This is a genomic window from Actinomyces radicidentis (genome assembly GCF_001553565.1).
Lineage (GTDB): Bacteria > Actinomycetota > Actinomycetes > Actinomycetales > Actinomycetaceae > Actinomyces > Actinomyces radicidentis.
Map to the genome: position 1 here is coordinate 1,952,473 of NZ_CP014228.1, position 115,343 is coordinate 2,067,815.

Annotated in this window: 101 protein-coding genes and 2 tRNA genes (1 of these 103 running past the window's edge); 67 read left to right on the plus strand and 36 right to left on the minus strand. The window is 73.7% G+C overall.

Annotated features, from left to right (window positions below; translation table 11 throughout):
• Positions 1-133 precede the first annotated feature (133 nt).
• Both cysK and AXF14_RS08370 read right to left on the minus strand, forming a co-directional pair.
• Positions 134-1,060: a cysteine synthase A gene (gene cysK, locus AXF14_RS08365; RefSeq protein WP_067942447.1), complete on the minus strand. Its 927-nt coding sequence runs from the start codon at positions 1,058-1,060 to the stop codon at positions 134-136.
• A 479-nt stretch (positions 1,061-1,539) separates the two neighbouring features.
• Complete coding sequence (locus AXF14_RS08370) at positions 1,540-2,262, minus strand: IMPACT family protein (RefSeq protein ID WP_067942449.1); 723 nt, start codon at positions 2,260-2,262, stop codon at positions 1,540-1,542.
• Between the two features lie 149 nt (positions 2,263-2,411).
• Between AXF14_RS08370 and rpmF the strand changes: the two genes are divergently transcribed.
• The 5 genes from rpmF (at position 2,412) to tig (ending at position 4,830) form a co-directional block, all read left to right on the plus strand.
• On the plus strand, positions 2,412-2,576 hold the full coding sequence (rpmF, locus tag AXF14_RS08375; RefSeq protein WP_067942450.1) for a 50S ribosomal protein L32: 165 nt from the start codon (positions 2,412-2,414) through the stop codon (positions 2,574-2,576).
• Positions 2,577-2,610: 34 nt separating this feature from the next.
• A tRNA-Gly gene (locus AXF14_RS08380) sits at positions 2,611-2,681 on the plus strand.
• Between the two features lie 54 nt (positions 2,682-2,735).
• Positions 2,736-2,812: transfer RNA gene (locus AXF14_RS08385), tRNA-Pro, on the plus strand.
• 184 nt (positions 2,813-2,996) lie between these two features.
• Positions 2,997-3,287: an FMN-dependent dehydrogenase gene (locus AXF14_RS08390; RefSeq protein WP_067942452.1), complete on the plus strand. Its 291-nt coding sequence runs from the start codon at positions 2,997-2,999 to the stop codon at positions 3,285-3,287.
• 187 nt (positions 3,288-3,474) lie between these two features.
• A complete protein-coding gene (tig, locus tag AXF14_RS08395; protein WP_067942453.1) occupies positions 3,475-4,830 on the plus strand; it encodes a trigger factor in 1,356 nt (451 codons plus the stop codon).
• Positions 4,831-4,992: 162 nt separating this feature from the next.
• On the opposite strand, the gene AXF14_RS08400 is transcribed toward tig, so the two are convergent.
• A complete protein-coding gene (locus tag AXF14_RS08400; RefSeq protein ID WP_236755434.1) occupies positions 4,993-5,367 on the minus strand; it encodes a cupin domain-containing protein in 375 nt (124 codons plus the stop codon).
• A 195-nt stretch (positions 5,368-5,562) separates the two neighbouring features.
• Here AXF14_RS08400 and AXF14_RS08405 point away from each other — a divergent pair, with 195 nt between their 5' ends.
• The 4 genes from AXF14_RS08405 (at position 5,563) to AXF14_RS08420 (ending at position 8,883) form a co-directional block, all read left to right on the plus strand.
• Positions 5,563-6,207, plus strand: coding sequence for an ATP-dependent Clp protease proteolytic subunit (locus tag AXF14_RS08405; RefSeq protein WP_269465368.1), 645 nt, complete (start codon positions 5,563-5,565; stop codon positions 6,205-6,207).
• Position 6,208: 1 nt separating this feature from the next.
• A complete protein-coding gene (locus AXF14_RS08410) occupies positions 6,209-6,916 on the plus strand; it encodes an ATP-dependent Clp protease proteolytic subunit (protein ID WP_067942457.1) in 708 nt (235 codons plus the stop codon).
• Between the two features lie 330 nt (positions 6,917-7,246).
• Positions 7,247-8,548, plus strand: coding sequence for an ATP-dependent Clp protease ATP-binding subunit ClpX (clpX, locus tag AXF14_RS08415; protein ID WP_067942459.1), 1,302 nt, complete (start codon positions 7,247-7,249; stop codon positions 8,546-8,548).
• The gene (locus tag AXF14_RS08420) at positions 8,545-8,883 is read left to right on the plus strand and encodes a chorismate mutase (RefSeq protein ID WP_067942461.1); all 339 of its coding nucleotides are present in this window, start codon (positions 8,545-8,547) and stop codon (positions 8,881-8,883) included. The genes clpX and AXF14_RS08420 overlap by 4 nt, the downstream gene beginning before the upstream one ends.
• 88 nt (positions 8,884-8,971) lie before the next feature.
• Here AXF14_RS08420 and AXF14_RS08425 read toward each other — a convergent pair whose 3' ends face one another.
• Entirely contained in the window at positions 8,972-10,966 is a 1,995-nt protein-coding gene (locus tag AXF14_RS08425; protein ID WP_067942463.1) for an AMP-dependent synthetase/ligase, read from the minus strand.
• Between the two features lie 238 nt (positions 10,967-11,204).
• Here AXF14_RS08425 and AXF14_RS08430 point away from each other — a divergent pair, with 238 nt between their 5' ends.
• Complete coding sequence (locus AXF14_RS08430) at positions 11,205-13,754, plus strand: helix-turn-helix transcriptional regulator (protein ID WP_067942465.1); 2,550 nt, start codon at positions 11,205-11,207, stop codon at positions 13,752-13,754.
• 110 nt (positions 13,755-13,864) lie between these two features.
• Here the strand turns inward: AXF14_RS08430 and AXF14_RS08435 are convergent, their stop codons facing one another.
• Both AXF14_RS08435 and valS read right to left on the minus strand, forming a co-directional pair.
• Positions 13,865-15,664 (minus strand): AMP-dependent synthetase/ligase, encoded by a 1,800-nt coding sequence (locus AXF14_RS08435; protein WP_084355688.1) that lies wholly within the window; start codon positions 15,662-15,664, stop codon positions 13,865-13,867.
• A 423-nt stretch (positions 15,665-16,087) separates the two neighbouring features.
• Positions 16,088-18,886 carry a valine--tRNA ligase gene (gene valS / locus AXF14_RS08440; protein ID WP_067942469.1) on the minus strand — a complete coding sequence of 933 codons (2,799 nt, stop codon included), beginning with the start codon at positions 18,884-18,886 and terminating at the stop codon, positions 16,088-16,090.
• Between the two features lie 165 nt (positions 18,887-19,051).
• On the opposite strand from valS, the gene AXF14_RS08445 reads away from it, so the two are divergent.
• On the plus strand, positions 19,052-19,621 hold the full coding sequence (locus tag AXF14_RS08445; RefSeq protein WP_169798259.1) for a GNAT family N-acetyltransferase: 570 nt from the start codon (positions 19,052-19,054) through the stop codon (positions 19,619-19,621).
• A gap of 119 nt (positions 19,622-19,740) precedes the next feature.
• Here the strand turns inward: AXF14_RS08445 and AXF14_RS08450 are convergent, their stop codons facing one another.
• From AXF14_RS08450 to proC, 4 genes are all read right to left on the minus strand, one after another.
• A complete protein-coding gene (locus AXF14_RS08450) occupies positions 19,741-20,655 on the minus strand; it encodes a GNAT family N-acetyltransferase (RefSeq protein ID WP_067942473.1) in 915 nt (304 codons plus the stop codon).
• Entirely contained in the window at positions 20,652-20,918 is a 267-nt protein-coding gene (locus tag AXF14_RS08455) for a type II toxin-antitoxin system RelE family toxin (RefSeq protein WP_067942475.1), read from the minus strand. The genes AXF14_RS08450 and AXF14_RS08455 overlap by 4 nt, the downstream gene beginning before the upstream one ends.
• Entirely contained in the window at positions 20,915-21,145 is a 231-nt protein-coding gene (gene relB / locus AXF14_RS08460; RefSeq protein WP_067942477.1) for a type II toxin-antitoxin system RelB family antitoxin, read from the minus strand. The genes AXF14_RS08455 and relB overlap by 4 nt, the downstream gene beginning before the upstream one ends.
• 61 nt (positions 21,146-21,206) lie before the next feature.
• A complete protein-coding gene (gene proC / locus AXF14_RS08465; protein ID WP_067942479.1) occupies positions 21,207-22,055 on the minus strand; it encodes a pyrroline-5-carboxylate reductase in 849 nt (282 codons plus the stop codon).
• Positions 22,056-22,116: 61 nt separating this feature from the next.
• Between proC and AXF14_RS08470 the strand changes: the two genes are divergently transcribed.
• Positions 22,117-22,770: an NUDIX hydrolase gene (locus tag AXF14_RS08470; protein ID WP_084355467.1), complete on the plus strand. Its 654-nt coding sequence runs from the start codon at positions 22,117-22,119 to the stop codon at positions 22,768-22,770.
• A gap of 179 nt (positions 22,771-22,949) precedes the next feature.
• Here AXF14_RS08470 and AXF14_RS08475 read toward each other — a convergent pair whose 3' ends face one another.
• Positions 22,950-23,390, minus strand: coding sequence for an Lrp/AsnC family transcriptional regulator (locus AXF14_RS08475; RefSeq protein ID WP_067942481.1), 441 nt, complete (start codon positions 23,388-23,390; stop codon positions 22,950-22,952).
• A 255-nt stretch (positions 23,391-23,645) separates the two neighbouring features.
• Here AXF14_RS08475 and AXF14_RS08480 point away from each other — a divergent pair, with 255 nt between their 5' ends.
• The gene (locus AXF14_RS08480) at positions 23,646-24,662 is read left to right on the plus strand and encodes an ornithine cyclodeaminase (protein WP_067942483.1); all 1,017 of its coding nucleotides are present in this window, start codon (positions 23,646-23,648) and stop codon (positions 24,660-24,662) included.
• A 97-nt stretch (positions 24,663-24,759) separates the two neighbouring features.
• Here the strand turns inward: AXF14_RS08480 and AXF14_RS08485 are convergent, their stop codons facing one another.
• Entirely contained in the window at positions 24,760-26,229 is a 1,470-nt protein-coding gene (locus AXF14_RS08485; protein ID WP_067942485.1) for an alpha-amylase family protein, read from the minus strand.
• Positions 26,230-26,246: 17 nt separating this feature from the next.
• Between AXF14_RS08485 and AXF14_RS08490 the strand changes: the two genes are divergently transcribed.
• The 4 genes from AXF14_RS08490 to AXF14_RS08505 all read left to right on the plus strand — a co-directional run bounded on the left by AXF14_RS08490 (position 26,247) and on the right by AXF14_RS08505 (position 31,554).
• Complete coding sequence (locus tag AXF14_RS08490; RefSeq protein WP_067942487.1) at positions 26,247-27,044, plus strand: SDR family NAD(P)-dependent oxidoreductase; 798 nt, start codon at positions 26,247-26,249, stop codon at positions 27,042-27,044.
• A 167-nt stretch (positions 27,045-27,211) separates the two neighbouring features.
• Positions 27,212-27,640, plus strand: coding sequence for a hypothetical protein (locus tag AXF14_RS08495; RefSeq protein WP_067942489.1), 429 nt, complete (start codon positions 27,212-27,214; stop codon positions 27,638-27,640).
• A gap of 24 nt (positions 27,641-27,664) precedes the next feature.
• Complete coding sequence (locus tag AXF14_RS08500) at positions 27,665-29,464, plus strand: alpha,alpha-phosphotrehalase (protein WP_067942491.1); 1,800 nt, start codon at positions 27,665-27,667, stop codon at positions 29,462-29,464.
• Positions 29,465-29,475: 11 nt separating this feature from the next.
• Positions 29,476-31,554, plus strand: coding sequence for a PTS sugar transporter subunit IIABC (locus AXF14_RS08505; RefSeq protein ID WP_067942493.1), 2,079 nt, complete (start codon positions 29,476-29,478; stop codon positions 31,552-31,554).
• A gap of 121 nt (positions 31,555-31,675) precedes the next feature.
• On the opposite strand, the gene AXF14_RS08510 is transcribed toward AXF14_RS08505, so the two are convergent.
• From AXF14_RS08510 to AXF14_RS08540, 7 genes are all read right to left on the minus strand, one after another.
• On the minus strand, positions 31,676-32,377 hold the full coding sequence (locus AXF14_RS08510) for a sirohydrochlorin chelatase (protein ID WP_067942495.1): 702 nt from the start codon (positions 32,375-32,377) through the stop codon (positions 31,676-31,678).
• 12 nt (positions 32,378-32,389) lie between these two features.
• Positions 32,390-33,394, minus strand: coding sequence for a sulfite exporter TauE/SafE family protein (locus AXF14_RS08515; protein ID WP_084355468.1), 1,005 nt, complete (start codon positions 33,392-33,394; stop codon positions 32,390-32,392).
• A gap of 42 nt (positions 33,395-33,436) precedes the next feature.
• Positions 33,437-34,327 carry a uroporphyrinogen-III C-methyltransferase gene (cobA, locus tag AXF14_RS08520; RefSeq protein ID WP_084355469.1) on the minus strand — a complete coding sequence of 297 codons (891 nt, stop codon included), beginning with the start codon at positions 34,325-34,327 and terminating at the stop codon, positions 33,437-33,439.
• A 30-nt stretch (positions 34,328-34,357) separates the two neighbouring features.
• Positions 34,358-35,779, minus strand: coding sequence for a sulfate adenylyltransferase subunit 1 (locus tag AXF14_RS08525; RefSeq protein WP_067942497.1), 1,422 nt, complete (start codon positions 35,777-35,779; stop codon positions 34,358-34,360).
• 126 nt (positions 35,780-35,905) lie between these two features.
• Positions 35,906-36,847: a sulfate adenylyltransferase subunit CysD gene (cysD, locus tag AXF14_RS08530; RefSeq protein WP_067942499.1), complete on the minus strand. Its 942-nt coding sequence runs from the start codon at positions 36,845-36,847 to the stop codon at positions 35,906-35,908.
• 38 nt (positions 36,848-36,885) lie between these two features.
• Positions 36,886-37,728 carry a phosphoadenylyl-sulfate reductase gene (locus tag AXF14_RS08535; protein WP_067942501.1) on the minus strand — a complete coding sequence of 281 codons (843 nt, stop codon included), beginning with the start codon at positions 37,726-37,728 and terminating at the stop codon, positions 36,886-36,888.
• Positions 37,725-39,452: a nitrite/sulfite reductase gene (locus tag AXF14_RS08540; RefSeq protein ID WP_067942503.1), complete on the minus strand. Its 1,728-nt coding sequence runs from the start codon at positions 39,450-39,452 to the stop codon at positions 37,725-37,727. Before AXF14_RS08540 ends, AXF14_RS08535 begins: the two co-directional genes overlap by 4 nt.
• A gap of 780 nt (positions 39,453-40,232) precedes the next feature.
• Between AXF14_RS08540 and ileS the strand changes: the two genes are divergently transcribed.
• From ileS to AXF14_RS08555, 4 genes are all read left to right on the plus strand, one after another.
• Positions 40,233-43,595: an isoleucine--tRNA ligase gene (gene ileS / locus AXF14_RS08545; RefSeq protein WP_067942505.1), complete on the plus strand. Its 3,363-nt coding sequence runs from the start codon at positions 40,233-40,235 to the stop codon at positions 43,593-43,595.
• 209 nt (positions 43,596-43,804) lie between these two features.
• Complete coding sequence (locus tag AXF14_RS08550) at positions 43,805-44,332, plus strand: hypothetical protein (RefSeq protein ID WP_067942507.1); 528 nt, start codon at positions 43,805-43,807, stop codon at positions 44,330-44,332.
• Positions 44,329-44,472 (plus strand): hypothetical protein, encoded by a 144-nt coding sequence (locus AXF14_RS13980; protein ID WP_169798260.1) that lies wholly within the window; start codon positions 44,329-44,331, stop codon positions 44,470-44,472. Before AXF14_RS08550 ends, AXF14_RS13980 begins: the two co-directional genes overlap by 4 nt.
• A 215-nt stretch (positions 44,473-44,687) precedes the next feature.
• The gene (locus AXF14_RS08555) at positions 44,688-45,707 is read left to right on the plus strand and encodes a nitronate monooxygenase (RefSeq protein WP_084355470.1); all 1,020 of its coding nucleotides are present in this window, start codon (positions 44,688-44,690) and stop codon (positions 45,705-45,707) included.
• A gap of 7 nt (positions 45,708-45,714) precedes the next feature.
• Here the strand turns inward: AXF14_RS08555 and AXF14_RS08560 are convergent, their stop codons facing one another.
• Entirely contained in the window at positions 45,715-46,539 is an 825-nt protein-coding gene (locus AXF14_RS08560; protein WP_067942509.1) for an HAD-IIA family hydrolase, read from the minus strand.
• Between the two features lie 194 nt (positions 46,540-46,733).
• On the opposite strand from AXF14_RS08560, the gene AXF14_RS08565 reads away from it, so the two are divergent.
• Positions 46,734-48,692: a bifunctional folylpolyglutamate synthase/dihydrofolate synthase gene (locus tag AXF14_RS08565; protein ID WP_067942511.1), complete on the plus strand. Its 1,959-nt coding sequence runs from the start codon at positions 46,734-46,736 to the stop codon at positions 48,690-48,692.
• 82 nt (positions 48,693-48,774) lie between these two features.
• Here the strand turns inward: AXF14_RS08565 and AXF14_RS08570 are convergent, their stop codons facing one another.
• Positions 48,775-49,065 (minus strand): hypothetical protein, encoded by a 291-nt coding sequence (locus AXF14_RS08570; RefSeq protein ID WP_067942513.1) that lies wholly within the window; start codon positions 49,063-49,065, stop codon positions 48,775-48,777.
• A 3-nt stretch (positions 49,066-49,068) separates the two neighbouring features.
• Between AXF14_RS08570 and AXF14_RS08575 the strand changes: the two genes are divergently transcribed.
• The 4 genes from AXF14_RS08575 to ndk all read left to right on the plus strand — a co-directional run bounded on the left by AXF14_RS08575 (position 49,069) and on the right by ndk (position 51,946).
• Entirely contained in the window at positions 49,069-49,554 is a 486-nt protein-coding gene (locus tag AXF14_RS08575) for a hypothetical protein (protein WP_067942515.1), read from the plus strand.
• Between the two features lie 278 nt (positions 49,555-49,832).
• Entirely contained in the window at positions 49,833-50,495 is a 663-nt protein-coding gene (gene dhaL, locus AXF14_RS08580) for a dihydroxyacetone kinase subunit DhaL (protein ID WP_067942517.1), read from the plus strand.
• A gap of 86 nt (positions 50,496-50,581) precedes the next feature.
• On the plus strand, positions 50,582-51,298 hold the full coding sequence (dhaM, locus tag AXF14_RS08585; protein ID WP_067942519.1) for a dihydroxyacetone kinase phosphoryl donor subunit DhaM: 717 nt from the start codon (positions 50,582-50,584) through the stop codon (positions 51,296-51,298).
• Between the two features lie 207 nt (positions 51,299-51,505).
• Positions 51,506-51,946, plus strand: a complete 441-nt coding sequence (gene ndk / locus AXF14_RS08590) for a nucleoside-diphosphate kinase (RefSeq protein ID WP_067942521.1) — start codon at positions 51,506-51,508, stop codon at positions 51,944-51,946.
• 140 nt (positions 51,947-52,086) lie between these two features.
• Here the strand turns inward: ndk and AXF14_RS08595 are convergent, their stop codons facing one another.
• Together AXF14_RS08595 and AXF14_RS08600 are read right to left on the minus strand one after the other, a co-directional pair.
• Positions 52,087-53,328 (minus strand): ABC transporter permease, encoded by a 1,242-nt coding sequence (locus AXF14_RS08595; protein WP_067942523.1) that lies wholly within the window; start codon positions 53,326-53,328, stop codon positions 52,087-52,089.
• Positions 53,325-54,350, minus strand: a complete 1,026-nt coding sequence (locus AXF14_RS08600) for an ABC transporter ATP-binding protein (RefSeq protein WP_084355472.1) — start codon at positions 54,348-54,350, stop codon at positions 53,325-53,327. Before AXF14_RS08600 ends, AXF14_RS08595 begins: the two co-directional genes overlap by 4 nt.
• Positions 54,351-54,617: 267 nt before the next feature.
• Between AXF14_RS08600 and smc the strand changes: the two genes are divergently transcribed.
• The 8 genes from smc (at position 54,618) to ffh (ending at position 67,759) form a co-directional block, all read left to right on the plus strand.
• Positions 54,618-58,394, plus strand: coding sequence for a chromosome segregation protein SMC (smc, locus tag AXF14_RS08605; RefSeq protein WP_067942525.1), 3,777 nt, complete (start codon positions 54,618-54,620; stop codon positions 58,392-58,394).
• Between the two features lie 59 nt (positions 58,395-58,453).
• Entirely contained in the window at positions 58,454-59,476 is a 1,023-nt protein-coding gene (locus AXF14_RS08610) for a hypothetical protein (RefSeq protein ID WP_067942527.1), read from the plus strand.
• Positions 59,477-59,804: 328 nt separating this feature from the next.
• Positions 59,805-60,173, plus strand: a complete 369-nt coding sequence (locus AXF14_RS08615) for a hypothetical protein (RefSeq protein WP_211260073.1) — start codon at positions 59,805-59,807, stop codon at positions 60,171-60,173.
• 303 nt (positions 60,174-60,476) lie between these two features.
• Positions 60,477-61,631 carry a signal recognition particle-docking protein FtsY gene (gene ftsY, locus AXF14_RS08620; RefSeq protein ID WP_067942530.1) on the plus strand — a complete coding sequence of 385 codons (1,155 nt, stop codon included), beginning with the start codon at positions 60,477-60,479 and terminating at the stop codon, positions 61,629-61,631.
• A gap of 248 nt (positions 61,632-61,879) precedes the next feature.
• Entirely contained in the window at positions 61,880-63,199 is a 1,320-nt protein-coding gene (locus AXF14_RS08625) for an ammonium transporter (RefSeq protein WP_067942532.1), read from the plus strand.
• Positions 63,200-63,202: 3 nt separating this feature from the next.
• Entirely contained in the window at positions 63,203-63,541 is a 339-nt protein-coding gene (locus AXF14_RS08630) for a P-II family nitrogen regulator (RefSeq protein WP_067942534.1), read from the plus strand.
• A gap of 64 nt (positions 63,542-63,605) precedes the next feature.
• Positions 63,606-65,738 carry a [protein-PII] uridylyltransferase family protein gene (locus tag AXF14_RS08635; protein ID WP_067942536.1) on the plus strand — a complete coding sequence of 711 codons (2,133 nt, stop codon included), beginning with the start codon at positions 63,606-63,608 and terminating at the stop codon, positions 65,736-65,738.
• Between the two features lie 329 nt (positions 65,739-66,067).
• A complete protein-coding gene (ffh, locus tag AXF14_RS08640) occupies positions 66,068-67,759 on the plus strand; it encodes a signal recognition particle protein (protein ID WP_067942538.1) in 1,692 nt (563 codons plus the stop codon).
• Between the two features lie 129 nt (positions 67,760-67,888).
• Here ffh and AXF14_RS08645 read toward each other — a convergent pair whose 3' ends face one another.
• The 4 genes from AXF14_RS08645 to AXF14_RS08660 all read right to left on the minus strand — a co-directional run bounded on the left by AXF14_RS08645 (position 67,889) and on the right by AXF14_RS08660 (position 70,547).
• A complete protein-coding gene (locus tag AXF14_RS08645; protein WP_150118457.1) occupies positions 67,889-68,467 on the minus strand; it encodes a hypothetical protein in 579 nt (192 codons plus the stop codon).
• A 128-nt stretch (positions 68,468-68,595) separates the two neighbouring features.
• Positions 68,596-69,336 carry a hypothetical protein gene (locus tag AXF14_RS08650; protein WP_067942542.1) on the minus strand — a complete coding sequence of 247 codons (741 nt, stop codon included), beginning with the start codon at positions 69,334-69,336 and terminating at the stop codon, positions 68,596-68,598.
• A 1-nt stretch (position 69,337) separates the two neighbouring features.
• A complete protein-coding gene (locus tag AXF14_RS08655; RefSeq protein WP_084355473.1) occupies positions 69,338-70,135 on the minus strand; it encodes an ATP-binding cassette domain-containing protein in 798 nt (265 codons plus the stop codon).
• Positions 70,136-70,151: 16 nt separating this feature from the next.
• A complete protein-coding gene (locus AXF14_RS08660) occupies positions 70,152-70,547 on the minus strand; it encodes a GntR family transcriptional regulator (protein ID WP_067942544.1) in 396 nt (131 codons plus the stop codon).
• A 314-nt stretch (positions 70,548-70,861) separates the two neighbouring features.
• Here AXF14_RS08660 and rpsP point away from each other — a divergent pair, with 314 nt between their 5' ends.
• The 13 genes from rpsP to AXF14_RS08725 all read left to right on the plus strand — a co-directional run bounded on the left by rpsP (position 70,862) and on the right by AXF14_RS08725 (position 82,701).
• Entirely contained in the window at positions 70,862-71,347 is a 486-nt protein-coding gene (gene rpsP, locus AXF14_RS08665; protein ID WP_067942546.1) for a 30S ribosomal protein S16, read from the plus strand.
• 2 nt (positions 71,348-71,349) lie between these two features.
• A complete protein-coding gene (locus tag AXF14_RS08670) occupies positions 71,350-71,586 on the plus strand; it encodes an RNA-binding protein (protein WP_067942548.1) in 237 nt (78 codons plus the stop codon).
• Positions 71,587-71,783: 197 nt separating this feature from the next.
• A complete protein-coding gene (gene rimM / locus AXF14_RS08675) occupies positions 71,784-72,353 on the plus strand; it encodes a ribosome maturation factor RimM (protein ID WP_067942550.1) in 570 nt (189 codons plus the stop codon).
• A gap of 44 nt (positions 72,354-72,397) precedes the next feature.
• Positions 72,398-73,855: a tRNA (guanosine(37)-N1)-methyltransferase TrmD gene (gene trmD, locus AXF14_RS08680; protein ID WP_067944249.1), complete on the plus strand. Its 1,458-nt coding sequence runs from the start codon at positions 72,398-72,400 to the stop codon at positions 73,853-73,855.
• Positions 73,852-74,712, plus strand: a complete 861-nt coding sequence (lepB, locus tag AXF14_RS08685) for a signal peptidase I (RefSeq protein WP_236755436.1) — start codon at positions 73,852-73,854, stop codon at positions 74,710-74,712. The genes trmD and lepB (AXF14_RS08685) overlap by 4 nt, the downstream gene beginning before the upstream one ends.
• 276 nt (positions 74,713-74,988) lie before the next feature.
• Entirely contained in the window at positions 74,989-75,339 is a 351-nt protein-coding gene (rplS, locus tag AXF14_RS08690; protein WP_067942552.1) for a 50S ribosomal protein L19, read from the plus strand.
• Between the two features lie 227 nt (positions 75,340-75,566).
• Complete coding sequence (lepB, locus tag AXF14_RS08695; protein WP_067942554.1) at positions 75,567-76,991, plus strand: signal peptidase I; 1,425 nt, start codon at positions 75,567-75,569, stop codon at positions 76,989-76,991.
• On the plus strand, positions 76,988-77,725 hold the full coding sequence (locus AXF14_RS08700; RefSeq protein WP_067942556.1) for a ribonuclease HII: 738 nt from the start codon (positions 76,988-76,990) through the stop codon (positions 77,723-77,725). Before lepB (AXF14_RS08695) ends, AXF14_RS08700 begins: the two co-directional genes overlap by 4 nt.
• A gap of 62 nt (positions 77,726-77,787) precedes the next feature.
• A complete protein-coding gene (locus AXF14_RS08705; RefSeq protein ID WP_067942558.1) occupies positions 77,788-78,093 on the plus strand; it encodes a DUF2469 domain-containing protein in 306 nt (101 codons plus the stop codon).
• Between the two features lie 146 nt (positions 78,094-78,239).
• Positions 78,240-78,731, plus strand: a complete 492-nt coding sequence (locus AXF14_RS08710; protein WP_236755438.1) for a YraN family protein — start codon at positions 78,240-78,242, stop codon at positions 78,729-78,731.
• Positions 78,731-80,308, plus strand: a complete 1,578-nt coding sequence (locus AXF14_RS08715) for a YifB family Mg chelatase-like AAA ATPase (protein ID WP_067942560.1) — start codon at positions 78,731-78,733, stop codon at positions 80,306-80,308. Before AXF14_RS08710 ends, AXF14_RS08715 begins: the two co-directional genes overlap by 1 nt.
• Entirely contained in the window at positions 80,305-81,645 is a 1,341-nt protein-coding gene (gene dprA / locus AXF14_RS08720; protein WP_417861821.1) for a DNA-processing protein DprA, read from the plus strand. The genes AXF14_RS08715 and dprA overlap by 4 nt, the downstream gene beginning before the upstream one ends.
• 9 nt (positions 81,646-81,654) lie before the next feature.
• Entirely contained in the window at positions 81,655-82,701 is a 1,047-nt protein-coding gene (locus AXF14_RS08725; protein ID WP_067942562.1) for a tyrosine recombinase XerC, read from the plus strand.
• A gap of 27 nt (positions 82,702-82,728) precedes the next feature.
• Here the strand turns inward: AXF14_RS08725 and AXF14_RS13985 are convergent, their stop codons facing one another.
• Positions 82,729-83,400, minus strand: a complete 672-nt coding sequence (locus AXF14_RS13985) for a murein hydrolase activator EnvC family protein (RefSeq protein WP_169798261.1) — start codon at positions 83,398-83,400, stop codon at positions 82,729-82,731.
• Between the two features lie 615 nt (positions 83,401-84,015).
• On the opposite strand from AXF14_RS13985, the gene rpsB reads away from it, so the two are divergent.
• The 4 genes from rpsB to pyrH all read left to right on the plus strand — a co-directional run bounded on the left by rpsB (position 84,016) and on the right by pyrH (position 87,419).
• Complete coding sequence (rpsB, locus tag AXF14_RS08735; RefSeq protein ID WP_067942564.1) at positions 84,016-84,882, plus strand: 30S ribosomal protein S2; 867 nt, start codon at positions 84,016-84,018, stop codon at positions 84,880-84,882.
• A gap of 42 nt (positions 84,883-84,924) precedes the next feature.
• The gene (gene tsf, locus AXF14_RS08740; RefSeq protein ID WP_067942566.1) at positions 84,925-85,764 is read left to right on the plus strand and encodes a translation elongation factor Ts; all 840 of its coding nucleotides are present in this window, start codon (positions 84,925-84,927) and stop codon (positions 85,762-85,764) included.
• Positions 85,765-85,879: 115 nt separating this feature from the next.
• On the plus strand, positions 85,880-86,509 hold the full coding sequence (locus AXF14_RS08745) for a hypothetical protein (protein WP_150118458.1): 630 nt from the start codon (positions 85,880-85,882) through the stop codon (positions 86,507-86,509).
• A 169-nt stretch (positions 86,510-86,678) separates the two neighbouring features.
• Positions 86,679-87,419 (plus strand): UMP kinase, encoded by a 741-nt coding sequence (pyrH, locus tag AXF14_RS08750; protein WP_067942570.1) that lies wholly within the window; start codon positions 86,679-86,681, stop codon positions 87,417-87,419.
• 295 nt (positions 87,420-87,714) lie between these two features.
• Here pyrH and AXF14_RS08755 read toward each other — a convergent pair whose 3' ends face one another.
• On the minus strand, positions 87,715-88,821 hold the full coding sequence (locus AXF14_RS08755; protein ID WP_067940495.1) for an IS110 family RNA-guided transposase: 1,107 nt from the start codon (positions 88,819-88,821) through the stop codon (positions 87,715-87,717).
• Positions 88,822-89,011: 190 nt separating this feature from the next.
• On the opposite strand from AXF14_RS08755, the gene frr reads away from it, so the two are divergent.
• From frr to AXF14_RS08785, 6 genes are all read left to right on the plus strand, one after another.
• Positions 89,012-89,569 (plus strand): ribosome recycling factor, encoded by a 558-nt coding sequence (gene frr / locus AXF14_RS08760; RefSeq protein WP_067942572.1) that lies wholly within the window; start codon positions 89,012-89,014, stop codon positions 89,567-89,569.
• A 213-nt stretch (positions 89,570-89,782) separates the two neighbouring features.
• Complete coding sequence (locus AXF14_RS08765; protein WP_067944255.1) at positions 89,783-90,715, plus strand: phosphatidate cytidylyltransferase; 933 nt, start codon at positions 89,783-89,785, stop codon at positions 90,713-90,715.
• A 210-nt stretch (positions 90,716-90,925) separates the two neighbouring features.
• A complete protein-coding gene (gene rlmN / locus AXF14_RS08770) occupies positions 90,926-92,206 on the plus strand; it encodes a dual-specificity RNA methyltransferase RlmN (RefSeq protein WP_067942574.1) in 1,281 nt (426 codons plus the stop codon).
• A gap of 23 nt (positions 92,207-92,229) precedes the next feature.
• The gene (locus AXF14_RS08775) at positions 92,230-92,766 is read left to right on the plus strand and encodes a DivIVA domain-containing protein (RefSeq protein WP_067944257.1); all 537 of its coding nucleotides are present in this window, start codon (positions 92,230-92,232) and stop codon (positions 92,764-92,766) included.
• 78 nt (positions 92,767-92,844) lie between these two features.
• Positions 92,845-94,164 (plus strand): M50 family metallopeptidase, encoded by a 1,320-nt coding sequence (locus AXF14_RS08780; RefSeq protein ID WP_067942576.1) that lies wholly within the window; start codon positions 92,845-92,847, stop codon positions 94,162-94,164.
• A gap of 11 nt (positions 94,165-94,175) precedes the next feature.
• Positions 94,176-95,138, plus strand: coding sequence for a GNAT family N-acetyltransferase (locus AXF14_RS08785; RefSeq protein WP_067942578.1), 963 nt, complete (start codon positions 94,176-94,178; stop codon positions 95,136-95,138).
• Between the two features lie 8 nt (positions 95,139-95,146).
• Here the strand turns inward: AXF14_RS08785 and AXF14_RS13300 are convergent, their stop codons facing one another.
• A complete protein-coding gene (locus AXF14_RS13300; RefSeq protein ID WP_084355474.1) occupies positions 95,147-97,819 on the minus strand; it encodes an acetyl-CoA C-acyltransferase in 2,673 nt (890 codons plus the stop codon).
• 160 nt (positions 97,820-97,979) lie between these two features.
• On the opposite strand from AXF14_RS13300, the gene AXF14_RS08795 reads away from it, so the two are divergent.
• The 5 genes from AXF14_RS08795 to AXF14_RS08815 all read left to right on the plus strand — a co-directional run bounded on the left by AXF14_RS08795 (position 97,980) and on the right by AXF14_RS08815 (position 101,592).
• Complete coding sequence (locus tag AXF14_RS08795) at positions 97,980-99,176, plus strand: hydroxymethylglutaryl-CoA synthase (RefSeq protein ID WP_067942579.1); 1,197 nt, start codon at positions 97,980-97,982, stop codon at positions 99,174-99,176.
• A 124-nt stretch (positions 99,177-99,300) separates the two neighbouring features.
• Positions 99,301-99,627: a hypothetical protein gene (locus AXF14_RS08800; RefSeq protein WP_067942581.1), complete on the plus strand. Its 327-nt coding sequence runs from the start codon at positions 99,301-99,303 to the stop codon at positions 99,625-99,627.
• Positions 99,624-100,985, plus strand: coding sequence for a tripartite tricarboxylate transporter permease (locus AXF14_RS08805; RefSeq protein ID WP_067942583.1), 1,362 nt, complete (start codon positions 99,624-99,626; stop codon positions 100,983-100,985). Before AXF14_RS08800 ends, AXF14_RS08805 begins: the two co-directional genes overlap by 4 nt.
• A gap of 86 nt (positions 100,986-101,071) precedes the next feature.
• Complete coding sequence (locus tag AXF14_RS08810; protein WP_067942585.1) at positions 101,072-101,335, plus strand: type II toxin-antitoxin system Phd/YefM family antitoxin; 264 nt, start codon at positions 101,072-101,074, stop codon at positions 101,333-101,335.
• Positions 101,332-101,592, plus strand: coding sequence for a type II toxin-antitoxin system RelE family toxin (locus tag AXF14_RS08815; RefSeq protein WP_067942587.1), 261 nt, complete (start codon positions 101,332-101,334; stop codon positions 101,590-101,592). Before AXF14_RS08810 ends, AXF14_RS08815 begins: the two co-directional genes overlap by 4 nt.
• A 42-nt stretch (positions 101,593-101,634) precedes the next feature.
• Here AXF14_RS08815 and fni read toward each other — a convergent pair whose 3' ends face one another.
• Genes fni through mvk form a run of 4 tightly spaced genes read right to left on the minus strand, consistent with a single transcriptional unit; the run spans position 101,635 to position 105,924 of the window.
• Positions 101,635-102,774, minus strand: a complete 1,140-nt coding sequence (gene fni, locus AXF14_RS08820; protein WP_067942589.1) for a type 2 isopentenyl-diphosphate Delta-isomerase — start codon at positions 102,772-102,774, stop codon at positions 101,635-101,637.
• A complete protein-coding gene (locus AXF14_RS08825; RefSeq protein WP_315500897.1) occupies positions 102,771-103,937 on the minus strand; it encodes a phosphomevalonate kinase in 1,167 nt (388 codons plus the stop codon). The genes fni and AXF14_RS08825 overlap by 4 nt, the downstream gene beginning before the upstream one ends.
• Positions 103,934-104,968 carry a diphosphomevalonate decarboxylase gene (gene mvaD, locus AXF14_RS08830; RefSeq protein WP_067942591.1) on the minus strand — a complete coding sequence of 345 codons (1,035 nt, stop codon included), beginning with the start codon at positions 104,966-104,968 and terminating at the stop codon, positions 103,934-103,936. Before mvaD ends, AXF14_RS08825 begins: the two co-directional genes overlap by 4 nt.
• The gene (gene mvk, locus AXF14_RS08835; protein WP_067942593.1) at positions 104,965-105,924 is read right to left on the minus strand and encodes a mevalonate kinase; all 960 of its coding nucleotides are present in this window, start codon (positions 105,922-105,924) and stop codon (positions 104,965-104,967) included. The genes mvaD and mvk overlap by 4 nt, the downstream gene beginning before the upstream one ends.
• A gap of 235 nt (positions 105,925-106,159) precedes the next feature.
• Here mvk and AXF14_RS08840 point away from each other — a divergent pair, with 235 nt between their 5' ends.
• Entirely contained in the window at positions 106,160-108,007 is a 1,848-nt protein-coding gene (locus tag AXF14_RS08840; RefSeq protein WP_067942595.1) for a proline--tRNA ligase, read from the plus strand.
• A 71-nt stretch (positions 108,008-108,078) separates the two neighbouring features.
• On the opposite strand, the gene AXF14_RS08845 is transcribed toward AXF14_RS08840, so the two are convergent.
• The gene (locus AXF14_RS08845; protein ID WP_067942597.1) at positions 108,079-109,239 is read right to left on the minus strand and encodes a hypothetical protein; all 1,161 of its coding nucleotides are present in this window, start codon (positions 109,237-109,239) and stop codon (positions 108,079-108,081) included.
• A 69-nt stretch (positions 109,240-109,308) separates the two neighbouring features.
• On the opposite strand from AXF14_RS08845, the gene AXF14_RS08850 reads away from it, so the two are divergent.
• The 4 genes from AXF14_RS08850 (at position 109,309) to infB (ending at position 114,410) form a co-directional block, all read left to right on the plus strand.
• Complete coding sequence (locus AXF14_RS08850; RefSeq protein ID WP_067942599.1) at positions 109,309-109,779, plus strand: ribosome maturation factor RimP; 471 nt, start codon at positions 109,309-109,311, stop codon at positions 109,777-109,779.
• A 122-nt stretch (positions 109,780-109,901) separates the two neighbouring features.
• Positions 109,902-110,948: a transcription termination factor NusA gene (gene nusA, locus AXF14_RS08855; protein ID WP_067942601.1), complete on the plus strand. Its 1,047-nt coding sequence runs from the start codon at positions 109,902-109,904 to the stop codon at positions 110,946-110,948.
• A gap of 139 nt (positions 110,949-111,087) precedes the next feature.
• Complete coding sequence (locus AXF14_RS08860) at positions 111,088-111,366, plus strand: YlxR family protein (RefSeq protein WP_067942603.1); 279 nt, start codon at positions 111,088-111,090, stop codon at positions 111,364-111,366.
• 149 nt (positions 111,367-111,515) lie between these two features.
• A complete protein-coding gene (infB, locus tag AXF14_RS08865; protein ID WP_067942605.1) occupies positions 111,516-114,410 on the plus strand; it encodes a translation initiation factor IF-2 in 2,895 nt (964 codons plus the stop codon).
• 316 nt (positions 114,411-114,726) lie between these two features.
• Here infB and AXF14_RS08870 read toward each other — a convergent pair whose 3' ends face one another.
• A protein-coding gene (locus AXF14_RS08870; RefSeq protein WP_236755452.1) for a molybdopterin-dependent oxidoreductase crosses the window boundary here: on the minus strand, positions 114,727-115,343 show its final stretch. 958 nt of this gene lie beyond the right edge of the window; the window shows 617 of its 1,575 coding nt (coding positions 959-1,575); the start codon falls outside the window, past its right edge — the gene reads right to left on this strand; the stop codon is at positions 114,727-114,729.

Genomic DNA, 115,343 nt, shown 5'->3' on the forward strand with positions numbered 1-115,343 from the left:
GTCCCCGGCCTCCGGCCGGTGCGGGTTGCGAGACCTGCTGCGCGAACGTCGACGGCGGTGCTCCTGTTCCCAGGAGCACCGCCGTCGGTCTCAGCGCCTCAGGGACGGCGGCCGAGACTCGCGCAGGAGAACCTCAGTTGAGGTACTCGGAGTACAGGGGGGTGGACAGGTAGCGCTCGCCGGTGTCGGGGAGGACCGTGACGATGGTCTTGCCCTCGAGCTCGGGACGCTGGGACAGCTGGTCCGCGGCGGCCAGGGCGGCACCGGAGGAGATGCCCACAAGGAGGCCCTCCTCCTTCGCGGTGCGGCGGGCGTAGACGAGCGCGTCGTCGGAGGTGATGTGGAGCAGCTCGTCCCAGACGGACTGGTCGAGCACGTCCGGCACCACGTTCGGGCCGAGGCCCTGGATCTTGTGCGGTCCGGCGTTGCCCTCGGAGAGCAGCGGGGACTCGGCCGGCTCGACGCCGTAGACCTTGACGCCGGGGACCTGCTCGCGCAGGACCTGGCCGACGCCGGTGAGGGTGCCGCCGGTGCCGATGCCGGCGACGAAGACGTCGACCTTGCCGTCGGTGGCCTCGAGGATCTCGCGGGCGGTGGTCTCGCGGTGGACGCGCGGGTTGGCCTCGTTGGTGAACTGGGAGGCGAGGATCGAGTTCGGCGTGGCCGCCTGGATCTCCTCGGCCTTCTTGACGGCCCCGGCGACGCCGCCCTCGGAGGTGAGGACGAGCTCGGCGCCGAAGGCGCGCATGATCGCGCGGCGCTCCTTGGACATGGTCTCGGGCATCGTGATGATGACCTTGTAGCCGAGGGCCGCACCGACCATCGACAGGCCGACGCCGGTGTTGCCGGAGGTGGCCTCGATGATGGTGCCGCCGGGCTTGAGGGCGCCGGACTCCTCCGCCGCGCGGACGATGGACAGGGCGATGCGGTCCTTGACGGAGCCGGCGGGCTCGAAGGCCTCGACCTTCGCCAGGACGGTGGCGGGGCCGGAGATGACGCGGTTGATCTTGACGAGCGGGGTGCCGCCGACGGCCTCGGTGATGTCGTTCAGGTAAGCCATGATGAGTCTCCTCGTGGATGATCCCGGTGCGGCTGCGGGCGGCGGCCGCTGGGCTGGTGATTGAGGTGGTCCGGTGCCGGCCCGGTGGGGTCCGGCGCTGACGGATCGCGTCCGTCGGTGCGTGGGCGGGTGGGAGACGGTCGGGCGCCGCCTGCGTCTGCTGGGAGCCAGAGAACGGTCAGGGCCTGGTGCGGAGGACCGGGGGTGCGTCCCACCCCGAGCGCCGGGCATGCGCGCAGCGACGCGCGCACAGTGTCAAGGCCAGGCGCCCTATCGACACTGACAGCAGGAGCAGGACATCGCACGCATGAGGCTCGTAGCCATCATGGGGTGCTCCTCTCCGCTGGAGGCCGCCGCGGTGGCGACCCGTCGCGGGAAGGTTAGCGCCGACGTCGTGGCGGACGTCAAGTTCCCGCGGCGAGGGTCACACCCTGAGACGGGAGGCGGGCGCCCGACGGCGGGGCCGGGTGGGAGCGTCGTCAGGCGGGAAGCTCGATGACCCGGGAGCCCGCGGGCTCCGGTGCGGCCGCGCCCTGGGTGAGCTGCGCGACCACCTCCGCGAGCAGGGCCGCGTCGTCGGCGTCCCCGGTGGTGACGAGGACGACGGCGTGGGTGGCGCCCCAGATCGTCTCCTCGACGTCGATCCCGCCGCCCGCGCCGCCGGAGAGCCCGCGCAGCTCCGCCTCGAGGCGGCCGGCGTCGGCGACCGGCACGCGCACGTCCCACAGGTCGCGCGCGGCGACCCGGACCCGCCCCGCGGCCTCGAGGGCCTGGGCCGCGGCCTCGGAGTAGGCGCGCACGAGCCCGCCGGTGCCGAGCAGGGTCCCGCCGAAGTAGCGGGTGACGACGACGGTGGTCGCGGTGAGGCCGCTGCCGCGCAGGACCTCGAGGATGGGCTGGCCCGCCGTGCCCGACGGCTCGCCGTCGTCGCTGGAGCGCTCGATCGGCTGGGCGCCGTCGACGGGCACCGTGAAGGCGGAGCAGTGGTGGCGCGCCTCCGGGTGGGCGGACCGGACCGCGGCGATGAAGGCGCGGGCCTCCTCCTCGGTGTCGGTGCGGGCGGCGCGGGCGAGGAAGTGGGAGCGCTTGACCTCGAGGTCGGTCTCGGGCTGTTCCCCGCGTGCCAGCGCGAGGCGGGCTGCGGGCGCGGTCCCGGGGCCGGCGGCACCGGTGGGGGAGGGGCTGGAGTCGGGCTGCGGCATGAGGGCATGATGGCAGGCCCCGACGGGACTGATCTCACACGGCGGCCGACGCGCCCGGGGTGGAAGGGGCTTGGCCGGAGTCGTTATGGTGTCCCTCGGTCCAGTTTCCGTTGGATCGAACGATCCCCAGACTTGAGAGGAGCGGGCTCATGGCAGTGCCGAAGCGGAAGATGTCCCGCAGCAACACCCGTAACCGCCGGTCGCAGTGGAAGGCCGAGCTCACCGAGCTCAACACCATCCGCGTCGCTGGCCGCGAGATCACCGTGCCCCGCCGCCTGGCGAAGGCCTACAAGACCGGTCTCATCGAGCACTGATCTTGTGGTGGGTCGAGTGATCGACCCTCCGTACGCGGGTGTAGCTCAATGGTAGAGCCTCTGCCTTCCAAGCAGATTGCGCGGGTTCGATTCCCGTCACCCGCTCGGTGATCGAGTGAGGCCGTCGTCGGATGTCCGACGACGGCCTCACTCGATCCACGGGGTATAGCGCAGCTTGGTAGCGCGCCTGCTTTGGGAGCAGGAGATCGTGGGTTCAAATCCCGCTACCCCGACCATCGCCCCGGGGTGGGGCTGTCGCGATCTGCATGGGTCGCGCTCGGTGCCTCGTTGAGGGCGTCTGAACCGATGCGACGACGCTCTCGTGCTCGTTGCATCCCGCGGCCCCGTGCCCGTTCCATACAGAGCCTGTCACCATTGCCTCGGCGTTCCCTACTGGCCTCGCCCGCGTAGCCTGCGGCCGTGCCCTCCTACCGCTCCATCCTCACCATCGGCGCTCTCCACCCCGGCCGCGGCCCGCAGGCCGTCGAGGACGCCGCCCGCGCCGCCGTCACCGAGACGACGACGCTCGAGTCCTTCCAGGTCGACGTCGTCTCCGGCGAGCCGCGCGTGGCCGTCCGCTTCACCGGCGCCGACGACGGCGAGGCCCGCGAGGTCCACGCGCGCACGTCCGCCGCGGTGCGCGAGGTCGCCTCAGCGCCCCGCGCCGTCCTCGCCAAGGTCGTCTCCGGGCGGAGCGTCCCGATCATCTGAACCGCCGCGCGGCGGGCGCCGTCGCGGCGCAGCGCCCTGGACGCCCGCTGTGCCCCGTCTCATTTTCCGGGTGGCGCCGCCCTTGCCATAAGATGGCACGGATTGACGCCGCACAGGGGCGTCGGCCGGGAGGCTCCGTGAGCGTCCCGCGCGAACACCAGCCACTCGTATATCGGAGTACACCCTCGTGAAGAGCACTGTCGAGAACATCGACCCCGCGCGCATCAAGCTGACCGTCGAGGTCCCGTACGAGGAGCTCAAGCCGAGCCTCGACGCCGCTTACCAGGAGATCGGCTCCCAGATCCAGGTCCCGGGCTTCCGCCGCGGTCACGTCCCGACCCAGGTCATCGACCAGCGCGTCGGTCGCGGTGCGGTCATCCAGGAGGCCGTCAACGACAAGCTCCCCGACTTCTACCGCGACGCCCTCGCCGAGGCCGACCGCGTCCCGATGGCGCAGCCCTCCGTCGAGGTCACCGAGCTCCCCAACGTCACCGGCGCCCAGGGCGGCCAGCTCGCCTTCACCGCCGAGGTCACCGTCCGCCCCGAGATCGAGCTCCCCGAGCTCTCCGGCCTCAAGGTCACGGTCGACCCGATCACCGTCTCCGACGAGGACGTCGAGACCGAGCTCGAGAACCTCCGCGCCCGCTTCGGCTCCCTCAAGTCCGTCAAGCGCAAGGCCAAGACTGGCGACTTCGTCACCATCGACCTCAAGGCCGTCATCGACGGCGAGGAGGTCGACTCCGTGTCCGGCGTCTCCTACGAGATCGGCAAGGGCAACATGCTCAAGGGCCTGGACACCGCCCTGCGCGGCCTCCACTCCGAGGAGACCGCCACCTTCACCACGAAGCTCGCCGGCGGCGAGCACGAGGGTGAGGAGGCCGAGGTCACCGTCACCGCCCAGTCCGTCAAGCAGCGCGAGCTCCCCGACGCCGACGACGACTTCGCCCAGATGGCCTCCGAGTTCGACACGATCGACGAGCTCAAGGAGGACCTGCGCAAGCAGGCCGGCGAGCGCAAGGAGGCCGACCAGGCCGTCGCCGCCCGTGACGCCCTGCTCGAGCAGCTCCGCGACGCCGTCAAGGTCGAGGCCCCGGCCGACGTCGTCGAGGACCAGGTCAAGCAGCACCTCCAGGTCGAGGGCAAGGAGGAGAACGACCCCCACGCCGAGGAGATCCGCGAGGAGATGGAGACCGGCGTCCGCGACCAGATCATCCTCGACGTCCTCGCCGAGAAGCTCGAGGTGGGCGTCAACCAGGATGAGCTCATCGAGTTCCTCATCCAGACCGCGCAGCAGTACGGCATGGAGCCCGGCCAGTTCATGCAGGGCGCCCAGCAGGCCGGTCAGATCCCGGCCTTCGTCTCCGAGATCGCCCGCAACAAGTCCCTCGCCATGGCCCTGCGCCAGGTCGAGGTCAAGGACACCGACGGCAACGACGTCGACCTCACCGAGTACATCGGCTCCGACGAGCTCGACGCGCAGGACGCCGTCGACGCCGTCGAGGAGGCCGCCGCTGCCGCCGCCGAGGAGACCGAGGAGGCCTGAGTCCCCCCCGATTCCGACGAGACGGCGCGAGCCGTCGACCGGTCGCACGTGAGAGCGGGCCGCCACCCCACGGGGTGGCGGCCCGCTCTCCTGAGTGCGCAGGCGGCGGCGCGACGGGCGCGGCCCGGACGGGTGGCCTCGCCCGCGGGCCGGCCCGGGTGCTCAGAGCGTCTCGGCCGGCCTCGGCTGGTCGGCGCCGAGCCGGTCCACGTTGACGAGCACGAGCTGGAGCCTGGAGGGCTCCACGGCCGCGAGGTCGTGCTTCGTGCCCGGGGCGACGTAGACGACGTCGCCGGGCGCCAGGCGCTCGGTGCGGCCGTCCACGGTGAAGTCGAGGGAGCCCTCGAGGAGGGTGACGATGAGGGCCTTGGGGGAGGAGTGGTCCGGGACGCGCTCGCCGGCCGCGAGGAGGAGCTGCAGGGCGCGCAGCGCCTCGTTGTTGGTGACGACGCTCGTGGCGCGGCCCTCCGCGGGGATCGGCGCCTTCGCGTTGACCCCGAGGGAGAAGGTGGACTGGGCGGCGGACGTGACGGGCACGGTGACCTCCTGAGTGACCAGCATTAGATCTGGGTGCGGACGTGATAATTCCCTGTCAGCGTATGCCGCCCGACCGGCGCCGGCCAGGTGCTTCCCGAGCTCGCGTCAGGCCGTGAGCGAAAAGGGCTCAGGTCCGGGCATGGGCGCCCTGCACCCCGCGTTAGCGTTGGCGACAACGAACACGAGAGGACTGACGTGAGCGAGCACATCACGCCCCAGACGTCGGCGGTCGCCGCCCCGACGGCCGCGGACCCCGGCCCCGCCGGACTCGGCCTGACCGACTCCATCTACAACCGCCTCCTCAAGGAGCGCATCATCTGGCTCGGCTCCGAGGTGCGTGACGACAACGCCAACGCCATCTGCGCCCAGATGCTGCTGCTCGCCGCCGAGGACCCTGAGCGGGACATCTACCTGTACATCAACAGCCCCGGCGGCTCCGTCACCGCCGGCATGGCCATCTACGACACGATGGAGTACGTCCAGCCCGACGTCGTCACCGTCGCCACAGGCATGGCCTCCTCGATGGGCCAGTTCCTCCTGTCCGCGGGCGCCAAGGGCAAGCGCTACCTCACCCCCCACACCCGCGTCCTCATGCACCAGCCCTCCGGTGGCGCGGGCGGCTCCGCCACGGACATCCGCATCAACGCCGACCTCATCATCAAGATGAAGCAGGAGCTCGCGGAGATCACCGCAGCCAACACCGGGCACACGGTGGAGGAGATCATCAAGGACTCTGACCGCGACCACTGGTTCAGCGCCACCGAGGCCCTCGAGTACGGCTTCGTCGACCACATCATCCGCTCCAGCCGCGAGCTGACGGACGAGAACGGAGAGAACTGACATGACGAGCTCTCGCCCCTACTTCGACGCCATGGCCCGTCAGGTCGAGGGCGCTGCCGCGGCCCCCGGCGGCATCGCCCCGGCCTCCCCGGTGTCGCGCTACATCATGCCGCAGTTCGAGGAGCGCACCGCCTACGGCTTCAAGCGCCAGGACGCCTACTCCAAGCTCTTCGAGGACCGCATCATCTTCCTGGGCGTCCAGGTCGACGACGCCTCGGCCGACGACATCATGGCCCAGCTCCTCGTCCTCGAGGCGCAGGATCCCGACGGCCTCATCACGATGTACATCAACAGCCCCGGTGGCTCCTTCACCGCGCTGACCGCCATCTACGACACGATGCAGTACATCAAGCCGCAGGTGCAGACGGTCTGCCTCGGCCAGGCCGCCTCGGCCGCCGCCGTCCTGCTCGCCGCCGGCAGCGAGGGAAAGCGCCTCGCCCTGCCCAACGCCCGCATCCTCATCCACCAGCCCGCGATGGAGGGCATGCAGGGACAGGCCTCCGACATCGAGATCGTCGCCAACGAGATCGACCGCATGCGCGGCTGGCTCGAGGAGACCCTCGCGGCCCACACCGGCCAGAGCGTCGAGAAGGTCCACGCCGACCTCGAGCGCGGCAAGATCCTCACCGCGCAGGCCGCCAAGGAGTACGGCCTCGTCGACCAGGTCCTCGCCTCGCGCAAGACCCCGCGCTCGCCCCACTCCGCCTGACGGAGCGCCGCGCCCGAGCCTGCATCGAGCGTCACGGAGCCCGACGCCGCAGCCGCCGCTGCGCCGTCGGGCTCCATCGCGTCCGGGGAGCGTGGTCACGTGGGCCCGGCACGGACGGGGCGGCCCCTCGCCCCTGTCAGCCCTGTGCGGCCGGGAGCCTGCCCGCCTGCCCGGCCGCGCCGCCGTCGCCTGTGAGCCAGCGCTCGGGCGCTGTTCGCCTTGCGCCGCAATCCAGCGGCGCGCCCGGGTGCCGCGCCGGTCCCGCACCCGTAGGGTGGTGCCGTCCCGCCGGGGAGACCGGACGGGACCGGACGGAAACGGGGGATCCAGGTGGCACGAAGCGCTGAGAGCGTCGACCTTCTCAAGTGCTCCTTCTGCGGGAAGAGCCAGAAGCAGGTCAAGAAGCTCATCGCCGGCCCCGGGGTCTACATCTGCGACGAGTGCATCGAGCTGTGCAACGAGATCGTCGACGAGGAGCTCGGCGACAACGGCTCCGGCGTCCCGCTCGAGCTGCCCAAGCCGCAGGAGATCTTCGACTTCCTCAACGAGTACGTCATCGGCCAGGAGGGCGCCAAGCGCGCCATGAGCGTGGCCGTCTACAACCACTACAAGCGCGTCCAGGTGCGCGAGCGCAGCGTCGCCGAGGGCGACGGCCTCGAGCTGGGCAAGTCCAACATCCTCCTGCTCGGCCCCACCGGAACCGGTAAGACCCACCTGGCCCGCACCCTCGCCCGCCTCCTCGACGTCCCCTTCGCCATCGTCGACGCCACGGCGCTGACCGAGGCCGGCTACGTCGGCGAGGACGTCGAGAACATCCTCCTCAAGCTCATCCAGGCCGCCGACGGGGACGTCAAGCGCGCCGAGAAGGGCATCATCTACATCGACGAGATCGACAAGATCGGCCGCAAGGCCGAGAACCCGTCGATCACCCGCGACGTCTCCGGCGAGGGCGTCCAGCAGGCGCTCCTCAAGATCATCGAGGGCACGACGGCCTCCGTCCCGCCGGGTGGCGGCCGCAAGCACCCGCACCAGGAGTTCCTCGAGATCGACACGACGAACATCCTGTTCATCGCCGCCGGCGCCTTCGCCGGCATCGAGGACATCGTCCGCCAGCGCGCCCGCAAGGAGTCCGGGGCCTCCTCCCTCGGCTTCGGCGGCGTCCTCACGGACCAGCAGCAGGACGTCTTCACCGCCCCGGTGCGGCCCGAGGACCTCCACAAGTTCGGCCTCATCCCCGAGTTCATCGGCCGCCTGCCCGTCATCGCCACGGTCCAGGACCTCGGCGTCCCCGAGCTCGTGCGCGTCATGACCGAGCCGAAGAACGCCATCGTCTCCCAGTACGAGTACCTCTTCAGCCTCGACGGCGTCGAGCTCGTCTTTACCGACGAGGCCGTCGAGGCCATCGCCTCCCTCGCGCGCGAGCGCAGGACCGGCGCCCGCGGCCTCACGAGCATCGTCGAGGAGGTCCTCGGCGACGCCATGTTCGAGGTGCCCTCCATGCCGGAGGTCGGCCGCGTCGTCGTCGACGCCGACGCGGTGCGCGGGCGCGCCAAGCCGCGCTACGAGGCCGGCTCCGGCACCCTGTCCGCCACGCGCAAGGGGGAGCGCGGGGAGAGGACCCGGACGGCATGAGCCCCGAGTCCCGCTTCGAGTCCGTCGAGCGCGAGGTCCCCGGCGTCCCGGCCGAGCTCGCCGCCTACCGCTCGACGATCGACAACCTCGACGCCGCCCTCGTCCACCTGCTCGCCGAGCGCTTCCGCTGCACCCAGCAGGTCGGCGTCCTCAAGGCCGAGCTCGACCTGCCCGCCTCGGACCCCGGACGCGAGGAGCGCCAGGTGGCGCGCCTGCGGGCGCTGGCGGAGGACTCGGGCCTCGACCCCGTCTTCGCCGAGAAGTTCTTCGCCTTCATCGTCGAGGAGGTCATCCGCCACCACGAGGCGATCCGCGAGGAGCGGGTGGACGGCTGAACCGGGGCCGGCGGGGTCCCCTGGAGCACGACGGCGTCGGGGTCGGAGCCACGTGGCTCCGACCCCGACGCGCGCCCGTGGGGCGGGGTCAGCCCTGCTTCGCGGCGCCCGCCGGCACCCGCTCGTAGAGGGCGTCGATCGTGGAGGCGAAGCGTTCCTGGGCCTCGGCCCGGCGCACCTTGAGCGACGGCGTGAGCAGGCCGTTGGAGACCGTGAAGTCCGTCGGCAGGATCGTGAAGGTGCGGATCGACTCCGCGCGCGAGACCGCCTCGTTGGCGCGTGCGACGGCCCGCTCGAGGGCCTCGCGGACGCGCCGGTCCCCGGCCGCCTGGACCGGATTGAGGTTCTCGATCCCGTGGGACGACAGCCACAGGGGCAGCATCTCCGCGTCCAGGGTGACGAGCGCGCCGATGCACGGACGGTTGTCGCCGACGACGAGCACCTGGCTCACGAGCGGGTGACCGCGCAGGCGGTCCTCGAGGACGGCCGGGGCGACGTTCTTGCCGCCAGCCGTCACGATGAGCTCCTTCTTGCGACCGGTGATCCGCAGGAAGCCCTCGCCGTCGAAGTTGCCGATGTCGCCGGTGCGCAGCCAGGGCCCGGCCTCCGGGTCGCGGACCGCCGAGACGCCCTCGGCCTCGTCGCCGCCATCGGAGTCCGTGAAGGTCTCGGCGGTCGCCTCCTCGTTGCCGTGGTAGCCGCGGAAGACGCCGATGCCGCGCACGAGCACCTCGCCGTCGTCGGCCAGGCGCACCGAGGTGCCCGGCAGCGGCAGGCCGACCGAACCGACGAGCGTGGCCCCGGGCGTGTTGACGGTGCAGGGCGCCGCGGTCTCGGTGAGGCCGTAGCCCTCGAGGACCGTGATGCCGGCGCCGCGGTAGAAGTGGCCGAGGCGCTCGCCCAGCGGACCGCCGCCGGAGATGACCTGGCGGACCTTGCCGCCCAGGATCCGGCGCAGGGTCGCGAAGACGAGGCGGTCGAAGGCAGCGTGCTGGGCGCGCAGCGCGCGCGAGGGGCCCAGGGGCGTGTCGAGGGCGCGCGAGTAGGCGATCGCCGTCTTGGCCGCCATGCGGAAGACCTTCTGCTTAGCGCCCGCCGAGCGGGCGTCGGCGGCGTTGTAGATCTTCTCGAAGACGCGCGGGACGGCCAGCACGAAGGTCGGCTGGAAGGTCTCGAGGTCCCCCATGAGGTTCTTGACGTCCGGCGCGTGACCCATGACGCCGGCGGGGGAGCAGACGATCGCGACCTGCACGAAGCGCGCCAGGACGTGCGCGAGCGGGAGGAACAGGAGGGTGCGCACGTCGTCGCCGTGGAGGACCTCGGGCAGGTAGGCGGAGGTGTTGACGGCGAGGTGGACGAGGTTGGCGTGGGTGATCTCCGCGCCCTTGGGGCGGCCCGTCGTGCCGGAGGTGTAGACGATCGTCGCGAGGTCGGTGGCGGTGACGGTGCTGGTGCGCCGGTCCAGCTCGCCCGGCGCGACATCACGGCCGTCGGCGATGAGTCCGGTGAGGGCGTCGGAGGCGAGGCACTCGACGGCAAGGTCGGCCAGCTCGGGGACCGTGTCGCGCAGCGCCGTCATCATGAGCTCGAGCTGCTCGTTCTCGACGACGACGAGTCGGACGTCCGCGTCGGTGAGGATCCACCTCGCCTGCTCGGGGGAGGAGGTCTCGTAGACGGGAACGACGACGAGGCCGGCCTCCCAGGCGGCGAAGTCGAGCAGGGTCCACTCGTAGGAGGTGTGGGACATGATGCCGATGCGGTCGCCCGGCTCGAGGCCGCGGGCGACGAGGCCGGCGGCGACCTCGCGCACCTCGTCGCGGAACGCTGCGGCGCTTACCTCCCGCCAGCGGCGGCCGAGGGAGGCCTTCCGGGCGATGAGGGGCTTGTCGGGCGCGCGCCGGACGCGGTCGGCCAGGGCCCACGAGGTCGTCATCGTGCGCTCGAGGGGGACGAGGAGGCGCGTGGTGAACTCGCGGGCCACCGTCGTGTCGGGCCGGTAGGCGCCGCCCGCCGGCGCCCCGGTCGCGTCGTCGTCGCGCGCGGGCAGGTCGTGGTCATCCGGGGTGCTGGGCTGGGTGCTCATGGGGCGATTGTGCGTGACGCGCTGCGCACCCGCACCGTGCGACGCGTCCTGAAGCCGTGAGCCGTCCCTGTGGTTCGATACAAGTCGCGTGCCGCAGGGAGGCCTGAGGGCGTTATCCATTAGAAATCTTGATATACAAGAGGATTTCTCATAAGATACTAGCAGTCATATCCGGTCGACCGGGGCGCCGAGCCTTACCGGTCGAGAGGCGCGCCACGGCGCCGGAGGTCAGGAACGCATGTCAACAACGCTGGACCGCGTCGTCGGGGTCGTCGCACCGCGCCTCGCGGACCTCCTCGCGGAGGGCGAGACCGCCATCCTCCACGCGCCCCACGAGTTCGCCCCCATCGAGATCGGCGAGGCGGCCCTCGAGCTCCTCGACCGCGGAGAGCCGCGCGACCGCTACGACGTGCGCAAGGCGGCGGACGTCCTCAGGCTCATGCCGCTCCTCGTGCGCCGCAAGCCCATCTTCCTCACCTGGGACGAGCACCTCGTGATGGAGCAGAGCGCCGTCGGCCGCCTCGTCTCCCAGATCATCGACTCGGCCGGCGTCATGCCCCCCGTCCTCGCCGTCGTCGAGGTCGACATCGCCGTCCCCGACGTCTACGTGCCCTTCGACCTCAACCTCTCGCAGTCCGTGCTCGTGCTCAGCCCCGCCGACATCGTCGAGGTGGGCGGCGGCGAGATCCCGCCGCTCGTCGCGCGCCGCATCCACCAGGCCACCGGCGGCGTGCCGCGACTCGTCGCGGCCGCCGTCGAGGACGCGCTCTCGATCGGCCCCAGCGCCATCATCGAGGCCGTCCGCCCCACCTCCGCGGGCCTCGGAACGGCCGCGGGCGGGGACTCCGACGCCGGCGAGCTCGTCCAGGTCTCCCGCGCGTGGGCCGAGCGCCTCATGCCCCAGTACGCCGACGACGAGCTCATGCAGCTGCACGCCTGGCTCATCCCGCTCCACGCCCGCGGGCTCGCCGCCCTCGCCGGCTCCGTCCTCGGGAGGCCCGTCACCCCCGCCGAGGTCAGGAGCTGCCACGACGCCGGAGCCTTCGTCTCCACGGCCCCAGGCCTGCCCCGCGCCCTGCCCACGACGCTCGCCCGGGCCCTCGCCGCCGTCAGCTCGGAGCAGGACGCCCTCGCCGCCCGGTCGATGCGGCGCGCGGTCAGCCGAGCGGCCGCCGAGGAGGGCAACGAGCTCACCCCGCTCGAGCGGATCTGGCTCCTCACCTCCATCTCCGCGTGGGCCGGGCTCAACGGAGTCCTCGGTCGCAAGATGGTCCACCTGGTCCTGCTCTCCGGCACCCAGCTCGCCGAGCTCGCCCAGTACTGGCCCGAGCAGATCCCGCAGGAGTGGGAGTATCTGGCCGCTGCGACCTCCTTCGCCGACGGCAGCTGGCTCACGGGGCACCGCCAGCTCCCGCTCCCGTGGCTGGAGCTCATGTACCTCTTCAACGCCGAGGACCCCGCCGGACGCGGCGACGACGCGCAGATCGTCCTCGACCACCTCGTCCGCGGCGTGGCGCAGGCGCAGTCCCCGGACATCGAGGAGGTCCGCGCCGCCGTCGTCGCGGGGCACGAGATGCTGCGCCGCCTCACCTCCGAGAGCCACCACCGGCTCGTCGACCCCGCCGCGCCGCCCTCCTTCTCCCGTCCCAAGGCGGCCCTCGTCTGCTACGCCCTCCTCGGGCAGGCGGACGCCTACCTGTCCATCGCGCGACTCGGCTCCGCGCAGGAGTGCGTCAACGAGGCGACGGCGCTCGCGGGCGCCGCCAACCTCGACGCCTACTCCGCGCCCTCGCTCATGGCCGGTCTCACCGCCCGCAGCGCCGTCCTCGCCGCCAAGGCCGGCGTCCACGACCGCGCCGCCCACTTCCTCGGCCAGTACGAGGAGGTCGTCGCCGTCACCGCCTCCCGGGACACCGAGCCCGAGCAGATCATCAGCATCTCGCGCCGCTACCGCGACGACTGGCACCGCCTCGGCTCCGACGCCGTCGACGTGCTCGAGCCCTCCGACGTCGAGATCTCCGTCGTTCCCCAGTACCTGCCGCTCGAGGTCGAGGCGGAGGGGCTCTCCCTCCTCCTCGCGCGCGGTCCCGTCGTCGCCTCGCAGTGGCTCAAGGCCTTCCTCGCCCGCGCCCGCTGGATCAACCTGCTGTCCTGGGAGTGGTGGTCCCTCCACGCGACGCTCGCGATGATCGAGGTGCGGCAGGGCAACTCCGAGGCCGCCCAGCGCTGGGTCGAGGGCGGCACCCTGCCGGAGTCGATGTCGCTCGTCATCCGCGCCGGCATCGAGCTCAACAACGGCAACGCCGAGCAGGCCAACCAGCTCGCCGACCGCGCCGCCGCCCTGCCGGACACGCCCGAGCGCTGGCGACTGGCCGCCTACGGCGTCAAGATCGCGACGATGGCCGCCACCCGCGACCTCGAGAACGGCACCGAGCTCCTCGCCCGTCTGCCCCAGTGGCGCACCTCGCTGTCCGTCGTCGCCCTGCTCCCGGCCGCCGGCCGCCGGGCCGTCGTCGACCAGCTCGGCGAGGAGTACGCCGACGTCCCGGGGCTGCGGCTCGACGACGCCGCGCCCGTGCGCCGCGAGCCCGCGGAGATCGAGCTGACCCCGCGGCAGATGGACGTCCTGCGCGGCCTCGAGGCCGGCAAGACCGCCTCCGAGATCGCCGACGACCTCGTCCTGGGCCGCGAGACCATCCGGACCACCACCAAGGCGCTCTACAAGCGGCTCGGCGTGCACTCGAAGGCCTCGGCGCTCCAGGTCGCCCGCTCCGTCGGTCTCATCTGAGGCGAGGCGCCGCACAGTCCGCGCCTGTGTCCGGTGCTGGGGCCGGACGCTCCGCCGGGCCGCCGGCACCCCTTCCGCGCCCCGCCGTCGTCGGAGCTCCCAGGGGCGCCTCAGGCGTCCGTCGGGCCCTTCCGCGTCGTCTTGTAGATGTCGGCGATGGCGTCCGCGTGCGCCTTCATGACCTCCCCGCGCTTGACCTTGAGCGAGGGCGTGAGCAGCCCGTTCGCCTCGGTGAAGTCGGTCGTGAGGACGCGGTAGGAGCGGATCGACTCGGCGCGGGAGACCGCCCGGTTCGTGCGGGCGATGGCGCGGTCGAGGGCCGCGAGCACCTGCGGGTTGCGGGAGGCCTCGACGACGTCCATGGCCGGCAGGCCGTGGTTGGCGAGCCACTGGGGAAGCATCTCCTTGTCCAGCGTGATGAGCGCGCCGATGAAGGGCTCGCCGTCGCCGACCACCATGACCTGGCTGACGAGCGGGTGGCCGCGCAGACGGTCCTCGAGGATCGTCGGGGCGACGTTCTTGCCGCCGGCGGTGACGATGAGCTCCTTCTTGCGGCCGGTGATCCTGATCCAGCCCTCCTCGTCGATGGAGCCGATGTCGCCGGTGCGGAACCAGCCGTCCTCCGTGAAGGACTCGGCGTTCGCCTCCGGGTTGTTCCGGTAGCGGGCGAACAGGGAGATGCCCTTGAGCTCGATCTCCCCGGACTCGCCGACGCGCGCGGACACGCCGCACACCGGCGGGCCGACGGTGCCGATCTTGTTGAGGGTGTCGAGGTTGACGCTGGCGGGGCCGATCGTCTCGGTGAGGCCGTAGCCCTCAAGGATGTTGATGCCGATGCCGCGGTAGAAGTGCCCGAGGCGCTCGCCGAGCGGGCCGCCTCCGGAGATCGCGTACTTGGCGTTCGGGCCGAGCAGATCGCGGATCTGGTGGAAGACGAGGCGGTCGGCCACGGCGTGCGCGGTGCGCAGCTGGAGGGACGGCCCGGCCTCGGTGTCCAGGGCGCGGGAGTACTGGATGGCGACCTTGGCGGCCCAGCGGAAGGTCTTGAGCCTCGCGCCCGAGCCGGCCTTGGCGTCCGCGGCGTTGTAGATCTTCTCCATGACGCGGGGGACCGCGAGGACGTAGGAGGGGCCGAAGGCCTGGAGGTCCGGCAGGAGGGTCTTCGCGTCCGGGGTGTGGCCGAGGACGCCGTCGCCCGCGACGGAGACGAGCTCGAGGAGGCGCGCGTAGACGTGCGCGAGCGGGAGGAACAGCAGGATGCGGACGTGCTCGCCGGTGAGGACGTTGGGCAGCCAGCGCACGCCGTTCCAGGCCAGTCCGGCGCCGTTGTTGTGGGTGAGCTCAACGCCCTTGGGACGGCCCGTCGTGCCCGAGGTGTAGACGATCGAGTACGTGTCCGAGCCGCGCACGGCGTCGCGGCGGGCCTCGAGCTCCTCACGGGCCACGCCGTCGCCGGCGGAGACGATCGTGGTGAGGGCGTCGCGGTCCAGGGAGAGGACCTCGGTGGGGGCGGCGTCCGGGTGGGAGGAGCCGAAGGAGGCGACGGCGCTGCGGACGACCTCGGCGAGGGCGGTGGTCTCGGCGACGACGAGGCGCAGGCCGCCGTCCTCGAGGATCCACTCGATCTGGTCCGCGGAGTCCGTCTCGTAGACGGGGACCGAGACGAGGCCCGCGGTGGCGATCGCGAAGTCGAGGAGGGTCCACTCGTAAGAGGTGTGCGCCATGACGCCGACGGTCTCGCCCGCCTGGAGCCCCATGCCCATGAGGCCCGCGGCGACGCGGTCGACGTCGTCGAGGAAGGCCTCGGCGGTGACCTTGACCCACTGGTTGCCGAGCGGGGACTTGCGCTCGATGAGGGTGGAGCGGGGGGCGCGGGCGACGCGGTCGGTCAGCAGCCACGGGACGGTCATCGTCTCGTCGGGCTCACGGGTGATCGGCCCGGTGGTGACGCCGTTCTCGACGAGGGGGCGCTGATGGTCCGGGAGGGTGCTCGCACTGAGGTGGGGGGCTTCTGCGCTGCGGGGGGTCACTCCGGCATTCTCCCAGGCGGTGGGCCGTTTCCAGGATCCAGGGCTCCGAGAGACCCCCCTCGCCGCTTTGGAGTAAACCACAGGCGAGGGTGCTTCGCGGCGGTAGCAATCCACGGGCGGGTGGGTAAGGGGTCCCCCACCGCGGGCCCTTCAGTCCGTGCCGTGTGCGTCCCGTCGACGGCCTCCGGAACGCGGTGGCCTCCTGAACGCGGTCGACCGCCTGTGCACCGCTCGACCGTCCGATTTCCGGGAATCAGACGGTCGGCTGGTGCACAGACGGTCGACCGGGGTGATGGGCCGGGATCAGGCCTTCTTCTTCGGGTTCTCGCCGAGCTCGACGGCGGTGACGACGACCGGCGCGGCGGCCTCCTCGCCCTCGGCGGGGGCGGCCGAGGCGGCCGCGACGTCGAAGGGACCGGTCACCTTGGCGGCCTCGGTGAGGTCGGCGCGGACCGCCTCGACGGCGGTGTCCAGGCCCTCGGCGACGGACAGGGACACCGAGAGGATCGGCGTCTTCTGGCTCGTCTTGGCCTCCGACTTCACCTTGCGCAGCGCGGCGAGCGCGAGGCCCGCGTGGGCGACGAGCTCCGGGTCGGCGTCGTCGGCGGCGGCGCGCAGGCCGTCCTCCGTCGGCCACGGGCTGCGGTGGACCGAGCCGGTGCGGTACCAGGACCACACCTCCTCGGTGACGAAGGGGAGGAAGGGGGCGAAGAGGCGGACGAAGGTGTCCACCGCGATCGCGAGCGTCGCGCGGGCCGAGCGGACGGCCGCGGCGTCGTGCGTGCCCTCGAAGTCGTTGGCGCGCTCCTTGACGAGCTCGATGTAGTCGTCGCAGAAGGTCCAGAAGAACGACTCCGTGGCCTCCAGGGCGCGGGCGTGCTCGAACTTCTCGAAGGACGCGGTGGCCGTCTCGACGACCTCGGCCAGCGCCGCGAGGACGGCGCGGTCGATGGGCTCGGTGACGGCGGACGGGTCGAGCTCGGGGGCGGGGACGGCGGCGAGGGCCGCCTCGTCGACGTCCCACGGGATCCCCATGGACAGGGCGAACTTGGAGGCGTTGAGGACCTTGATGGCCAGGCGGCGGCCGATCTTGATCTGCGTCTCCTCGAAGGCCGGGTCGAGGCCGAGGCGCGCTGAGGCGGCCCAATAGCGCACGGCGTCGGAGCCGTACTGGTCGAGCAGGCCCTTCGGGGTGACGACGTTGCCCTTGGACTTGGACATCTTCTTGTGGTCCTTGTCGAGGATCCAGCCGGAGATGCCGGCGTGCTTCCACGGCAGGGCGCCGAACTCGAGGTTCGCGCGCACCACGGAGGAGAAGAGCCAGGTGCGGATGATGTCCTGGCCCTGGGGGCGCAGGTCCATCGGGTAGACGCGGTGGAAGAGGTCCTCGTCCTCGAGCCAGCCGGAGACGAGCTGCGGGGACAGGGAGGAGGTGGCCCAGGTGTCCATGATGTCGAGCTCACCGACGAAGCCGCCCGGGACGCCGCGCTGGTCCTCGGTGTAGCCGGGGGCGGTGTCGGAGGAGGGGTCGACCGGGAGGGCGGACTCCTCGGGCGTGATGATGGCGTCGTAGTCGGGCTGGCCCTCGGCGTCGACCTTGTACCAGAGCGGGAAGGGGACGCCGAAGAAGCGCTGGCGGGAGACGAGCCAGTCGTTGTTGAGGCCCTTGACCCAGTTCTCGTAGCGCACGCGCATGAAGTCGGGGTGCCACTCGAGGGCCTCGCCTCGCTCGAGGAGCTCGGCGCCCAGGTCCTTGCCGGAGGCCGGGTTGGTCCAGGGCTTGCCGCCGTTGCGGATGTACCACTGGCGGGAGGTGACGATCTCGAGGGGCTTGTCGCCCTTCTCGAAGAAGTTCGTCTGGCGCAGGGTCTTCGTGGGCTCGCCGCGCATCTCGCCGGTCTCGGCGAGTCTGCTGACCAGGGCCTCGCGGGCGGAGAAGGTGGTCTTGCCGGCCATCGCCTCGTACATGGCGATGCCGTCGGCGTCGGTGATCCACTCCGGGACCTCGGTCTCGAGGCGGCCGTCCTTGCGCAGGATGGCGCGCAGCGGGAGGTCCAGGTCGCGCCACCAGTCGATGTCGGTCGTGTCGCCGAAGGTGCAGCACATGGCGATGCCGGCGCCCTTGTCCATCTCCGCCTCGGGGTGGGGGAGGACCGGGACCTCGACCCCGAAGACCGGGGAGGCGACGGTGGTGCCGAACAGCGGCTTGAAGCGCTCGTCGTCGGGGTGGGCGATGAGGGCCACGCAGGCGGGCAGGAGCTCGGGGCGGGTGGTCTCGATGCAGATGTCCGCGGTGCCGGCGGGTCCCTCCTCGATGGGGGCGCCCGCGGCCTTCGCCTTCGCGGCGGCGTCGGCGTCGACGACGTGGAAGCCGAGGCGGTGGTAGAAGCCCGGGTACTCGCGGGACTCGAGCTCGGCCTGGGCGACGGCGGTCTGGAAGGTGACGTCCCACAGGCCCGGGGCGGCGGCCTGGTAGGCCTCGCCGCGGGCGAGGTTGCGCAGGAAGGCGGCCTGGGCGACCTTGCGGGCGCGCACGCCAATGGTCTGGTAGTTCTGCTTCCAGTCCACGGAGAGGCCGAGCTGGCGCCACAGGGCCTCGAACTGGGCCTCGTCCTCGACGGTGAGGCGCTCGCAGAGCTCGACGAAGTTGCGGCGGGAGATCGGCTTCTGGTCGCGGGCCTTGATGGACTTGCCCTCGCCGCCGACCTGGGTGGGCTCGAAGTCGGGGTCGTAGGGGAGGGGCGGGTCGCAGCGGACGCCGAAGTAGTTCTGGACGCGGCGCTCGGTGGGCAGGCCGTTGTCGTCCCAGCCCATCGGGTAGAAGACGGACTTGCCGCGCATGCGCTGGTAGCGGGCGACGGTGTCCGTGTGCGTGTAGGAGAAGACGTGGCCCACGTGGAGGGATCCGGAGACCGTGGGCGGCGGGGTGTCGATGGAGAAGACCTCGTGGCGCTCGGCGGAGCGGTCGAAGGCGTAGGTGCCGTCCTCCTCCCAGCGCTCGCCCCAGGCGGCCTCGAGGCCGTCGGCGCTGACCTTGTCGGGGACGCGCGGCGAGTGCGTCTCGGAGGGGACGAAGCGGGGGGACTGCTCGGATCCAGACATGCCCCCGATTCTGTCATGGGAGCGGGGCGTCTCCCCGGGCCGCCGGGCAGTCCGCCTGTGAGGTGGGCTACGGGGGTGGAGACTCTTCCAAGCTGGGAGCATCGGAGCGGTGGCCGGTACGAGCTGGGGTTGACGCACGACGTGATCTCGGGATCGACTGCCGACATGTCTGATCGAGAAGCGGCGTTGGCTTCCGAGACCGCCCTGTTCCCCGACGTCGTCGAGCTCGCCGCCGACGCCGGGCCCGCGCAGGAGAAGGTGCTCCTCGTGCTGGGTGCCGGAGGCTGGGCGTCCGACCGGCCGGAACACGCTCTCCGTCTCGTCCCGATCGTGACGGAGGAGCTGTGGGCGGTGTACGAGCGAGAGCGCGTACTCGTTGAGGAGCCCTTCGGGGCCGGTCCGGCACAGGTCGCCGCGATGATCGACGTCCTGAGGAAGCGGGCTCATGACCTGGGGCTCGCGATGCTGCTCGGAACGGTGGGCGAGGAGCCCGTAGCCGCGGTGGGCTACTTCGAGGTTCCGGGCCATCCAGGCTGCGTCCGTCTCCAGGAGGTGGACGTCTTCCCTCGCTACCAGGGACGCGGCCACGGCAATGACCTCATGGCGGCCGTCACGGTGCGACTGCGGACGGCGGGCTTGTCGCCCATCCTCATCGGTGCGGACGAGGACGACTGGCCCCTCGCCTGGTACCGGAGGCACGGCTTCGACGACGTCTGCAGGGTGGCGGCTCGCTAGACCGGCAACGCGCCGACGCCGGGCTGCAGCGGATCGCGGTCCCCATCCTGCTCAGTGCGACGTCGGCGTCTCCGTCGGCCCAGCCGGGTCCCGTGCGGCCGCCGGCGGTCACAGGATCGTCAGGCTGCGAGCGCCTTGACCAGCACCGTCGGTGCGGGGCGGCCGGCGGCCGCGTGAGTGCAGGGCTCGGTGGAGTCCGCGTAGCCCAGGCACCGGTAGAAGTCGCAGACCTCGAGGTTGGAGGCGCTAACTGCGAGCAGCACCTCGGACCGGCCCTGCGCCGCGGCGACGGACTCCACCGCGGCCACGAGCGCCGAGCCGATGCCCTGGCCCTCGGCCTCCGGCCGGACCGCCAGACCGCGCAGGACGAGGCGGTCGCCCTCGACGACGTGCATGACGCAGCCGACGACCCGGCCGTCGCGCTCGGCGACGAAGCCGCTGCCCTCGGCGAGGCGCGTCTCGAGGTCGCCGACCGTCGTGCGCCACCACGTCGACTCCCGGCTCATCGCTGTGGAGAACATGACGTCGAGGATCGCGGGGCAGTCCGCCCGGGTCGCGGGTCGCAGTGATGCGGCCGGCTCGAGGCGGCAGGTGTAGCGCCGGGTCCCGGGCCAGCGCGGGTCGACGGGGCCCGGCCCCGTGCCGAAGCCCAGCCGCCGGTAGAAGCCGATCGCGTCGTCGTCGGTCTCGGCGTGAACCGCTGAGCCGGGGTGGCGACGGCGGAGGGCGTCGATGAGGCGGCTCGCAAGCCCTTCGTGCTGGTGCTCCTCGAGGACGGCGAGGTACTCGAGCACGACGTCCTCGCCGACGGCACGAGGAGCGCGGTACGCCGCGAGGGCGAGCGGCTGGGAGGTACGGCCGTCCGTCTCGTTGCCGACGACGAGGGTGGTGAGGTCGGGCAGGTCGTCGTGGATGACGCGCTCGAGCCGCTCGCCGTCGTGACCGCTGGCGAGGTGCATGAGTCGGTGCACGGGCTCGCCCTCGAGCTCGTCGGGCGTGACGGGCCGGACGGGACGCTCCTTGGGGCCCGTCATGCGTCGTAGACGCTCGAGCGGTGTCCGAGATCGAGGGCGACGATGACGAGGTCGCCGCGGCGGATGTCCAGGATGACGCGGTAGTCCCCGACCCGGAGTCGCCACAAGGCGGTGAGCGGCCCACTCAGCGCCTTGCACGAGGTCGTGGGGTCGTCGAGTGATCTCAACCTCTCGATGTCCTCGAACACGCGGCGTGCGACGGGCCTGTCGAGCGTGCGCATCGCCTTCGCGGCGCGCGGCGTGTACTCGACGCGCCAGGTCATGAGAAGAGCTCGGTCGCGAGATCCTCGGCGCTCACGGTCTCGAGGTCGCCGCGCCTGGCGGCCTCGGCCTCGCGCTGGAGGGAGTAGGCGTACTCGAGGTCGTCGAGGTGCTCCGCCAGCGCCTCGCGCACGTAGAACGCGGCAGGTCGGTTCGTCGAGGAGCTGAGGGCGTCGAGGCGCTCCTTGATCTCGGAGTCGACGCGGACGCTCAGCACGGCTGTAGACATGTATACAGGCTAGATGGAGCGGCGTGCCTCATCAAGAGGCGGGTGGAGCACGCGGCCTCCCTCAGGCGCCGAGCTCGCGGTCGCGGGCGACGGTCGCCTTGAAGGCGTCGATGACGGCGGTGGAGAAGCCCGCCCGCTCCATGGCGACGACGCCGGCGACCGTCGTCCCTCCGGGGGAGCAGACGGCGTCGACGAGGTCCGCCGGGGTACGGCCAGAGCCGGTCTCGGCGCGCTTCGCGGCCTCGGCCTGGACCGTGAGCGCCGAGCCGACGACGGCCTGCGCGACCATCTCGACCGCCTGCGCCTTCGAGATGCCGCCGAGGACGCCGGCGCGTGAGAGGGCGTCGATGAACGCGAAGACGAAGGCGGGGGAGGAACCCGCCAGGCCGATGAAGGCCGAGAAGTCCTTCTCCGCGATGACGGCGGTGCGGCCGACGGCGTCCATGAGTCCCTGCGCGGTGGCGAGGTCCTCCGCGGAGGCCTCGGTGCCGGCGGCCAGGGCCGTCATCGACTGGCCGACGGCGGCCGCCATGTTCGGCATGACGCGCACGACCCGCGCGCCGTCGGGGAGGAGGGACTCGAGGCGCTCGAGCGTGAGGCCGGCGGCCAGCGAGACGACGAGCGGCTTCGCCTCGGCCAGCGGACCGGCGAGCTCCGCGGCGACCTCGGGGATGACGTGGGGCTTGACGCCGAGGACGACGACGTCGCTGCGGCTCACGAGGTCCGCGGCGTCGTCCACCGCCTCGACCCGCTCGTCGTCGAGCTCCTCGGCGAGGTGGGAGGCCGACTCGTGGGCGCTCGTGAGGAGGAAGGTCGCGGCGTCCTCGCCGGAGGTGAACCCGGCCTCGACCGCTCCGCGCACGATCGCGCCCGCCATGTTGCCCGCACCGATGAATCCGAAGGTCGTCATGCGGCCAGGCTACCGGCGGACGCTCCGGCGCGGGCGGTGGCGGCGTGGGAGAGTGCCGCCCATGAGCCCCGCCCCCGAGCAGCCCGTCGTCATCCCCGCCGTCCCCGGATCCCGTCCGGCCTCCGCCGCGCCCGCCTCTTCCAGCGCCGACGGCGGCGCCCGGTCCCCGGCCGTCCTGGCCGACGCCGTCGACGTCCTCACCTCCTGGGCCCCGGCCGACGACGAGCAGGAGGCGCTGCGACGCCGCTACCTCACCGAGCTCGAGGCTCACGGCTCCGACGCCCTCCGCAAGGGTGCCCGTCCCGTCCACCTCACGGCGAGCCTCGTCGTCCTCGACGAGCTGCTCGAGCACGTCCTCCTCACCTTCCACCGCAAGGCGCGCATGTGGCTCCAGTTCGGCGGGCACGTCGAGGCCGACGACCCGACGCTCGTCGAGGCGGCGCTGCGCGAGGGGCGCGAGGAGTCCGGGATCGACCTCACGGGAGCCCGCCCCGTCCCGGCCGGGCTCGACGCGCACCTCCTCGGCGGCGGCTTCACCGCCTGCCGCGAGCACCTCGACGTGCGCTTCGCCGTCGCCGTCCCCCAACAGGAACCCGTCGTGAGCGAGGAGAGCCTCGACGTCGCCTGGTGGCCCATCGACGACCTGCCCGATCCTGTCGGCCCGGACGTCCCCGCGCTGCTCGCCCGCGCCGTCGCCGTGTGCCTCGGCGCCTGAGGAGTGCCTGCTCTCCGCCGATGGGCCCTGGTCGCAAACCGTGACGCTCTTGGCAAACCATGGCGCCGTCGCCGTCATGGTTTGCCGAGAGCGTCACACTTTGCGATGGGGAGGGGGAGATGGTGGGCGATGGCGAGTCGCGGGGTGTCGAGCGCTGAGCCGTCGGACCGCCCGCCGCCTCACATGAGCACGCTGCGCAGCAGCAGGCTCGTCTCGGAGCGGTGGACACCCTCGATCTCGCGGATCCGCGACAGCGTCCGGTCCACGTCCGCGAGCGTGGAGACGGTGAGCTCGGCGATGAGGTCCCACTCGCCGTTCGTCGCGTGCAGGCCCGTCACCTCCGGCATCCCGCGCAGCAGCTCGATGGCGCTGCGCATGTTGCGCCCCTCGATCGCCAGGTGGCTGATGGCCCGGATGGCGCCCTCATCCGCCTCCTCGGCCAGCACCACCGTGTAGCCGAGGATGACGCCCGCCGACTCGAGACGATCGAGGCGCTTCGTCACCGTCGTCCGCGTGACGCCGAGCGTCCGGGCTAGCTCGGCGACGGGGGCGCGGCCGTTCGTGCGCAGCGCCGAGATGAGGCGGCGGTCGAGGTCGTCGAGCGGGTCGTTCTCCGTCATGGATCACAGTGTGCACCAGGGGTGTGCACACTGCGGAGTCGATGAGCAGAAAATGCGCGGCACGCTCATTGTCGGTGCATATCGACCCCTCCTACCGTGGCCTGCGGACGCGAGGGGGCGACGACGCCCCGACCTGCGGCCGGTGCGCTGCCGGCCCGTCGGTCCACCCGGGGGAGCGCCACCCGCGCTCCCAGACCACCGCCCTCGGCGCCGACACCCGGCGCCGGCAGAGAAGACAGAGCAGAGGAGCTCCGCATGCGCTTCGTCGACGTCCCCCACATGGTGTCCTGGATCAACGAGTCCGGCCCCGAGAACGTCATCGCCGGCATGATCGACGTGATGGAGAAGGACTTCCGACGCTGGGACGCCTTCGAGCTCCGCCCGCGGATCGCCTCCCACTCCCGCGACGGCGTCATCGAGCTCATGCCCACCTCCGACGGCGAGACCTACGGCTTCAAGTTCGTCAACGGGCACCCCTCCAACCCCGTCCGCGGCTTCCAGACCGTCACCGCCTTCGGCGTCCTCGCCGACGTCCACAACGGCTACCCGCGCATGATCGCCGAGATGACGCTCCTCACCGCCCTGCGCACGGCCGCCACCTCCGGCATGGTGACCCGCCTCCTGGCCCGCAAGGACGCGAAGCGCCTCGCCGTCATCGGCGCCGGCTCCCAGAGCGAGTTCCAGGTCCTCGCCAACCGCGCCGTCCGCCCCATCGAGACCGTCACCGCCTACGACGTCGACCGCGCCGCCTCCGAGAAGCTCCAGCGCAACCTCGCCCGCTACGGCATCGACGTGCGCATCGCCGACTCCGCCTCCGAGGCCGTCCGCGACGCCGACATCATCACCACCTGCACCGCCGACAAGCGAAACGCCATCGTCCTCACCAAGGAGGACATCCGCCCCGGCGTCCACATCAACGCCATCGGCGGCGACTGCCCCGGCAAGACCGAGCTCGACGCCGAGATCCTCGACATGGGACCCGTCTTCACCGAGCACACCCCTCAGACGCGTATCGAGGGCGAGATCCAGGCCAAGGACGCCGACTACCCCGTCATCGAGCTCTGGGAGGTCCTCTCCGGTCTCAAGCCCGGCCGCGAGAGCGACGAGCAGGTCACCATCTACGACGGCGTCGGCTTCGCCATCGAGGACTTCGTGGGCCTGACCTACCTCGACGGCGTCCTCACCGCCCCTGGCGGCGAGCGGTTCTACGACGACGTCGACCTCATCGCCGCCCCCGAGGACCCGAAGGACCTCTTCGCGCTCCTCGGCTGAGCTCCGGCCCGCCCGGTTTGTCCGTGGAGCGTGAGATCGGTGTGACCGCTGCGCCTGGAACGGGCGCCCGGGACGGCGTTCCGCCCACCGCCCGGGCTCAGCCCAGGACGGCCCAGCCGAGCGGAGGCAGGACGACGCCGTCGCGCTCGGGGCGCGGGTGCGGCAGGTCGTGCGCCGCGGAGAGCACCTCGTGGTGCCCGGCGCTCGGCAGCCAGACCTCCGTCTCCTCCAGGCTCAGCACCAGCACCACCTCGCGCGGGGTCCCCTCCGGGACGTCCCAGGCGGCGCCCTCGCGCTCGCGGACCCGCAGCGCCATGACCGTGTTGTCGAGGTGCAGCGTCTCGTAGGAGGCGTCGTGGAGCCACGGCAGTCGGCGCCGCAGCGCGATGAGCTCCTGGTGCAGGTGGCGCGCCCCCGCGCCGGCGTCGCCGAGCTCCGCGGGGCTCGCCGGGAGCTCGGGGCGGATCGCGTCGTCGCCGCCGAGCCGCTCCTCCTTGACCGCCTGCCAGCCCTCCTCATCGCCGTAGTAGATCGCCGGTGTGCCCGGCAGCGTCATGAGGAGCGCGAGGGCGTGCCCGGCCAGGCGCGGGTCGCCCACCTGCGAGGCGATGCGGGACGTGTCATGGTTCCCGACGAAGGTGTACGGGATGAAGGTGTCCAGCAGCTCGGCGCCGCGCTGCAGCGTCCAGTCGAGCTCGTAGAAGTTGGCCTCCGCGAGCGAGTGCCACACCGACTGCCACAGCTCGTACTGGGTCACGGCGTTCATCCCGGAGGCGCGCACGATCGCGGCGTAGTCGCCGTGGATGACCTCGCCGAGCACGTAGACCTCGGGGAAGCGCTCGCGCACGCGGGGCAGGACCCGCGTCCAGAAGCCGGGGTCGACGGCGTAGGCGGCGTCGAGGCGCCACCCGTCCACGCCCCGCTCGCACCAGGTGGTCATGACCTCGGTGACGAGCTCGGCGACGGCGTCGGAGCCGTGGTCGAGCTCGGGCAGCCAGTCCTGACCCTCGAAGCGCGCGTAGTCGGCCGGGGCGGTCCCGGGCGTCCAGCCCGCGGCGTCGTCGGCCCAGGTGAGGCGGTACATGGCGGCCTCGGGGGAGTCCGGGCCCGTACTGGCGAGACCGGCGAAGGCCGGGTAGTCGAGGCCCGTGTGGTTGAAGACGCCGTCGAGGACGACGCGCACGCCCTTCTCGTGGGCGGCCGCGATGAGGTCGGTGAGGTCGTCGTTCGTGCCGAGGCGCGGGTCGACGCGGTGGTAGTCGAGCGTGTCGTAGCCGTGGGACATGGAGTCGAAGACCGGGCCGAGGAGGAGGACGTTGCAGCCCAGGTCGACGAGCCGGTCCAGCCAGGCGATGAGGCGGCGCAGGCGGTGCTCGCCGGCGATCGCGCCGGCCGGCGTCGACGCGTCGTCGGGGTCTCCCTCCGGCCGCAGCGCCGGCGCGCCGACGGCGCCGAGCGGCATGACGTGCCAGACGATGGCGTGGCGCACCCAGTCCGGCTCGGGGACCCTCACCGCCGTCCGGCTGCTGTCCGGTTCGGGGGTCTGGATGGCGGCGTCGGCACTCATGGGACGAGGATAGGGGTATGACTCCGACTACTGATGCCGCACAGTCCGCCTCCTCCGCCCCGTCCTCCCACGGCGTCGCCCGCCGCGCCGTCGTCACCGGCGCCTCCACCGGCATCGGCGCTGCCACCGTCCGCCTCCTGCGCGCCCACGGCTGGGAGGTCGTCGCCACCGCGCGGCGCGCCGAGCGCCTCGAGGACCTTGCGGAGAAGACCGGCGCCGCGTGGGTCGCCGCGGACCTGCAGGAGCAGGACGACGTCGACCGCCTCGCCTCCGAGGTCCTGGCCGCCGGCCCCGTCGACGCGGTCGTCAACGTCGCCGGCGGGGCGCTCGGCACCGACCCGGTCGCCGAGGGCGAGGTCGAGGAGTGGGCCACCATGTACGACCGCAACGTGCTCGCCACGCTGCGCGTCACCCAGGCCTTCCTGCCGGGCCTGCGCGAGCGCGGGGGAGACGTCCTCCTCCTCACCTCCACCGCCGCCCACGACACCTACCCGGGCGGGGGCGGCTACGTCGCCGCCAAGCACGGCGAGCGCATCATCGCCAACACCCTGCGCGTCGAGCTCGTCGGCGAGCCGGTCCGCGTCATCGAGATCGCGCCGGGCATGGTGGAGACCGAGGAGTTCTCCCTCAACCGCTTCCACGGCGACCAGGCCAAGGCGGACGCGGTCTACGAGGGCGTCGAGAACCCGCTCACCGCCGAGGACGTCGCCGACTGCGTCGTGTGGACCCTCGAGCGCCCGAGCCACGTCAACATCGACTCCCTCATCGTGCGCCCGCGCGCTCAGGCCTCGAACACGGTCGTCGCGCGCGACTGACGAGGGGCCGGTGGGGCGCACGACGAGACCGGCGCCCCGCCGCCCGGCGCGGTGCCTGCTCTCATACCCTGCGCACAGGCCCGGCACCAGGCAGGCTCAGCACGCCTCCGTAGCGTCTCTCGCATCCACCCCGGAAGCGCCGGGGCCGAGCAGGAGGCAGGACGCGCATGAGCGACGCCAGGTGGTCCGCGAGCAGCGGCTCCCACGAGACCGACGGAACTGAGGAGGCCTCCGCCGCCGACCGCACCCAGCGGATCGACCGCCTCGAGGCCGACGACGGCGTCGCGGCGACGCAGTCCCTGCCCGCCACCGGGACGACCTCGCACGGAGCGGCGTCCGGCGCCGCCAACCCCTTCCAGCCCGAGACGGCGCCCACCGCGTGGAGCGCCGAGACCGGCTCCGCCTACCGGGCGCAGCGCGTCGACGCCGTCGGCACCCCGCAGGAGACCACCGCGAGCGCCGCGGCAGCCCCCGCCGCCGGTGCCGCGGCCGCGGCCCTCCCCGCCCAGGGCGCCGCGCGTCCTCCGGGACGCGCGGCGCTCGTGTTTGCGAACCAGGGTTCCGGCGTGTGTACTGGGTCACGTTCCCGCGAGTGACGCGGGCCCTGACACGGAGAGCGCATGAGCACCCACGGCTTCCACGACGCGGTCGTCTACCAGGTCTACCCCAAGTCCTTCAAGGACTCCGACGGTGACGGCGTCGGCGACCTGCGCGGCATCATCGAGAAGGTCCCCTACATCGCCTCCCTCGGCGTCGACTACGTCTGGCTCAACCCCTTCTTCCCCTCGCCGGGTCACGACAACGGCTACGACGTCTCCGACTACTGCGCCATCGACCCCGCCATGGGCACGATGGAGGACTTCGACGAGCTCGTCGCCGCCCTCGCCGAGCACGGCATCAGCCCCATGCTCGACATGGTCCTCAACCACGTCTCCACCGAGCACGAGTGGTTCCAGCGCGCCCTGGCCGGGGAGCAGCGCTACCGCGACTACTTCTACATCCGCCCCGTCAAGCCCGACGGCTCCCTCCCGACCAACTGGGTGAGCAAGTTCGGCGGGCCCGCCTGGGCGCCCTTCACCGGGGCCCGCGCCGTCGACCCCGGGGCCTCACGCCAGGCCGTCGTCGGCGCCGACGAGGCCGCTGCCGGACCGTCCGAGGACGCCCCCGCCGAGTACTACCTGCACCTCTACGACCCCACCCAGGCCGACCTCGACTGGCACAACCCCGAGGTCCGCGAGGAGGCCGCGAAGGTCGTCAACTTCTGGCGCTCCCACGGTGTGCGCGCCTTCCGCTTCGACGTCATCAACGTCATCGGCAAGACCGAGCCCCTCGCCGACGCCCCCGCCGGCACCGACGACCGCAGGGTCTACACCGACGGCCCCCTCGTCCACGAGCTCATCCGCGGCCTCAACGAGGCCAGCTTCGGCCAGGACCCCGACTCCGTCACCGTCGGAGAGATGTCCTCGACCTCCATCGAGGCCTGCGTGGGCTACAGCCGCCCGGAGAACCACGAGCTCTCCATGGTCTTCAACTTCCACCACCTCAAGGTCGACTACGAGAACGGGCAGAAGTGGAGCCTCATGGCCCCCGACGTCCCCGCCCTCAAGCACCTCCTCAACGACTGGTCCCTCGGCCTCCAGGACGGCGGCGGCTGGAACGCCCTGTTCTGGAACAACCACGACCAGCCCCGCGCCGTCGACCGCTTCGGCGACGTCGAGCGCTACCGCTACGAGTCCGCCACCATGCTCGCCACCGCCATCCACCTCCTGCGCGGCACGCCCTACGTCTACATGGGCGAGGAGATCGGCATGACCGACCCGCAGTACACCTCCATCGGCGACTACGTCGACGTCGAGGCCCGCAACGCCTACACCGCCCTCATCGCCGCCGGCGAGGACGAGGCCACCGCCTTCCGTACCGTCCACGCCAAGGCCCGCGACAACGCCCGCACCCCCATGCAGTGGACCGCCGGGGAGGGGGCCGGCTTCACCACCGGCACCCCCTGGCTCCGCCCCACCAACCAGGAGCTCATCAACGTCGAGTCCGAGGAGGCCGAGGGGCGGATCCTGCCCTACTACAAGCGCCTCATCGCCCTGCGCAAGCAGTTCCCCGTCATCTCCGAGGGCCTCTACGAGCCCTGGGTGCTCGAGGACCCCGACGTCCTCGCCTACCTGCGCCGCGAGACCGGTCCCGACGGCGAGCCCGCTCCCGGCGGCGCCGCCGTCCTCGTCCTGTGCTCCTTCCGGGACCACAAGACCACCGTCCCGGTCCCCGCCGAGCTCGCCGGGGGCGACGTCCTCGTCGCCAACCGCCCCGAGCTCCGCCCCGCCTCCTACGCCGAGCACCCGCTCGACGCCACGGTCACCCTCGCGCCCTTCGAGGCGCTCGCCCTGGCCGTCAACCTCCCCACCACGCTCTGAGAGGAGCACCCATGTCCCCCACCACGCAGGCGGCCCTCGTCGCCCCGGTGACCGGCGAGGTCATCCCCCTCGCCGACGTCGCCGACCCCGTCTTCTCCTCCGGCGCCCTCGGCGAGGGCTACGGCGTCAGGCCCACCGGCGACGGCGCCGTCCACGTCCTCGCGCCGGTCACCGGCGAGGTCACCATGGTGGCCGGCACCGGCCACGCCCTCGGCTTCCTCACCGACGACGGCCTCGAGGTCCTCCTCCACCTCGGCGTCGACACCGTCGAGCTCGAGGGTCGCCCCTTCGACCTCATCCCGACGGTCGGCGACCGCGTGAGCGCCGGCGACGACCTCGGCACGATGGACCTCGCCCAGGTCGCCCGCGCCGGCAAGGACACGACCGCCATCGTCGCCGTCACCAACTCCGCCAAGGAGGTCGCCTCCACCGAGCTCACGAGCGGCGCCGTCGAGGCGGGCGCGCAGGCGATCGTCCTCACCCGCACCGGGCGGCAGGGCGCCGTCGCCGCCGCCGCGGGCGGCACGGACATGGCCATCGCCGGCTCCGGGGCGGTGTCGAGCCCCGCCAAGGGCGCCGACGACGGCCTCACCGGCTTCGACGCCACCGCGCGCGACATCATCGCCGGGATCGGCGGCGCCGGGAACGTCAGCAGCGTCATCCACTGCATCACCCGCGTGCGCTTCTACCTCAAGGACGACTCGATCCCGGACGACGCCGTCGTCGCCGACATCGACGGCGTCATCGACGTCGCCCGCGCCGGAGGCCAGTACCAGGTCGTCATCGGCCCCGACGTCAACGACGTCTACGACGCCGTCGTCAAGCAGCTCCCCTCCAGGGCCGGCGACGAGGACGACGCCGCCGCGGCCGCCCCCAAGGAGCGCCCCACGAGCGCCTGGGGCTGGGTCAAGTACGGCTTCTCCGAGCTCATCGGCGTCATCACCGGCTCCATGATCCCGGTCATCGGCGTGCTCGCCGCCTCCGGCATCCTCAAGGGCGTCCTCGCCCTGCTCACCCAGTTCGACGTCGTCTCCACCGGCACGTCGACCTACACCCTCATCGCGGCCATGGCCGACTCGATGTTCTACTTCCTGCCGATCATCATCGGCTTCACCTCGGCCCGGCGCCTGGGCGCCGACCCGATCATCGTCGCCATCATCGGCGGGGTCCTCGCCTACCCGAGCGTCGTCCAGCTGGCCAACCCCGACGCCGAGGGCTACAACGTCGTCGCCACCGTGGGGCGCACCGTCTTCAACGCCGACTTCTTCGGCATCCCCGTCTCGCTGCCGGAGGGCAACGCCTACGCCTACTCGATCTTCCCGATCATCGTGGCCGCCTGGCTCGCCTCGAGGATCGAGCCCTGGCTCAAGAAGCGCATCCCGGCGGTGGTCCGCATGATCTTCGCGCCGCTGCTCGAGATCTTCATCGTCTCCACCCTGGTCCTGGTCATCTTCGGCCCCATCGTCATGACGATCTCCGGCGCCATCGCCTCGGCCATCAGCTGGATCCTCTCGCTGTCCTACCCGATCGCCGGACTCGTCATCGGCGCCTTCTACCAGTGCCTCGTCATCTTCGGCCTGCACTGGGCGGTCATCCCGATCATCTCGCAGCAGATCTCCGACCCCGGCTACTCGCCGCTCAACGCCATCGTCTCCGCCTCGATGATCGCCCAGGGCGGCGGCGCGCTCGCCCTGTGGGTCAAGGCCAAGAGCCCGAAGATCAAGCAGATGGCCGGTCCGGCCACCATCTCCGCCCTGTGCGGCGTCACCGAGCCCGCCATGTACGGCCTCAACCTCAAGTACGGCCGCGTCTTCATCACGTCCTCGATCGGCGGCGCCGTCGGCGGCCTGCTCACCGGTCTGTTCGACGTCAACATGTGGGGCTTCACCGGCGGCCTCGTCGGCTTCCCGTCCTTCGTCAACCCCGACGGGATCGACGGCTCCTTCACCGGGTTCTGGATCGCCTCCCTCGTGACCCTCGCCGTGTCCTTCGCGTGCACCTACTTCTTCGGCTTCAAGGAGTCGGACTTCGACCAGGAGAAGAAGGTCGAGAAGGTCCGCCTCGGCAGCCGCGAGCCCGTCGCCCGCTGAGCCGCGGCCCGGACCGCTCCGCGGAGCACGAGCGCCCTCTCCCCGTCCTGGGGAGCGGGCGCTCCCGCGCTGCGCGACGGCCGGGCCGGGCCGAGGAGGACGCGCCCGGGAGACGGGCGGCTCAGACGGGCTCGTCGGTCGGCTCGACCTGCTCGAGGTAGCGGCGCACGACGACGTCGGCGAGCGAGTGGTGGTGCCCGATGGGCGGGGCGACGATCTCGGCGCCGGCCCCGTGCAGCGCGCGCGAGAAGTGCCCCTCGGCCAGGAGGTAGGTGGCCAGGGCGACCACCTCGGCGCCCTCGTCATGGAGCTCGCGGACGGCCGCGCGGACGCTCGGGTCCGCGGCGGAGAGGAAGGCCGCGCGCGTCGGCACTCCGGTCATCGCCTCGACGGCGCGGGCCGCCTCCCTCGCCTCGGCGACGCCGGAGGTGCGGCGGGTCCCCGCGGCGGCCAGCACGACGGCGTCGACCTCCTGCCAGTCGGCGCCCTCCGTGACGAGCTGCTCGGTGAGTCGCTCCACGACGCCGGAGAGCAGGTCCGGCTCCGGCCCGAGGTGGCGGGTGACCGTCCCGGAGCCGTGCGCCGTGACGAGGCTCGGGAGGTCGTGCTCGACGTGGTAGCCGCCCCCGAGGAAGAAGGGGACGACGACGGGGTCGACGGCCCCGTCGAGCGCGTCCGGGGCGCTCGGGGAGGAGAACTCGACGTAGCCGTGGCGGACCTCGACGCCCGGGAGGAGGCGGGCGACGTCGTCGGCGACGAGGGGCAGGAGGGGCTCGGCCCCCGGTGCCCTCGTGCCGTGCGCGATGAGGACGAGACGGTTCATGCGCGCACCCTCTCACGCGACCGTTTCAGGCAGGGGTGCCCTCCGTCCCGGTGAGACGCGTTCGACGTCGGGGTGCTCCGCGGCGCGCGGTTGCGGGCTCGGGGCCGGGTGGGCGGCGCGGCTCGCCCCGGCCCGGTGGGCCGCGTCGAGCAGGAGGCGCTCATGGCGCCACCTGCGTACCGACACGGCCACGAGGAGGAGCCAGACGGGCACCACCGCGGCGAGGACGGCGAGGGTCGCCGTGCTCCCGATCCCGAGGGCGCTGAGCACCTTCGCCAGGTTCGTCAGGATGATGAGGCCCCCCACCGCGGAGCCGAGGACCTGTCCGGGGAGTCGCGAGACGAGCCAGGCGGCGAGCGGCGCGGCCGCCATCCCGCCCACGAGGAGCGCCGCGACGACGGTGACCGGGATCCCCGAGTGCCCGAGCCCCAGCAGGAAGCCGAGCGACGCGGCCACGGAGACGATGAACTGTGAGGTGTCGACGCTGCCGACGACGGTCCTGGGCGCCGTCTTGCCGGCCGTGAGGAGCGTCGTCGTGGCCACCGGTCCCCAGCCGCCGCCGCCCGTGGCGTCGACAAGGCCGGCGATGAGGCCCAGGGGCGCGGTGAAGCGCGCGCCGTGCCCGCTGCGCCGGGCGGTGGTCCCCGCCGGCGGCCTCAGCGTGAAGCGCAGGAGCACGTAGACGCCGAGCGCCAGGAGGATGGACGAGGTGATCGGGGTGGCCGCGCTGGTGGACAGGTGGCTCAGGGCTGTCGCGCCGATGAAGGCGCCGACGGCCCCGGGGCCGCCCAGCCGGGCGACGAGGCGCCAGTCCGTGTTGCCGAGGCGGTGGTGGGCGGAGCCGACGACGAGGGAGGTCCCGATCTCGGCCAGGTGCACGGACGCGGAGGTCAGCGCGGGCGACAGCCCCGTCAGGAGGAGGAAGGAGGACGAGAGGACCCCGTATCCCATGCCGAGGGAGCCGTCGACGAGCTGGGCGACGAATCCGACGAGGACGAGGAGGAGAAGGTGGCGCACGGTGACTCCGGTTCAGGGGCGGGAGCCCCCGTCCGGGGGCTCTCAGGGGTGTGGAACGGTGCGCGAGCCCCAGGCGGGGCTCACGGTGACGACGTCGCCGATGACGATGACCGCTGGCGCGGTGACACCGACCTGCTGGGCGACGTCGGGCAGACATCGCAGGAGGGTCGTCGTCACCCGCTGGTCGTCGCGGTAACCGCGCTCGATGACGGCCGCCGGGGTCTCGGGGTCGGCGCCTCCGGCGAGCAGGATGCTCACCGAGCGCTCGAGGTGGCTCACGCCCATGAGGAGGACGAGCGTGTGGTCGCGCCGGGCGGGGACGGTCTCGACGAGGTCCTCGTGCGCGGTGACGACGGAGAAGCCGCGCGCCAGGCCGCGGTGGGTGACGGGGATGCCCGCGGCCGCGGGGACGGAGATCGCCGAGGTCACGCCCGGGACCACCTCCACGGTGACGCCGGCGGCACGGCAGGCCGCGGCCTCCTCACCGCCGCGGCCCAGGACGTAGGGGTCGCCGCCCTTGAGGCGCACGACCCGCTGACCGGCACGGGCGCGCTCGACGAGGAGGGCGTCGATGTCGTCCTGGGGCACGAGGTGCAGACCGGAACGCTTGCCGACGTCGACGACCTCCGCCCCCGGCGCGAGCTCGGCGAGGACGCCGCGCGGGGCGAGGCGGTCGACGACGACGACGTCGGCCCTCGCGAGGAGCTGCGCGGCGCGCAGGGTGAGGAGCCCGGGCTCGCCGGGGCCGCCGCCGACGAGCGCGACCCAGCCGGTGCCGGGGACGTCCGCGTCCGGCACGGTGCCGACGCCGGACGCCCAGGCGACCGGCCCGCCGGCCGGCGCGACGGGCGCCGCCGGCTCGCCGGACGCGAGGGCGCGGTCGCCGTCGGCGCGGTCGGTGGGGTCGGTGCACGGGGTGCGCGGCTCGCTCATGGTCTCCTCCGGGTGGGTGGGCGTCGTTCCTCAGACAGCCTGCCCCGTGCGTGCGTCGTCCGCGTGACGTTCGGGGGCGCCGGTGCGGACCATCCCGGCGGCGAGCGTCCAGCCGTCGGCGGGGTCGACGAGGAGGAAGGCGCCGTCGGCGCGCGAGGTCGAGTAGTCGGCGACGGGGAGCGGCTCGGCCAGGCGGAGCCGGACGCGACCGATGTCGTTGAGGCTGAGCCCCTCGGCGGGGCGGGTGCTGAGGTCGTCCAGGTCGAGGACGCCGTCGACGGCGGTCACGAGCGCCTGGACGGTCCGGGTGCCGTGCTTGACGAGGACCCGGTCGCGCTCGTGCAGGCTCCGCTCCGAGAGCCAGGCCACGTCGGCGCGCACCTCCCTCACGAGCTCGGGGGCCGAGTCGGCCGTGGCGAGGAGGTCGCCGCGGGCGACGTCGACGTCGTCGGCGAGCTCGACGGCCACGGAGCGGCCCGTTCCCGCCCGCTCGAGGCGTCGCGAACCGAGCGTGATGCCCGTGACGCGCGTCCTGCGGCCCGAGGGCAGGACGACGACCTCGTCGCCGACTGAGACCGACCCGGCGGCAACCTGGCCGGCGTAGCCGCGGTAGTCGGTCAGACCGTCGGCGGCGGCGCCCTGGGGGCGCAGGACGAGCTGGACGGGCAGGCGCAGGGGGTGCTCGGTCTCGGCGGAGTCGGCGGGGATCGTCTCGAGGAGCTCGAGGAGGGCCGGCCCGTCGTAGAAGGGGGTCCGCTCCGAGCGCGTGACGACGTTGTCGCCCTCGAGGGCGGAGGTGGGCAGGGTGCGGACCTCGGACACGCCGAGCTCGTGGGCCACCCGGCTCAGCTCGTCGGCGATGCCGCGGTAGACGTCGGCGGAGAAGTCGACGAGGTCGATCTTGTTGACGGCCACGACGACGTGCGGGACGCCGAGGAGGGCCGCCACGGCCAGGTGGCGGCGCGTCTGCTCCAGGACGCCGTGGCGGGCGTCGACGAGGAGGACGACGACGTCGGCGGTGGACGACCCGGTCACGGTGTTGCGCGTGTACTCCACGTGCCCGGGGCAGTCGGCGAGGATGAAGGAGCGGCGGGAGGTGGCGAAGTAGCGGTAGGCGACGTCGATGGTGATGCCCTGCTCGCGCTCGGCGCGCAGGCCGTCGGTGAGGAGGGCGAGGTCGGTGCGGGTCAGACCGCGGTCGAGGCTGACCCGCTCGACGGCGGCGAGCTGGTCGCGCAGGACGGACTTCGAGTCGAACAGGAGCCGTCCGACGAGGGTGGACTTGCCGTCGTCGACGCTCCCGGCGGTGGCGAGCCTGAGGAGGCCACCGGGGGCGGGTGCGGTGGCGTCGAGGAGGCGGCGGGCCTCCTCGTGCTCCCGGGCGGAGGGGGCCGTGCCGGTGGCGGGGGCGGTGGCGCTGCGCTCGAGGGGAGTGGTCAGGGTGCTGGTCATGTCGGTGGTCTCCGTGTGCTGGTGCCGGGCGGTTGCGTTGTCGGGGGAGGGCCGGCCGCGACCGTGCTGCGAGGGGGCTGCGAGGGGGCTGCGAGGGCCTACGGCCGTGAGGCGGCGGTCGCCGGCTCAGAAGTAGCCCTCCTTCTTGCGGTCCTCCATGGCGGCCTCGGAGAGGCGGTCGTCGGCGCGGGTGGCGCCCCGCTCGGTGAGCGTGGAGGCCGCGACCTCGACGACGATCTCGTGGTTGGTGGAGGCGGGCGACTCGACCGCGCCGGTGCAGGACATGTCCCCGACGGTGCGGTAGCGGACCGTGCGGGTCTCGACCACCTCGCCGTCACGGGGCTCGGTCACGGGGGTCACCGCGAGCCACATGCCGTCGCGCCGGAAGACCTCGCGCTCGTGCGCGTAGTACAGGCTCGGCAGCTCGATGTCCTCGCGCTCGATGTAGCGCCACACGTCGAGCTCGGTCCAGTTCGACAGCGGGAAGACGCGCACGTGCTCGCCGGGGGCGTGACGGGGGTTGAAGAGGTTCCACAGCTCGGGGCGCTGGTTGCGCGGGTCCCACTGCCCGAACTCGTCGCGCAGGGACACGATGCGCTCCTTGGCGCGCGCCTTCTCCTCGTCGCGGCGCCCGCCGCCGAAGACGCCGTCGAAGCCGCCGGCCTCGATCGCGTCGAGGAGGGGCCGGGTCTGGAGCGGGTTGCGGGTGCCGTCGGGGCGCTCGCGGAGGCGGCCGTCGTCGATGTAGTCCTGGACGCTGGCGACCACGAGGCGGGTGCCCGTCGCCTCGACCGTGGCGTCGCGGTACGCGAGGACCTCGGGGAAGTTGTGGCCCGTGTCGACGTGGAGGAGCGGGAAGGGCACCGGGGCGGGCCAGAAGGCCTTGCGCGCGAGGTGGAGCATGACGACGGAGTCCTTGCCGCCGCTGAACAGGAGGACGGGGCGGCGGCACTCGGCGGCGATCTCGCGGATGACGAGGATCGCCTCGGCCTCGAGGGCGTCGAGCTGGTCGAGGGCGCCGGGAGCGGCGCCGGGAGTGGTGGGGGAGGGGCTGGTCGTGGTGGTCATGTCTTCTCCGGATCGGGGTCTCGGGAGGCGGTCAGGGCTCAGAGGTGGATGCCGCACTCGGTCTTGGCGAAGCCTGCCCAGCGGCCCGCGCGCGGGTCCTCGCCGGGTGCGACGCGCCGCGTGCACGGCTCGCAGCCGATCGAGGGGTAGCCGTCGGCGAGCAGGGGGTTGACGACGACGCCGTGCTCGGTCGCGTACCCGAGGAGCTCGTCGAAGGTCCAGGCGGCCAGGGGGTTGATCTTGACGATCCGGTGGGTCTCGTCGAAGGTCACCAGCGGCGTCCCGGTGCGCGTCGGCGCGTCCTCGCGGCGCACGCCCGTGACCCAGGCCTCGTAGCCCGTCAGGGCGCGGGCCAGGGGCGCCACCTTGCGCAGGTAGCAGCACCGGCCCGGGTCGCGCCGGTAGAGCTCGGGGCCCTCCTGGGCGTCCTGCTCGGCCACGGTGAGCTCGGGCAGCACGTCGATGACCGTCACGTCCATCGACTCCGCGACGGCGTCCCTCGTGCCCGAGGTCTCGGCGAAGTGGAAGCCGGTCTCGAGGAAGAGGACGTCGACGCCGGGGACCTGCTCGGCGACGACGTGGGGGAGGACGGCGTCGGCCATCGAGCAGGCCACGGCGAGGGACCCGGGGAAGGTCCTCGCCGCCCACGCGACGACGTCGCTCGCGCTCGCGTCCTCCCCGAGCTCCGCGGCGCCCGCCGCGGCGACGGCGCGCAGCTCGTCCTCGCTGCGGCGCGGGGCGTCGGCCGGGCGCACGGCGTTGGCCCCGCGGGCGGTGAGCCGGCCGAACCGGTTGCGCGGCCCGTCTGCGCGGGGGCTCCTGCCGGGCACCGCCGAGGCGGTCGCTGCGGTCGTGGTGGTCGTTGCCGCTGCGTCGCTCATGCGAGCGCCTCCTCGTCGGCCCGCTGCGCCCACTGGGCGAAGCTCTCCTCGGGCTCGCGCTCGTCGAGGTAGACGCGCACGATCCTCTCGATGTAGTCGGTCAGGTCGGTCGCCGCGACCTTGAGGTGCCGCACGGTGCGGCCGAGCTCGGCCTCCTCGTGGCCCTCCTTCGACAGGCCCCCTCCGAGGTGGACCTGGAAGCCGGGGACGCGTTCGCCGTCGACCGTGATGATCTGGCCCTTGAGACCGATGTCCGCGGTCTGGATCCGGACGCAGGAGTTCGGGCAGCCGTTGATGTGGACGGTGATCGGGCGGTCGAGGTCGGTGTCGGCGAGGCGCTCGTCGAGGTCGGCCGCCACGCGGGCAGCCAGACCCTTGGTCTCCACGATGGCGAACTTGCAGAACTCGATGCCGGTGCAGGCGAGCATGTTGCGCGTGAAGGGCGCGGGATCGGGGTCCAGGCCGAGGTCGATGAGTCCCTGCCGCGCTTCCTCGACGCGCTCCGGGGGGACGTCGAGCAGGAGGATGTTCTGCAGCGGGGTGGTGCGCACCCGGTTTGAGCCGACGCTCTCGGCGAGGTCCGCCAGGCCGAGCATGACGTCGCCGGACAGGCGGCCCACGGGGGGCTTGGCGCCGATCCACGACAGGCCGTCGGACTGCTCGTGGACGCCCAGGTGGTCGGCGGTGCCGCGCGGCGGCTCGGGCGCCGGTCCGTCGGCGAGGCGGTAGCCGAGGTACTCGTCCTCGAGCACGCGGCGGAACCTCTCGGGTCCCCACTCAGCCATGAGGAACTTGAGGCGGGCCTTGTTGCGCAGCCGGCGGTAGCCGTAGTCGCGGAAGATCCGGATGACGCCCCACCAGGCGTCGGCGACCTGGTCGGGGCGGACGAAGGCGCCCAGGCGGCGACCGAGAAAGGGGGCCGTGGACAGGGCGCCGGCGATCCAGAGGTCGTAGCCGGGGCCGAGGTCGGGGTGGACGACGCCGACGTACGAGATGTCGTTGATCTCGTGGAGGACGTCGAGGGTCGGCGACCCCGTGAAGGCGGTCTTGAACTTGCGCGGCAGGTTCGAGATCTCGGGGTTGCCGAGGTACGTGTCGTGCAGGTGGCGCGCCGCCTCGGAGGGGTCGATGACCTCCTCGGGGTCGATGCCGGCCACGGGTGAGACGAGGAAGCCTCGGGGCGTGTCGCCGCAGGCCTCGATCGTCGTGAGGCCGACGGCGTCGAGGCGGCGCCACATCTCGGGCACGTCCTCGATCCGGATCCAGTGCAGCTGGAGGTTCTGCCTGTCCGTGATGTCGAGGGTGCCGCGGGCGAAGTCCTTCGAGATGCCGCCGACGGTCCGCATCTGCTCCACGGACAGCGAGGTGCCGTCCATGCGGATGCGCTGCATGAAGTAGCGGTCCGAGAGCTCGGAGGGCGTGAGCTGGGAGGTCTTGCCCCCGTCGATGCCCTGCTTGCGCTGCGTGTAGAGGGCCCACCAGCGGAAGCGGTTGTGGAGGTCGTCGTCGGGGATCGAGTCGTAGCCCTCGTGGGCGTAGGCGTCGATGACCCGCTGCCTGGCGCCGAGCGGGTCGCCGTCCTGCTTGAAGACCTCGTTGGGGTTGAGGGGCTCCTTGCCGTCGACGGCCCACTGGCCGTTGGAGCGTCCCGCGCGCGGCGGGCGCACGTCACGGCCCTTGGCAGGCGCGGGTGCCCGGTCGCTGGTGGTGGTCTCGGTGCTCATGTCTCCTCCAGGGTGGCGGCGACGGAGCGTTCCGGGGGTGACCGGTTCCTGGGGCCCTCCCGGGGTGCGCGTCAGGGACGTTCACCGTGGAGTGCAGTCGTGCTGCTCGGCTCCGGACGCTTCGTCGCGCCGGAATCCGATGATGCGGCTCGTGCCGCTGCGGTCAGGCGCTCGTCAGGCCTGACAACACATGACCCAGCCGTGGGCGCGCAGCACGTCCGAGGGGCGGGTGCCCTCGGTCGTGGTGCTGCGTGCGGCGGTCATGGCGCAGACCGTACCCCGACCGGACGACGACCGCGCACCGCGTCGCCGCATCCTGAGACGAGAGCCGTACCCGACCGGGGCCGACGGGACCCGCGGCCGGGCCGCGTCCCGCCCCTGTCCGCCCGGGTGTGGCCATCACGACGTCGTCCGCGCCCCGGGCGGCCTGGCCACCCGAGATGTACCGTCGATACACTCGCCGCCAACAGGCGATGACCCGGCCGGGACCGCAGCGCGGCCCCGGGCATCACCGGAGAGCCTCCCGGAAGAACGGGCCCGGCGCCGTCCACGCGACGAGCCGGCGCCTCACTAGACCCGGGCGGGAGGGGCCCGCACAGCCCCCTGCGAGCGGTCGCGCACCGCGAGCCGGCCCGGGCCCGCCCGGGACGGGGACCGAGCGCGGCAAGCGAGGTGGTACCGCGGTGCCGCCCGGCTCCCCAGGTCATGAGCCTGCGGGAGGAGGGCCCGGCGTCGTCCTCGTGACGAAGAGGTTCACGAGAGATCCGCGAGGCACCAGCCATGGCAGACGCCACCCAGACCACGCCGACGGGGGAGTCCTTCCACCCCGCCGGCTACCCCCTCCACCGCGCGGGCGAGGGCGTCAGCCCCTCCCCGTCCTTCCCCGCCATCGAGCAGGACGTGCTCGCCTACTGGAAGCAGGACGGCACCTTCCAGGCCTCGATCGACAACCGCCCCGCCCTGGACGACGACGGCCACTCCAACGAGTTCGTCTTCTACGACGGCCCTCCCTTCGCCAACGGCCTGCCCCACTACGGCCACCTCCTCACCGGCTACGTCAAGGACGCCGTCGGCCGCTTCCAGACCCAGAACGGCAAGCGCGTCGAGCGCCGCTTCGGCTGGGACACCCACGGCCTGCCCGCCGAGCTCGAGGCCCAGCGCCTCCTCGGCATCGACGACGTCACCGAGATCACCCGCCCCGGCGGCATCGGCATCGAGAAGTTCAACGAGGAGTGCCGCACCTCCGTCCTGCGCTACACCAAGGAGTGGGAGGACTACGTCACCCGCCAGGCGCGCTGGGTCGACTTCGACAACGACTACAAGACGCTCAACCCCGACTACATGGAGAGCGTCATCTGGGCCTTCAAGACCCTCTACGACAAGGGCCTGGCCTACCAGGGCTACCGCGTCCTGCCCTACTGCTGGCACGACCGCACCCCACTGAGCAACCACGAGCTCAAGATGGACGACGACGTCTACCAGGACCGCCAGGACAACACCGTCACGGTGGGTCTGCGCCTGGAGGAGCCGCTGCGCGAGGGCGCCGAGCGGCCCGAGCTGCTCCTCATCTGGACGACGACGCCGTGGACCCTCCCGTCCAACTCCGCCGTCGCCGTCGGCCCCGACGTCGAGTACGTCCTCGTCCACGTGGCGGACGACCTCGACTCGCCGGTCGCCGGCGAGGACGTCGTCGTCGGCGCCGAGCGCCTTGAGGCCTACGCCAAGGAGCTCGGCGAGGAGCCCGAGGTCCTCGCCAGCTACAAGGGCTCTGAGCTGGTGGGCGCGGCCTACCACCCCATCTACGACTACTTCGACGACGCCGAGCACCGCGCCGAGGGCGCCCAGCCCGGGCCCAAGGCCTGGCACGTCATCGCCGCCGACTACGTCACCACCTCCGACGGAACCGGACTCGTCCACCAGGCCCCCGCCTTCGGTGAGGACGACATGTGGACCTGTATGGAGTACGGCATCGGCGTCGTCCTGCCCGTCGACGAGGGCGGCGTCTTCACCGCCGAGGTCCCCGACTACGAGGGCCTGCAGATCTTCGACGCGAACAAGCCCGTCGTCACCGACCTGCGCGACGCCACCGGCCCGATCGCCCGCCGCGACCCCGCCGTCCGCGCCGTCCTCGTGCGTCAGCAGTCCTACGTGCACAGCTACCCGCACTGCTGGCGCTGCCGCAAGCCGCTCATGTACAAGGCCGTGTCCTCCTGGTTCATCAAGGTCACCGCCATCCGCGACCGCATGGTCGAGCTCAACCAGCAGATCGAGTGGACTCCCTCCCACATCAAGGACGGCATCTTCGGCAACTGGCTGGCCGGCGCCCGCGACTGGTCCATCTCCCGCAACCGCTTCTGGGGCGCCCCCATCCCGGTGTGGCGCTCCGACGACCCGCGCTACCCCCGCGAGGACGTCTACGGCTCCTTCGAGGAGCTCGAGCGCGACTTCGGCGTCAAGGTCGACAACCTCCACCGCCCCTACATCGACGAGCTGGTCCGTCCCAACCCGGACGACCCGACCGGCAAGTCGATGATGCGCCGCATCCCCGACGTCATGGACTGCTGGTTCGAGTCCGGCTCGATGCCCTACGCCCAGGTGCACTACCCCTTCGAGAACGTCGAGTGGTTCGAGTCGCACAACCCGGGCGACTTCATCGTCGAGTACATCGGCCAGACCCGCGGCTGGTTCTACACGCTGCACGTCCTGGCCACCGCGCTCTTCGACCGCCCCGCCTTCACCTCCGTCGTCTCCCACGGCATCCTGCTCGGCGACGACGGCCAGAAGATGAGCAAGTCGCTGCGCAACTACCCCGACGTCAACATGGTCTTCGACCGCGACGGCGCCGACGCCATGCGCTGGTTCCTGCTCTCCAGCCCCGTCGTGCGCGGCGGCAACCTCGCCGTCACCGACCAGGCGATCCGCGACACCGTGCGCCAGGTCCTCCTGCCGCTGTGGAACACCTGGTACTTCTTCTCGCTCTACGCCGGCCAGGCCGACGGCGGGAAGGGCTACGTCACGCAGGGCGTGGACCTGTCCGACGCGTCCCTGTTCGGTCCCAAGGGCTCGCTGCACGTCATGGACCGCTACGTCCTGGCGCGCACCAAGGACCTCGCTGCGACGGTCCGCGCCCAGATGGGCGCCTACGACGTCACCGGCGCGACCCAGACGATCCGCGACTTCCTCGACGTCCTCACCAACTGGTACCTGCGCACCTCGCGCTCGCGCTTCACCAGTCAGGACGCCGCCGTCTCGCACCCGGCCTTCGACACGCTCCACACCGTGCTGCGCGTCCTCATGGAGGTCCAGGCCCCACTCGCCCCGCTCGTCTCCGAGGAGATCTGGCGCGGCCTGACCGGCGGGCGCTCCGTCCACCTCACCGACTACCCGGAGCTGCCCGCCCACGTCGCGAGCCCGGCTCTCGTGACCGCCATGGACGAGGCTCGCGCCGCCGTCTCCGCGACCCTGTCCCTGCGCAAGGCGGAGAAGCTGCGCGTGCGCCAGCCGCTGCGCGCCCTCACCGTCGCCACGACCGACCCGGCCGGGCTCGCGCCCTTCCGCTCGCTCATCGCCGAGGAGGTCAACGTCAAGGAGGTCCGCGTCCTCGACGCCGCCGACGCCGGCTACGAGGTCCACGAGGAGCTCACGCTCAACCCGCGCGCCTTCTCCCCGGAGGTCCGCAAGCTCACCTCGCGCCTGTTCAAGGCGCAGAAGGCGGGGGAGTGGACCCTCACCGAGGACGGCGACGTCCGCTTCGACGACGTCCTCATCGACGGGACCCCCGTGGTCCTCGAGGCCGAGGACTCCGCCTTCGCCCTCACCAGCCGCATCGACGTCGACGACGATTCCCTGTCCGCGACGATGCTGCCGTCCGGCGCCTTCGTCGTCCTGGACACGAGCCTGGACGAGGAGCTGGAGGCCGAGGGCTGGGCCCGCGACCTCGTCCGTCTCGTCATGGACGAGCGCAAGGCGGCCGACCTCCAGGTCGGCGAGCCCATGCGGATGACCCTCACGGTCCCGGCCGACAAGGCCGAGTGGACGCGCCGCCACCTCGACCTCGTCACCGGCGAGACGAGCTGTGTGGCCGTCGAGGTCCTCGAGGCCGCCGAGGGCGAGCAGCCCAGCGCCGAGGTCGCCCGCGCCTGACGCCCGCGAAGCCGTCGCTGCGGTCCCCACCCTCGGTGGTCGACCGCCAATGCACCGCTCGACCGTCTGATTCCTGGGAATCAGGCGGTCGAGCGTGGGTCTGGCGGTCGACGGCGCGCTCGGGCGGGCGGCTTGCCGATCCGCGGCGACCGGCGTACCTTCTCCCTCAGTCAATTGAGAACCATTCTCAACGTGAACGAGAGAACACCATGAAGAAGACCGTCGCCACTCTCGCCGCCCTCGGCGCCCTCGTCGTCGGCCCCGTGCTCGCGACTCCGGCCCAGGCCGCCACGGGCGGGGAGGTCACCGACGACCCGGGCGTCGTCGCCCTCCTCGACGCCCAGGGGGAGCACCGCTGCAGCGCCGTCCTCGTCGCGAAGGACTGGGCCCTCGCCTGGTCCGACTCGACCAGGTGCGCCGCCGCCACCGGCGCCGTCGCCACGAACGGCAGGACCGCCTCGGTCGACGACCACCGCTACTTCCAGCAGCGCGACGGCGTCACCCACACCGACCCGTCGAAGAGCCAGGCGATGCTCGTCCACCTCGACCACCCGCTCGAGGGCGTCGCGACGGCGCGGCTCAGCGACCGGGCCCCGCAGGCCGGGCCGGCGAGAGGCTCAGCGTCGTCGCCGTCAACAGCTCCGAGGACGCCGCGACCCCGACCCTCGGCCGCGCCGACGTCACCGTTGACGGCCACAACCGCTGGATCAGCTGGTTCGACGGCCCTGAGGGCATGACGCTCGAGCACCGCGACTCCGGCGCCGCGCTCATGCGCGGCGACGAGGTCGTCGGCTTCGTCGGCCTCGCCGAGTCCACCGGCGGAGACGCCGAGGACGTCGCCAACGTCCACCACTGGGTCGACTCGGTCATCGGCTGAGCGCACTCGCCTGAGAGGCCCGGCTCCGGGCGAGCCGCGCCGCACGCACCGCGCCGCACGCACCGCGCCGCACACACCGCGCCGCACGCGCCGCGCCGCCTCAGCCCGGTCCTCCGGGCACCACCTCCACGTACGGTTCGGCCGCCCGGCCCCCAGGGGCCGGGCGGCCGAACGTGCGTCCGACTGCCAGCCACGCTGGGGAGCATCATGGGGACATGAGCGACTCACGCCGACTCCTCCCCGCCGACCTGCCTCGCCCGCTCGTCGTCGCCCCCATGGCCGGCGGCCCCTCGACCCCGGCCATGCCCGTGGCCGCCGCCCAGGCCGACGGCATGGGCTTCCTCGCCGCCGGCTACAAGACGCCCGCGCTCCTCGCCGAGCAGGTCGCCGCCGTCCGCGCCGCCACCACGGGCCCCTTCGGCGTCAACCTCTTCGTCCCCGGACCTCCCGCGGACCTCGCCGCCGCGGCCGCCTACCGCGACAGCCTCCTGCCGCTCGCCGCGAGCCTCGGCGTCGAGCTGCCCGAGCCCCACCAGGACGACGACGCCTGGGACGCCAAGCTCGAGATCCTCACCGACGAGCCCGTCCCCGTCGTCTCCTTCACCTTCGGCTGCCCTCCCGCTGAGGCCGTCTCCCGGCTCCACGCCGTCGGCAGCGCCTGCTGGGCCACCGTCACCAGCGGCCCCGAGGCCCGTCAGGCCCAGGCCGCGGGCGCCGATGCCCTCGTGGTCCAGGGGGCCGGCGCCGGCGGCCACCGCGCCGTCTTCGACCCGACCGTCCCCGCCCCGACGGCGACGCTCGAGGAGCTCGCCGAGGAGGTGCGCGCCCTGAGCCCTCTGCCCATCGTCGTCGCCGGCGGGCTCACCTCGCCCGAGGAGGTCCGGCGCTGGACGGAGCGGGGCGTCCCCGTCTCCGCCGGCACCGCCTTCCTCGACGCCGCCGAGGCCGGCACCAGCCCCGTCATCCGGGCCGCCCTCCGCGACGAGCGCTTCACGACGACCGCCCTCACCCGCGCCTTCTCCGGGCGCCTGGCACGCGGCCTCGTCAACGACTTCATGCACGACCACGAGGACGCCCCCGCCTCCTACCCCGCCGTCGACCAGGTGACGGGACCGATCCGCGGCGCCGGCTCCAGGGCGGGAGACTCTCGGGTGGTGAGCCTGTGGGCCGGCACGTCCTGGCGCGAGGCCCGCCCCGGCGCCACCGCCGAGATCTACGACCGCCTCCTGGGCTGAGCGCTCCTCAGTCGCCGGCGCCGGCCTGGCCGTCGAGGAGGGCGATGAGGTCGCCGATGCCCTCGTGCACGGCGAAGGGGCGGAAGGGGTAGCGCCCGATCTGCTCGCGGCTCGTCGACCCGGTGAGGACGAGGTGCGTGCGCAGGCCCGCCTCGACGCCCGCGCGCACGTCCGTGTCCATGCGGTCGCCCACCATGGCCGCCGTCGTCGAGTGTGCCCCGATGACGTTGAGGCCCGCCCGGATCATGACCGGGTTCGGCTTGCCCACGAAGTACGGGGCGCGGCCCGTGGCCGCCTGGATCATCGCCGCGATCGAGCCCGTCGCCGGCAGCGTGCCCTCGTCGGAGGGACCCGAGACGTCCGGGTTCGTCGCGATGAACTTCGCCCCGCCCTCGATGAGGCGGATCGCGTGGGTGAGCGCGTTGAAGGAGTAGTTGCGGGTCTCTCCCAGCACCACGTACTCGGGGTCCTGGTCGGTCATGATGTAGCCCGCGCCGTGCAGCGCCGTCGTCAGGCCCGCCTCGCCGATGACGAAGGCCGAGGACTCCGGGGACTGCTGCGCCAGGAAGGCCGCCGTCGCGTTCGCGCTCGTCCAGATCCGGTCCTCCGGGACCTCCAGCCCGGAGCGGGCCAGGCGGGCGGAGAGGTCGCGGTTGGTGAAGATCGAGTTGTTCGTCAGGACGAGGAAGGGGATCTCCCGCTCGCGCAGGGCGTCGATGAACTCCTGGGCGCCGGGCAGCGCGCGGTTCTCGTGGACGAGGACGCCGTCCATGTCGGACAGCCACGCGGTCACGGGCGGCAGCTCGGCCAGGGCGAGCGAGGTGGGCTCCATGCGGTTCCTCCTGAGGGGCGGGACTGGGCGGACGGCCGACGGCGTCGACCGGGGCCAGCGTAGGGGAGGGGGGCGTCCCGCGTGACGGCCGCGACAGCGGTCTCACCGTGAGCGGACGCCCCGGCCTCGGACCCGCGCGCACGCCTCGCTAGGCTGGCCCAGGTCCCGTCCCACCACCGTCCCCGGGGAGAAGCATGAGCAGCGAGCAGCACGACGACGCCGCCGAGAAGGGCACCCACCCCGGCGCCGCCTTCGGCATCCCAGAGGGCGCCACCGGCGAGGAGGTCGTCGACGCCGTCTTCGGCGACGCCGTCGCCACCGGCGGGGGGCTCGAGGCCCTGCGCCGCGAGATCGAGGGTGACCCCGCCGGCATCAAGGGCATCGACCCCGAGCTCCTGCCCTACATCGAGGCCGCCGGCGGCCCCGCCGCCGCCCGCCCCGACGGCTCCACCGTCTCGGTCACCGACCTCCAGAGCGAGCAGGCCGCCGCCGACGCCGCCGAGGACGCCCGAGAGGCCGCCGACCTCGACGCCCTGCGCCACCTCGTCGCCCACAACATGATCCCCTCGGGCGACCTCGACCAGCTCGACGCCCTCCTCGCCGAGGTCGACGAGGACGACTCCGACGACTGGGAGGACTGGGAGCCCCAGCTCCCCGACGCCCCCGCCGACCGCTCCGCCGACGACGACCGGGACGACGAGGCCGGCACCGGGCTCGGGGAGCGCCTGGGCGACGAGATCGAGCGGAACCAGGCGGACCTGCGCGCCGCCGCCCACGCCGTCGAGGTCTCCGCCCGCATGCGCGAGGTCGAGGCCGAGATCCTCTCCCGCGCCCCCGAGCACCAGGTCCAGCCCTCCCTCGAGCGCGTCGAGGCCGTCCTCGACGTCATCGGCAACCCCGAGCGCACCTACCGCGTCGTCCACGTCACCGGCACCAACGGCAAGACCTCGACCGCCCGCATGGTCGAGCGCCTCCTCGCCGCCACCGGCATGCGGACCGGCCGCTTCACCAGCCCCCACCTCGCCACCATCCGCGAGCGCATCAGCCTCGACGGCGAGCCCATCAGCGAGGAGGGCTTCATCGCGGCCTGGGAGGACGTCGCCCCCTACATCGAGATGGTCGACGAGCAGTCCCTCGCCAAGGGCGGCCCGCGGCTGTCCTTCTTCGAGGTCCTCACCGTCATGGCCCTCGCGGCCTTCGCCGACCACCCCGTCGACGTCGCCGTCATCGAGGTCGGCATGGGCGGAACCTGGGACTCCACCAACGTCGTCGCCTCCGAGGTCGAGGTCATCACCCCCATCGGCCTCGACCACACCGCCTGGCTCGGGGACACCATCGAGGAGATCGCCTCCAACAAGGCCGGCATCATCAAGGACGGCGCCACCCTCATCACCTCCGTCCAGGTCCCCGAGGCTCAGGCCGTCATCGCGGCCGCGGCCGCCGAGCACGGCGTCGTCTGGCGCCGCGAGCTCGACCCCGAGGAGGACCCCGACGCCCCCGACGCCGGCGCCCTGCGCGTCCTGGACCGCTCCATCGCGGTGGGCGGCCAGCTCGTGACGATGCGCACCGCCGCCGCCGTCTACGAGGACGTCTTCGTGCCCCTCCACGGCGACTACCAGGCGAGCAACGCCGTCCTCGCGCTCGCGGCCGCCGAGGCCGTCTTCGGCGGGCGCGCCCTACCCGCCAAGATCGTCGAGGACGGATTCGCGTCGGTGACCAGCCCCGGCCGCCTCGAGGTCGTCCGCTCCAGCCCGACCGTCCTCGTCGACGCCGGCCACAACCCGCACGGCGTCACCGCCCTCATGAGCGCCATCGACGAGGCCTTCCCCTTCCAGCACCTCGTCGCCGTCTACGGGGCCATGGCGGACAAGGACGCTGAGGGCGTCCTCGCCGCCCTCGAGCCGGCCGTCGACGCCGTCGTCATCGTCCCCATCGACTCGCCGCGCGCCGCCGAGCCGGAGGACCTCGCCGTCGTCGCCCGGGAGGTGCTCGGGGAGGACCGCGTCATCGTCGCGGCCGACCTGGGCTCCGGCGTCGAGCAGGCCGTCACCATCGCCGAGGGTACGGACGCACCGCTGCCGGCCTCCGGCGTCCTCATCGTCGGCTCCGTCGTCCTCGCCGCCGAGGCCCGCGCGCTCTTCGGGAGGGTCTGACCGCGCCCCGACCCTGACCCGCAGCACGGCGCCGGCGCCCTGGCGGGGCGCCGGCACCGTCGTCGTTCGAGGCGGTCGGTGATCAGGAGGCGTCCGCGTCGATCTCCTGGTGGTCGGTGACCACCCAGCCGGCGTCCGGCCCCCATGTGAGGGCCACGTAGGTCTGGGGAGTGCCGGGGGCGAGCGAGTGCGTCACGGGCAGGACGAGGTCGCCGGTCACCGGCGCCCCCTCGCGGGCGATGAGGGCGGAGGGGGCCTGGACGTCGGCGACGGGATCGCCGACGGTCCACGTGACGCCCGGCTGCTGGAGGACGCCCTTGAGGCCGATCGAGCGGGAGCGGTCCGCGAGGGCCGTGCGCCAGACGTCCTCCATCGAGTGCTCGATGACGCCGTTCTCGTCGTTCGCCGCGAGCGCGTCGATCCAGGCCTGGGCCGAGGCCTTCGCGCCGGCGACGTCCTCGGTCGAGGAGGTGGCGCCACCGGCTGCTCCGGCGTCGGCGGCCGCGGCCGCGGTGGTGGCCTCGGGGCCGACCGGGTCCCCGGCCTGCTGGGAGGCGACTGGTCCGGTGCCGTCGCGACGGCGGGCGCGCCGCTGCTCGTGGCGGTGGAGGTGCTCGTGGCGGCCGGTGCCGCCGTGGCGGTGGTCGGGCTCGGAGCGGGGGCGAGGCTCGCTGCGGCGGAGGCGGCGTCGGACGCGTCCTGCGAGCCGCAGGCGCCCAGTGGCAGGGCGAGGAGGGTCGTGGCGGTGAGGGCGACGGTGCGGGCACGGGCCGTCATCGTGGGAGAGGGCATGGTGGTCACCTCTCGATCGAAGTGGTCAGGGTCACATCGGCCGATCCAGTGTGACGAGGTGACGGGCTGACGTGACCGACCATCGGGGGATTGACGAGGCGGCGTCTCATGTGTCCCCCTCCCAGGCCCGGCGCCCGGGAGCCCGGCGCGGCCCGGCCGCGGGGCGAAGCACCTCACAGAACCGCTGTCCGCCGCCCCAGCGCGGCCCCGTCGACCCGGCGGGACCGGCGTGGGACAATGCGACCGACCATGGTGGTGACGGAGCGGGGCGCGCGTCGCGCCCGGTCCGCCCACTCCCACGTCCGCGCGCGGACCTCCGCGCAGACGGGCACGCAGAAGGGACGAGCAATGCCTCTGGACGCGAGCTGGGCCATCGACTGGACCCGTCGCACCGCAGCATCCGTCACCGAGCGCCGCGACGAGCTCACCGAGCTCGACCGCGCCATCGGCGACGGCGACCACGGCGTCAACCTCGAGCGCGGCTTCCGCGCCGCGGTCGACAAGCTCGACTCCCTCGAGTCCCAGGGCGACCTCCCCGGCACCCTGGCCGGCGTCCTCAAGTCCGTCGCCACCACCCTCATCGCCACCATCGGCGGGGCCGCCGGCCCCCTCGTCGGCACCGCGTTCCTCAGGGCCTCCCGCGTCGGCGACGCCGCCGAGCTCTCGGGCGCCGACGTCGCCCGCCTCATCCGCGAGGCCAGCGACGGCATCGAGGCGCGCGGCCGCGCCGAGAGCGGTGACAAGACCATGATCGACGCCTGGCACCCGGCAGCAGCCGCCGCCGAGGCCGCCGCCGCCGCGGGCGACGCCCCGCTCGACGTCCTCCGCCAGGCCGCCGACGCCGCCGCCGAGGGCGCCCGCGGCACCGAGCCGCTCGTCGCCCGCAAGGGCCGCGCCTCCTACCTCGGCGCCCGCTCCGCCGGGCACCGCGACCCCGGCGCCGAGTCCGCCGCCCTCATCCTGCGCGCCGCCGTCGAGGCCGCCGAGTCCCTCGAGGGCGCCGGCGCCTGAGGCCGACGACGCCCGCGCGGCCCGTCGGGGGCGCGGGCCCGCCACCCCTCGCGCGCCGCACCACCGCCCGCACCCAGGAGCACCCCGTGACCGAGTCCGCCGCGACGGCCATCGTCATCGTCTCCCACTCCCGCGACCTCGCCCGCGGCGTCGCCGAGCTCATCGCCCAGATGGCCCCCGACGTCGCCGTGCGCCCCGTCGGCGGAGGACCCGACGGTGGCCTCGGCACGAACCTGCCCGCTGTCCGCGACGCCGTCACCGAGCTCCTCGACGCCGGTCACGAGGTCCTCCTCACCGCCGACCTCGGCAGCGCCTTCATGAGCGCCGAGATCGTGGTCGAGCTCGAGCACCGACCCGCCGGTGAGCGCGCCGTCGTCGCCGTCGACGCCCCAGTCGCGCGCGGTACCCTCGCCGCCGCCGTCGAGGCGCAGGGAGGCGGGAGCGCCGAGACCTGCGCCCGCGCCGCCAAGGAGTCTGTGCGCGGCTGGATCGACGCCCTCGAGCCCGTCGTCGTCCCCGAGACCCGCCGCACCGCCGAGCCCGGCGCCGTCATCCGCACCGCCACCACCTCCGGCGTTCGCCTCGCCGACCCCGACGGCATCCACGCCCGCCCCGCCGCGGCGATCGCCGCCGCCTTGCGCGCCGGCCACGCCGAGATGCTCGTCGACGGCCGCGGCGCCACGACCCTCATGGAGCTCCTCGCCCTCGGCGCCCGCGGCGGCGACGTCGTCGGCCTCTCCGTCACCGGGCCCGCACCGGAGCCGGTGCTCGCCGACGTCGTCGGCGTCCTCACCCGGGTCTGAGCGGCGGGCGGACGCCGGGCGGGATGTCGCCGGGCGGGATGCTCCGTCCTGCTCCGGCTCCCCGGAGCCCCGACTCGCGTGCCCGCACCGGCGCCGGCACGGCCGCGCCCCAGCGGGGTGCTTGCGCACGCACCTCCCCGTCCGTCACTCTTCTCCCGGTTCAATCGTCGCCGCGAACGCGCGAGCGCGCCCGCTGAAAGGACATCCATGACCGACGTCTCCGCCCCCGACCACATCCTCATCCTCCTCAAGCCCGACGCCGTCAGCCGCCGCCTCACCGGCAAGATCCTGGCCCGGATCGAGGCCAAGGGCTACGACATCATCGCCATCAAGCGCCTCCGGGCCACCGAGGAGCAGCTCGCCGAGCACTACGCCGAGCACGTCGAGAAGCCCTTCTACCCGGGCGTCGTCGAGTACATGACGGCCGGCCCGATCGTCGCCGCCGTCGTCGAGGGCCACTCCGTCGTCGAGTCCGTCCGCACCCTCATGGGCGCCACCGACCCGACCAAGGCCGCCCCGGGCACGATCCGAGGCGACCTCGGCCGCGACTGGGGCACCACCGCCATCGAGAACCTCATCCACGGCTCCGACTCCAACGAGTCCGCCGCCCGTGAGATCGCGATCTGGTTCCCCGAGCTCTCCCTCTGAGACCCCGCCCGGCCGAGCCGGGTGCGCACTCGCGACGAGAACCGGCCCGTCACCCACGACGCAGTGGGGGACGGGCCGGTTCTCGTTGTGCCGAGGTCCCGATCTCGAGGTCAGGACGTCCCGATCTCGAGGGAGGGGTGTCAGGCGGCGCGGCGGCCGAGGACCTCCTTGAGCGGGACGCGGCCGCCCGTGCGGGTGACCGCCCGCGTGTACACCGTCGCCGCAAGCCTCACGAGGAGGGGCAGCGCGACGAGGGCGATGGCGAGCGCGACGCCCTGCTCGGCCCAGCTCGAGGCGCCCAGGACGAGGCGCGCCGGCATGAGGAAGGCCGAGAACACGGGCACGTAGGCGAGCACCCGCCACACCAGCGCCGTCGGGTCGCCCTGAGCCATGAAGATGGAGAGCATGTAGGGCACCATGCACAGCATCATGAGCGGCATCGTCACGGAGGAGACGTCCTCCTGCCGGCTCACGAGCGATCCCGCGGCGCCGTAGAGGACCGCGACGGTGGCGAAGCCGATCACCATCCACACGACCATGGCGACGACGACGCCGTTGAGGTCCACGCCGAGGCTCGGCATGACGCCCGTCGCGCGGGCGGCGACGACGGAGACGACGCCCATGAGCGCGTAGCTCGCGATGACCGCCGTCCCGGTCCCGAGGACCTTGCCCGCCAGGAGCGAGGTGGGGCGGACGCAGGCGAGCAGGATCTCGACGATGCGGCTCGCCTTCTCCTCGACGACGCCCATCGCGATCATCTGGCCGCCTCCCATGATGACGATGAAGAGGAGGACGTCGATGACCATGAGGATGAGGTACTGCGGACCCGAGGCGCCCGAACCGGAGTCCTTCTCCAGGGTGACGACCTGCGGCGCGGCCCCGGCGACGGTGGCCGAGACCTCGGCCGGGTCACCGCCGAGCGCCGTGATCTGCTGAGCGAGCGCGGCCTGCTGGAGCGCCGCGGTGACGCCGGAGACGACGGCGTCGTCGGAGGCCTTCTGGACGCGCAGCGTCGGCTCCTCGCCGAGGAGGAGGGCCATGTCGACGGCGGAGTCGGAGTCGTCGTCGGCGGTGAGGTCCGCGTCGACGTCGGCGGTGGACCGGCCGGACAGGTCGACGACGCTCACCCTCGCGCCGTCCGAGTCGCGGACCTGCTCGAGCGCAGGGGTGAGGGCCCTGACCGTGGCGGCGTCCGCCCCGGTGACGCCGAGCCGGTAGGGCTCCGAGGTGCCGCCGCCGAGGACGGAGGCGAGGACGATCCCGCCGACGACGAGGACCGTCATGATGATGGTGGAGATGATCGAGGACTTCTTGAGGAGCTGGGTGCGCAGCTCGCGGCCCGCGACGAGGCGGATCTCCGCGGATCGGCTCATGGTGCTCATGCTCGGGCCTCCTGGTCGGTCGTCGTGCCGGTTGCGGTGTCGGGAGCGGCGGGGTGGGCGGTCGGCGCTGCGCCGGCGCCCGGGGAGGACGGGTCGTCGGAGCCGGGGTCGTGGAGCGCCTCCCGGAAGATCTCGGTGAGGTCGTGGCGCACGGGACCGAGCTCGCGCACCGCGCCCTGCCGTGCCGCGGCGGCGAGGAGTGCCTGCTCATCGGCGCCGCCGCAGGTGAGGACGAGGCACCCGCGGCGGTCGGCGCCGACCTCGAGCCCGGGAAGCGCGGCGACGGCGTCGGCGGCCGCGAGCACGGGGCGTCCGGGATCCTGCGGCGCGCTCGTCGCGACGACGGCCCGCCAGCGCGGCTCCTCGGTGGCGCGGAGCTCGTCGATCGTGCCGTCGGCGACGAGCCGCCCCGAGCGGATGATGACGATCCTGTCGCAGAGCCGCTCGACGACGTCGAGCTGGTGGGAGGAGAACAGCGTGGGCACCCCGGCAGCGGCCCGCTCTCGCAGCACCTCGCTCATGACGTCGACGGCCACGGGGTCCAGGCCCGAGAAGGGCTCGTCGAGGATGAGCAGCGCGGGGGCGCCGACGAGGGCGGCCGCGAGCTGGACGCGCTGCTGGTTGCCCAGACTCAGCTTCTGGACGTCGTCGCCGCGGCGCTCGGCCACGCCGAGCCGCTCGGTCCACTCCTCGACGGCGCGCTCGGCGTCGGTCTTGGCGACGCCGTGGAGGCGGGCGAGGTACCGGAGCTGCTCGCCGACCTTCATCTTGGGGTAGAGGCCGCGCTCCTCGGGCATGTAGCCGATGGAGCGGCGGAGGGCGGCGTCGACGGGGGCTCCGTCCCAGGTGACCGCGCCGGCGTCGGCGGCCAGGACGCCCATGACGATGCGCATCGTCGTGGACTTGCCGGCTCCGTTCGCGCCGACGAAGCCGACGATCTCGCCGTCATCGAGGTGGAGGGAGAGGTCGTCGAGGGCCGTGAGGCTCCCGAATCTCTTGGACAGGTGGTCGATCCTCAGCACGGGTCTTCTCCTGCTCGGGTGGCTGATGGGGTCAGGGACGTCGTCGGGCTCCCCTCCCAGTGAGTCAAGGAGCCTTGACGTGCCCAGTTTGCTTGACATGGTGGGGGTTGTCAAGCGTGCTTGCCTTTCGGCTGTCGCGCCGGTCGCCCGCAGCGTAGGGGCGGGTGCGGACCGTCCGCCTGGTCCTCGCGGAGGTGATCGACCCGGCCCCGCACGCACGCCGCGCGCGTGGGGCGGGACCGCTCCGCGGCCCGCTATCGTGTCCCCGTGCACCTCAAGACGTTGACGATCAAGGGCTTCAAGTCCTTCGCCTCGTCGACGACCCTGCGCCTCGAGCCCGGCATCACCGCCGTCGTCGGACCCAACGGCTCCGGGAAGTCCAACGTCGTGGACGCCCTCACCTGGGTCATGGGCGAGCAGGGTGCGAAGAACCTCCGCGGCGGCTCCATGGCCGACGTCATCTTCGCCGGCGCCGGCAAGCGCGCCCCCCTCGGCCGCGCCGAGGTCTCCCTCACCATCGACAACACCGACGGCGCCCTGCCCATCGACTACACCGAGGTCACCATCACCCGCACCCTCTTCCGGGGCGGCGGTTCCGAGTACCAGATCAACGGCACCCCCTGCCGCCTCCTCGACGTCCAGGAGCTCCTCTCCGACACGGGCCTGGGCCGTCAGATGCACGTCATCGTCGGCCAGGGCCGACTCGACGAGGTCCTCTCCGCCACCCCCGAGGAGCGCCGCGGCTTCATCGAGGAGGCCGCCGGCGTCCTCAAGCACCGGCGCCGCAAGGAGCGGGCCCTGCGCAAGCTCGACTCCATGGCCGCCGACCTCGCCCGCGTGACCGACCTCACCGCCGAGCTCCGCCGCCAGCTCGGGCCGCTCGCCCGCCAGGCCGCCGTCGCCCGCCGCGCCCGCACCATCCAGGTCGAGGTCCGCGACGCCGCCGCCCGCCTCCTGGCCGACGACGTCGTCCAGACCCAGTCCCTCCTTGAGGCCGGCGACGAGGACCAGACGATGCTCGCCCGCCGCCGCGCCGGCGTCGAGGAGGCCGAGCGCGTCGCCCGCGCCCGCCTCGCCGAGCTGAGCGCCGTCGAGGCCACGAGCGGCCAGCGCCTCGCCCGCGCCACGAGCGTCTGGGAGGAGCTCACCCGCGCCGAGCAGTCCCTCGCCTCGCTCGCCGAGGTCGCCGCCGAGCGGGCCCGCGGCCTCGCCGGCGCCCCGCGGCCCGCCTTCGGCACCGACCCCGCCGAGCTCGAGCGCCGCGCCGAGGTCGCCGCCGCCGAGGAGGCCGAGCTCGCCGACGCCATCGAGGACGCCCGCACCGCCCTGTCCGACGCCTCCCGTGAGCGCGCCGACGCCGAGTCCGCCGAGTCCTCCGCCGAGGCCGCACTCTCCGGCCTCCAACGCCGCCAGGCCGAGCACCGCGAGAAGCTCGCCCGCGCCGGCGGCCGCGTCGCCTCCGCCCGGTCCCGCCACGAGGCCGCGCTCGCCGGCCTCGAGCAGGCGCGGAGCTCCCTGGCCTCCGCGGAGCGCCGCGCCGAGGAGGCCCGCACCGCCCTCGCCGAGCAGACCGGGAGCCCCGACGCCGCGACGACGGGGGAGGGGGAGCCCGGTGCTCGAGGCGAAGCCGGGGCGGACGGCGCTCTCGACAGCGAGCAGGCGCGCGCCGCGGCCGCCCACGAGGCCGCCACCGAGGCCCTGGGCGCCGCCCGCGACGCCGTCTCCGCCGCCACCGACGCCCGCCGCGAGGCGGCCTCGGAACGCGCCTCGTGGACCGCCCGCCGCGACACCCTCGCCCTGTCGCTCCACGCCCAGGACGGCACCGCCGAGCTCGCCGAGGCCGGGCTGCCCGGGGTCCTCGGCACGCTCGCCGAGTCGATCAGCGTCGAGCGCGGCTGGGAGAACGCGGTCGCCGCGCTGCTGGGAGAGCTCGCCGGCGCCGCCCTCGTCGAGGACGCCGACGCGGCCGTCGCCGCCCTCGAGCACGCCCGCGCCCAGGACGCCGGGGCCCTCCGCCTCGTCCTCGCCGACGTCCCCGCCGCCGTGGCCGACGGCGCCGAGGAGGCGCTCGCGGCCGTCACCGCCGCCGGCATCGAGGGCGCGCACGTCGCCCGGGGCCTCGTCACCGTCGCGCGCCCCGGTCTCGACCACGCCCTCGACCGACTCCTCGCCGCCGCTCTCGTCGTCCCGGATCTCCCTGCCGCCCGTGCGGTCCGCGCCGCCGCGCCGGAGGCCGTCGTCGCCACCCGCGACGGCGAGGTCCTCGCCCCCGAACGGGCCACGGGCGCCGGACGCGGCACCTCCTCCGTCCTCGAGCTCGCCGCCGCCCACGAGGACGCCGCCGACCGCGCCGAGGCCGCGGCCCGCGCCGAGGCCGACGCCGACGCCGCCCTCGAGGAGGCGCGCCACGGCGAGGAGACCGCCCGCCGCGTCGTGAGCGAGGCCCTCGCCGCCCTGCGCGCCGCCGACGCCGAGGCCGCACGCGCCGCCGAGGCGCTCGCCGGCCTCACGAGCGCGGTCCGCGCCGCCGAGGACGAGGCCGGGCGCGCCCGCCGCGTCCTCGAGCGCGCCGAGAACGAGGCCTCCCAGCGCACCACCGAGCTCGCCTCCGCCACCGCCGCCCTCGCCGAGATCGAGGACGGCGCCGCCGGCACCGCGGGGGAGCGGAGCGCGCCCTCCGACCTCGAGGCCGCCATCGCCGTCGCCGGCAACGAGCGCGAGGCCGCCGTCGCCGCCGCCCGCACCGCCCGCGCCGCGGAGACCGAGGCCCGCCTCGCCCTGCGCACCGCCGAGGAGCGCGAGCGCTCCGGACGCGGACGCTCCGACTCCCTGCGGGCCGCCGCCCGGCGCGAGCGCGAGCAGCGCGCCGCCGCCGAGCGCGCCGAGGCCCGTCGCACCGCCCGCCTCACCATCGCCTCCCACGTGCGCGACCAGGCCCGCGACGCCACCGCGGCCGCCCGGGGCAGCGTCGAGGAGGCCCAGCGCGAGCGCGCCCGCATCGAGTCCGACCGCAGCGAGGCCATCTCCGCCACGAGCGCCATCCGGGAGGAGCTCGACGGCCTCACGAGCGAGCTCTCCCGCCTCACCGACGCCGCCCACCGCGACGAGATCGCCCGCGCCGAGCAGCGCACGCGACTCCAGGCCCTCGCCGACCGCGCCATGAGCGAGCTCGGCCTCGAGCTCGAGCCCCTCGTCGAGGAGTACGGGCCGCACATGCTCGTCCCCGAGGGCACCGAGGAGCTCCTCGAGGCCCAGGAGGCCGAGGCGGAGGCCGCCGCTCGGGCCTCCGGCGACGAGCGCGCCGACGGGACCGGGGACCCCGACACCGACGACGACGAGGACGGCGTCGTCGAGCCCCGACGTCGCGTCACAGGCCGCCCCTACGTCCGGGCCGAGCAGGAGAAGCGCCTCGCCAAGGCCACCAGGGACCTCACCCGCCTCGGCAAGGTCAACCCGCTGGCCCTCGAGGAGCACGCCGCCCTCGAGCAGCGCCACCAGTTCCTCGCCGAGCAGCTCGCCGACCTCAAGCAGTCCCGCGCCGACCTCCTCGCGATCGTCGAGCAGATCGACGCCCGCGTCCAGGAGGTCTTCGCCCGGGCCTACGAGGACACGGCCAGGGAGTTCGCCCTCGTCTTCGACCGCCTCTTCCCCGGCGGCGAGGGGCGTCTCGTCCTCACCGACCCCGAGGACATGCTCACCACCGGCATCGAGATCGAGGCGCGCCCGGCCGGTAAGAAGGTCAAGCGCCTCTCACTGCTCTCCGGCGGCGAGCGCTCCCTGGCCGCGGTCGCCCTCCTCGTCGCCATCTTCAAGGCGCGCCCCTCGCCCTTCTACGTCATGGACGAGGTCGAGGCGGCCCTCGACGACACGAACCTCGGGCGCCTCCTCGACATCTTCATCGAGCTGCGCGAGTCCAGTCAGCTCATCATCATCACCCACCAGAAACGCACCATGGAGGTCGCCGACGCCCTCTACGGCATCACCATGCGTGACGGCGTCACCCAGGCCGTCTCGCAGCGCCTCGCCGGGCGGGAGAAGCACTAACCTGGTCCGGTGCCGCACCCCCTGACCGCGGCGCTTCCCTGAGGTGAGGAGCCACGGCCGTGACTGTCGACGAGGTGCGGGCCGGAGCCCGCTATCCGCTGATCGGCGATCGGCGGGCCCGGTTCAACGAGCGGGGCTACCGGTGGCAGGGGACGCTCATGAGCCAGGGCGGCTTCCTCGGGGCCGGGGTCGCGACCATCGTCCTCCTGATCGTCGTCGCCGTCACCGCCGCGCCCGTGGCGGACCTCCGGGCCTGCACGAGGGCGAGCGTCGCCGCTGACGCCTGCCCCGACGGGCTCTCCGGCGCCATGACCGGGGTGGCGCTCGTCGGCGTCGCCCTCGCCTGCCTCAGCCTCCTCGCCGTGCTCCTCCAGCTCGCCGCGAGGAACTCCGTCGCCGGGGACGGCGAGGAGGACCCGGGGCTCTGGTTCCTCACCCGGCCCGGAGCCGCCGTCTCGACGGGGACCGTCTGGGGCCTCCTCGTCGCCTACGGCGCGGTCGTCACCTGGTTCTGGTTGCCGTCACTCCACGGCGACGGCGCCGCGGGCGCCGCCTGGCTCGGCTGGATCACGACACTGGCGATGACGGGCATGGTCGCGACGATGCTGCTCGTCCCCGTCGTCATGTGGCTGACGCAGGCGAGGACGACGCCGGCGTACGTGCGGGGGCGCGAGGCCTTCCTGCGCCGCCGGCTCGCCGAGCTCCTGCCGGTCACCGAGCGCCTTGACCTCCGCGACCCGGCTCGGACCGGCTACCCGCCGCGGCTCGTCCTGCGGGCCGTCGCCCTCGTGGCCGTCGCCGGTGCGCTGGCGTTCGCCGTCCGCTCCGACCCCTTCGGTCCCCGGCTCGTCCTCGCGGTCGGGTCCCTCGGTCTGTGGTCCTGGGCCTGCCTCATGCTGGTGGGCGAGCCTCGAACAAGCACCCGGGTCCTCGCCGCGGTCGCCTTCCTCGTCATGGCGGTCGGAGCGCTCCTGCCGGTCTTCTGGCCCGTCGTCTGGCCGCTCCTGCGGGACCGGAGCCCCCGCTCGACGCCTCAGGCGGGCAGCGCCTTCTCGGCGCTGGCCACCGCCGTGTGCTCCTAAGTCCTCTTCGAGTGGGGACGGGCGGGCGACCCGAGCACCGGCCTCTGGATGCTCGCCCACCCGCTCCGCGTGGCGCGAGCGCGCGGCGCGGCCGCCTTCTCCGACGAGCTCGCGTGGTGGGCCCGGCAGCCGGAGCCGCGGCCGGTCGGGGAGCGCCGCCGGACGTCCCGTCTCTCGCACCGTGCCCGGTGCACCCGCCCGGCCCGCCGCGGCCTGCGGATCCGAGGCGATCGACGTCGTTAACACGTGACGAAGGCCCGGGTCACGGTTGTGGAACACGGCGCGTCCCTGTGCGCAACCGGGGAGCCAGCGAGGGACAATGCCTGCCATGGGTGCCATGATCCTTCCCCTCATCGTCGTCATGCTCGCCGGCGTCGCCGTCATCGGCGCCGTCATCGCCGAGCGCTACCCCGTCTCGACCTGGCGCGAGCGCCTCGCCGAGTTCCGCGCCGCGTCGCGCCGCGAGGACCGCGAGCGCGTCAAGTTCGTCTCCGAGGACGTCCGCCTCGACCAGCTCTGGGTCGAGGACGACTCCTCCGCCTACACGGGCACCGACCGCTTCGAGGGCCTCGTCGGCGCCGTCGAGCGCACCATGGACTCCGCCGAGTCCCGCGCGGCCTCGATGCGCCGCAGCCGCGACTCCCGCGGCGGCCGCAAGGCCGAGTCCCGCGCCGCCGAGGAGGCCACCGCCCACTGACGCCCGGCGTCCGCGCGGCGCCGCCGGCGAGCACCCGGCCGCGAGGCCCCGAGCCCGCCCCACGAGGACGTTGGGTGGGCTTCGTGCGTCCCCGTCCGACACCCGGCCCCGCGCGCCGGCCGCTTGCCCCGACCGCCCTGCCCCGACTGCCCCGGCCGCCCTTCCCGGCCGGGGACTCGTCGTCCCCGGCTGCGCTCCCCACGGCTCCCCACGGCTCCTCCCTGACGCGGCGCGCGGGACGGGCCTCGCCCGCGGGACCGGACGGCCTGCCGTCGCCCGCCGACCATCGGGCATGATGGGGTCATGGAGACCCCGCTCATCGTCCTGGCCGTCGTCGTCGTGCTCGCCCTCGTGGGCGGCCTGTGGTTCTACGCCGGCCGTCGGAAGGGCGACGTGCCCCCGGAGGTCGGTCCCCACCGCCCGACCAGCGCCGACGACGTCCTCCTCACCCCGCCCGACGAGCGCGAGGGCGAGACCGGCACCGCGACGGCGACCCTCGAGCGCCCCGAGTCGATCCCGGGCCGCATGCAGCGCCTGCGCGCCCGCCTCGCCGGTTCCGGCGGCTTCGGCAAGGCCGTCCTGTCCGTCATGTCCCGCGGCGACCTCACCGAGGCCGACTGGGAGGAGATCGAGGACACCCTCCTCACCTCCGACCTCGGCCTCGAGGTGACCACCGAGCTCATGGACAACCTGCGCACCCAGGCCAAGGTCCTCGACACCACCGACCCCGGGGCCATCCGAGGCGTCCTGCGCGAGCAGCTCCTCGCCCTCGTCGACCCCACGATGGACCGCTCCCTCAACCTGACGCGTCCTGTTCCCGCCGAGTCCTGGAACGCCGCCGACGGCGCGCCGGCGGCCGCCGTGCTCATGGTCGGCGTCAACGGCACCGGCAAGACCACCACCTGCGGCAAGCTCGCCCGTGTCCTCGTCGCGCAGGACAAGACGGTCGTCATGGGCGCCGCCGACACCTTCCGCGCCGCCGCCGCCGAGCAGCTGACCACCTGGGGCGAGCGCGTCGGCGTCGACGTCGTCCGCTCCGACCGCGAGGGTGCTGACCCCGCCTCCGTCGCCTACGACGCCGCCCGGGAGGCCTCCCGCACCGGCGTCGACGTCGTCCTCGTCGACACCGCCGGCCGCCTGCAGAACAAGGCCGGCCTCATGGACGAGCTCGGCAAGATCAAGCGCGTCATGGAGAAGGTCGCCCCGGTGGGGGAGATCCTCCTCGTCCTGGACGCCACCACCGGCCAGAACGGCATGCGCCAGGCCCAGGTCTTCTCCGAGGCCGTCGGCGTCACCGGCATCGTCCTCACCAAGATGGACGGCACCGCCAAGGGCGGCATCGTCGTCACCGTGCAGCGCGAGCTCGGTGTCCCCGTCAAGCTCGTGGGCCTGGGCGAGGGCGCCGACGACCTGGCCCCCTTCGACCCGGAGGGCTTCGTCGACGCCCTCCTGGCCTGAGCGCTCGGCTTACCGGCACCCCAGCGGCGCGCCACCGCGTCCGACCCGACGCGTCCCAGCATCTGAGCGGCCGAACACGCCCCGAACGCCGTCGAAACCTCGTGGACACCTCCGCAACAGGAGCGACACACGAGGGCCGCGGGCGACACGGGGGCGTCACACGGGCGACGCCCCCGCCTGACACGCGAGGCCTTCACTCTCCGTGTGCGCAGCCCAGCGCACCACCAGGACACACACGGAGATTCCCCATGGCCCTCGACACCGGAGCCACCGCCTGGATGCTCATCAGCGCCTCCCTGGTGCTGCTCATGACCGTCCCGGCGCTGGCGCTGTTCTACGGCGGCATGAGCCGCGGCAAGTCAGTCCTCAACATGATGATGATGTCCTTCGGCGCCACCGGCGTCGTCGGCGTCGTCTACGTCCTGTGGGGCTGGTCGATGTCCTACGGCGGCACCGACATCGGCGGTGTCTTCGCCAACCCCTTCACCCAGTTCGGGCTCCACGGCACCATCGCCGGAGCCTCCGGCAACTGGCCCATCGACTACTACGGCGTCCCCGTCATCGTCGGCGTCGCCTTCCAGATGACCTTCGCCATCATCACCGTCGCCCTCATCTCCGGCGCCATCGCCGACCGCACCCGCTTCGGCGCCTGGATGGCCTTCGTCCCGGTCTGGGCGACCCTGTCCTACTTCCCGATGGCCCACATGGTCTGGGGCGGCGGGGCCCTGTCCGCCGACGGCTGGTTCGGCGGCATCGCGGCACCGACCGACTTCGCGGGCGGCACGGTCGTCCACATCAACGCGGGCGTCGCCGGCTTCTTCCTCGCCGTCGCCATCGGCAAGCGCCGCGGCTTCGGCCGCGAGCCCATCCGCCCCCACAACATCCCCCTCACCATGATCGGCGCCGGCCTTCTCTGGTTCGGCTGGTTCGGCTTCAACGCCGGGTCCGCCTTCACCGCCGACGGCAACGCCGGACTCGCCTGGGTCAACACCTCCGCCGCGACCTGCGCCGCCATGCTCGGCTGGCTCCTGGTCGAGCGGATCCGCGACGGCCACGCCACCAGCCTCGGCGCCGCCTCCGGCGTCGTCGCCGGTCTCGTCGGCATCACCCCCGCCGCCGGCTCCGTCACCCCCGTCGGCGCCATCGTCCTCGGCGTCATCGTCGGCGCCCTGTGCGCCATGGCCGTCGGCCTCAAGTTCAGGCTCGGCTACGACGACTCCCTCGACGTCGTCGGCATCCACCTCGTCGGCGGCCTCACCGGCACCGTCCTCATCGGCTTCCTCTCCAAGGACACGGGTCTCCTCTACGGCCACGGCGGGGCCCAGCTCCTCGTCCAGGTGCTCGTCGCCCTCTGCGCCGTCGTCTTCTCCCTCGTCATGACCGCGATCTGCTGGTTCGTCGTCGAGAAGACCGTCGGCTGGCGCCTCAGCCCGGAGGCCGAGCTCCTCGGCGCCGACCAGTCGGAGCACTCCGAGAGCGCCTACGAGACCCTCACCGCGGGCCGCTTCTCCGGCGCGCCCCGCCCCGCTCCGGCCACCGCGGCCGCCCCGTCCAGCAAGGAGGCCTGAGCCATGAAGCTCATCACCGCCATCATCCAGCCCTACCAGCTCGAGGCCGTCTCCAACGCCCTCGAGGCCGCCGGGATCCGCGGCATCACGGTCTCCGAGGCGCAGGGCGCCGGCCGCCAGAAGGGCCACACCGAGGTCTACCGCGGCGCCGAGTACCGCGTCGACTACGTCCCCAAGGCCCGCATCGAGGTCGTCGTCGCCGACCCCGACGCCCCGGCCGCCGTCACCGCCATCGCCGACTCCGCCCGCACCGGGCACATCGGCGACGGGAAGATCTGGGTCACCCCCGTCGAGGACGTCGTCCGCGTCCGCACCGGGGAGACCGGGGAACGGGCCCTCTGACAAGGGCCGACAACCGCACCGGGTCACCTGAGCCCACCACCACGAGGGAAGTAAGGCCCGTCCGATGAGCATCCCGACCCGCCCCCTGAAGGCCACGGAGACCCAGGACGAGCCCGGCCCCCTCCTCTCACCCGCGCAGGCCGCCGCCCGCCACCCCCACCCGAGCACCTGGACCCCCAGGAGCGGGCGGGAGTGGCGGGCGGCGCTCGCCGCGGAGGTCGAGACGGGGCTGCGCGGGCTCTGGTCCGCTGCCACGACCGCCATGGGCCTCCAGGACCATCCCGACGCCGGTCCCCACGGCCCGCGCCCCGACGGCGCCGGCGGGAGCCGCGCCGGCGCCGACGTACCCACCCCCGGTCTCGCCCTGGCCTGCGTCGGCTCCCTCGCCCGGCGCGAGGCCGGCCCCGCCTCCGACCTCGACCTCGTCCTCCTCACCGACGGCCGCGCCGACTCCACCCTCCTGGCCGGCCTCGCCGAACGGCTCTGGTACCCGATCTGGGACGCCGGGGTGCAGCTCGACCACTCCGTGCGCACCGTCGCCGAGTGCCGCACCGTCGCCAGCCATGACCTCGCCGCCGCCCTCGGACTCCTCGACCTGAGGCACGTCGCCGGCGATGCCTCCCTCACCGAGCAGGCCGCCTCCGCCCTGCTCACAGACTGGCGCAGCGCCACCCGCAAGCGCCTGGCCGAGCTCGCCGAGGACGCCCGCGAGCGCGCCGAGGCCTTCGGCGAGCTCGCCGGTCTCCTCGAGCCCGACCTCAAGGAGACCCGCGGCGGCCTGCGCGACGCCGTCCTCGTCCGCGGCCTGGCCGCCTCCTCGCTCGCCGACCGGCCCCACGGCGAGTTCGACCGCGCCGTCGACGCCCTCCTCAACGTCCGCGACGCCCTCGCGCTCGCGACCGGCCGCTCCACCAACCGCCTCGTCCAGGCCGTCCAGGACGACGTCGCCGACGTTCTCGGCCTCGACGACGGCGCTGGGCCCGCCGAGTCAGCGGAGCAGGCCTCCTGCGCCGAGGACGAGGGCGGCGCCCCGGTGCTCGTCGTCGCCGACGGGGAGTCCGGGACCTCGGGCGGCGCGGACCTTCCCTGCCCCGGCCCTGAGGGCGGCACCGAGCACCTCGACGCGCGCGACCGCATGCTCACCGGCGCCTACGCCGCCTCCCGCGAGATCGCCGCCGCCCTCGACATGACGATGCGCTCGACCCTGCGCGCCGCCCGACCCGCCCGGCGCCCCCTCACGCTCGTCCGCTTCGGACGCCGCTCCGCCCCCGTCCTCGAGCGCCTCGACGAGGACGTCGTCGCCCACGGGGGAGAGGTCGCCCTCGCCGACCGCGCCGTCCCCGACGCCGACCCCGCCCTCCCGCTGCGCGTCGCGCTGGCCTCCGTCCGCTCGGGACAGCCGATCGCCACCGTCACCCGCGCCAGCCTGCGCCGCTGCCCGAGCCCGCGCGGTACGTGGTTCGACGAGCCCGCCGTCCGCGAGGACCGCGAGCGCACCGGCGGAGGGGCGGCGCGCGCCACGGGCAGCTCGACGATGCTCGGCAGGCTCGTCGAGCTCCTCGGCGCCGGCGACGAGCTGGTCCGCGTCTGGGAGGACCTCGACCGCGCCGGCCTGCCCGTGCGCTGGTTCCCCGGCTGGTGCGCCGTCCTCAACCGCCCCCAGCACAACCCCCTCCACCTCTACACGGTCGACCGGCACATGGTGCGCACGGCCGCCGTCGCCGGCCGCCTCCTCGGCGACGACGGCGGGGCGCGGGTCCTCGACCCCCTCGGTCTGCCGGGCCTCGATGCCGCGGCGGGCTCGCGCGACCGCACGACGCTGCTCGTCACCGCCCTCCTCCACGACCTCGGCAAGGTCCCCGGGGTGGTCGGCGAGGCGCACGCCGCCGCCGGCGCCGAGCGCGTCCCCGCGGTCCTCGACGTCCTCGGGGTCTCCGGCGCGGAGGCCGAGGAGATCGTGCTGCTCGTGCGCGAGCACCTCCTGCTCGGGGCGGCCGCGTCCAAGGCGCCCGGGGACGCGGGCGTCGTCGAGGCCGCCCTTGAGGCGCTCGGAGAGGGCGGTCGGGCGCGGCGCCGCCTCGCGCTGCTGCGCCTGCTCACGGAGGCCGACTCGCGCGCAGCCGGACCGCGCGCGTGGACGAGCGTGCGCGCCGGCGTCGTCGACCGGGCCACCGCGGCGCTGGCCGCGGAGCTCTGAGCCGGGCCGCGCGCCCACCCTCGGCCCCGTCGGCCGGCCCCGTCGCACAGAGGGCGACATCCTCGGCAGCGGCAGACGCCGTCGGTGTCGTCCTGTGCCGAGGATGTCTGCTTCTGCGGACGGCAGCCTCCGCCGGCCCACCACCGCGGTCCACGTGAGGGCCCGCACGTCCCCCTGACGGGGAGGTACGGGCCCTCACCGCTATCCTGGGGCGAGCTGCGCCCGGGCGGTCCTCGCCGTCCCCGGGCCCGGGTGCCCGTCGGGCGTCCGCCACCACCTCCGCAACCTCAGCCCCACCGGCGCCCACGGCGCCCCAGGAAGGACACCGCGTGTTCGGCAACCTCTCCGACCGGCTCACCGCCTCGTTCAAGTCCCTGCGCGGCAAGGGCCGCCTCACGGACGCCGACATCGACGAGACCGTCTCCGAGATCCGCCGCGCCCTCCTCGAGGCCGACGTCGCCCTCCCGGTGGTCCGCTCCTTCACCGCCGCCGTGCGGGAGAAGGCCAAGGACGCCGCCCGCTCACAGGCGCTCAACCCGGCCCAGCAGATCGTCAAGATCGTCAACGAAGAGCTCATCGAGATCCTCGGCGGTGAGACCCGCGACCTCAACTGGGCCGACCGCGGCCCCACGATCATCATGCTCGCCGGCCTCCAGGGCGCCGGTAAGACCACCCTGGCCGGGAAGCTCGGCCACTGGCTCAAGGAGGACGGCAAGCGCGTCCTCCTCGTCGCCTCCGACCTCCAGCGCCCCAACGCCGTCACCCAGCTGAGCGTCGTCGCCGAGCGCGCCGGCGTCGACGTGTGGGCCCCCGAGCCCGGCAACGGCGTGGGCGACCCGGTCCACGTCGCCCGCACCGGCGTCGAGCAGGCCCGCACGCACGGTTACGACGTCGTCGTCGTCGACACCGCCGGCCGTCTCGGCGTCGACGCCGAGATGATGGACCAGGCGATCCGCATCCGCGACGCCGTCCAGCCCCATGAGGTCCTCTTCGTCCTTGACGCGATGGTCGGTCAGGACGCCGTCAACACCTCCGTCGCCTTCCGCGACGGCGTCGGCTTCACCGGCGTGGTCCTGTCCAAGCTCGACGGCGACGCCCGAGGCGGCGCGGCCCTGTCCGTCCGCGGCGTCACCGGCGCACCGGTCCTCTTCTCCTCCACCGGTGAGGGCCTGGACGACTTCGAGCGCTTCCACGCCGACCGCATGGCCTCCCGCATCCTCGACATGGGTGACCTCCTCACCCTCATCGAGCAGGCGGAGAAGACCTTCGACCAGGCCGAAGCCGAGGACGCCGCCGCCCGCATGGCGCGCGGCGAGTTCACCCTCGACGACTTCCTCAGCCAGCTGCGCCAGATCCGCAAGATGGGCTCGATGAAGAAGCTCCTCGGCATGATGCCGGGCATGGGGCAGATGCGCGAGGCCATCGAGAACTTCGACGAGCGCGAGGTCGACCGCGTCGAGGCCATCGTCTGCTCGATGACCCCGGCCGAGCGCAAGGACCTCTCCATCCTCAACGGTTCGCGCCGCCAGCGCATCGCCAAGGGATCCGGTAACACCGTCCAGGCCGTCAACGAGCTCGTCGAGCGCTTCGAGCAGGCCAAGAAGATGATGGAGGCCATGAGCGCCTCCGGCTTCGGCGCCGGTGGCGCGGCCGGCGGCGTGCCCGGGATGGGTTCGCTGCCCGGCATGGGCAAGCGAGCCAAGGCCCGCCAGGCCCCCAAGGCCAAGAAGGGCAAGGGTGGTAAGAAGGGCAAGTCCGGCAACCCCGCGAAGGCCGCGCGCCAGGCCAAGGAGGCCGCGGCCGCCCGCGAGCAGCAGTCCTCCGCCCCCGCGGCCCCGGCCCAGCCTGCTGCGGGTTCCTCCTTCGGCATCGGTGGGGGTTCTCAGACCCCGGCCGCCGGCGGCTACGGCATCATGCCGGGTCAGGGGCAGCAGGCCGCCCCGGCGCTGCCCGCCGAGGACGAGGTCGCCGACGCGATGAACGCCCTCCCCGAGGACCTGCGTCGCCGACTTGGGCTCTGAGACCGGGTCATCTGACGCTCCACCACTGGGAGGGCTGAGCTCTCGACCCGGCGGTTCTGGCCCCGACCGGTACGGAATTCGTACCGGTCGGGGCCAGAACCGCCAGTTGGGGGAGATCGGCTGGGGGCTTCAGTCCGCCGGCTCCCAGAGGCGCAGCTCGCGGACCGCGAGGGTGACGGCGAGGATCGTGAGCGCGAGGCCCCGGAGCGGGAAGGCATCCCCCTCCAGCCACGGCCGCAGGACGAGCCAGGGTCCGTCGTCGGGGATGAGCGCGTCGACGAAGGCCCAGACGACGAAGGCGACGAGCGCCGTGCGCAGCCACCCCCACCGCTCGCTGGCTGTGCCCAGGAGGATCCCGGTCCACAGCAGGCCCGTGCCCGCGACGAGGACCTGGACGGCCTCGAGCAGGAGGTCCGAGGCGGTGACGGGCGCGTGCCACGGCCGGAGGTGGTCGATGGACCGGCCCAGCGCCCATACGACGAGGCAAAGGATGAGGACGCGCAGCGTGAGCAGAGCGGCCGCGCGCAGGCCCGTGCGGCGATTCGTACCGGCGAGGACTGCCGAGCAAAGGCGCCGGTGCACCCACAGGCCCAGGACGAGCGCCGCCGCGAGAGCGATAAGGACCATGTCGGGGGCGACGAGGGCGACGTGGTCGAGGTCGTGGTCGAGGAGTCCGCCGACGAGGGCGGCCGCAGCGACGAGAGCCACCGGTACGAGGATCCCGACGCAGGCCGGCAGGGTCATGGCGTTCGCGAGCCGGCCGGACACCGACGAGTGGCGGATCTGTGACGACCTGGGGGCACCGGCCGCCGACGGACGGGGCAGACTGAGGCCGCTCATCGTCCCGGCTCCCATCGCGTGATGAACCAGGTGAGGACGCCCGGCCCGACGAGCAACGCCCAGCCGAGGTGCGTGAGCCCCTCGCCGATCGGGATCGTGAGCAAGCCGATGCCCGGGAGCAACCACTGGAGGACGCCGAGCAGCCCCTGGTCCCCGAGGAGCGTGGGTGAACCGACGACGAGAGCCGCGAGGAGGACCAGGCTCGCCACGGTGGGATGCCCGCGCCACGTCGCTCGGGCGAGCACGCCCAGGACCTTGACCGCGAGGCAGGTGACGGCGTAGTCGAGGACCAGACCGGCGGGGCCGCCGGGCGCTGTGACGACGATGCCCGGAGTGCCCACTGCGGTCACCACGAGGATGGTCCCGGCAGGCAGCTGGAGGAGCACGAGGAGCCCGAGGCTGCCGAGCGCCGCACGCCGGACCGTGTGCCGCGAGACGCCGGCGTCGATCGCCCCTCGCAGGAGTCCCCAGCAGCCGGCGGCGCGCACGAGCCCGGCGAGCAGAGCGAGCTCCGCGAAGGCGCTCGCCGTCATCGTCACGTCCACCGCCTGGTGGGCGCGGGCGTCCAGGACGCCGTCGATCACGAGCGCGACGACCTCGATCACGAGGACGCCGAGGACGAACCACGCGCTCGTCGGGGCGAGGAGCCGGACGAGGCGGCTCGCCGTGATGGGCGCGCTGGCGCCTCGAGCGCTCGGCGTCGTGCTGGTGGGAGTGCTGTGGGTGAGAGCGCTCATCTCAGGCTCCCTTCGCGGAGTAGTGCTCGAGGACGTCGGTGAGGTCGGCCAGCGGCGCGCCGGGCGGGGTGCAGGCGGCGCGGAGGTCGTCGGCGGATCCCGCCGCGCCCACCGTCCCTCCGGTCAGGATGACGACGTCCTCGACGAGGTTCGCGATCTCCTCGACCTCGTGCGCCGCGATGACGACGGTGCCCTGCTCGGCGGCGTACTGCGCGAGCAGCGCGTCCCAGAAGCGGCGCCGCACGACGGCGTCCATGCCGAGGTGGACCTCGTCGAGGAGCAGCACGGGGGAGTGGGAGGCCAGGGCGAAGGCCGCATCGACGGCGGAGCGCTGCCCCTGTGACAGGCGCCGTGGCACGCAGTCGACGTCCACCTCGAAGAGCTCGAGGTAGCGGGCCAGGTCCCTCGAGGACCACAGGGGCCGGGTGGTGCGCCACAGTGCGATGGAGTCCGTGAGCCGGTTGTTCTCGAGCAGGCAGCGGCGCGTGCCCAGCAGCGCGACGGCGGCGCGCGGCCCTGGCTCGTCCCACACCTCCTGGCCGTCCAGGAGGACGCGGCCGGCACCCGGGCGGCGCAGCCCGGCGAGGAGGCCGAGGAGCGTCGACTTGCCGGAGCCGTTGCGGCCGAGGAGACCGGTCACGGTGCCGCCACGCAGGGTGAGGGAGACGTCGTGGAGCTCCCAGGCTGTGTGGCCGCCGAGCGGGCGACGGTAGCGGTAGCCGAGCGACTCGGCGACCAGGGCGGGCCCGGTGGACGAGCCGCCCTGGAGCCGGGTGGCGTCGAAGAGGTCGGTGCTCATGACTGCTCCTTCGCGGTCAGGGGAGGTCAGGGGTGTCGGGTGACTGGGACCGGAGGTGCTCTGCGGCCGCGGCGAGCAGCGCCTCGGCGTCGATCCCGAGGGCGAGACCGGCGTCGAGGGCGGGGCCCAGGACCTCGTCGGCGTAGGCGACACGGCGCTGTGCGACGAGGCGCTCGCGGGCGCCGTCGGCGACGAACATGCCGATGCCGCGCTGCTTGACGACGAGGCCCTCGTCGACGAGGAGGGCGACGGCCTTGTTCGCGGTGGCCGGGTTGATCCGGTAGCGGGTGGCGTACTCGGTGGTGGAGGTGAGGCGGTCGCCGTCGTCGAGGACGCCGGTGACGATCTGGTCGCGGACCTCGTCGGCGATCTGGAGGTAGATCGGGGTCGCGTCGTCGAAACTGCGGGCCACGGTGCACCTCCTGGCGTGCGTCCTGCGCGGCCGGGCCGGCTCCGCAGACGGGGTTAGTTACTCGACTAATGAACCACTTAACCTCTCGGCCGTCAAGCGCCTCCTGTGAGCGATCTCGCGGCCTCCTCCGCGTCACTCGCCCGTCATCCGGTGGCCAGGCGCCAGCGCCGTCTGGCAGAATCGCCTGCTGTACTCGGACGAGCGAGGGCCCCTCTCCCCGACCCCGTCCTAGTCTCGGCACCCGCCGGACACCGTTGCTTGACCCCACCGGGGGCCGGCGCGCGCCAAACCATCAGAACCAGGAGTTCACACAAGTGGCAGTCAAGATTCGCCTCAAGCGCATGGGCAAGAAGTTCGCGCCCTTCTACCGCGTCGTCGTCCTCGACGGTCGCAAGAAGCGCGACGGCCGTGTCATCGAGGAGATCGGCGTCTACGACCCGATGCAGGAGCCCTCGCTCATCCGCATCGACTCGGAGCGCGTGAAGTACTGGCTCGGAGTCGGCGCCCAGCCCTCCGACACGGTCTTCAACCTGCTCAAGATCACCGGCGACTACCAGTCCTTCAAGGGCATCAAGGGCGCCGAGGGCACGCAGAAGTTCCGCGACCCCGAGGCCGAGGCCGCCGCCAAGGCCGACCGCATCAAGGCCCTCGCCGACGACGCTGAGAAGCGCAAGGCCGCCGCCGCGGAGGACAAGGCCAAGGCCGAGAAGGAGGCCGCTGAGGCCGCCGCCGCCGAGGCCAAGGCCGCTGAGGAGGCCGCCTCCGAGGAGACCGCCGAGGCTCCGGCCGAGGAGGCCTGATCATGCTGGCCGACGCTCTCGAGCACCTCGTGCGGGGCATCGTCGACAACCCCGACGACGTCACCGTCACCTCCCGGTCGCTGCGCCGCGGCGACCTGCTCGAGGTTCGGGTCAACCCCGAGGACCTCGGTCGCGTCATCGGTCGCTCCGGCCGCACCGCCCGCGCCCTGCGCACGGTCGTCGGAGCACTCGCCGCCTCCCCGGTCCGCGTCGACGTCGTCGACACCGACCGCCGGTGAGCAGCTGATCGCCAGATCGCAGCAGTCAACCGACTGAGCCGTCGCCCGGCTCCCCGTCACGGGGAGCCGGGCGACGCGCGTTCCCGGGCGGGCGCCGTCGGGGCGCCGGGCCCATGCCCCATTCGGCCCACCGTCGGTGCGAGGAAGCGCTCACCCGCGCGCCCGGGGCTCCCGGCCCGCCACGGTAGGTTGGTTCCGTGCTCCTCACCGTCGCCGTCATCGGCCCCGCCCACGCCCTCAAGGGCGAGGTCCGCCTCGAGATCCGCACCGACGACCCCGACGGGCGCCTCGCCCCCGGCACCGTCCTGCCGACCGAGCCCGCCGAGCGAGGCCCCCTCACCGTCTCCCGCCTCCGCTTCGACGGCCAGCGCTGGTTCGCCGCCTTCGAGGAGGCCCCCGACCGCACGGCCGCCGAGGCCCTGCGCGGCACCGCCCTCCTCGTCGACACCGACTCCGAGGAGGGCGACGACGAGGACGAGGAGTCCTGGTACCTCCACGAGCTCGTCGGCCTCACCGCCGTCCTCGCCCGCGACGGCGCCGGAGCCGAGGGCACTGCGGCCGCGACTGTCCTCGGTGAGGTCGTCGACCTCGAGGAGGGCGTCGCCCAGGACCGCCTCGTCGTCCGCACCCCCGACGGCGAGGAGATCGCCGTCCCCTTCGTCGAGGAGATCGTCCCCGAGATCGACGCCGAGGCCGGCACCGTCGTCATCGACCCGCCCGGCGGGCTCTTCCCCGGCCTCGGCGAGGCCGAGGAGGTGCGCGAGTGACCGCGTCCACCGCCGCCCCGGCCCGCGCGAGCCGCCCCGACCCCCTGCGCCTCGACGTCGTCACCATCTTCCCGGACTACCTGCGCGTCCTGGACCTCTCCCTCATCGGGAAGGCCACCGCCGACGGCCTCATCGACCTGCGCGTCCACGACCTGCGCGACTGGACCCACGACCGCCACCGCACCGTCGACGACACCCCGCTCGGCGGGGGAGCGGGCATGGTCATGAAGCCCGACGTGTGGGGCGAGGCCCTCGACGAGGTCCTCGACCTGCCCGCCGACGCCGCCGAGGCCCGCGCCGCCCTCGACCGACGCGCCGGCCATCCCGTGCTGATCGTCCCCACCCCCTCCGGGCGGGTCTTCACCCAGCGCGTCGCCGAGCGCCTCGCCGGCGCCTCCCAGATCGCCTTCGCGTGCGGCCGCTACGAGGGCATCGACGACCGCGTCGCCCACCACTACCGCGACGCCGGCGTCGAGGTCCTCGAGCTGTCCATCGGCGACTACGTCCTCAACGGCGGCGAGGTCGCCTCCCTCGTCATGATCGAGGCCGTCGCCCGCCTGCGGCCGGGCGTCCTCGGCAACCCCGAGTCCGTCGTCGAGGAGTCCCACTCCACCGAGGGGCTTCTCGAGCACCCCGCCTACACGCGCCCCATCGCCTGGCGCGGCCTCGACGTCACCGACCTCGCTCCGGGCCTCACCGGCGGCGACCACGGCGCCGTCGCCCGCACCCGCCGCGACGAGGCCATCGCACGCACCGCCGCCCGACGTCCCGACATGATCGAGGCCCTCGACCCCGCCGGCCTCGACGCCGCCGACCGCGCCGCCCTCGCCCGGGGCGGCTGGGCCCTGCCCGCCGGCGCCGAGCGCCCCGTGGAGCTCGTTCTTCGACCCGCCCTCCCCGAGGACGCCGACGCCGTCGCGGCGCTCGCCGCCCGGACCTTCCCCGACGCCTGCCCGCCCTTCCTCACCGACGAGCAGATCGCCGCCCACGTCGCCGCCAACCTCACCCCGGAGCGCTTCGCCGCCTGGATCGCCGATCCGCGCGTCGTCGTCACGGTCGCCGAGCTGCCGGGCGGTCTGCCCGCCGGACCGGACGGCGAGGCCGTCGTCGCCGGCGAGCTCGTCGGCTACAGCGCCGTCGTCGCCGAGGTCCCCGACGCCGACGGCGCCCTGCCCGTCGGCCTGGACGAGCGCCCCGACGCCGTCGCCGTCCCCGCCGGGGCCGACGACGCCCCCGGCCTCGCCGCCGAGCTGTCCAAGGTCTACGTCGACTCCCGCCTGCGCTGCTCCGGCGTCGCCGCCGCCCTCCTCGCCGAGGCCGCCTGCGACGCCGAGGTCCTCGGCGTCACCGCCCTCTGGCTCGGCACCCACGAGGGCAACAAGCGCGCCCAGAAGGCCTACCGCCGCGCCGGCTTCCGCAAGCGCGGCACCCGCAGCTACCTCGTCGGCGGCAGGCGCTGCCGCGACGTCGTCATGGTCCTCGATCCGAGGGAGCGCCGGTGAGGGCCCGCGAGGCGAGCGCCGCCGACCGCGCCGCCCACGCCCGCGACGAGTCCCAGGAACCCGTCGGTCGCCACCGCTTCCACCTGCTCGGCGTCGTCATCGGCGTCCTCGTCCTCACGGCCCTCATCCGGACCTTCGTCGTCCAGACCTACGTCATCCCCTCGGGCTCCATGGAGGACACCCTCCTCGAGGGGGACCGCGTCGCCGTCACCATGTACGACTCGACCGACATCCACCGCGGCGACGTCATCGTCTTCCGAGACCCCGACAACTGGCTCTCCGTCACCGACCCGACCGGCTGGCGCGGCGCCCTCCAGGACGTCCTCATCGCCATCCGCATCCTCCCCGAGGACGCCGGCCACCACCTCATCAAGCGCGTCATCGGCATGCCCGGGGACCACGTCGTCTCCGACGGGAACGGCTCGCTCACGGTCAACGGCGTCGCCCTCGACGAGAGCTACGTCAAGGACGGCCGCTCCGCCTCGGACATCGCCTTCGACGTCACCGTCCCCGACGGCTGCGTCTGGGTCATGGGGGACAACCGCTCCAACTCGGCCGACTCCCGCTACCACCAGAACGACTCCCACGGCGGCGCCGTGCCGTTGAGCGACGTCGTCGGGGTCGCCAAGGAGATCGTCTGGCCCCTGAGCAGGATCTCCGGCCTCGAGTCCGGTGAGTCCGCCTTCGCTGACGTCCCCAGCGCCACCGCCACGAGCGGCTCCGGCGGCGCGGCGCCCTCCGAGGCCACGACCGCCGCGACCCTCGCCGGCGCACCGGCCCCGACCGCTGGGACCGAGTCCGTCGACCCGGCCGTCGCCCTCCCGGAGGGCCTGCGTCGCCTCTCGCCGGCCGCATGAGCGGCTGACGCCCCGAGCCGGGCGGGCAGGGGCGCCTCGCGCACGGCGTGAGGTCGCGCACTCCTGCCCCATGGGCGCTGAGCGCGGCGGCGGCCCTGTGGCAGACTGGTGCGGCCCACGGGCCTCGGACCGCCACTGCCACTGGGGAGGCGGCCCAACCGACGGATCCGCGGGCGGCATGATCCGGCGCAGCCTCCGCCTCCACGCCCCGGCGCGGACGGGCGCGGCGCCGCCTACCAAGCGCTTCTGACCAGTGGCAGCTGCGTGGAGAGAACAATGAGCAACCTGATCGACGAGATCAACGCCGCGTCCCTGCGCGACGACGTCCCGGCCTTCCGCCCCGGCGACACCCTCAAGGTCCACGTCCGCGTGGTCGAGGGCAACCGCGAGCGCGTCCAGGTCTTCCAGGGCGTCGTCATCGCCCGCCAGGGCGCCGGCCTGTCCGAGACCTTCACGGTCCGCAAGGTCTCCTTCGGCGTCGGTGTCGAGCGCACCTTCCCGGTCCACACGCCCACGATCGAGAAGATCGAGGTCGTCACCCGCGGTGACGTGCGTCGCGCCAAGCTGTACTACCTGCGCGACCTGCGCGGCAAGGCCGCCAAGATCAAGGAGCGTCGCGAGGACTGAGCGCACGCGCTCTGCGGCCGCCCCGACCGGGACGGCCACCTCGACGCCTCGACGTCACTCCACGGCGCCCAGGACCCCAGCGGTCCAGGGCGCCGTCGCGTGCTCCCTGCGGCGCGGCGGCCGGCCACCCGTGTCAAGGCCCGCCTCCGGTGAGGCGCACCGCGCTGACACGACGGCCCGACCGGGCTCCGGGCGGGTACTGTCGCCGACGACGGAGAGGGGGAGCGATGAGCACTGCCGACCGCCCGCGCGCGGGCGCCGACGGCGGCGATGACGCCGCTCCCGCCCGCGTCCCCGAGCCCGCGCCGGACCAGGCGATCGGGGCCTTCGAGGACGAGCCCCTCTCCGAGATCGTCGCGCTGCGCCGCGCGCCCGTCGAGGACGCCGACCTCGCCCTCATCAGTCCCTACCACGAGGACCCCGAGGTCCCCGAGGAGCCCGCCCTCGGGCGCACGGGGACGGGCGACGCGCACGTGCCGCTGCCCGACGACCTAGTCGACGACCCCGCCGATCCCGTGCTGGACGAGGTGCTCGTCCCGACCCCTCGCACCGACTCGGCCACCACCGGCGTCGGTCCTGCCACCCCCGCCGTCGTCGAGCCGGTCACGGCGCCGGCGCCCGTCCGCGAGAGCGCGATGACGGGCGAGGTCCCCGTCGTCGTCCCCGCCTCAGCGGGCGCGACGTCGGCCGGTGATCCCGCCGGGGCCGCGGCGTCCGCCGAGGCCCCCACGCCCGTCGTCGAGGAGAGCACCGCCGAGCCTGGCCTCGCCGCCCCCACGGACATCGACGCCGCCGGGCCGGTGAGCGAGGAGGGCGAGGAGCTGCTGCGCGTCGCCGAGACCCCGGACGTCGCCGTCCCCGTCGCGCCCGTCCGCCTGCCCCCGTCCTACCCGCCGGTCCACCGCCCCGAGCCGCTGCCCGTCCCGGCGCGGGCCGGCGAGGCACCGACAGCCGAGCGCGAGCCGCGCCGCTGGGGCGGCACGATCGGCGTCGTCCTCGTCGTCGTCCTCATCTCCGCGCTGCTCAAGACCTTCGTCGTCCAGACCTTCACCATCCCCTCCTCCTCCATGGAGACCACCCTCATGACGGGGGACCGCGTCGCCGTGAGCGTCTGGGACGCCGACGACGTGCAAAGAGGTGACATCGTCGTCTTCAAGGACCCCGACCACTGGCTCGACGTCGAGGACCCCACCGGCTTCCGCGGCTTCGTCCAGGACGCCCTCATCCTCATCCACCTCCTGCCCGAGGACTCCGGCCACCACCTCATCAAGCGCGTCATCGGCACCGCCGGCGACCACGTCGTCTCCGACGGCAGGGGCCGGATCACCGTCAACGGCGTCGCCGTTGACGAGACCTACGTCGAGAAGGGCGAGCTGCCCTCCGAGGTCGCCTTCGACGTCACCGTCCCCGACGGCTACCTGTGGGTCATGGGGGACAACCGCGCCAACTCCGCCGACTCCCGCTACCACCAGAACGACTCCCATCAGGGCTTCGTCCCGGTCGAGGACGTCGTCGGCGTCGCCCGCGACGTCATCTGGCCCGTCACGCAGTGGGCCGACGTCGACGACGGCACGAAGGTCTTCGACGACGTCCCGGCCCCCACCGGCAAGGCGCCCAGCCTCGCCACCCCGGCCGCGGAGGACGGCGCGTGAGCCCCGCCCGGATCCGCCCCGACCGCCTCGTCGAGACCGCGCTCCTCGACACCTACGAGCTCGTCGGCGGCATGGACGAGGTCGGTCGGGGGTCGCTCGCCGGCCCGGTGAGCGTCGGCCTCGCCGTCGTCTCCCGCGGTACGGCCGATGCCTTCCCGGAGGGACTGGCCGACTCCAAGCAGCTCACCCCGCGCCGCCGCAAGGCCCTCGTCGAGCCCTGCCGGGACTGGGTCCTCGACTCCGCCGTCGCCCACGCGAGCCCCGCCGAGATCGACGCCCTCGGCATCCTCGGAGCGCTGCGCCTCGCGGGACGCCGGGCGCTCGCCCAGGGCGCCTCCCGCGGGCACGCCCCCGGCGTCGTCATCCTCGACGGCTCCGCCGACTGGCTCACCGAGCCCGAGACCGACCTCCTCTCCGGCCTCGGCTCGCCCGCCGCCGAGCCCGTCACCGAGGGCCTCCTCTCCGGCGGCGTCCTGGCCGGTCCGGTGACCCCGCCCGTGCGCTTGGAGGTCAAGGGCGACGCCCGCTGCGCCGTCGTCGCGGCCGCCTCCGTCCTGGCGAAGGTCGAGCGCGACGCCCTCATGACCGCCCTGCCCGACCCCGGCTACGGCTGGGCCGGGAACAAGGGCTACGCCTCCGCCGCCCACGTCGACGGCCTCGCCCGCCTCGGGGCCTCCGACCAGCACCGCCGCTCCTGGCGCCTGCCCGGCCTCGACCGGTTCACCGCGGGCTGAGAGGCGCCGACAGGCCGCGGCACGGGTTTCGCGCCCGGGCGGGCCGCGGGCATGATGGCTCGGTGAGCGCTGAAGACCTGGAGTCATACGAGAACGACCTCGAGCTCGACCTCTATCGCGAGTACCGCGACGTGGTCTCGCTCTTCTCCTACGTCGTGGAGACCGAGCGGCGCTTCTACCTGGCCAACGCCGTCGACGTGCAGGTGCGCACCAACGGCGGGGAGGTCTTCTTCGAGCTCACCCTCGAGGACGCCTGGGTCTGGGACATCTACCGCGCCAGCCGCTTCGTCAAGTCCGTCCACGTCGTCACCTTCAAGGACGTCAACGTCGAGGAGCTCACCAAGCCCGAGATGGACATCCCGTCCTGACGACGGCGGGGCGTCCGCCGGGCGGGTGACCGCCCGGCGGCCCGGGCCCCACAAGCGACTGCCCTGACGGGCTCCTCCACAGCGCCGGCGCACCGCCCAGTGCGCGGAGGCCCCGGACGCGCAGGCTCATCGCGGAGGTGATCCGCGTGAGCCCACGCACCCGAACCAGCACTGAGCCCCTGCCCCGGCCCGCCGCCGGACGGGCACCGGAACCGAGCCCCGACGCCGCGACCGAGCGACGCCGCGAGGCCGCCCGCCGACGGCGCGAGACCGGACGAGCGGGCGAGGAGCTCGCCGCCCGCTACCTCACCGACGCCGGCTGGACCGTCCTCGACCGCAACTGGCGCCCCGGCGGAGGCCTGCGCGGCGAGCTCGACCTCGTCGCCCTCGAGCCGCCCGAGCACGGGGGCGGCATGACTCTCGTCGCCGTCGAGGTCAAGACCCGCACCTCGACCGCCATGGGTGAGCCCGCCGAGGCCGTCGGCCCCGCCAAGCTCGCCCGGCTGCGCGCGCTCGCCGTCGCCTGGGCCGTCGACCACGAGGTCCTGCGCACCCCCGTGCGCGTCGACGTCGTCTCCGTCCTCGCACCGCCCGGACGCACGCCCCTCGTCCGCCACCACCGCGGGGTCGGACTCTGATGGGCCTCGCCGGCGCCCTCGCCGTCACCCTCACGGGCCTGACCGGCCACCTCGTCGAGGTCGAGGCACACTCCTCGGCCGGGCTGCCCGGCTTCACCCTCGTCGGCCTGCCCGACGCCGCCGTGCGCGAGTCCCGCGAACGCGTCCGCGCCGCCCTGTCCACCTGCGGGGTCGCCTGGGGCGAGCGCCGGGTCACCGTCAACCTCTCCCCGGCGGACCTGCCCAAGACCGGCACCGGCTTCGACGCCGCGCTCGCGCTCGCGGTCCTCGGAGCCCGGGGGGACCTCCCGCGCCGTGGGGTCGAGGCGCTCGGAAGGACGGTCCTCATCGGCGAGCTCGGTCTCGACGGCAGCCTCCATCCCGTCCGCGGGATCCTGCCCGCCGTCCGTGCCGCCGTCGAGGCCGGGGTCAGTGACGTCGTCGTCGCGGCCGCCGCCGTCCCCGAGGCCTCCCTCGTCCCCGGAGCCAGGGTCACCGGCGCGGCCCACCTCGCCGAGGTCATCGAGGGGCTCGGTGGGAAGGTCCCGAGCGCCGTCACCGAGCTGGCGCGGCGCGCCCGCGGCCGCGCGGCCGATGCCGCGTCGCGGCCGCCCGACGGCGCCGAGCCCCGCCGGGTGCCGGACCTCGCCGACGTCGTCGGCCAGGACGAGGCCCGCCACGCCCTCGAGGTCGCCGCCGCCGGCGGGCACCACCTGCTCCTCGTCGGACCGCCGGGCGCCGGCAAGACGATGCTCGCCGAGCGCCTGCCCTCGATCCTGCCTCCGCTCGAACCCGAGGACGCCGTCACCGTCACCTCCCTGCACTCGGTGGCCGGACTCTTCCGCGCCGAGACCGGGCTGCTCACCGTGCCGCCGCTGCGCAGCCCCCACCACACCGCGACCCGCGCCGCCGTCGTCGGCGGGGGATCGGGGACGCCGCGGCCCGGTGACGTCTCGCTGGCGCACCGCGGCGTGCTCCTGCTCGACGAGGCGCCGGAGTTCCCCGCCGGCGTCCTCGACTGCCTGCGCCAGCCCCTCGAGTCCGGCCGGGTCACCATCGACCGCGCCGGAGGACGCGCCACCTACCCCGCCGCCTTCCAGCTCGTCCTCGCCGCCAACCCCTGCCCCTGCGGCAAGGCGGGAGGCCGGGGCCTGGAGTGCACCTGCACGTCCCTGCAGCGGCGGCGGTACTTCTCCAGGCTCTCCGGCCCGCTGCTGGACCGCGTCGACATCCAGGTCGAGGTCGGTCCCGTGTCCGCCGCGGACCTCGCCGACGGTGCGCGCGGTGAGCCGAGCGCCGTCGTGGCCGGGCGCGTCGCGGAGGCTCGCGATCGCGCCGCCCGGCACCTGGCGGAGACGCCCTGGCGGCTCATGAGCGAGGTCCCCGGGTCCTGGATCCGCTCGGCAGCTTCGGGCACGGACCCGGCGCTCGTCGGACGGCTCATGGGAGCCCTCGACCGCGGCGACCTCTCCCTGCGGGGCGTCGACCGCGTGCTCCGCCTCGCCTGGACCCTCGCCTTCCTCGCGGGACACGACGCACCCGCGCCCACCGACCTCGGGGCCGCCCTGGCCCTTCGCACGAGAGGAGCACGCCCGTGACGACGACAGGAACGAGCACCGCCGAGGCCGGAGCCGCCGCCACGGGCCCGCGAGCCGGCGCGGACCGCCTGCGCCGGCTCCTCGAGGCCGAGAGGGCCGACCTCCTGCGCGCCTCCTGGTCCCGGCTCACCGAGCCCGCCGACCGCGCCGCCACCGCCCTCGTGACCGCCCTCGGCCCCGAGGAGGCCACCCGCTGGTTCCTCGAGGACGCCCTCGACGCCGACGGCGAGCCCCGCTCGGCTCCCCGACCGCCCCTGCGCCCGCGCGGCGACGCCTCAGCCGCCTCCGTCTGGTGGGCGCGGGCGGCCGGACGCTGGGCGCCCCGACTCGACGGGCTCGACGTACGCCGGGAGATCGAGGTCCTCGAGCGCCTCGGCGGCACGCTCCTCGTCCCCGGGGACGAGGCCTGGCCCGAGGGACTCGACGAGCTCGAGCACCCGCCGCACTGCCTGTGGGTGCGGGGCGACCCCCGAGCGCTCACCGGGGGCTCGGGTGCCGGCGCTCCGCAGGCCGGACGCGCGACCGGGTCCGGGCCGCTCCTCGCCGTCGTCGGCGCCCGCGACGCGAGCCCCTACGGCGAGCGCGTCGCCTCCACCGTGGCCCGCGAGCTCGTCGAGCACGGCGCCGCCGTCGTCTCTGGCGGGGCCTTCGGCATCGACGCGGCCGCCCACCGCGGCGCCCTCGCGGCCTCGACCGCGCCGGGCCCCGCCGGGGGAGCGGCGACGACGCTCGCCGTCTCCGCCGGGGGAGTGGACCGCCTCTACCCCGCCGGCAACGCCGACCTCCTCCGCGCCGTCATCGCGGCCGGCGCGCTCGTCGCCGAGGTCCCGCCCGGCAGCCAGCCCGCCCGGCACCGCTTCCTCACCCGCAACCGCCTCATCGCCGCGCTCGCGGGCGCCACCGTCGTCGTCGAGGCCGCCTGGCGCTCCGGCGCCCTGTCCACCGCCCGGCACGCCCGCGACCTCGGACGGCCGCTCGGCGCCGTGCCCGGGCCCGTCACCTCCATGGGCTCCGTGGGATGCCACCGCCTCCTGCGTGAGGGCGCCGTCTGCGTCACCGACGCCGCCGAGGCCCTCGAGCTCGTCCTCCCGCTCGGCGCCACCGACCCTGACGCCCTCAAGGCCGCCGACCCCGTCAACGCGGGCACCGGCCTCCTCGACGGGCTCGACGGCGACTCCGCAGCGGTCCTCGACGCCCTGCCCGCCAGGGGCTCCGCCACGCCCGAGTCCCTCGCCCGAGCCGCCGGCCTGTCCGTCCGCGGGACGACCGCCGCCCTCGGCCTCCTCGAGCTCGCGGGCCGGGCTCGCACGGAAGGCGGCCGCTGGAGGCGCGCGTAGCCTGGGCGCATGACGGAGCGGAACGAGCGGGACGGCGCAGGCGCTGCCGGTGCGGCCGGGCGACCTGGCACGCGGGGCGAGCTCCTCGACGCCTGGTTCCGCCACCTCTCCCTCCAGCGCGGGCTCTCCGAGCACACCGTGCGCGCCTACTGCGGCGACCTCGAGGACCTCCTCACCTTCCTCGGTGTGGGCCCGGGTGAGACCGAGCCCGTCGGCGGAGCCCTCGCGAGCCTCGACCTCGCCGACCTGCGCGCCTGGCTCGCCGAGCTCGCCGCCTCCGGCCACTCCCGCGCCACCGTCGCCCGCCGCGCCGCCGCCTGCCGCACCTTCTCCACCTGGGCGGACCGCTCCGGGCTCCTCGCCTCCGACGTCGGCGCCCGCCTGCGCTCGCCGCGCGCCGACAACCGCCTGCCCTCCGTCCTCACCCGTGAGCAGGCCGAGCGGCTCCTCGCCGTCGCGGCCGAGCGGGCCGAGCGCGGCGCCGGGACCGCGGACGGCGGCGACGACCAGCGCGAGCCGGGTGATGACACGCCCGCGGCTCGGGCCCGCGTGCACGCCCTCGCCGTGCGCGACCGCGCCCTCCTCGAGCTCCTCTACGCCACAGGCGTGCGCGTCTCCGAGCTCTGCGGCCTCGACGTCAGCGACCTCGACCGCACCAACCGCACCCTCCGCGTCCTCGGGAAGGGCGACAAGGAGCGCACCGTCCCCTACGGGACGCCCGCCGCGCGCGCCGTCGACGCCTGGCTCGCCGAGCGCTCCGCGCTCGCGGCCCGCGACGCCGGGGGAGCGCTGCTGCTCGGGGCGCGCGGACGGCGCATCGACCCGCGGGCCGTGCGCGACGTCGTGCACCGCGCCGCCGCGGCCGCCGACGTCCCGGACCTCGGCCCCCACGGCCTGCGCCACTCGGCCGCGACCCACGTCCTGTCCGGCGGCGCGGACCTGCGCAGCGTCCAGGAGCTCCTCGGGCACTCCTCGCTCGCGACCACCCAGCGCTACACTCACGTCTCCGCCGAGCGGTTGCGCAGCGTCTACGAGCAGGCCTTCCCCCGCGCCTGAGACGCGCGACGCCCGCGGCGCACCGCCTCAGCCCCTGCCACCGACCGGCTTGAGCCGGATGACCGGGGGCGAGATGAGGCGCAACGGGTTGACGTACTCCTTCGGCCCCGTGCGCGCGCCCCAGTGCAGCGCGTCGGCGCCGTCCGCGCGGTGACCGGCCACCAGGGTGCCGATGGTCTGTCCCCGCGTGACGGCGTCGCCGGCGGAGACGCTCGCCTCGACCGGCTCGTAGGTGGTGCGGATCCCGTCCGCGTGGTCGATGGAGACGACCGGCCTCCCGGCGACGGTGCCCGCGAAGGCGACGGTGCCGTCTGCCGCGGCGAGCACGGGTGAGCCGGCCGCGAGCGAGAGGTCGACGCCCCGGTGGCCGGTGCCCCAGCGCACGGCGGGCGGGTCGAAGTCCTCCAGGACGACGCCGAGCGCGCCCGTCGGCCAGCCGTACTCGCCTCGCGGGACCGGGGACTCGACCGCTGCCGGGGCGGCGACCGCGGCCGCCGCCCGGGGCGCCGTCGGCTGCCCGGAGACCGCGGGGGCCGCGGGGCTCAGCAGCAGCCCCGCCACGGACACGAGGCCCGCGGCCGCGGGGAGGAGGCGACGCCGTCGTCGCCGGAACGCACCGGCGACGCGTCCCCGGGCGGTACGGGAGCCGTGGGGCGAGTGGTCGGGGAACGGGGGAGTGCCTGCGACTGCGCTGCTCATGCCCCGAGCGTGACGGCCCGCCGCTCGACCCCGCCGCTCCGTCTCCGAGCCCTGGGGACCGGGTCCTCACGACCGGCCCCTGTGGAGCCCGGCTCGAGGTTGTCGGACCGGCCGGACCCGCCGGACGCGCCGGTACCGCTGCGCCCGGACTCGCGGCAGCACCGGCACGTGACGGGCACGACACCGCGAGAGGCCCGGAAGGACGCGGATCCCCGGAGGTGTCGCTGCCTCGCTGTGGTAGCCTCGCCCGCGCAGTCGTCTGAGGTTCGTCCCCCGGACTCGTCCGGATCGGACCGCAACGGCTGACTTCGCGTGCCCGTACCCGGCGCCCGAGCGGCCCTGTCCGCCCCGAGCCCGGGAGTCCTTTCGGACCCGCGGCCGAGGTCCCGCCACCCCTCACCCGAGGACGGCGGGCGGCCGTGAGTCGCGGGCACCAGGCCCCATCGCGGGCGGTCCTCCCGGACCGGCCGACGAGCCGCGGCCCGTCCCGAGCGGGTCCTCCGGTCAACGGGGATCAACCACCACAACCCGGGACGCCGTCGCACCAGCGGCGGGCACCGTCCCCTGATGAACTGCGCGCCGGGCAACCTCCCGGTCGCGCGCGAAAGGACCGTCATGGCGATCGTCACCATGCGTCAGCTCCTCGAGTCCGGCGTCCACTTCGGCCACCAGACCCGCCGTTGGAACCCGAAGATGAAGCGCTTCATCCTCACCGAGCGCAACGGCATCTACGTCATCGACCTCCAGCAGTCGGTCGACGGCATCAACACCGCCTACGACTTCGTCAAGGAGACCGTCGCCCGCGGCGGCAACATCCTCTTCGTCGGCACCAAGAAGCAGGCCCAGGCCGCCGTGGCCGAGCAGGCCCAGCGCGTCGGCATGCCCTACGTCAACCAGCGCTGGCTCGGCGGCATGCTCACCAACTTCTCCACCGTGCGCGCCCGCCTGGACCGCATGAAGGAGCTCGAGCAGATCGACTTCGACGACGTGGCCTCCTCCGGTCACACGAAGAAGGAGCTGCTCATGATGCGCCGCGAGAAGGACAAGCTGCAGAAGACCCTCGGCGGCATCCGCGACATGTCCAAGCTCCCGGCCGCCATCTGGGTCGTCGACACCAAGAAGGAGCACCTGGCCATCGCCGAGGCCCAGAAGCTGGGCATCCCGGTCGTCGCCATCCTCGACACCAACTGCGACCCCGACGAGGTCACCTACGGCATCCCGGGCAACGACGACGCCATCCGCGCCGTCACGCTGCTCACCCGCGTCGTCGCCGACGCCGCCGCCGAGGGCCTCCTCGCCCGCTCCGGCGGCAAGGCCCGCACCGGTGAGGAGGCCGACGCCGGCACCGCCGACGCCGAGCCCCTGCCCGAGTGGGAGGCCCAGCTCCTCGCCGGCGCCGAGTCCACCGAGGCCCCCGCCGAGGCCGCTGCCGAGGAGGCCGCCCCGGCCGCCGACGCCGAGCAGCCCTCCGAGCAGGCCTGAGTCCCCTCCAGCACCCGACACCAGCTTCCAAGGAGACATTCCATGGCGAACTACACCACCGCTGACATCAAGGCGCTGCGCGAGAAGACCGGCGCCGGCATGCTCGACGTCAAGAAGGCCCTCGACGAGGCCAACGGCGACGCCGAGAAGGCCATCGAGATCATCCGCGTCAAGGGCCTCAAGGGCATCGCCAAGCGCGAGGGCCGCTCGGCCTCCGCCGGCCTCATCGCCGCCAAGGTCGTCGACTCCGTCGAGGGCCAGACCGGCGTCCTCGTCGAGATCAACGCCGAGACCGACTTCGTCGCCAAGAACGAGAAGTTCATCGAGTTCTCGGACAAGGTCCTCGCGGCCGCCGTCGAGTCCGGCGCCGAGGACGTCGAGGCCCTCAACGAGGTGTCCGTCGACGGCCAGAGCGTCAAGGAGCTCACCGACGGCATGCAGGCCGTCATCGGCGAGAAGATCGTCGTCCGCCGCGTCGGCCGCCTCTCGGCCCCCGCCGTCGAGCTCTACCTGCACCGCACCAACCCCGACCTGCCCGCCCAGGTCGCCGTCCTCGTGGGCACCGACGCCAAGGGCGCCGAGGCCGCGCACGACATCGCGATGCACGTCGCCGCCTACTCCCCGCTCTACCTCACCCGCGAGGACGTCCCCGAGGACGTCGTCGCCAAGGAGCGTCAGATCGCCGAGGAGACCACCCGCGCCGAGGGCAAGCCCGAGAAGGCCATCCCGAAGATCGTCGAGGGTCGTCTCGGCGGCTACTTCAAGGAGAACTGCCTCGTCGAGCAGGCCTTCGCCAAGGACCCCAAGACCACGGTCGGCAAGGTCATCGAGGCCACCGGCGGCGAGATCACCGGCTTCCTCCGCTTCCGCGTCGGCGCCTGATCGCACCGCCCCCCTGTGGACCGCCCGGCACCGCCGGACGACCCGCAGACCTCCCGGGACCCCCGCGAGCCACGGCTCGCGGGGGTCCCGCGCGTCCCGCCCGCTACGGTGCCCCATGAGCAGCCCCCGGCCGGACGACGCCCGTGCGCAGAGGAACCGTCCGCTCGGACTCGATGAGCCGCCCTTCTCCCTGGCCCGAGGAGCGGTGCCCGCCCAGGACGTCCTGACGATGACCCGCACGAGCGACCAGACCGCGCTCGTCCCCCTCGGGGTCGCCTTCGGCCTCGGCGCCCTCCTCCTGGCCGCCGTCCTCTCCGACGGCGCGCAGCCGGACGACCTGCTCGCCCTGCCCGTCCTCGCGCTCGTCACCTGGATCGCGCACCTGCTCGCCCGCGGCTGGGCGCGCGCCCGCCGGGCGACCGCCGACGCTGACGGGCTGCGCCTCGGCCGGCGCCGCGCGCCGTGGCCCGCGGACGCCGCGGGCTTCGCCGTCACCGAGCGGGAGGTGCCCGACGAGTCCAGCCCCACCAACGACCTCGTCCTGCGCGTCTGCGTCGTCGACGGCGACGGGCGGCCCCTCGAGATCGCGCCGCTGCGCGTGCGCTCCACCACCGACGAGCGGGCCGCCGCGAGCGCCCGCTCGCTCATGACCCGTCAGGTCGCGGCGCTGCGCGACTTCGCTGTCCAGCGCGGCTTCGTCCCGCGCTCCGCACCCCGCGACGACGGAGCCGGACGACGGCCCTGATGGTGCCCCCGGGCGCGTCCCCGGCCGGGCCCCGGACAGGACCGCGGAGGCCTGCCCCCGACGGCCCCGGCCACGGCCCGACCGAGAACCGGGTAGGCTCCACCGGAGGTGCGCGTCCGCGTGCCCCGAGGGCCCCGCACTGGGGCGTGAGACCCAGGAGAGAGCAGCGATGACCGCCGAGCCCGAGACCGCCACCACCACCAGGCCGCGCCGCGTCCTGCTCAAGCTCTCGGGTGAGGTCTTCGGCGGCGGGAAGGTCGGCGTCGACGCCGACGTCGTCTCCGACGCCGCCCGCCAGATCGCCGAGGCCGTCCGCCAGGGCGTCCAGGTCGCCGTCGTCGTCGGCGGAGGCAACTTCTTCCGCGGGGCGGACCTGTCCACCCGCGGCATGGACCGCGCCCGCGCCGACTACATGGGCATGCTCGGCACCGTCATGAACGCCCTCGCCCTCCAGGACTTCATCGAGAAGGCCGGCGTGCCGGCCCGCGTCCAGTCCGCCATCGCGATGACCCAGGTCGCCGAGCCCTACATCCCGCTGCGGGCCATCCGCCACATGGAGAAGGGCCGCGTCGTCGTCTTCGGCGCCGGCGCCGGACTGCCCTACTTCTCCACCGACACCGTCTCCGCCCAGCGCGCCCTCGAGACCCACTGCGACGAGCTCCTCGTCGGCAAGAACGGCGTCGACGGCGTCTACACCGCCGACCCGCGCAAGGACCCCTCCGCCGAGCTCCTCGAGACCCTCACCTACGAGCGCGCCCTCAACGACGGCCTCCAGGTCCTCGACGCCTCCGCCTTCGCCATGAGCCGCGACAACGGCCTGTCCATGCGAGTCTTCGGCATGGGCGAGCCCGGCAACATCACCCGCGCCCTCCTGGGCGAGAAGATCGGCACCCTCGTCACCCGCGACTGATATGTAGGGGTTTCCTGTCAAGTGGCAGGGTGAAGAGGGGGCATCCACTGGCCGGTGGGTGCCCCCTCTTCGGCGTTGGCCGGTGGGGTGGGGGTGGCGTGTCTGGTGTCGACGCGTGGTCAGTCTGATATGCGCGGGTCTGTGTGCCGCATGACGCTGGTTTCGGTGGGAGGAGCTGGCTTGTCTGAGGTCGAGCGTGCCCTTGGGGGTGCTCACAGTCGAATCGCCGGTGTCCTCCTCACGCTGCTTCCCCTCTGGGCCCTGGTGGTGCCGGTCAGCGCGGTCTGTGGGCGTTCTAGTGGTCCATGACGGCCAGGGACCAGCACCAGCCTGCGAGCTCCCGGGCGATGGCGGTGTTGGCGATCGTGTGACGTTTGTGGTGGCTGGCCAGGGTCTGCCAGCGCCTGTTCAGGCGCCTGTTGCCGGTGTCGGCCCGGGTGGCGACGTCCCCGGGGACCTTGGCCCATGCGGCTCGCAGGGCGGGGCCGGGGCGGTAGGGGCTCTTGTGCTGCCAGGCGGCTTCGGTCAGGAGACGTCGGGCGTGGGTGTTGCCGGTCTTGGTGATGCCGCCCTGGGTGCGGGTCTGGCCCGAGGAGTGCTCGCAGGGGACCAGTCCGAGGTAGGAGGCGATGGTCGCGCCGGTGAAGCGGTGCCAGTCGCCGATCTCGACGGCGAGGGCGAAGCCGGTCAGTGTGGAGATGCCTCTCAGGCAGGACAGGCGGGCGGTGACGGGGGTGAACTCACTGTCGGCGGCCAGGGCGGCGATGGCGGTATCGAGGCGGTCGCGTCGTGCCAGGGCGTGGGTGACGGTGTCGTAGGCGTCGTCGAAGGCCGCGGTGGCGCCGGCGCCCAGGGCGGGGACGTCCTCGCGGCGCAGTGCGCGCAGCCAAGCGTCGTGGGCGGGTCCCCAGGTGGTCTTGCCGGGGTAGACCCATCCGCGGCGCAGCAGCATCTTGGACAGGCGGTGGCGGGCGGCCATGAGGTCGGTGCGGGCGTCGTCGCGGGATCGCACCAGGTCGCGGGCGCCCTCCTGGGCCAGGGTAGGGATGCGCACGGGCGTGATCGTGCCGTTCAGGGCGCACTCGGCCAGGAACATCGCGTCGGTGCGGTCGGTCTTGACCCGCTGTCCGGCGGGGCGGGCCAGCTTCGAGGGTGCGGCGACCTGCACCCGGTGGCCCGCGGCGGTCAGCTCGCGGGCCAGTCCGAAGCCGGTGGGGCCTGCCTCGTAGGTGATCAGCAGTGGTCCGTGCTCGGCGGCCAGGCGTGAGGCCAGGTCGATGGTGTGGCTGTACTCGCCGTCCAGGCGGCGTTGGATCACCTCGCCGGTGAGGGTATCGATGGCGGCGGCGCTCACGCTGCGGGCGTGAACGTCCAGCCCCAGGCTTGTACGCTCAGTAATCACCAGGGTCTCCTATGCATGTCGGCACCCCGCAGCGGTCCCCTAACGACCGCCTCGGTGGTGATCCACGAAGGTTGCATACGCGAGGCCCTGGCCCACAAGACCACGACGGCCTCGCGCACCCCCATAGCGTCTGAGACCGGCCCCGGCTCACCGCCCCCACCAGCCACACCAACGGAAAGGTTCCACCCCGATGATCGACGACGTCATGCTCGAGGCCGAGGAGAAGATGGAGTCCGCCCTCGAGGCGGCCAAGCGCGAGCTCGCCTCCATCCGCACCGGCCGCGCCAACCCCGCCATGTTCAACGGCATCATGGTCGACTACTACGGCGCACCCACCCCGCTGCAGCAGCTCGCCTCGCTCACCATCCCCGAGGCCCGTACCGTCATCGTGAGCCCCTTCGACCGCTCCGCGATGAAGCAGATCACGAGCGCCATCCGCGAGTCCGACCTGGGCGTCAACCCCACGGACGACGGCAACATCATCCGCGTCACCCTGCCCGCCCTCACCGAGGAGCGCCGCAAGGACTACGTCAAGCTCGCCAAGTCCCGCGCCGAGGAGTCCCGCGTCCAGGTCCGCGGCGTGCGCGGCAAGGCCAAGAAGGAGCTCGAGGCCATCAAGAAGGACGGCGAGGCCGGCGAGGACGACGTCAAGCGCGCCGAGGGCGACCTGGAGTCCCTCACGAAGCGCTTCGTCGAGCAGATCGACGCCGCCCTCGAGGCCAAGGAGAAGGAGCTCCTCGAGGTCTGAGCGCCAGGCGCGGCGGGCCGCCCCACGACGGGGTCGGCCCGCCGCGCCCGTGACGCCGCCCCTGACGGCGCCGGCTCCGCCGGGCGCGGTCGCGCGGCCGCGCCACCGGGCCCGACCGGCAGCGCCGGCCGGCCCCGTCTCCACCAGACCGCACCAGGCCGCGCCCCGTCGGGCGCCCCTCGAGGAAGCAGGAACCGCCCTCCCGTGAGCCTCCTGAGCACGCTGCTGACCCCGCCGCCGACGCGCAACCACGTCCCGCTGCCCTCTACCGGGCGCGCGGGGCGCAACCTGCCCGCCGCCGTCGGGGTCGCCGTCGTCCTCATCGGGACCGTCCTCGCCTCCCTCGTCTTCAACAAGGTCGTCTTCGTCGGCGTGGCCGTCCTCGCCGTCTGCGGCGCCCTGTGGGAGCTCGCCGGCGCCTTCGCCCGCAAGGACGTCCGCCTCCCGCTGCCGCCCCTGTGGCTCGGCACCCTCGGCATCGCCGTGTGCGCCTGGCGGGTCGGCGCCGAGGCGGCGCTCGGCGCGTACCTCGCCACCGCCGGCGCCTGCGTCCTGTGGGCCTTCCTCGAGCAGGCCGAGACCGAGACCGGCACCGCCCTCGAGCGCGCCGACCACGACGGCGTCCCGCGCACCACGGCCCACGACGCCGTGCGCCGCTCCCGCTCCGTGGCCGCCTCCGCGGCCGTCCTCGCTGCCACCTACCTGCCCTTCCTCGCGGGATTCGCCGTCCTCATCACCGCCCAGGACCAGGGCGTCGGCAAGACCCTCATGCTCATCGGCCTGCCCGTCGCCAACGACACCGGCGGCTGGCTCGCCGGCATCACCTTCGGCAAGCACCCCATGGCGCCCTCCGTCTCGCCCAAGAAGTCCTGGGAGGGCTTCGCCGGCTCCATGGCGGCCGCCGTCCTCGCCGGTGCCGGGTGCCTGTGGGGCCTCGGCGGCCCGGTCTGGGCGGGGGCGCTCCTGGGCGCCTGCACCGTCGTCGTCTCGACGCTCGGGGACCTCGGCGAGTCGCTCCTCAAGCGCGACCTCGGCCTCAAGGACATGGGCACGCTCCTGCCCGGCCACGGCGGGCTCATGGACCGGCTCGACTCCATCCTCGTCGCGGCCCCGCTCGTCTACCTCTTCACGCTCATCGTCTGGTGAGGACGGCGGCGCGCCGGCGAGGGGCGACCGGGCCCGGTGGCCGGGCGGCCGCCCTCGTTCCGGAGCCGGTGGCCCGGAACCCCCACGCTGCGGGTGCCGACCTCCCCACCCGTCCGCACACGGCGGAGCGCGCCGCCTGGGCCCCCGCCGCCGCTCGCACTAGAGTGCGCAGCAGTGCCAGAACGCCCACCCGAGAGGACCGCAGGCTCCGTGAGCACCCCCAACGACCGTACTCGCCGCGCACCGCGCCGCCCCGAGCCCGTCGCCGTCCGGCGTGGGCCCGCCGGCCCCGTCCCCGGCGAGGTCCAGGTGCTCCCCACCGACCAGCCGCCCGAGGGCGCGACGAGCCCCGACGCGCGCCCGCGCCTGTCCTTCGCGGTCCCGCCGGCCCGAGGCAAGGCCCCCAAGCACCTCGCCGACTACGACCTCGCCGGCCGCAAGAAGGCCCTCAAGGACGCCGGTCTCCAGCCCTTCCGCGCCGACCAGCTCTCGCGCCACTACTTCACGCGCTTCACCCGCGATGCCGAGGACATGACCGACCTCCCCGCCGGCCAGCGCGACCAGCTCGCCGGCGAGCTCCTCCCCGAGCTCATCCACGAGGTCCGCGCCCTGCGCGCCGACGGCGGCCGCACCATCAAGCACCTGTGGGAGCTCCACGACGGCGTCCGCGTCGAGTCCGTCCTCATGCGCTACAAGGACCGCACCACCCTGTGCGTCTCCTCCCAGGCCGGCTGCGGCATGGCCTGCCCCTTCTGCGCCACCGGCCAGATGGGCCTCACCCGCAACCTGTCCACCGCGGAGATCGTCGAGCAGGTCCGCTACGCCGCCCAGGCCTCCGAGCGCGGCGACCTCACCGGCGGCCCCGCCCGCCTGTCCAACGTCGTCTTCATGGGCATGGGCGAGCCGATGATCAACTACAAGAACGTCGTCGGCGCCCTCCACCGCATGATCGACCCCGCCCCGGAGGGCTTCGGCCTGTCCGCCCGCGGCATCACCGTCTCCACCGTCGGCCTCGTCCCGCTCATCCGCAAGCTCGCGGGGGAGGGGCTCCCGGTCACCCTGGCCGTCTCCCTCCACGCCCCCGACGACGAGCTGCGCGACGAGCTCATCCCCATCAACTCCAAGTGGAAGGTCGGCGAGCTCCTCGACGCCGCCCACGACTACTACGAGACCACCGGCCGGCGCGTGTCCATCGAGTACGCCCTCATCAAGGACATGAACGACCACGCCTGGCGCGCCCAGCGCCTCGCCGACGAGCTCAACGCCCGCGGCCACGGCTGGGCCCACGTCAACCCCATCCCGCTCAACCCGACGCCGGGCTCCATCTGGACCTGCTCCACGCAGGAAACCCAGGACGAGTTCGTCGAGACCCTGCGCCGGGCTGGCATCACCACGACCGTGCGCGACACCCGCGGCAGCGACATCGACGGCGCCTGCGGCCAGCTGGCCACCGAGGTGCTCAACCAGGAGAGAGGCAGGGCCAAGGCGTGAGCGAGAAGCGCGGCTCCGAGGAGATGTTCCCCAAGGTCGGCCACCTGCGGCGCGGCTACCGCCCCGAGCAGGTCGACGTCTACTTCACCACCGCCCGCGAGATCTACGACGACGGCGAGATCGACGAGATGGACTCCGAGGGCGTGCGCACCGTCGCCTTCGACGTCGTCCGCGGCGGCTACCAGCCCGACGCCGTCGACTCCGCCCTCGACCGCCTCGAGTCGGCCTTCCTGCAGCGCCGACGCTCCGAGTACGTCGCAGACCACGGACGCGAGGCCTGGATGGACGAGGTCCAGGACCTCGCCACCACGCTCTACCCGCGCCTGCTGCGGCCCGAGGGGGAGCGCTTCGCCCCCGCGGAGAAGCAGGGCTACCTCAAGGAGGACGTGGACGCCCTCATGGACCGCGTCTCCGCCTACTTCGACGACGACAAGGCCCTCGCCTCCGCCGAGGTCCGCGGCGCCACCTTCCGCGCCGCCCGCCGCGAGAAGGCCTACGACGAGCCCAGCGTCGACCGCTACCTCGCCCGCGTCGTCGAGGTCCTGCTCTCCGTCGAGTGACCCGCCCGCGGCCCGGAGCCCGGGCCGCCCGCCGCCCACCCGACGACCGGCCCGCAGCCGGATGACACAGGAGGCCACGTGCCCACAGCCCTCGCCTACGCCCTCGGCGTCCTCATCCTCGTCGTGGGGATCGGGCTGTCCGTGGCCCTCCACGAGCTCGGGCACATGCTGCCCGCCAAGCGCTTCGGCGTGAAGGTCCCCGAGTACTTCATCGGCTTCGGTCCCCGCATCTGGTCGACCACCCGCGGCGGCACCGAGTACGGCGTCAAGGCGATCTGGCTCGGCGGCTACTGCCGGCTCCTCGGCATGATCCCGCCCGCCCCGCCCGGGCGCGTCGACAAGCCCGGCTCGCTCATCGCCCAGGCCCGCGAGGAGTCCCTCGACGAGCTCGGCCCGGACGAGCGGCACCGCGCCTTCTACCGCCTCACCGTGCCGCGGAAGCTCGCCGTCATGGCCGGCGGCATCCTCACGAACCTCGCCCTCGGCATCGTCCTGCTCGCCGTCGCCCTCGGCGTCGTCGGCCAGCCCGCCTACACCTCGACCGTCTCCAGCGTCGCCGCCTGCGTCTCCTCCCACATCGACGCCGGTACGGCCTGCACGAGCTCCGACCCGGCCTCCCCCGCCTCCGTCGCCGGGTTCCAGGTCGGCGACGAGATCCTCTCCTGGAACGGCACGGAGACGAGCACGTGGACGCAGGTCCAGGACGCCATCGTCGCGTCCGGCACGAGCCCCGCGACCGTCGTCGTCGACCGCGCCGGGAAGGAGCTCACCCTCACCGTCACCGCCGTCGAGGTCGAGCGGACCGTCTACACCGGCTCCGGCGACGTCAAGAAGGACTCAGACGGGAACACGGTCACGCAGGAGCGCCCCTACGTCGGCATCGGCCCGGCCCTCGGCACGGTGCGCTCCTCCGCCGGGGAGATCGCCGGGGACGTCACGACGGCCGTCGGCCAGACCCTCGGCGCCATCCTCACCATCCCCTCGGGGCTCTACCACGCCGTCGCCGCGGGCCTCGGCCTCGAGGAGCGCAGCTCCCAGGGGCTCATCTCGCTCGTCGGCATGGGGCGCATCGCCGGCGAGGTGACGAGCGCCGGCACCGGCTCGGGCGGCGGCACCATCCCCTTCTCCGCGCGTCTGTTCTCCATGCTGAGCCTGCTCGGCTCCCTCAACCTCGCACTCTTCGCCTTCAACCTCGTCCCGCTGCTCCCGCTGGACGGCGGGCACATCGCCGGTGCCCTCTGGGAGGGTGCCAGGCGGCAGGTCGCGCACTGGCGCGGCCGCCCGGACCCCGGCTACGTCGACGTCGCCCGCATGCTGCCCGTCGGGCAGGTGGTCCTCGTCCTTCTCATCCTCATGACGGTCGTCCTCGTGTGGGTCGACCTCGTCGCCCCCGTCTGAGCCTACCCGCCGTGCACCTCCTCACCCACCCGCTCACGCCGGTGAGCCCCGAGCGCGTCTCGGGACTCCTGGCGCTGACCGCCCTCGAGCCGGTCGGTGGGCTCGCCCTCGCCCACCAGGTGTCGCGATGGACCCGCTGGGGACGCGGCGACGTCGTCGTCCTGGGCAGGCCCGCCCGGCCGAACGGCGCCGCCTGGGCCACCGGCTCGCTCATGCCCTTCGGCCTCGCGCCGCGGCCCGAGCTCGGCCACGACGGCGCCGACCGCGGCCAGGTCCGCTCGCTCGCCGCGCACGCCCACGCCCGCCTCACCCGCCAGGGCTCCGTCTCCGGGCCCGCGCAGGACGTCGAGTCCGTCTGGCCCGAGCTGTCAGCCCTCGGGCAGACCGCCCGCGAGGAGCGCTGGGTGCAGCCCCTCCTCGCCGCTCCGTTCCCGGCCGGGGGCCTCGCCGACGGCGCCGTCCGGGCGAGGCCGGAGGCGCGCTGGGCGGCCGAGGGCCTGCGTGCCGCCCGCGTCGAGGAGACCGGCCTCGTCCTGCCCGCCTCGGTGGCCATGTTCGTCGGCGAGCTCGGCTACGACCCGACGGCCTCGGGCGGCTCCTACGCCCGCCACGTCGAGGACCTCGTCGCCACGGGCCGCTCCTACGTCCTCCTCGACGACGGCACCGGCCGCCCGCCGATGCCCGGAGGACCCGCCCAGGTGGCCTTCAAGGCGGACGTGGGCGCCCTGCGACGCGGTGGGGGAGGCAGACCCTCCGTCGCCCAGCTGACCGGCGTGTGGACCCGAGACGACCTGCGCGGGCGCGGCGTCGCGACCGCGGCGCTCGCCGCGACGGTGGACCGCGTGCGCGCCGAGCACCTGGGGCCAGACGGGATCGTCAGCCTCTACGTCAACGACTTCAACGAGCCCGCCCTCGGCCTCTACTCCGGGCTGGGGTTCCAGCGGGTCGGCACCTACGCGACGATCCTGCTCTAGGCCCGGCGTCAGTCGAAGGACGCGAGGATCGACCTCGCCGTCTCCTCGTTCATGCGCTCGGCCCGCCGCAGCCCCTCGGCCACGGCCTCGATCCGCGAGCCGGTGGCCCCGACCGCCATGGCGAGGGCCCGGGCCTGCAGGTTCATGTGCCCGCGCTGGATGCCGTCGGTGACGAGGGCCCGCAGCGCGGTGAGGTTCTGCGCGAGCCCCGTCGCAGCCGCCACCCGGGCCAGGTCGACGGCGGACTCCGCGCCGAGCAGCCCCAGGGCGGCCCGCGCCTCGGGCAGCGCCCGCGACGAGCCGCCCACCGTCGCCATCGGCAGCGGCAGCGTCATCTCGCCGTGGAGGACGACGCCGCCGTCCTCACCGGTGGTCGTCGACCACTGCGACAGGCCGCGGTAGCGACCGTCGCGTGCCGCCCAGGCGTGGCAGCCGGCCTCGATGGCGCGGGTGTCGTTGCCGACGGAGAGGACGACGGCGTGGACGCCGTTCATAACGCCCTTGTTGTGCGTGACGGCACGGTGGACGTCCACCTGGGCGAGGTCGGAGGCCATCGCGATCCGACGCGCCTGCTCGGCGCCGAGACCCTCGAGGACGGCGCGTCCCTCGGCCGAGTCCGCGGTGGGACCGCCCTCGGCCCCGACGCCGGCCGCGGCGGCGTCGCGTCGGGAGACGAGGACGTGCGCGGGCACGTCGCAGGACACGGTGACGAGGGACTCCGTGGCGTCGTTGGAGATGATCGCCATGAGGACCTCCTCGCGCGGCAGACGCTCGCGCAGGAGATCGGCGACGGCCTCGGCGATCGCGTCGACGATGTTGGCGCCCTGGGCGTCGCGGACGTCGACGAGGAGGTCGACGCACACGAAGGCGCGGGCGCGTGCTCCGTCGGCGCTCGTGCCGTCGGGGCCGGCGACCTCGCGCACGCGCACCTCGCGCAGGCCGCCGCCGCGCTTGAGGATCGAGGGGTAGGCCTGCGCCGCGGCGGCGTCGATCTCAGGGCGCAGCGCGGTGACCATCGCCGGGAGGTCCTCGGCGACCGGGTTCACGAGGACGACCTGCCCGATCATGAGGCGGCCGGGCACCTCGGTGCGGAAGCCGCCCGCGCCGCGCACGATCCGCGCCCCGTTCGAGGCGGCGGCGACGACGCTCGCCTCCTCCGTCGTCATCGGGACCGTCCAGGACCGGCCGTCGACGACGAGGCCGGGAAGCACACCGAGGGGCAGGTGGGTCTGCCCGACCTGGTTCTCGATGAGGCCGGCCGCCGTGTCCGCGTCCAGACCGAGCGGAGAGGCGAGGACCTCGGCGTCTGTGGGGGAGAGGACGCCGTCGGCCACGAGCCGGTCGCGGCGCTCGGCCGGGCTCAGGCGGTAGAAGGGGACAGCGGTTCCGGCGTCGGCACCCTCGGCGCCGGCTGCGTCGTCGGTTCCGGCGAGCCCGGCCGGCCGCTCGAGGAGAGCCGCGAGCCCGAGCCCGCCGCCCACGCACAGGGAGGCGACGCCGCGGGACTGGCCTTCGCGCACCATCCGGTGCGCCAGCGTGACGAGGAGGCGCACGCCCGTCGAGCCGAGCGGGTGGCCGAGCGCGATGGCGCCGCCGTCGGGGTTGACCCGCTCGGGCTCGAGGCCGAGCTCGCGCGTGGCCGCGACCGTCGTCACCGCGAAGGCCTCGTTGACCTCCCAGGAGTCGACGTCGCCGACGGCGTGCCCGCTGCGCTCCAGGAGCGCCGGGATCGCGAAGCGCGGCGCGATGCCCATGACCGCCGGGTCGATGGCGATCTCCTCGTAGTCGCTGAGCCGCGCGAGAACCGGCAGGCCGTGCTCGCGGGCGTAGGAGGCGGAGGTCAGGACGACGGCGGAGGCGCCGTCGGTGACCGGGGAGGCGTTGGCGGCGGTGACGACGCCGTCCTCGGAGAACACGGGGGACAGGGCGCCGATGCCCTCGGCGGTGGAGCCGCCGCGGATGGGCTCGTCAGCCGTCATGAGGGTGCCGTCGGTCAGCTCGACCGGCACGATCTCCGCGTCGAAGGCCCCGGTCGCGGTGGCCGCGGCGGCGCGCTGCTGGGAGGCGAGGGCCCAGGCGTCCTGGGAGGCCCGGTCGATCCGCCAGCGCTGGGAGACCTCCTCCGCCGTCAGCCCCATGGGCATGCCGGAGAAGGCGTCCTCGAGGGCGTCCGTCATGAGGGAGGGACGGGCCTCGCCGTAGGAGCGGGTCTCGGCGTCGTAGGCGGAGACGAGCGGTGCGCGGGTCATGGACTCGGTGCCCGCGGCGACGACGACCTCGGCGCGACCCAGCTGGATGAGCTGGGCCGCGAGCACGACGGCCTTGAGGCCGGAGCCGCAGACCTCGTTGACGGTCGTGGCGGGCACCTCGTGCGCCAGTCCCGCGCCGAGGGAGACCTGCCGGGCGACGTTCTGCCCGGAGCCTGCCTGGATGACGTTGCCGACGATGACCTGGGCGACGTCCTCGCGCACCGCGGGCACGGCGTCGAGGGCGCCGCGGACGGCGAGCACGCCCAGGTCGACGGCGCTGCGGTCCGCCAGGGCCCCGCGCCGCCTCCCCATGGGGGTGCGGACGGCCGCGACGAGCACGACGTCGGCGTCCTCCAACGGGGCCGGCACCGCGGTGGAGCCGATGGTCACGGACCCGTCGTCGGCCTTCCGAGCGGTGCGTGCATCGTCCATGGCGTCCCCCGTCCTGAGAAGATATCCGGCGTAGTCTAGGGCACTCGGGCCACCCTGGTCCACCCCGCCGCGCGACCCGCGGCGGCGCCCGCACCACGGTCACCGGACCGCGCCGACGACGGCGCCGGCCGGTGACGACGCCACACCACTGGAGGATCCCGTGCCCATCGGAATCGACGCCCTCGAGATCGCCACCCCCGGCCTCTACCTGCCGATGACGGACCTGGCCCTCGCCCGCGACGTCGATCCCGCCAAGTTCCACGTCGGCCTCGGTCAGGACGAGATGGCCGTCGCCCCGGCCACGGTGGACGCCGTCACCCTGGGTGCCCGCGCCGCCGCCGCCGTCCTCGAGCGCACGGAGCAGGCCGACCGCGACGCCCTCGGCCTCATCGTGCTCGGCACCGAGTCCGGCGTCGACGCCTCCAAGGCCATGGCAGTCATGGTCCACGGGCTCCTCGCCGAGGAGTACTCCCTGCCCGACGCCGTGCGCGCCTTCGACCTGCGCGAGGCCTGCTACGGCGGCACCGCCGGGCTCCTCACCGCGGTGGACTACGTGGCCGCCCACCCCGGCCGCACCGCCCTCGTCATCGCCTCCGATCTCGCCCGCTACGGCCTGCGCACGGGCGGCGAGCCCACCCAGGGCGCCGGCGCCGTCGCCGTGCTCGTGCGCGAGGACCCCCGCCTCCTCGCCATCGACCCGGCCACGACGGCCGTCACCACTGACGTCTACGACTTCTGGCGGCCCGAGGGCGAGGACGTGCCGCGCGTCGACGGCAAGCTCTCCAACGAGTGCTACATGGAGACCTTCACCCGCGCCTGGGAGGCGCACGTCGCCGCCACCGGCCTCGACCTGGCCGACTACGCGGCCCTGTGCTTCCACCTGCCCTACACGAAGATGGGGCGCAAGGCGCTGGCCCGCGTCCTCACCCCGGAGCAGGCCGCCGAGCGCGGTCTCACCCGCATCCACGAGCGCTACGAGGAGTCCATCGCCTACTCGCGGCGGATCGGCAACTGCTACACCGCCTCCCTGTGGCTGGGCGTCGCCTCGCTGCTCGACGCCGGGAGCGTCGCCGCGGGGGACCGCCTGGCGCTCTTCTCCTACGGCTCCGGCGCCGTCGGCGAGCTCATCACCGCCGCCGTCGCCGAGGGCTTCGAGAAGCGCCGCGACCCCGCCGCGCAGCGCGCCCGCCTCGACGCGCGCACCGCGCTCACCGTCGAGGAGTACGAGCAGGTCCTCACCGAGTCCCTCGCCCCCGCCGGCGAGGGCACCAGCGGCACCGCCTTCGTCGACGACGGTCCCTACTCGCTCACGGGCGTCGACGGCGGCATCCGCCGCTACCGCGGCCCGCGCGGCTGAGCCGGGGCCCCGCCGGCCTGTGCGGATCCGTGCGGCGCGGCCGCGCGGCCGACGGGCACGTGCTCCGGAGGAGAGATCCGGAGCACGGCGCGGGCGGAGCGCCGAGCCGCTAGCATCGGCCCTCGTGCACAACCCCGATCCCACTCCCACGGGGACCGCGCCGACGACGGCCGACGGACCCAACGTCGAGGTCTGGAACGACCTCGTCTCGCCGCGCGACCTGCTCGTGAGCCTCCTCGTCTCCGCCGCCTGCGCCGTGGTCTCCCTCGTCATCGCGGGAGCGACCGGCTCCGAGCCCCTCTTCTGGGGCCTGGGCGGTTGCGTCCTCGGCTTCGTCATCAGCTGTCTCGTCGTGAGGCCCAAGCGCGAGGTCCTCCTCACCGACGATCGCGCTGCTGACACCTCCGACGACGCAGCCGCGCTCCCGACCGCGGGGGAGGGGGCCCGATGACACTCGCCATGATCGGAACCGTCCTCGTCGCCGTCCTCGGCGCGATCGTCCTCTACTCCTTCATCGGCTTCATCCCCGGGACCGACGAGACGAGCGTCCTCGCACCCGTCACCCTCACCCTCGTCCTCGCGGGCGCAGCGCCTGAGGTCGTCCTGTCCTTCTTCGTCGCCGCGATCGTCACGCTCAACCTCATGAACGCGATCCCGACGGCGCTCGTCGGCCTGCCCGGCGGCGTCATGAGCGCTCCGCTCATGGAGCACGCCGTCCTCCTGCGCTCCCGCGGGCTCGCGGCGACGACGATCCGGAAGATGGCCGTCGGGTCCGCGATCGGCACCGTCGTCTCCATCCCGCTGTCCTTCGCCCTGGCCGGGCTCCTGGCCCCGATCGCCGAGCCCATCAAGGCCCAGGCGCCGGTCATCCTCGCCGCCGGCGCCGTCCTCCTCGCGCTGCTGGGGCGCAACAAGGTGATCGCCCTCGTCTCGATCATCCCGCTCGCCCTCATGTTCCAGGCGCTGCCAGCGCTCTACCGCTCGGACGGGATCATCGCGGAGGACAAGAGCGTCAACGTCTCCTTCTTCCTCGGCATCACCGTCGGCCCGATGCTCCTCACTCTGCTCGAGGTCCTCAACGCCCGTCTGCGGGCGGCCCTGCCGCACGGGAACCTCACCGAGGCACGCTTCACCCGCGCCGGATTCGACGAGACCGAGCTGCGCCCCTCGCGGCTCGTGACACGGGGAGAGGGCTGGTGGAGCGCAGCCATGGCCGCCGTCTCCACTCCGCTCTTCGTGCTCTCCCCGGTGGGGCTCACCTTCCTGCTCGGCGAGTCCGCGGCGGCCCGCGCCGGCAAGGGCCCCGTCAAGAAGGCTCAGCGGGCCGTCACGGTCATGAGCGCGCTCACCCACTCGACCTACCTCGCGGGCGTCATCATCCCGCTCGTGGCGCTGGGCATCCCGATCTCCGGGGTCTCGGCCGGGCCGGCCGGGCCGCTGTTCCAGGCGGGCACGGTCTACACGCTCGACCACAACCTCCACCACCTGCTGAGCCCCTCGCAGTTCATCGTGTACACGGTCATCGGCGCCCTCATCGCCGTCGTCACCACGTACGTCATCGCGGTGCGGTGGTCGAGCCAGATCACGCGCCTCGTCATGCGCCACGTGCCGCACGAGGCCGTCCTCGCGCTCTTCATCGCGCTCATCCTCGTGCTCGCCTACATCGACGCCGGCGTCGCCAACGTCTTCGGCGTGCTGCTCATCGGCGTCGTCTGCGGCGCCTTCAACCGCCTCGGCGTCTCGTACGGCGTCCAGTTCATGACGCTGTACGCCTCCGCCGGCGTAGTCACCTGGCTCGCGGCGGTCTGACCCGGGAGCGCAAGGCGCACGACGGCGGGGTCGGGCGTCGGCGCGCACATTGTGTACACAATGGTCGAGGTGGCTACAATCGGGACATGGACAGTCTCACCAGCGAGGTTTCGACCCGCGAGCTCCGCAGCGAGCTCTCCGACGTCCTCAGCCGCGCCATGTACGCCGGTGAACGCATCGGCGTGACGCGCAACGGCAAGCTCGCCGCGGTCGTCGTTGGCCCGGCCGATCTCGAGGCGCTCGAGGAGCTCGAGATGGCGCAGGACGTCGCGGCCTACCGCGCGGCGGTCGCCGCCGATGACGGCCAGCGCGTGAGCCTCGAGGACCTCCGGCGCGACCTCCTGTCGTGAGCTACCGCGTCGAGTTCACCTCAGCCGCTGCACGGCAGGTGAGGAAGCTGCCGCGACCCGTGCGCGGCCGCGTGCTCGACGCCGTCGCGCAGCTCGCCGAGGACCCCCGCCCGCACGGGGCGAAGAAGCTCGTCGGGGAACGGACCGCCTGGCGGATCCGCGTGGGCGACTACCGCGTGATCTACGACGTCCTCGACGAGCGTCTCACCGTGACGGTCGTGCGCGCTGCTCATCGTCGCGAGGTCTACCAGCGCTGAGGGTGCTCGCAGTGCTCGGCCCCGCCGTCGTAGCGAGGGGACTCAGCCGCGCGAGCGGCGGGCGAGGCGCTCCAGGTCGATGCCCAGCAGACGCGCACGCTCGGCCGTCTGGCCGGTGACGAGGACGTCCGTGCGCTGCAGGCCCGGCACGTCGCTCGCGCCGACGAGCGCCATGAGGGACCGCAGCTGGCTCGTCCACGAGTCCAGCTCGGCCTCGAGGGCCTCGGGGCCCCCGCCGACGAGGGTGCGCAGGAAGTGGCCGGAGGCGCCGGCCGCGCGGGCGCCCAGCGACAGCGCCCGGACGACGTCGAGCGGGGTGCGCACGCCCCCGGAGGCCAGCACGGGCACGTCCACGGCGTCGGGACCGGCCGCGGACTCCAGGAGGCACAGGACCGCGGACTGACCCCAGCCGGTGAGGTAGGAGTACTCCATGCCGGGGCGGCGCGAGTTCTCGATGGCGACGAAGTCGGTGCCCCCGTTGCCGGCCACGTCGACGGCGGACACGCCCAGGCCGATGACCTCGTCCACGGTCCGCCGGGACAGGCCGAAGCCGACCTCCTTGACGACGACGGGCACGTCGACCGCCTCGACGATCGCGGCGACCGCGTCGGACCAGGAGGAGAAGTCGCGGTCGCCCTCGGGCATGACGACCTCCTGGGCCACGTTGAGGTGGATCTGGAGGGCGTTGGCGTCGAGCATCTCGACCGCGCGGCGCGCGAGCTCGGGGGAGACCGTCGGCCCGACGTTCGCCAGGACGAAGGCGTCGGGCGCGTTGCGGCGGATGACCGAGAAGGTCTCAGCGAGCTCCGGGTCGCGCAGGGCGACGTGCTGGGAGCCGGTCGCGATGACGATGCCGGCGCCGGCGGCGGCGCGCGCGAGGTCAGCGTTGATCGCGGCCGTCTTCGGCGTCCCGCCGGTCATGGCGTTGATGTAGAGGGGCAGGCCCCAGGTGGTGCCGAGGACCTCGGTGCGGGTGTCGACGGCGTCGATCGACGTGCCGGGCAGGGCGTGGTGCATGAAGGCGACGTCGTCGTAGCCGGTGCGGCGCTCCGGGTCGTGGAGGCTCACGGCCAGGGCGACGTGCTCGTCCTTGCGGTGCGCGTGCTGGGCGACGCCCGGCTGGGGCTGCTGGTCGGCTCCGGCCGTCTCACTGGGCCGAGCGGCGATGGGCTGCTCGCTCATCGGTCCTCCGTCCTCGGGTCGCGGGTGTGGACGGCCAGGTCGAGGGGGACGACGCCGACGGCCATCCAGCCGGCGAGGATGGCTCGCTCGTCGACGTGCGGCGGGCACAGCGCGATGCCGCAGTCGCCGCCGCCGGCCCCGGAGGACTTCGCGGCGGCCCCGTGCTCGCGGGCGATCTCGACGAGGCGGGTCAGCAGGGGCGTCTCGATGGTGACGCCGGTCGAGGCGGCGAGCCCCGCCAGGAGCGTGCGGTCCTCCTGGACGCGGGCGGCGACGGCGTCGAGGTCCCCTGACTCCATGGAGCGCACGAGGCCCGCGAGACAGGCCTGGGAGCCGGCGAGGAACTCCTCGTAGTCGAGGGCGGCCGGGGCGGCGGAGTGCGCGCCGTGCTGGACGTCGGCGACGAGCCCGGCGGTGGAGGCGGGGTCGCCGGTCCAGCCGACGAGCAGGTCGACGCCGACGGGAGGCTCGAGGCGCTCGATGCGCAGGCCCGGCCAGTCGGCCAGGAGCATGTCGTCGACGCTGCGCTCGACGCGCTCCTCGCGCATCCAGATGCGGTCCGGGGAGGAGTAGTCGACCCAGCCGGTGAAGGTCGACGCGGCCAGGTCGCCCGCGGAGCCGATGGGCTCGACGGAGTCGGAGGCGAGCAGGCAGAGCTTGTAGACCTCGGTGTCGGTCAGGCGCAGCCCGTAGAAGGCGGCGACGGAGCGCACGGTCGCGACCGTCACCGCGGCGGAGGAGCCGAGTCCGAGCTTGCGGCCGGAGGCGTCGTCGAGCTGGGAGTCGACGTCGAGGTCGAAGAGGCGCAGCTCGCCGCCGCGCTCGCGCACGAGCGACTCGACGAGGCGGATCGCGGAGAGGACGTAGTCGACCGGCGCGCCCTCGACGAGGGCCGTGCCGTCCTCGGGGCGGCGGCGCCAGGAGCGGGTGCCGCCGGCGTAGAGGCTGGAGGCGATGCGCCCGGAGCGGCGTCCGGAGTCGTGGACGGGGGAGACGGTGACCGTGATGAACCGGTTGACGGCGACGAGGACGGCGCGGTGCCCGGGCTCGACGACGGCGTACTCGCCGGCCACGTAGAGCTTGCCGGGGGCCCGTCGCGAGACGGCGCCGTCGCTGACAGTGCGGCCCGCGGTCATCGGTGCCCCGTGCTCGCCCGTGGTCACTCGGCCTCCTGCTCGTAGCGGATCCCGCCGCCGGGTCGGCGCACGCTCACGATCGCCCCGGCCAGGCGCTCGCGCAGCGCAGCGGCGACCTCCTCGGCGCGGGCTCCGGAGGTGACGACCTTGACGTTGGGACCGGCGTCCATCGTCACCCAGGCGGGCAGGCCCTCCTCGCGCAGGGCGGCGACGGCGTGGATCGCCTCCACCGTGCCGGGAAGCCAGTAGAGGATCGCGGGCCTGGCGGCGGCCATCGCGGCGTGCATGCCGAGCGCGTTGCCCTCGGCGACGGCGCCCAGGCGAGGAAGGTCGCGGGCCGCGACGGCGGCGAGGGCCTCCTCGAGGTCCTTCGCCGAGGCCTCCACCCAGGCGGGGTAGAGGGGCGAGGTCGTCATCGTGGCCTGCATGGCCCTGGAGGAGGAGATCGACTTCCGGCCCGTCTCCAGGGTGATGACGACCATCGCGAGGTCGAGCTCCTCGGCGCCGGGGACGGCCTCGGCGTAGCTCGTGGCGTCGTCGGTGCCGGCGTGCCAGACGGCCAGGCCGCCGAAGACGGAGCGGGTGGCCGAGCCCGAGCCGCGGCGAGCCAGGCGGGACAGGTCGGCGTCGTCGAGCTCGAGGCCGGCGGCGCGCGACGCGGCGGCGGCGAGGGCCGCGAAGCCGGCGGCGGAGGAGGCCAGGCCGGCGGCGAGCGGCACGGTGGAGACGGAGGACACGGTGGCGCGCTCGGTGACGCCGGCGCGCTCGCGGACGAGGTCCATGAAGCGCACGACGCGGTCGCGGGCCGTGCCCCAGGGCTTGAAGCCGTTGATGAGGACGACGTCGTCGCCGTCGGCCCCGCCGTCGAAGGCGACCGTGGTGCTGGTCCGGGTGCCGCCGAGCGTGAGGGACAGGCTCGACGTCGTCGGGACCTGGTTGGCCGGGTCGGCCTTGCCCCAGTACTTGATGAGGGCGATGTTGGAGTTGGCGCTCGCCGTGGCCGATCGGGCGGCCGACCCGGTCGTCGTGCCGGCGGCGGGGGAACTGGGCAGGGTCACTCGGAGGCCTCGCTCGCGCGCATCTGGTAGGTCCAGGTCTGGGCGGCGCCGGCCTCGAGGAGGGCGGCGCGGACCGCCTCGGCGTCCGTGTCGGTGGCGGCGAGGGCGATGACGCAGCCGCCGAGGCCGCCGCCGGAGAGCTTGGCGCCCAGGGCCCCGGCGTCGCGGGCGGCCCGGGTGAGCCCGTCGAGGGCGGGGATCGAGATACCGAGCTCGGCCAGGACGGCGTGCGCCGCGTCCATGGCGGTGCCGAGAGCCGCGGCGTCACCGGCGTCGAGGGCCTCGATGGCGGCCTGGGTGAGCGCACCGAGCCTGTTGATCCGCGGACCTACGGCGTCCGGGTCCGCCTCGTAGCGCTCGCGCAGGCCCGCGACGGCGTCGCGGGTGGAGCCGTGGATCCCGGAGTCGGCGATGACGAGGACGCCGCTGACCTGCTGCGACAGGGCCCGCATCTCACCGGACTGGAAGCGGATCGGCAGGTCCGAGGTCGTCGTCGCGGCGTCGAGCCCGGAGGGGCGCACGTGGGCGACCTGCTCGGCGAGGTTGGTGAGGGCCAGGACCTCGACGTCGGTGGCCTGGCGGCCGAAGGCGTCCAGGACGGCCCGGATGATGGCGCCGGCGGAGGCGGCCGAGGAACCGAGCCCGCGCTCGTGGGGGAAGTCCGAGGAGGTCTCGATGGCGAAGGACTGCTCCAGACCGCCGGTGAACTCGCGGGCGGCCTCGAAGGCGCGCACAACCGGGGCGAAGCGCGGTCCGGCCTCGGACAGGGGGCCGTCGTAGTCGAGGGAGGCGAGGGTCGAGGGGCCGTCGATCGGGGTGACCGTGGCGCGCATCTCGAGGGCGTGGAGGGGGAAGGCGACGGCGGCGTGGCCGTAGACCACGGAGTGCTCGCCCATGAGGATGGTCTTGGCCCACGTTCGGCCGTGCCCGACCCGGGCGGCAGGATGCCGTTCCATACTGCCTTCCTGCTCGCCGGTGGTCCCTGAGTGCTCCCCGAGACCCGGAAACCGCCGTCAGAGGGGTGCGCTCGAGGGTAACGGCCCGTTCATCCGCGTGCAAGGCGAACACGAGGGCTCCCACGGCGCACGTGCGTGCCCCTCCTCACGGGGCGCGTGAGCCCGCGACACGGCTCCCGGTGCGCCCGGCGAGACTGTCGCGGGGAGGCGCGGCGGGTTCACGTAGGATCGGCGCGTGCTTCAGACGATGTCCACCGCCTTCATCCGTACCCTGCGCGAGGACCCGGCCGACGCCGAGGTCGACAGCCACAAGCTGCTCGTGCGCGCCGCCTACATCCGCCGCATGGCCCCCGGCATCTACACCTGGCTTCCGCTCGGCCTGGGCGTGCTGCGCAAGGTCGAGGCCATCGTGCGCGAGGAGATGAACGCGATGGGCGCCCAGGAGGTGCACTTCCCGCCGCTCCTGCCCGCCGAGCCCTACAAGGCGACCAACCGCTGGGAGGAGTACGGCCCGACGCTCTTCAAGCTCCAGGACCGCAAGGGCGGCGACTACCTCCTCGCCCCCACCCACGAGGAGATGTTCACCCTCCTCGCCAAGGACATGTTCTCCTCCTACAAGGACCTGCCCGCCGCGATCTACCAGATCCAGACGAAGTACCGCGACGAGGCCCGTCCCCGCGCCGGCCTCATCCGCGGCCGCGAGTTCGTCATGAAGGACTCCTACTCCTTCGACGTCGACGACGCCGGCCTGGACGCCTCCTACCTGCGCCACCGCGCCGCCTACGAGCGCATCTTCACGCGCATGGGCCTGGAGTACGTGCCGGTCAACGCCATGGCCGGCGCCATGGGCGGCTCCCACTCCGAGGAGTTCCTCCACCCCTCGCCGATCGGCGAGGACACCTTCGTGCGCTCCGACGGCGGCTACGCGGCCAACGCCGAGGCCGTCACCACCGTCGTTCCCGACCCGGTCGACGCCTCGAACGAGCCCCCCGCCCGCGTCGTCGACACCCCCGACGCCCCCACCATCGACTCCCTCGTCGACCTCCTCAACAACGAGTACCCGCGTGAGGACGGGCGCGCCTGGACCGCCGCCGACACCCTCAAGAACGTCGTCGTCACCCTCACCCACCCGGACGGCTCGACCGAGCTGCTCGTCGTCGGCGTCCCCGGCGACCGCGAGGTCGACATGAAGCGCCTCGAGGCCGCCGTCGCCCCCGCCGAGGTCGCCATGGCCGGCGAGGAGGACTTCGAGGGCCACCCCGAGCTCGTCCGCGGCTACATCGGCCCCGCAGCGATCGGCCCCAACTCCGAGCTGCGCCGCGTCGAGACCGCCGAGGACGGCACCGAGCTCCTCACCGGCTCCGTGCGGTACCTCCTCGACCCGCGGGTCGTCGACGGCACCAGCTGGGTGACCGGCGCGAACGCCGTCAAGAAGCACGTCCTCCACCTCGTCAAGGGCCGCGACTTCGAGGCCGACGGCACCATCGAGGCCGCCGAGGTCCGCGAGGGCGACCCCGCTCCTGACGGCTCCGGCCCGCTCAAGCTGGCCCGAGGCATCGAGATCGGCCACATCTTCGCCCTCGGTCGCAAGTACTCCGAGGCCCTCGGCTTCACCGTCCTCGACGAGAACGGCAAGGCCAGCGTCGTCACCATGGGCTCCTACGGCATCGGCGTGACCCGTGCGCTCGCCGCCCTCGCCGAGGAGTACCACGACGAGCACGGCCTCGCCTGGCCGATCCAGGTGGCCCCCTTCCACGTCCAGGTCCTCGCCACCGGCAAGGACGACGCGGTCTTCGAGGCCGCCTCCGCGCTCGCGGCCCAGCTCGACGCGGCCGGCTACGAGGTCCTCTACGACGACCGCCGCAAGGTCTCCGCCGGCGTCAAGTTCGCCGACTCCGAGCTCCTCGGCGTGCCCTTCACCGTCGTCGTCGGTCGCGACCTCGCCAAGGAGGGCACGATCGAGATCCGCGACCGCCGCTCCGGCGACCGCCGCAGCGTGCGCGTCGCCGACGGCGCCGCCGAGGTCTCCGCCGCCGTCGAGGAGGCCCTCGCGGCCGCCCCGACCGCCGCCGACGTCGCCTGAGCCCTCAAGGCGACTCGCTCTCAGCACGACGGTGCCCGCCGAACCGAGCTGAGCGCGTGGATCGACCGAGCTCAGTGAGTCGCGGATGCAGTGGTGGTCGGTGCGCCGGAGGCAGTCGCTGTCGCCGTTCCCGCCGTCGGCTGCGTGGCGACCGCAGTGCCCGTCGTGCTCGGGGCGGCCTTCGCGCCGACGGTGTAGCCGGGTAGCGCGGCCGCGCTCGCGCCCCAGGCCGCGGCGCGCTCGGCGGCGTCGACCGCCGCGTCGAGCGAGGCCTCCCGCGCGTCGCCCGAGTCCGCGCCGATGTCGGCGACCTCCGCCTCGATGACGTCGGTCCAGGCCTCACGGGCCCAGGTCACGTCGGCGCTCGCGCCGCCGGAGGCCTCCGGCTCGGCGTAGGCGGCCAGCCGCGAGTCCGTCCCGCCGAGGGCCACCGAGGCCGTGACGACGTCGCCCGCGGCCTTCGAGTCCGCGACCGCGCGCGTCCGGTCGTCGCCCGAGGCTCGCGCGGCCACCTCCTCCATGGCGTAGCGGGCGGCGTCGTAGGCGAGGAGCCTCTCGGCCGAGAGCGGCTCGGTCATCGAGGAGGCGTCGCGGGCCGAGGCGACGACCGCCTCGTCGTCGGGGGAGAGGGTCACGAGCGCGGCCGACCAGGAGACCGTGATCGAGGCGTACAGGGCCGCGGTACCGGCGTCGGTGGCTGCGAGGGCGGCCTCGCGCGCCCGGGTGACGCCCTGGGCGAGGGCGCCCACGAGCTCGTCGGTGCCCGAGCCGGCGCTCACCGTCGCGACGGGCGTCGCCGTCGGGTAGCCGGTCGGGGGAGCGCTCGCCCAGGGCTCCCACACGCCTCCGAGGGCCTCGTCCTGCTCCTCGACGGCCTTCGCGAGGGCGGCCGCCCGGGTCCGGGTGGCGTCGTCGGCCTGCCCGCCGCCGTCCGCCACGGAGGCGGCCGCGGAGGCGATGAGGACGGCGTCCCTCGCGAGCCCGTCGCGGGCCGACTGCTCCTGGGACATCGTCGGCAGCGGGTCGGGCTCGCTCGAGCCGATCCGCAGGGAGCACGCTCCGGTCGACGCCAGGGCCGCCACGAGGACCAGCGCCCCCGCGCGCCGGAGCAACAGGTCGCGGCCGCGGGGCCGGGCCTTCCCGCTCAGTGAACGAGGGCTGCGCGCCGCGCGGTCGTGCGCCGACGCGGTCACGGCGCCGGACTCGGTCTCCGTACTGAGGAAGGGCTGCACGTCCCGATCCTCGCACGCCGGGTAGCATGACCCCGACCGACCACGCCCACGACCGGGAGGATGCCCCAGATGGCGAAGACCGCGAACAGCGCGGAGGCGCTCGAGAGCACGCTCGTCGAGCTCCTCGCCCCCGTCGTCGAGGGGGCCGGCGCGGTCCTCGAGCGCGTCGAGACCACGCGCGCCGGGAGGTACTCCACGGTCCGCGCCGTCGTCGACCTCGCCGACGGCCCCGGGGACCTCGACCTCGACACCCTCGGGGAGATCACCCAGGTCGTCTCGGACGCCCTCGACGAGGCCGATCCCGTCAAGGGCCAGTACACGCTCGAGGTCTCCACGCCCGGCGCCGAGCGCCCGCTCTCCACCGCGCGCGAGTTCCGCCGCGCCGTCGGCCACGACGCCGAGGTCACCACCGCCGCCGGGACCGTCACCGGCACCGTCGAGGACGCGGGGGAGGACTCCTTCACGCTCGTCGTCGACGGCGAGCCGCGGACCGTCGCCGTCGACGACGTCGAGAGCGCGCGGATGGTCGTCGTCCTCTGACCCGCCGGAGGGCCCCGCCACGGGCGCCCACCCGGCACCACCGACCACACACCGACTTCACGGGCCGTCGCGCACGGCCCGGCGGGCCCCACCGCCCGCCTCATCGGACGAGAGAGGAACCCATGGACATCAACATGCCGGAGCTGCGAGGCGCCGCGAGCGAGCTGGGCATCGACCTGGACAACCTCCTGCCCGCCATCGAGGACGCCATCCTCGGCGCCTACTCCAAGATCCCCGGCGCCATCCGCGGCGCCCACGTCGAGATCGACCGCAAGTCCGGTCACATGACCGTGCTCGCGCCCGAGGTCGACGACGACGACCAGCCCACCGGCGAGTACTTCGACGACACCCCGGACGACTTCGGCCGCATCGCCCAGGCCACCGCCCGCTCCGTCATCGTCCAGCGCATCCAGGACCGTCGCGACTTCGAGGTCCTGGGCACCTTCAAGGACAAGACCGGCGAGCTCATCTCCGGCACCGTCCAGCAGGGCAGGGACCCCCGCATCGTCTACGTGAGCCTCGACGAGGAGCACGAGGGCATCATGCCGCCCCACGAGCAGGTGCCCGGCGAGCGCTACCGCCACGGAGACCGGGTCCGCGCCCTCGTCATCGAGATCTCCCGCGGCCTCAAGGGCGCCCAGATCATCCTGTCGCGCACCCACCCGGGGCTGGTCAAGAAGCTCTTCGAGCGCGAGGTCCCCGAGATCGCCTCCGGCGACGTCGAGATCGTCTCCATCGCCCGCGAGGCCGGCCACCGCACGAAGATGGCGGTCCGCTCCCGCCAGCGCGGCGTCAACGCCAAGGGCGCCTGCATCGGCCCGATGGGGCAGCGCGTCCGCGCCGTCATGGCCGAGCTCGGCGGGGAGAAGATCGACATCGTCGACCACTCCGAGGACCCGGCGCGCTTCGTCGCCAACGCCCTGTCCCCGGCGCGCGTCTCCTCCGTGACGATCCTCGACGCCGAGGAGAAGGTCGCCCGCGCCGTCGTGCCGGACTTCCAGCTCTCCCTCGCGATCGGCAAGGAGGGGCAGAACGCCCGGCTCGCCGCCCGTCTCACCGGCTGGAAGATCGACATCCACGCCGACGCCGAGTCCGGCGAGGTCGCCCCCGGGCAGGGGTCCCGCGCCGACGACGTGACAGGTCCCTCAGGCGTCGGCCAGGAGGCCTGAGCGGCCTCTCCGCTAGACTTCGGGAGGACCCTCATGGGTCCGGCGCCCCCTCCGGACGCCCGGCGCACGCCGGTGCGCCCGTCGTCGGGGGCAACCGGGCCACGGGGCCGCCGAGCAGCGAGCGGAAGGACACGGCCGGGTGGCAACCACCTCACACGTGCCCGAGCGCACCTGCGTCGGCTGCCGCGGCAGGGCCCCCCGGGCGCAGCTGCTGCGCCTGGTGACGACGCAGGGCGGCGAGCTCGCCGTCGACGTCCGGGCCGTGGCGCCCGGACGCGGCGCCTGGATCCACCCGGATCCCGAGTGCCTCGCCCTCGCCGAGCGCAGGAACGCCTTCGGGCGCGCCCTGCGCGTGAGCGGGTCGCCGGATGCGACCCCCGTGAGGCAGTGGCTCGACCGCGACGCGGGCGGGTCATGACCCTGACGACACCGGACCCCCACGGGCCCGGCACGACCGATTGAGAAGGCGGGTAGGAAGCCGATGGGCACCCGATGAGTACCCAGCGATGAGCTGCCTCTACTAGCGCCCGTCCCTGTCCGGGGACGGGTGAACCGGACAGGAGAAAAGTGGCAAAACCACGCGTTCACGAGCTCGCGAAGGAGCTCGACCCCACTGGCAAGAAGATCACGTCCAAGGTGATCCTGGCCTGGCTCAAGGACCAGGGAGAGTTCGTCAAGGCGGCCTCCTCCGCCGTCGAGCCGCCCGTGGCCCGTCGCGTCCGCGAGCACTTCGGCTCGCAGGCCGAGGCCGCCGACGGCGGTGCCAAGCCCGCCGCCCCCAAGCCGTCCTCCGCGCCCAAGCCCGGCGCCAAGCCGGCCGCCCCCGCGGCCCAGAAGCCCGCGGCCCCCGCCGCGCCCAAGGCCGCCTCCGAGGCTCCCGCGCCGTCGGCCCCGAAGCCGGCCGCGAAGCCCGCTCAGCAGCGTTCCGACGCGCCGACCCCCGGTCCGCGCGCCCCGAAGCCCGCGTCCGAGGCTCCGCGCGCCCCGCAGCGGCGCTCCGACGCCCCCACCCCCGGTCCGCGTCGCTCGGCGCCGACCCCGGGCCCGCGTCCCGGCGCCCCGCGCCCGGGCAACAACCCCTTCGCCTCCTCGCAGGGCATGCCCCGTCCCGGCGGTAACCGCCGCCAGGGCGGTCAGGGCGGTCCCCGTCCCGGTCAGGGCGGTCGTAACGGCGCCCCGCGCCCGGGCAACAACCCCTTCGCCTCCTCGCAGGGCATGCCCCGTCCCGGCGGCTCCGGCGGCCCGCGTCCGCAGGGCGGCCCCCGCCCCGGCGCGCGCAACGGCGGTCCCCGTCCGGCCGGTGCCGGCAACGGCGGTCCCCGTCCTCAGGGCGGCGGTCCCCGTCCCGGCGGCCCGCGTCCCAACCCGGGCATGATGCCGGGTCACTCCTCCGTCGGTCGTCCCGGCGCCCCGGCCCGCGGCGGTCAGGGCGGTCGTGGCGGTCGCCCCGGCGGCGGTCGCGGCGGTGCCGGTGGCGGCGGTCCTCGCGGCGGCTTCGGCGGCCCCCGCGGCGGGCGCGGCGGACGCGGCTCCACCCAGGGCGCCTTCGGGCGCGGCGGTGGTCGCACCCGCGGACGCAAGTCGAAGCGCGCGAAGCGGCAGGAGTTCGAGCAGCAGGGCGCGCCGTCGATCGGCGGCGTCATCGTCCCCCGCGGGGACGGCTCGACCCCCCTGCGCCTGCGTCAGGGCGCCACGCTCACGGACTTCGCCGAGAAGATCGGCGCGAACCCGGCGGCCCTCGTCACGGTGCTCTTCCACCTCGGCGAGATGGTGACGGCCACGCAGTCCGTCGACGAGGACACCTTCCAGCTCCTGGGCGCCGAGCTCGGCTACGAGATCCAGATGGTCTCCGCCGAGGACGAGGACCGCGAGCTGCTCGAGTCCTTCGACATCGACCTCGAGGCCGAGGAGGCCGAGGAGGACGACTCCGACCTCCTCCCGCGTCCCCCGGTCGTCACGGTCATGGGCCACGTCGACCACGGTAAGACCAAGCTCCTCGACGCGATCCGCTCCACGGACGTCGTCGCGGACGAGGCCGGCGGCATCACGCAGTCGATCGGCGCCTACCAGGTGCGCGTGCACCTGAACGACGAGGAGCGCCCGATCACCTTCATCGACACCCCCGGTCACGAGGCCTTCACGGCCATGCGCGCACGCGGTGCCGAGGTCACGGACATCGCGATCCTCGTGGTCGCGGCCGACGACGGCGTCATGCCGCAGACGGTCGAGGCCCTCAACCACGCGCAGGCGGCCGGCGTGCCGATCGTCGTCGCGGTCAACAAGATCGACAAGGAGGGCGCGAACCCGGAGAAGATCCGCGGTCAGCTCACCGAGTACGGTCTCGTGCCCGAGGAGTACGGCGGCGACACGATGTTCGTCGACATCTCCGCCAAGCAGCGCCAGAACATCGACGGGCTCCTCGAGGCCGTCCTGCTGACCGCCGACGCCGCTCTGGACCTGCGCGCCAACCCGAGCACGGACGCCCGAGGCGTCACGATCGAGGCGAAGCTCGACAAGGGCCGTGGCGCCGTCTCGACGATCCTCGTCGAGCGCGGCACGCTGCGCGTCGGCGACCCGATCGTCGCCGGTGCCGCCTACGGCCGCGTGCGCGCCATGTTCGACGAGCACGGCAGCTCCCTGGAGGAGGCCGGCCCCGCGCGTCCGGCCCTCGTCCTGGGCCTGACCAACGTGCCGAGCGCGGGCGACTCCTTCATCGTCGCCCCCGACGACCGCACCGCCCGTCAGATCGCCGACAAGCGCGAGGCCGCCGAGCGCGCCGCCATGCTGGCCAAGCGCCGCAAGCGCGTCTCGCTGGAGAACCTCTCCGACGTCCTCAAGGAGGGCAAGGTCGACACCCTCAACCTCATCCTCAAGGGCGACAGCTCGGGTGCGGTCGAGGCGCTGGAGGACTCCCTGCTCAAGATCGACGTCGGCGACGAGGTCGCGCTGCGCGTCATCCACCGCGGTGTCGGTGCGATCACGCAGAACGACGTCAACCTGGCCACGGTCGACTCCGCCGTCATCATCGGCTTCAACGTCCGTCCGGCCGAGCGGGTCGCCGAGCTGGCGGACCGCGAGGGCGTGGACATGAAGTTCTACTCGGTCATCTACAACGCGATCGAGGACGTCGAGGCCTCCCTCAAGGGCATGCTCAAGCCGATCCATGAGGAGGTCGAGCTCGGCACCGCCGAGATCCGGCAGGTCTTCCACTCCTCCAAGTTCGGCTCGATCGCCGGCTCGATCGTCCGCTCCGGCATCATCAAGCGCGGCACCAAGGCCCGCCTGGTGCGCGACGGCGTGGTCGTCAACGGCGACCTCACCATCGAGACACTGCGCCGCGAGAAGGACGACGTCACCGAGGTCCGCGACGGCTACGAGTGCGGTATCAACCTGGGCTTCAAGGACATCGCCGAGGGCGACGTCATCGAGACCTGGGAGATGCGCGAGAAGCCGCGCGACTGAGCGCGCGGACCGCTGCCGGGAGCACCGGCTGAGCAACGTCGGCGGGGCCGGCCACCACCTGGTGGCCGGCCCCGCCGTCGGCGTACCCGGGTGCTGCGAAGCCGTGCGATGTCCTGCGGCGCTCCCGTGGTCGACCGTCAGTGCACTGCTCGACCGCTCGACTCCTGGAAGTCAGACGGTCGACCGGAGCATTGACGGTCGACCCGGTGAGGGGGGCGTGACGGCGCAGCCGACCGCCTGAGAACGCGTGCCGCACGAGGAAGGGGCGGGGCCACCGTGTGGTGGCCCCGCCCCTCGCGGCGGTGTGCCGGGCGCGTCAGATGCGCGCGTCGACGTCCTGGTAGCCGGAGTCCTCGCGGGTTCCGCCCATGCCGTCGCCCACCTCCCGGTAGTCGCGGATCATCGTGACGGAGCGGACCCACTTGACCATCTTGTAGCCGTGGCCGGACTCGCAGCGCAGGCGCAGCGGCGCTCCGAACATGCCGGAGAGCGGCTCGTCGTTGCGGCTCCAGGCGAGCAGGGTCTCGTCCTCGAGCGCGAGGTCGAGCGGGAGGCAGGTGTAGTACGGCTCGACGGGTCGGCCGTCGTGCATGTGCTGCGCCTTGCCGAAGGACTCGAACATGACCCACTTGGCCTCGGGATCGATCTCGCCGACCTGGTCGAGCAGGTCGCGGACGCGGATGCCGGTCCACTTCGCGATGCCTGTCCAGCCCTGCATGCACGTGTGCATGGTGATCTGAGACTGCGTGGCGATCTCACGGAGCTCCTCCAGGGAGAAGGACGCCGGGTGGGAGACCATGCCTCCGACCTCGAGCCGGAAGTCCTTGAAGTCGCCCGCGGCGAGCTCGTGCCACTCCTCGGACTCGTCCATGGAGGGCGTGCGGGTGTTGACCCAGTGGAAGGGAGAGATGTCCTTCTCCGTCCAGACCTTCT

Coding starts and splice junctions, on each gene's coding strand:
- cysK (WP_067942447.1), bottom strand. CDS start 1,060: ATGGCTTACCTGAACGACATCACCGAGGCCGTCGGCGGCACCCCGCTC.
- AXF14_RS08370 (WP_067942449.1), bottom strand. CDS start 2,262: ATGCCGCAGCCCGACTCCAGCCCCTCCCCCACCGGTGCCGCCGGCCCC.
- rpmF (WP_067942450.1), top strand. CDS start 2,412: ATGGCAGTGCCGAAGCGGAAGATGTCCCGCAGCAACACCCGTAACCGC.
- AXF14_RS08410 (WP_067942457.1), top strand. CDS start 6,209: ATGACGAGCTCTCGCCCCTACTTCGACGCCATGGCCCGTCAGGTCGAG.
- AXF14_RS08420 (WP_067942461.1), top strand. CDS start 8,545: ATGAGCCCCGAGTCCCGCTTCGAGTCCGTCGAGCGCGAGGTCCCCGGC.
- AXF14_RS08425 (WP_067942463.1), bottom strand. CDS start 10,966: ATGAGCACCCAGCCCAGCACCCCGGATGACCACGACCTGCCCGCGCGC.
- AXF14_RS08430 (WP_067942465.1), top strand. CDS start 11,205: ATGTCAACAACGCTGGACCGCGTCGTCGGGGTCGTCGCACCGCGCCTC.
- AXF14_RS08435 (WP_084355688.1), bottom strand. CDS start 15,664: ATGACCGTCCCGTGGCTGCTGACCGACCGCGTCGCCCGCGCCCCCCGC.
- valS (WP_067942469.1), bottom strand. CDS start 18,886: ATGTCTGGATCCGAGCAGTCCCCCCGCTTCGTCCCCTCCGAGACGCAC.
- AXF14_RS08445 (WP_169798259.1), top strand. CDS start 19,052: ATGTCTGATCGAGAAGCGGCGTTGGCTTCCGAGACCGCCCTGTTCCCC.
- AXF14_RS08450 (WP_067942473.1), bottom strand. CDS start 20,655: ATGACGGGCCCCAAGGAGCGTCCCGTCCGGCCCGTCACGCCCGACGAG.
- AXF14_RS08455 (WP_067942475.1), bottom strand. CDS start 20,918: ATGACCTGGCGCGTCGAGTACACGCCGCGCGCCGCGAAGGCGATGCGC.
- relB (WP_067942477.1), bottom strand. CDS start 21,145: ATGTCTACAGCCGTGCTGAGCGTCCGCGTCGACTCCGAGATCAAGGAG.
- proC (WP_067942479.1), bottom strand. CDS start 22,055: ATGACGACCTTCGGATTCATCGGTGCGGGCAACATGGCGGGCGCGATC.
- AXF14_RS08470 (WP_084355467.1), top strand. CDS start 22,117: ATGAGCCCCGCCCCCGAGCAGCCCGTCGTCATCCCCGCCGTCCCCGGA.
- AXF14_RS08475 (WP_067942481.1), bottom strand. CDS start 23,390: ATGACGGAGAACGACCCGCTCGACGACCTCGACCGCCGCCTCATCTCG.
- AXF14_RS08480 (WP_067942483.1), top strand. CDS start 23,646: ATGCGCTTCGTCGACGTCCCCCACATGGTGTCCTGGATCAACGAGTCC.
- AXF14_RS08485 (WP_067942485.1), bottom strand. CDS start 26,229: ATGAGTGCCGACGCCGCCATCCAGACCCCCGAACCGGACAGCAGCCGG.
- AXF14_RS08490 (WP_067942487.1), top strand. CDS start 26,247: ATGACTCCGACTACTGATGCCGCACAGTCCGCCTCCTCCGCCCCGTCC.
- AXF14_RS08495 (WP_067942489.1), top strand. CDS start 27,212: ATGAGCGACGCCAGGTGGTCCGCGAGCAGCGGCTCCCACGAGACCGAC.
- AXF14_RS08500 (WP_067942491.1), top strand. CDS start 27,665: ATGAGCACCCACGGCTTCCACGACGCGGTCGTCTACCAGGTCTACCCC.
- AXF14_RS08505 (WP_067942493.1), top strand. CDS start 29,476: ATGTCCCCCACCACGCAGGCGGCCCTCGTCGCCCCGGTGACCGGCGAG.
- AXF14_RS08510 (WP_067942495.1), bottom strand. CDS start 32,377: ATGAACCGTCTCGTCCTCATCGCGCACGGCACGAGGGCACCGGGGGCC.
- cobA (WP_084355469.1), bottom strand. CDS start 34,327: ATGAGCGAGCCGCGCACCCCGTGCACCGACCCCACCGACCGCGCCGAC.
- AXF14_RS08525 (WP_067942497.1), bottom strand. CDS start 35,779: ATGACCAGCACCCTGACCACTCCCCTCGAGCGCAGCGCCACCGCCCCC.
- cysD (WP_067942499.1), bottom strand. CDS start 36,847: ATGACCACCACGACCAGCCCCTCCCCCACCACTCCCGGCGCCGCTCCC.
- AXF14_RS08535 (WP_067942501.1), bottom strand. CDS start 37,728: ATGAGCGACGCAGCGGCAACGACCACCACGACCGCAGCGACCGCCTCG.
- AXF14_RS08540 (WP_067942503.1), bottom strand. CDS start 39,452: ATGAGCACCGAGACCACCACCAGCGACCGGGCACCCGCGCCTGCCAAG.
- ileS (WP_067942505.1), top strand. CDS start 40,233: ATGGCAGACGCCACCCAGACCACGCCGACGGGGGAGTCCTTCCACCCC.
- AXF14_RS08550 (WP_067942507.1), top strand. CDS start 43,805: ATGAAGAAGACCGTCGCCACTCTCGCCGCCCTCGGCGCCCTCGTCGTC.
- AXF14_RS13980 (WP_169798260.1), top strand. CDS start 44,329: ATGACGCTCGAGCACCGCGACTCCGGCGCCGCGCTCATGCGCGGCGAC.
- AXF14_RS08555 (WP_084355470.1), top strand. CDS start 44,688: ATGAGCGACTCACGCCGACTCCTCCCCGCCGACCTGCCTCGCCCGCTC.
- AXF14_RS08560 (WP_067942509.1), bottom strand. CDS start 46,539: ATGGAGCCCACCTCGCTCGCCCTGGCCGAGCTGCCGCCCGTGACCGCG.
- AXF14_RS08565 (WP_067942511.1), top strand. CDS start 46,734: ATGAGCAGCGAGCAGCACGACGACGCCGCCGAGAAGGGCACCCACCCC.
- AXF14_RS08570 (WP_067942513.1), bottom strand. CDS start 49,065: ATGGAGGACGTCTGGCGCACGGCCCTCGCGGACCGCTCCCGCTCGATC.
- dhaL (WP_067942517.1), top strand. CDS start 49,833: ATGCCTCTGGACGCGAGCTGGGCCATCGACTGGACCCGTCGCACCGCA.
- ndk (WP_067942521.1), top strand. CDS start 51,506: ATGACCGACGTCTCCGCCCCCGACCACATCCTCATCCTCCTCAAGCCC.
- AXF14_RS08595 (WP_067942523.1), bottom strand. CDS start 53,328: ATGAGCACCATGAGCCGATCCGCGGAGATCCGCCTCGTCGCGGGCCGC.
- AXF14_RS08615 (WP_211260073.1), top strand. CDS start 59,805: ATGGGTGCCATGATCCTTCCCCTCATCGTCGTCATGCTCGCCGGCGTC.
- ftsY (WP_067942530.1), top strand. CDS start 60,477: ATGGAGACCCCGCTCATCGTCCTGGCCGTCGTCGTCGTGCTCGCCCTC.
- AXF14_RS08625 (WP_067942532.1), top strand. CDS start 61,880: ATGGCCCTCGACACCGGAGCCACCGCCTGGATGCTCATCAGCGCCTCC.
- AXF14_RS08630 (WP_067942534.1), top strand. CDS start 63,203: ATGAAGCTCATCACCGCCATCATCCAGCCCTACCAGCTCGAGGCCGTC.
- AXF14_RS08635 (WP_067942536.1), top strand. CDS start 63,606: ATGAGCATCCCGACCCGCCCCCTGAAGGCCACGGAGACCCAGGACGAG.
- AXF14_RS08650 (WP_067942542.1), bottom strand. CDS start 69,336: ATGAGCGCTCTCACCCACAGCACTCCCACCAGCACGACGCCGAGCGCT.
- AXF14_RS08655 (WP_084355473.1), bottom strand. CDS start 70,135: ATGAGCACCGACCTCTTCGACGCCACCCGGCTCCAGGGCGGCTCGTCC.
- AXF14_RS08670 (WP_067942548.1), top strand. CDS start 71,350: ATGCTGGCCGACGCTCTCGAGCACCTCGTGCGGGGCATCGTCGACAAC.
- rplS (WP_067942552.1), top strand. CDS start 74,989: ATGAGCAACCTGATCGACGAGATCAACGCCGCGTCCCTGCGCGACGAC.
- lepB (WP_067942554.1), top strand. CDS start 75,567: ATGAGCACTGCCGACCGCCCGCGCGCGGGCGCCGACGGCGGCGATGAC.
- AXF14_RS08715 (WP_067942560.1), top strand. CDS start 78,731: ATGGGCCTCGCCGGCGCCCTCGCCGTCACCCTCACGGGCCTGACCGGC.
- AXF14_RS08725 (WP_067942562.1), top strand. CDS start 81,655: ATGACGGAGCGGAACGAGCGGGACGGCGCAGGCGCTGCCGGTGCGGCC.
- AXF14_RS13985 (WP_169798261.1), bottom strand. CDS start 83,400: ATGAGCAGCGCAGTCGCAGGCACTCCCCCGTTCCCCGACCACTCGCCC.
- rpsB (WP_067942564.1), top strand. CDS start 84,016: ATGGCGATCGTCACCATGCGTCAGCTCCTCGAGTCCGGCGTCCACTTC.
- tsf (WP_067942566.1), top strand. CDS start 84,925: ATGGCGAACTACACCACCGCTGACATCAAGGCGCTGCGCGAGAAGACC.
- AXF14_RS08745 (WP_150118458.1), top strand. CDS start 85,880: ATGAGCAGCCCCCGGCCGGACGACGCCCGTGCGCAGAGGAACCGTCCG.
- pyrH (WP_067942570.1), top strand. CDS start 86,679: ATGACCGCCGAGCCCGAGACCGCCACCACCACCAGGCCGCGCCGCGTC.
- frr (WP_067942572.1), top strand. CDS start 89,012: ATGATCGACGACGTCATGCTCGAGGCCGAGGAGAAGATGGAGTCCGCC.
- AXF14_RS08775 (WP_067944257.1), top strand. CDS start 92,230: ATGTTCCCCAAGGTCGGCCACCTGCGGCGCGGCTACCGCCCCGAGCAG.
- AXF14_RS13300 (WP_084355474.1), bottom strand. CDS start 97,819: ATGGACGATGCACGCACCGCTCGGAAGGCCGACGACGGGTCCGTGACC.
- AXF14_RS08805 (WP_067942583.1), top strand. CDS start 99,624: ATGACACTCGCCATGATCGGAACCGTCCTCGTCGCCGTCCTCGGCGCG.
- AXF14_RS08810 (WP_067942585.1), top strand. CDS start 101,072: ATGGACAGTCTCACCAGCGAGGTTTCGACCCGCGAGCTCCGCAGCGAG.
- fni (WP_067942589.1), bottom strand. CDS start 102,774: ATGAGCGAGCAGCCCATCGCCGCTCGGCCCAGTGAGACGGCCGGAGCC.
- mvk (WP_067942593.1), bottom strand. CDS start 105,924: ATGGAACGGCATCCTGCCGCCCGGGTCGGGCACGGCCGAACGTGGGCC.
- AXF14_RS08850 (WP_067942599.1), top strand. CDS start 109,309: ATGGCGAAGACCGCGAACAGCGCGGAGGCGCTCGAGAGCACGCTCGTC.
- nusA (WP_067942601.1), top strand. CDS start 109,902: ATGGACATCAACATGCCGGAGCTGCGAGGCGCCGCGAGCGAGCTGGGC.